The following is a 92500-nucleotide window of genomic DNA, read 5'->3' on the forward strand; positions in this document are numbered from 1 at the left end:
CGTGGTTTTGATTTATTGTTTGGCGACGATTATCAGATCATAAATGAAGCCTTTTTTCTATCTAAAAATAAACGGTTATTGCTTAAGATCCTGTCTATGATCCTGTTATAGCAAAGCCTCCTTTTGGAGCTGGTTCAGTTTTTATTAAGAAATGCAACAATTGGTCTGAATTACAATCTCATTATCAATTATTTAAATCACAATACAAATCTACAGCTTCAATTGATTTTCTGGGAATGACTGAAACATATTGTACCTCTGAAGGAATATCGCTGCTTAATCAGCCTGGTCAGAGTATGTTACTGGAAGAATATATTCATGGTGTTGAAGGTACTGTTGAATGTGTAATGACCCGGGATCAAACTTATCCGGTTTTAATAAATGAAAAGCTGATTCTGACTGAAAAAAATAATACGATATTAGAGAATCTACTTATTTCTCCACCTGTTTCATTTACAGAAACAGAACAGGAACAAATCAGAGATTATGCGATAGCCTGCATACAAGTCGTCGGGCTGAATTATTCCATTGCACATCTTGAATTCCGAATGTCGCCTGATGGCCCGGTAGTTATTGAAATTAACCCAAGACTGGGTGGTTTATTTGTCAGTGCTGCATTTCGTGACATTGCAGGATTAGATCCTTACCAGCTCTATCTTTCTATTCTTTTGCATGAGAAAGATATTGACACTCAGATTAAACAAGGCCAAAAACAAGTTATAACAGGCAAACAGCACTACTCGATGTTAGCTGTTTATCCTGAAAATAGCGGTCATTTTCAAAGGATAGAGAATATTGAGTATATCCAAAACAATCCCTGTATTCTCGAATGCCGAACTCAGCCTGTCGGCTGTGATATTAATGCAGAAACAGAAGAGCATTACCTGCTTAGGTGTTGGGCGAAAGTTGATGATGCTTCACATGCCCGTGCATTGCATAATGAAATAATACAGTATGTAAAACCCATTATTATTCCAATTTCATAAGGGCTACTACTCATGCGGATCACAGAAATTTCGACACAATTAGCGAATAGTCATTATTGCCACATTCCATATTTTTCGGAATTGATTTCATATGATGAAGATGAGGCTAGAGTATTTAAAAACAGTTGGAATAATTTGGTGCTGGATCAGAATTTTAAAAACTATACTCATAGAGAGAGGCGTATCCTGCGTTATCATTATCATCCGGGTATGGAAAACCCGCTTCAAATTAATCGTGATAGTGAATATCGTTCCTCCGTAACTTATGATGTTGAATACACAAAAGGCTCAAATAAACTGAGTTACTCAGAGGAGCATTTTATTCACCATCCTATTATGCAACATGTTCTCTCAACGGATATTGCTATTTTAGGTGAGCGATTAATAAAAGGTCATCACTATTCGATTGATATCCATCAATTTAGGGTGAAGGCTACGTCGGGAAAAGAGAGTCCGACAACCTCCGGTATTCATCAGGATGGACAGGATTGGATCTTTATGCATTTTATTCAGAGCCATAATATTGCCCCTGTGATTTCTGAAGTGCATAAAAGTGGTGATGAAGCGCCACCTTTACTACAAACGGTAATGACACAGTTTCTGGAAACGCTCACAATAGATGATAAACAACTTTATCATCGGGCTGGCAATGTTCGGCAAATATCTCCTGCAACTGAGGCATTTCGGGATTTATTACTGGTCACTTTCCGGCAGTTTCCTGAGCAATAAGAGAGCTAATAATAATGTTAAGTCAGGAAAATAGTTTGGATTTGCGATTATCTGGTCGTAATGCTTTATCTATCGTGAGTGCAAGATTTGTCTCCGATTTTGGCGCATTTCTGAATATGGTGGTGTTATCCACCTACGTTTATTTACTCAGCAATAGTGTGATGCATGTCAGTATTTTTCTGGCCTGCCGTGTTGCTGGTGGCGTTATTGCCAGTTTAATCGGGACACCTTTTTTTCGGCGATGTACGGGACGATGGCCGCTGGTTTGTTTCGATTTATTGCGGGTTATCTTGCTTTGCCTGTTACTGGTCATTCCGGCTTCACAACAATTATTGATCTTACCGGTGATTGCGTTTGGTATTGGGTTGGGTAACTCCATGTTTGCTATTGGGTTAAACAGCCAGCTTCCGCATTGGGTACATGCTTCACAACGCATATCAACTAACTCCTGGCTGACTTCCGTTGCAGCCACAGGTGCTGTACTTGGCAGTCTGGTTTCGGGTTTGCTTATTGCCAGCAGCGGTTATGAAATGGTCTTTATTGTCAATATCGTTACCTATCTGGTAGCGGCAATACTGATTATGCCGCTACGCTTTATCACCATACCTGAGCAACAGGTATCGCGGGCACTAAGTAATGAATGGCGCGAACTGCGGCTTGGATTACGCGGAGCACCCATGCTGGCAGGTATGTTACTTGTCACTATGACGGATACGCTGGGGAGCGCTGCCCATAATGTCGGTTTTCCGATTATTTCCAAGCTGATTAACCCCGATAATGCCAGTGTTGTAATGGGGTTGTTATTGTCGACATGGGCTATTGGAAAATTCAGTGGTGCCCGATTGGCAAGTTATCTGTTGTGTAGCCGCAATATTCTGAAAATGGAAAAGTTGTTCTTTCTTGGTGTTGCGTTGATGTCAACGGGCTTTATTCTGACGTTCCAGCAAACAGCGCAATTCTGGTTGCTGTTATTTGCTGTCTGGGCTGGAATAGGAGATGGAATTGCTGAAGTCAGTTTAATCTCCCGCGCGCAAAGTGAACCGGAAAGCCTGCGATTGCCTATTTTCAGCTTGCTGACTTTATTACAAATGACCGGATTCGGGATAGGCATGCTATTGGTTGCGCCGTTCTACGCCTGGCTGCCACCATCCATCGTTATTGTCATATTCCACGGTTTGCCGCTGACAGTATTGGTTATTATCCTGCTATGGGGGCGACGATTTACAACCAATAAGGTGTAAATTTGATAATTACGCAAATACCCCTGCAAATTCAGCAGTGTTCCCGCCATTGAATTTCCCTGCTTTTGTCATGCTTAGAACAATTTTATTTGCCCTTTTTCAAGGGCAAATTTTCTGCATTTGCATGTAATCAAGGAAAGCTGTGGCTGAAGATAGCGACCTCGAAAAAACCGAAGAACCCACGCCCCATAAACGGGAAAAAGCTCGAAAAGAGGGGCAGATAGCGCGTTCGAAGGAACTCACTTCTATCCTGATGTTAGCAGGAGGTGTCAGTCTGCTCTGGATGAGCGGGCAATCGATCACTCACGAACTTTCATTGATGGTATTCGAAGGATTCAACTTTGACCATAACATGGTCAGTAACGATAAACAGATGGTACAGCAGGTCGGGCGTTTGTTGAAACAGGCAGTCTGGGCTGTATTACCGGTGTTTACTGGTCTGGTTTTGATTGCGCTGAGTGCACCAACGTTAATGGGTGGGCTGATATTCAGTTCAAAATCCATCAAATTTGATCTGACCAAACTGAATCCGATAGCTGGCCTGAAAAAAATCTTTTCCATGAATGCGCTGGCGGAGCTGTTCAAGGCAATTCTGAAAGCCTCATTGGTTGGAGGAGGAGCCGCTTTGTTTATCTGGGCAAACTGGCCTGCCATGCTGTATCTGACCACTCAGCCACCGTTGGTGGCACTGAGTGATGCCATGATGATGCTGATTTTTGCAGGCTATATTGTTCTGTTTATGCTGATACCTATGGTGGCGTTTGACGTTCTTTATCAGATCCGCAGCCACCTGAAAAAACTGAGAATGACCCGTCAGGAGATCAAGGATGAATTTAAGGAGCAGGAAGGAGATCCACATGTAAAGGCCCGGATTCGCCAACAACAACGTGCGGCTGCCCGTAAGCGCATGATGGCGGATGTACCGAAAGCTGATGTTATTGTCACTAACCCGACTCACTACGCAGTCGCTTTACAGTATGACAGCGAAAAAATGGGCGCACCTAAAGTACTGGCGAAAGGCGCCGGACTTATTGCTCTGCGTATCAAAGAGATTGGTGCAGAAAATCGTATTCCGTTATTGGAGGCTCCTCCGTTAGCAAGGGCACTGTTTCGCCATGCTGAAGTGGGGGGCTTTATTCCGGCAGCACTCTATGCTGCCGTTGCTGAAGTGCTTGCCTGGGTTTACCAATTGAAACGTTGGAAACGGGAAGGTGGCCTGAAACCAAAAACACCTGAAAATCTGCCAGTGCCACCCGCACTGGATTTTGCTGGAGAAAATAATCGTCATGGCTAATCTGGCCTCATTATTACGTTTATCAGGGAATCGTTTACCGGGGAATATAAAAGGTTCCGAGTGGCAAATGCTTGCGGGGCCTGTCCTGATCCTCATGATCCTGTCGATGATGGTACTGCCGTTACCACCATTCCTGCTCGATTTACTGTTCACATTTAACATTGCCCTTTCCATCATGGTATTGCTGGTGGCGATGTTTACGCGTCGGACACTGGATTTTGCCGCATTTCCTACGATTCTGCTGTTCTCGACGTTATTACGTTTGTCACTGAACGTCGCTTCCACCCGTATCATTCTGATGGAAGGCCATACCGGATCAGCGGCGGCGGGGCAGGTGGTGGAAGCTTTTGGTCATTTCCTTGTCGGTGGTAATTTTGCCATTGGTATTGTTGTATTCGTTATCCTGATCCTGATTAACTTTATGGTCATCACCAAAGGTGCTGGGCGTATCGCCGAAGTAGGGGCGCGCTTTGTACTGGATGGAATGCCCGGCAAACAAATGGCCATTGATGCTGATTTGAATGCCGGATTGATTGGTGAAGATGAAGCGAAAAAACGCCGTGCGGAAGTCACACAAGAAGCCGATTTTTACGGCTCAATGGACGGTGCGAGTAAATTCGTGCGTGGTGATGCGATTGCCGGATTAATGATTCTGGTCATTAACATCATCGGCGGCTTAATTGTGGGTGTTGCCCAACATAATATGAGTCTGGGCGATGCAGGGGAAGCTTATACATTGCTGACCATTGGTGATGGTCTGGTTGCTCAGTTACCGGCGTTGATCATCTCGACGGCAGCGGGTGTTATCGTTACTCGTGTTGCGACGGATGAAGATGTTGGTCAGCAAATGGTGACTCAGCTTTTCAACAACCCTAAAGTTTTGATGCTAAGTGCTGGCGTATTGGGTTTGCTGGGCTTAGTACCGGGCATGCCTAACTTTGTCTTCCTGCTGTTTACAGCTGCATTAGCGGGTGTCGGTTACTTTTTGCTGCGTAAGGATAAAGACCCGCTGACGACACAACACGAAGAAATGAAAGCGGTGGAAGAGCAACAGCAAACGGCCGAGGCTTCGTGGTCTGATGTCCAGCTGGAAGACCCACTGGGTATGGAAGTCGGTTATCGTCTGATCCCGATGGTGGATTTCCGTCAGAATGGTGAATTGCTTGGGCGTATCAGCGGTATCCGTAAAAAATTCGCACAGGAAGTGGGATACCTGCCTCCGGTAGTACATATCCGTGACAACCTTGAACTGGCACCAGCCAGCTATCGCATCCTGATGAAAGGGGTAGAAATTGGCCGTGGTGAAGCTCATCCGGGGCGCTGGCTGGCAATTAATCCGGGCGGAGCAGTCGGTGATTTACAGGGCGACCTGACAAAAGATCCGGCCTTTGGTTTACCTGCCGTCTGGATTGATGACAGTTTAAGAGAGCAGGCTCAGGTACAGGGTTATACCGTTGTGGCGGCGAGTACCGTTGTGGCAACACATCTTAACCATCTACTGTCTCAGCATTCCAGTGAACTGTTCGGCAGACATGAAGCACAACAGTTGTTCGAACGAGTCAGTCAGGATATGCCGAAATTGACGGAAAACTTTATCCCTGATGTTGTCAGCCTGACGACTTTACATAAAGTTCTGCAAAATCTGCTGGCAGAGCAAGTACCGATCCGTGATATGAGGACAGTTATTGAAACACTGGCCGAACACGCGCCGGTACAGACTGATCCTTATGAATTGACGGCAGCGGTCCGAATCGCACTTGGCAGAGCAATTGCGCAACAGTGGTTTCCCGGCGTGGATGAAATTAAGGTTATTGGTCTGGATGCAAACCTTGAGCGTATTTTACTTCAGGCATTACAGGGCGGCGGCGGACTGGAACCGGGGCTGGCTGAAAGTCTGGAGCATCAGGCCGCAGAAGCACTGGAGCGTCAGGAAATGCTGGGCGCACCACCTGTGTTATTAGTCAACCATGCACTGCGTCCGTTACTGTCACGCTTTCTGCGCCGCGTGTTACCCCGATTGGTTGTACTTTCCAATCTTGAAATCACCGATAATCGCCAGATAAGAATGACGGCGACAATTGGTGGCGCGCGTTAATTCTATCTCTTAATTTATGGTAAACCTCATTATTTTAAATGAGGTTTACCTATCATTATTTCATTCTTACTCTTCTGTTTTTTCTTTTATTAATAAAATTCCTGATATACGATAGTGTACTAGAATTAGCTATGTTCATATTTTAATAAAATAATAAGTTAAACTAAGTTATGATGAAAAAAGATAATATGTTTTCATATAAAGATAATCCGATTAAAGCATTTTACACAGATCAATATATCCGGGTATATCAGGCCTTTTCTGATTCAATTGCAGACAGCGCCACACAAAATAATACATTTGTTTCCCCACCTTTTAGCATGACGCGCATGACATGGATTAAACCCTCATTTCTATGGATGATGTATCGCTCCGGATGGGCGAAGAAAGATGAAGGGCAAAAACGTATACTGGCAATTGATATCACGCATGAAGGATTTAAAGAAATTATCCAGCAAGGTGTTATCAGTCATTATGATCCTAAAATGTCTGTTTCAAGAGATATATGGAAAGATAAAGTACAAAAAAGTGATGTGGTCATTCAGTGGGATCCGGAACGGGATATCTCATTAAATAAATTGGAACAGCGAACAATCCAAATAGGATTACGTAATCAGGCTGTTGAGAATTATGTTAATCGCTGGATTATGAATATCACGGATATTACTGATAAGGCTCATGACATACATGAATTGGTAAAAAATAATCAATTGGATATTGCTAAGAGTTTATTGCCAGAGGAAAGAGTTTATATTGGATAATTAAACATACAGCTAATGGAATAGAGACAACAATTTCTGTCTGTTAAGTCAACAGATTCTAAAGATAAAATAATTACCACTATTACTCTATTTAGTACTGGCGGTAGAGAAACCCGTCCCCGTAATGTAGCATTTTTATATATAGTGAGAGCAGCTTAATTCTGGCAATAACCTAAGCCTGCAAATTTTTGTGGGTTTATATGAATCCCACCATCAAAGAAAATCGGCCTCTGTTATGTCGTGATGTGATAGAAACTTTCTTTTTAGCTTCTTCCCACTACCTTTCATATTCAACGGGGGAAGCTTATCTATGAAGGCTATGGGGTGACGTAGTGTAAATCGATCCGAGTAGTGAGAGCCTCAAAATGATTTTTTTCTTACCCTGCACAGGGTATGAAGTAAAGAATACTTCTAGGTATTTACCCAATGCTATCCCACCAATGATGTTGAGTGTGGAAAAATCTTAAATTCGAACTACACACCTGAAATCAGGTAGTATACTTACTATCAGCAATTTCAAATAATGCAATACTTTACAAATATAACTAAAAAAGCATAAAGGAACTTTTGATGAATGTTTTAGATATTAAAAATAAATTGTTTGGGTGGAAAGAAGTAGATTTCAGTGAATACGAAAAAGTTTACTTTCATTTTGGTGGGAGTTTAGCCGGTCACCCTACTGTGCTAAAATTTATCCATGAAAAACACAATCTCAACGAAAAATATTTTATACATGAAGATTGTTTAAAAGAACATAAGGCTGCAATTTGCGTCTGGGATGATAAATATCTGGCAAATGATCCTTCACACCCATTGTCAGATAAAATGTCAATTGCAATACCAAATGATGAATTAATTATTCCATCCAGCAAAAAATCTCGTTTTTTATTGCCTTTAAAATCAAAGTACATATCACCTCTAAATCATAATAACATTATTAATTCGACCTTTAATTTCAATGCGAATCGTTCTTTGTGCTTAGCTAAGAAAATAACATCAAAATCCAATAAAAAATATAAGCAGAGAATAAATAATTTTATAAAATCAGGTGGTGAAATAATTGATGTTGATAAATTTAGCGCAAAGGAACTCACAGAATTTTATTCATTACTGGTTGAAAAAAGATGGGGGGGGGTTGGCTTAGATAAAGCGGCTGTTTGTGAATTTATCAAGCTAATAAAGCCCATGATATTTGGACATGTTATCTTTTTCAAAGAAAAACCTAGTGCATTTCACTTTATTACAAAAACCCAATTTCATGAACATACAAATATAGAGTTTATCCAAGCAGGAATGGATTGCTCAAATGAATTATCCAAGTTTTCCATTGGTTCACTCCTAATATGGAGTAATATATATAAATCAGAAAGTGAATTTAAAAACGTTAGGTTTTCATTTGGAAGACCTTCCAGAGATTATAAATTAAGGTGGAGTAACATTCATCAAATAGGCCGAACGATTACATTAATATAAAAGATCAAAAGAGCCAACACAGACTTTTTTCAAGAAACGCATCATGACGGTCGCCATAGCGACCGTCATGAAAACACTAAAAAGCTTACGCCCCGACACGTAACTACACTTCTCCTTGATGGAAAGAATATTCAGCTTGTCTGCGAAATAGACAAACAATATTCATTTGTGGGGAACAAGCAAAATCAACGCTGGCTTCGGTATGCTTGGGAATCCCGCCTGAAGCGAATAGTGATCCATGTTTTTGGCGATCGCAGTAAAAACACGTTAGACAAGCTTCTTACCCTCTTATCACCTTTTAGCTATTCGGTTTTATTGTACAGATAACTATGCTGCTTATGACAGCCTTCCCGAGGGAAAACACTGGGCTGGCAAGACGTTTACTCAGCGTATAGAGAGAACGAACTTAACGCATCGCACCCGAATCAAAAGGTTGAATAGAAAAACCATTAGCTATTCAAAATCAGTGTAAATGTACGATAAAGTGATAGGAACTTTTATTGAACGTGAACATTATTTTTAACACCAATACCTAACTATTTAATACATGACCTGACCATGTCCTTATTCTATTGTGATATTTAGGTGAACTCGAAATGACGCAATTATATTCCAATCCTTTATTAGGTATAAGAAATGTACTAACTGGATTTTTTAAATTTTTATCAAGAAAGAAAAATATAGTAATGTCTGGTGCTATGTTACCAATAAATCCATATATATCACTTATCCCCATAGGCCATAGAGTAACGGATACAAATCTCGAAAAGGCTGGATGAATAAACTCCGAGCTGGCAGACATTATCAAAGTCTTTGTGTTTATTTTATACTTGCTGTTCACGCTTAAACCAACGTATCTTGATCCAAAATGTGATAGTCTTTGTAAGCAATCAGCGTCATATTGAGGTGCTGGAGTACCATTCTGTAATACGGCATGGACAAATCTCAGTGTAACTTTAGCCTCTCCTTCAAAAAAATGGGTATAAGCTTCTTTAAATTTATTCATAAATTCGCTCCATTGTAATAGATAAGTCATATTTGAATTAGATTCATTAATAAGCTTTCAGGTTGATTATATATTAGGGTGCATATACAGAATCTTAATAATTAAGTCTTTCAAAACAAGTATCCAATATTTTTTCATGACTGTTGAACAAGCTAAATCCGGCATATTAACGTCTGATGGACAGCAGGAGTTATTATAAATGGGGCAAGATCATGTAGATATTAATGATTTTTGTGATTTCTGTATCCTACAAGGAGCACTGGCGTTGCTGACGAAGTGCACCTCTTTTTCCAACCGATTTAATTAGCCGATTTGAAATTTTTTTTCAGAACATCGCAGCCAGTCGTTTTATATTTTCATATATGTCGGCTGGAGGATGGGCAGCGTAGCCAAAAAGGATCGCTTGATCAGAAAAAGCGTGAATACAGTAGCGTGATAATGGTTGTGCACCTAAACCTAATTGTCTGCACTTTGTAATAATCTCTTGCTCAGTAAAACCATCTTTTAACCGACACACCATGTGAATGCCCGAATCAGTGATATTCGCATCAAAAACGTGGGGAAGGTATCTGTTTATGGCATCAGATAACGCGCTTTGTCTCTCGTAGCATATTTTTCTGATACGCCGTACATGGCGTGCATAATGGCCTTCCTGTATAAAATGCGCTAATACCGCTTGTTCCAGATACCCGGAGAGGGTATCGCTGTAATATTTCATCATCGTGAACGCATTAATTAATGGTTCAGGAACGACTAAAAAGCCAATACGTAAACCGGGATACATCATTTTTGAGAAAGTACCCGCGTAAATGACCCGTTGGGTTGTATCCAGACCTTGTAGTGCCTGAATGGATTTAGAAAAATAGCGGAACTCACTGTTATAGTCGTCCTCAAAAATCCATGCGTTATGCTGATTGGCCCAGTCAAGAAGCGCTAAACGTCTTGGTAGCGTCAATGTAGTCCCTAACGGAAACTGATGAGAAGGAGAGGTGTAAACTAACCGAGCATCGGGATGACTGGCTGCACCATAGGAAACATTCATTCCTTGTGCATCGGAAGGAATAGCGGCTATTTGTGCTCCCATTGCGGTGAATATTGCTCTGGCACTATCATAACTGGGGTCATCTAACCAGACTTTATCACCCTGTTGTAGTAATACCCGTGCAGTTAAATTTATTGCCTGCTGAGTACCGTTAACAATAATAATTTGATGTTCTGAACAATTTACACCGCGGGTTGCATGAATATAATCAGCCAGCACTTTTTTCAGTAATGGATAGCCATCAGGTTGGCTAAATTGTCCAATCGTTTTTTTAGAGTGGCGCCATACTCTGCCGGTTAATTGCCCCCATAATTTATGAGGGAACTGATCCACGCAGCCAACGCCGATATTAAATATGGGGTATTGGTTGCTTTCCGGTTGTATTTTTTCCCAAAATGGCATCAGAGCATTTGTTGCGGTACTGAGATTTGATGCTGCAATCGTTTTTTTTTCTTTCGACTCATAAGTTCGGTTTATGGCGACCAATTTATCCGGAATTGTGGTTGAAACATAAGTTCCGGAACCTTTCCGCGCAATCAAATATCCTTCATCAGTCAGGCGGTCAAAACCGGCAATCACGGAATTGCGTGAAATCGACATCATTTCTGCCAGCGCTCTTGTGGATGGGATTTTGGTATTTTCAGTGAGCCTGCCATCAAGAATGGCATTTCTTATTGTGTGGTACACCTGATCTTTAATGTAGCCATCATCTAAAAGTAAATGCGGAAATTGGGCTTGCGATTTACGCGCCATAATAAAGTGGACCTTTAAAAAATAATAAAAGTGTATCTTATTAAGTACCAAATGGAATTGTAATATCGCTCCATCATTTCGTCATTATGGTTTTTACGATAAAAATCAAATGATATGGGCTTTTATTTGAGGGACTTGATTGTGAACAATAATATATTACCGGTTACTGTTAAATTTGTTGCTGCTGAACATTATTCACAATGGTTGGTTTATTGGCAGGCATATCAGGATTTTTATCAAGTTAATTTATCTAACGATGTTACTGAAAAAACCTGGGCGCGTTTTTTTGATGCGAAAGAACCAATGTACTGCGCAGTTGCGCTAGCGGGCGATAAAATTTTGGGTTTTGTCCATTACCTTTATCACCGCTCTACATGGTCTGAAATGGATTTTTGTTACCTTGAAGACCTCTTTGTTTCACCGGAAGCAAGAGGACACCATATTGGTAAGCAACTGATTGAATTTGTCCAGTGCGAAGCCAGAAAACAAAATTGTGGGCGGTTATACTGGCATACTCATGAAACAAATTTACGCGCTCAGCACCTTTATGATTGGGTTGCTGAAAAGTCAGGCATGATTGAGTATCGAATGGCATTATAATCGGATGTTGTTAACCCGAATTATATTTAAGTTATTGCTGGGAAACCGTCTTCTGAGTAGAAAATTTTCAGTGACGGTTTCTTTTATCTTTAACACAGTAAACACCCTCAGAGCTGTTTCAGCGTATATTAAAACATAGCCTCTGAAACCGGTATTCCGCCAATTTCCCAGCATTCAGGTTAAACTTATAAACAGGTGTTGGAGAGATCCATTGTCATTTTCGCCAAAAAAATACGCCTGCCGACTTATCTGCAACTTCCAATTGAGCTGTAATACCGTGTAATTTACGGAACTCATCTACCGCATTCTGACAACCTGGGAGGTGATAATCATCTATGATGATAAATCCGTTTTCACTCAACTTGTGATAGGTATTGTTAAGGACATCTAGTGTTGAACTGTACCAATCCGCATCTATCCTAATCACACTAAATCTTGCTTCGTCAGGTAAGCAGGGTAATGTATCTGCAAACCACCCTTTAGTAAAAACTACACTTTCGCTGAGTAAGCCATATCGATGAAAGTTTTCTTTCACATCATCTATCGTTGCCAAGCAGTCTAAATTATACAACGGCAGATGCTTTGCAAAACGATGCCAAAACTGATTGATGAACATACCATCTTTAGCACTGGGAGAGGGGAGTCCGGAAAAAGAGTCAGCAACGTACACCTTGCGTGAAGAACTAAGATATTTCAATGCGCCAGCCATATAGATGGAAGTACCTCCCCGAAGGACGCCGCAATCAAGAAGATCTCCTTCTATATTTTCTCTATGAACAGTCTCGACAGCAAAACGGATATTAGAAAGTGCCTCTTCACTGACATATGTGTGAATATTTCTGGAGCGTTTCGTATATTGCAAAATATCAGTTAATTCCTCGGCGCTGATACCGAGATCGATACCTTCATCGGATAATTGGCACAGTACCTCACGAATGCTTTCTACTTCATGAAGTGTCCCCTTAGGCTTTTCCGGTTCATAAATTCTATTGGTAAGCGTGCGCCCCAGTAAGTCCAAATACATTACAGCCTCCCGGACTACATCAGATTAAAATTAAAATACCCACTTTCGACATCTCTTGGCATAACAATACTTTGGATTCCGTATTTAACTTTCCCGGTAACTGGGCAGGGGTAAAGCTGTTCTCTCCCATGTTGCATAGTGCGTTTATCTCTTCTTGACAGTAATCTGGAAGCGTCATATTCGATGGAGTAGAAATCAGGGACTTCCGGGGACTCTGAGTCGAGCTATAATAGACGGCAATAACGTCATCACTCCTTCGGGTTTTGAGGTTCGCGCTTGGTCGAACCTGCAATTTGGTGGATTCATTAATAGTATGTGAGGAAGCAATGGTGGCTAAACGACTATCACAGACTTCATGTTTGGTTGCATTGTAAGCTATTTCAAAATCCGCCAGCATGTCTCTAAATCGGGTTTTGCTTATTCGTTCAATAAGAAGTTTGCCGTTTTTGTCTGATTCAGCGAGATTAGTGAACGGATAGATGTTTTGACGAAGTTCCGCTACCTGTTCTGCCATGAGTCGCAAGTAGCCTTCAATAACTTCAAACATTTTTGTCGGCTCCAGACCAATAGACATATGCAAAGAATAATCGTTGAGGCATTTTGCGGAATGCGGTGCTCCGGCAGGAATGTAAAGCAGATCACCGGGTTCAAGCACGGCTTTTATTACTGGAGAGCCCAGATCCACGTCTTTCAAATTTTGCTGAAGCGGATGCGTCGGGTTTTCTATTATTTTATTCCAGACACTCCATTCTTTCCGCCCCTCTAACTGGATGACAAAGACTTCTGTGGTATCGAAATGTACCTCAAGGCCAGAGAAATTTACCCCTGTCAGGAATGGCTTAGCAAAAACATATCCGCCAAAAACTTCTTCAAGCTTTTTGCAAAGTTTGGAGATCTTGCCGTGACGGAAGTTAAGATCTTCTAGCTTCAGGGTTGCACCTGCTGTGAACTGTTCGAGAATAAATGCGCGTTGGGTTGTTGCCTGACCCAGATATGATGGAACAAAAACAGCATTCCCATCATGAGTTATCCTCACCAAATCTTGTAACATTCCTTCCCCGGCTATCAGATAGCGGTCAAAGTCCGCCAGTGAAAACATATCAGTCAACCGGCTACCTGCACGTTGGAGAAGTGGTTTTTTTTCGAAAAACTCGTCAAAGAAGACCTGATGGCCGATAGGGCCAATAATATCATCTAGCAAGGTGAGCACCCTCTTTAAGAGAAGAGATACTGAATATTCAGTATCTCTTTTTTTATTAGTTTTGCTTTAGAAAAAACGGTACTGCGCAACTTTAAGAGCGGCGGCAGTGACAAATTTGATATCTTTCTTATTCAAAGTCATTTTTATCTCCTTTATTTATTAAAAAGATGGTGCAAAAGCCCGATATATTGCGCTTAAAAGCCGTCTATACCGGACTTACACGAAAACTATCATCCTTTTTTTTGCTAAAAAAACGATAATAAATGTTAAATTAATCAGATTTTGACCACATTTGGATATATAAACTTCTTCTTGCAGAGTGCAATTGAAACAATCAGGATTTCAGAGGGCTGATATTCAACTGAATTTAAGTCGGAAGTAGTTCAGATGGTCGATGTCGCCCGTCTCCTGTGGAGATAATCTACGCGCCCAGCGCCTTTATAACTGGCTGCTGAAAAGTCAGGCATGATTGAGTATCGAAGGGTACTGTGATTGGATGTGTAAAATGAAATGCCGATCTTCCGGATCGGCATTATTCTGTATAAAGAAAAGAGAAGGTCTAGTGTTTTAACGCTTCAATTTTATCCCGGCTCAGCCCGGTACTGGTTACGATAATATCCAGACTGACGCCATGTTGTAATAGTGCGCGAGCGGTTTCCAACTTACCTTCTTCTTTGCCTTTTTTCCAGCCTTCTTCTCTTCCTGCTTTCCGGCCTTCTTCTCTTCCTGTTTTCCGGCCTTCTTCATGGCCTTTTTGTTCAAGCTGTTCTGCAATAGTCATCAACATTGTTTCATGCTCCGGAGATTGTTCAATCAGTTGATGGATAAATTGTGAGATATCCAGCGTATGCCCATTCAGTAAAATATAGCTTAACACAACATTGCATTGTTCAACTGTATTATAACCTGCATTCAATAATGCCACTAATTGGGGAACCCATTCCAGCATGTCCCGGCAGCGTATGTGCTTTTGAACCAGTTCCATTAAGGCGACACTTTTATGTGTCAGGATTTCTTCGTCGCTGAGTACACTGACATCCACCAGTGGAAAAGGCTGATGATATAAGCGTTCAGCTTGTTTTTGATATGTGAAACAATCCAACCAATGATTTGAGTAAGGGTAAGGCCGGATCTCGCCATGATAAAACAATAAAGGAACAACCAAAGGTAATTCAGTATGTCCCTTTTTCAGATGGGCTGCCATTGTTGACATCATATAATACATCAATCTCCAGGCCATCAATGGGTCAGGCGTGGATTGGTGTTCTATCAGACAATAAATGTAACCGTCTCCCTGAGTTGTCTCAACCGAATACAGCACATCACTGTGCAACTGACGTAAATGTCGATCAACAAAACTACCGGATTCCAGTTTCAGCGTGGCTAAGTCACACAATGATCGGATCTCTTCCGGAAGGTAGAGGGATAAAAACTCTCTGGCTGTTTCAGGTTGTGTCAAAAAATGTTTGAATAACGCGTCATGGTTCGGCCGTTTGTGTTTCTGCGTCACAGTACATCCCTCTACCTATTACTTATTAATTTTCATTTACTATCAGAATGATAATCCTCTTAAATTCCAATCAATGTACAGCATATAACCAGCTGCTCCAATATCGACTCCGGTTACTTAGTTCGATATTCACCCGCTTTTTGGGAACGTATCTTATTTTTAAATTGAGTAAAACTGGTAAAATATTATCAATGTACCATTTAGATTGATAAAGATCCTGATACCTTAGCAGCAATCTTTATCAAGTCGGGTTTTTATAAATTATGCTAATTAGTTAGCTCAAAATACCACTCAAGAAATGAGTTAAAATCTTTCCATTGAGGTTTGAATTTCCCTTCGTAAAAATCGAGCATTTCTTGCCCTAATCCTATTTCTAGTACTTCTCCCGTTTTTCTATTGTAGAAATACCCATACTCACCTTCGAAGCTATCTAAAGGAATGTATTCTTCAGAACAACGAAGTAATTCATTTGTAAATTTTACATCTAAATCATAATTACTATTAATAATAAACCAGCAGATTTGGTAAATTTCACGGTATCTACTATAGAATGTCGGATCACCCTCAGCATGTAGATAAAATTCAGCAACATCAGATTGTAAATCGATATTTAGCCTAGCTAAAGCATCTGGATATTCTGGGTGAATAAAATCATGCCACCACCCTTTATCACTAAGATATTTTTTAACTTTATTAGATAACATAATTTATGCCTATTTATTTTTCTATGTGCTTTTCACTTGTACTCAGTGATGGAAATATGTGTTCAGTGCCTTTATAACTGGGTTGCTGATAAATCAGGTATGATTGAATATCGCATGTCATTATAATTCGATGTTGTTAATTAAAATGCCGATCTTTAAGACCGGCATTATTTTAAAGAAGCGGAGAAAGAAAATAATTTAATGATTTAACGCTTCAATTTTATCCCGGCTCAGCCCGGTACTGGTTACGATAATATCCAGACTGACGCCATGTTGTAATAGTGCGCGAGCAGTTTCCAACTTACCTTCTTCTTTGCCTTTTTCCCAGCCTTCTTCATGGCCTTTTTGTTCAAGCTGTTCTGCAATAGTCATCAACATTGTTTCATGCTCCGGAGATTGTTCAATCAGTTGATGGATAAATTGTGAGATATCCAGCGTATGCCCATTCAGTAAAAATCGTTACTCATACAAGCCAATTAATCTACAACATCTCATCAGCCGCTCCAATATCGATTCCAGTTATTCAACTCGCCTCTGAGAATATATTTTGTTTTGATTTCAGCAAAATCTGTAAATCCTTCCAGAACGAACTCTGTTTTGCCAGTTGCCGCTGTTCCTGCACCATATCCGCAAGTATTTCCGGCGTTGTCAGCGGGTTTGCCAGCACGACCCGCAAAACAGCCGTTGGCTGTTTATCCCATTGCGCAGGTTTAATACAGGTGCGCGAAACAAATGTTTTTCCGGCAGAACACTGCATAGTCTGGATACTCTGATTGAGCGCATTCAGCGTATCCCGTACTTTTTGTCGTACTGGCTCAGATCCTTCGCGCATAAGTTTTAACGCCGCAGGTGGAGCATAGCGGTAAGTCAGCAAACAAAGCTGTGGTTCACTGATTAATTCGAAATCCTTTTGTTGGCGAAGGAAGTCAGCAAATTGCCGGGCTTTTTCGATACCGATATCTATCAGATCCGCCATTCCCTGCCGTCCAAGCAGATGAAGGTTACTGTGCAACATCAGTGACATTGCACTGCGTGAGCCTTCCAGAGTATGGCGCCCGAGATCTTTTGAACCCTTGCGCAGTATGTAATTAGCGTGTTGCTCAATGGCATCGGCCAGCGTTGGCTGGCGGAATAGCACCATGCCGGAACCCATCGGAACATACATCTGTTTATGTGCATCAATCGTCACGCTATCCGCCCGCTCGATGCCTTTAAACAAATAACGGTAGCGTTCTGATAACAGGCTGGCGCCTCCCCATGCAGCATCAACGTGGAAATGACACTGTTCCTGTTCCGCGATATCTGCCAGCGTATTCAGCGGGTCGATAGAGCCGGTTTCGGTACTGCCTGCAATGCCGATAATTGCCATCGGTCTGATATTACGTCGGCGCAGTTCCTGCAATTGAATGAGCAGATCATCAGTGCAGATTTTCCCGTCTTTGTCAGTAGCGATTTTGACCAGAGCATCTTGCCCGAGACCGAGCACATCGATGGCTTTTTTCAGTGAATAGTGCCCCAGCTCAGACACCAGAATAGCCAGTCCGCTATAGCCATAATGGATTAGCCCTCTGGCTAATCCTTCACGTGCCAGTCCGGCAAAGTTGCCGTCTGCTGGCATAAGCTGATTGCGACATGCCCACAGTGCAGTCAGGTTAGCCAGTGTTCCGCCGGAGCAGAAGCTCGCCAGCGCATGATCACCATTGTGCAGCCACTTCTGATAGAAATCGTCATCACAGTTGTAGACCAGTTTGTGCATCATCCCCAGAACCTGCCGTTCCAGTGCGGTCAGGGAGTGGGAAGTCTCCAGTTTGACGACATTCTGGTTCAGGGCGGTCAGTATTTTGCCCAGCGCCGGTAAATGCCGGGGGAGAGCGGAGGTCATGTGGCCTACAAAAGCAGGCGATGAAACAGGCATCACCTGATTGAGCACATTTTCGCTCAGATAGCGGGTGTATGTTCCGGTATCAACCGGGGATTCCGGTATGTTCACAGAAGAAAACTCTTTTTCCAGCTCTTCCAGACTGGATACCGGTTGGTTTAACCTATTATGACAATAACTGACCGGATCACCTGCGATGTCTGCCTCCAGTACGGATAGCGCTTCCTCACCGATATTTGTCATAAATGGGTTGAGAAAATCCTGCATAGTTTGCCTCTTTAGACTGAATACTTACCTGATTGTATTTACCAGTTTCTGCCAGAGTTTACCGACCCAAAGTTCGGTCGATGGGGTGGATAACATCGTCATATGGTTACCGGGCACAGACATGGCGTCCAGTTTTGTAACATATCTGCGCCACTGAGTTTCGCGCTTTTTCATTTCATCCCTATCCCCGTCTTCTGCATTGATCAGATGAATAATGCCTTTATAACATGCCCGGGGAATATAACTGGTGTTCAGGTTAGCCTGCATAACGCGGATGATCCCCTGCAATAATGTCAGAGGGGTTTTGGCCGGAAAAAGACCAGACTTTATTAAAGCATTGTGTAAAAGTTGGTGCTGTTCATCCTGCATCAGGTTTTCAAAGTCCTGTCGGGAGAGTGAAAGAGGCTGATCCAATATCATGTCGTAGATATCAATCAGCTCCATTATTGCCTCAGTATGGCTGATGGGTTTATGGACACTGTCCGGTTGGTGGGGTTCGTCGGTATCGATAAGAATGAGATCGGCGACCTGTTCACCTGCTGCCTGCAATTGTAAGGCGGCCTCAAAGGCGATCCAGCCACCAAAAGAGTGGCCTAACAGATGATAAGGGCCATGAGGCTGAACTTCACGCATAGTCTGGATATAAGTGCGGGCAGCGCCTTCAACACTGGTGTGCGGGTAATTGTGTTCAGCAGTAAAACCACGGGCCTGTAAAGCATATATCGGCAGTTGTGACGGGAATGACAGCGCCAGCTCAATCAGGCTGGACGGGCTGGCACCTGCGCCGGGCATACAGAATAATGGCGATACTGATTTAGAACCCAACTGAATGATAACACGCGGGTCGAAAGCCGGAACGGCCTGTATCTGCTCAACGATTGAATCTGCAATCAGGTTGAGTAGCGGGGAATGCATAATAGAAAAATGGGTTCCGCCAATGGGGCAGAGTACAGAATTCTGCCCGACGAGATCACGCCAGCCGCGCCAGTTATCAGTGTTGTTTAAATCCTCTGCGGTATAGAGATGGACTGGCAGGGAAGATTTGGCCGGAATATAGTTCTGTCCCAGTCGGGTCAGTAGTTCAGCGGTGTAAGTGCGCAGCAGGATATCCTGCCGTGTGATATTAGTCGGCAGCCATTGATGTTCAATACAGTAATCAATAACCTGCTCCAGACTGTTGAATCGGTGCAGTGCTTCCAGCGCCTGTTCATCATTAATATTTTTCTGAGTACGCAGTGAATCAATGATTAGCGCTATTTGAGCAGCGGTTCGCTCTTCATTCGTCTGGTCTTCATTAAAGCTATTTTCACCTGCATCATGACCGGCATGATTATAGGTATCGATCATGCTGAGGAATTCTACCGTTTCACCATCACCGATAAGCTGTTGAGCAATTTCATAGGCAATCAGGCCGCCGATTGACCAGCCCGCCAGACGGTACGGCCCTTGTGGCTGAATACGGCGGATTGCCTGAATATGACAGGCGGCAAGTTCCTCAATGGAAGCAGGCGGTTGTTCCAGTGTGTGGATGCCAAGTGCCTGTAATGCATAAACGGGAAGCTCAGGCGGCAGTAGCGTTGCCAGTGGAGAATAAACCAGTGGGTCACCGGAAGTCTCGTGTACCAGAAACAGCGGAGATAACGAACCAGACGGGCTTAATGGCACCGGGTTTGCATCAAACGGTGATGCTGGTTCGGCAAAGGATTTACCCACCGCCGTCGCCAGATCACACAATGTAGGGTGTGTAAATAAGGCTGTCAGCGGAATTTCCATTTCTTGTTCCCGCATACGGTTTATTAACTGTACAGCGAGCAGTGAGTGACCACCCAGTTCAAAGAAATGGTCATAGCGCCCGACACGTTCCAGTCCCAGCAGCTCTTGCCATATCTGAGCCAGCACAATCTCAGTTTCGCCCGTCGGAGCGACATAACCATGTACTATCATTGCGGATGAATCAGGCACAGGCAGTGCCTGACGATCAAGTTTACCATTAGGGGTCAACGGGAAAGCCTCCAAAGTAACAAACGCGCTGGGTAGCATATACTCAGCCAGATGTTGGGTAAGTTGTTGACGAAGTTCATGGGGTACTAATTTAGCATTAGTATGAGGCAATAAATAAGCAACCAGCCGTTTTTGTGTACCTGTTTTTTCATTAAACGTATCTTCGCGGATAATCACAACCGCTTCACGTACTCCGTGACACTTCATCAACCGGGATTCTATTTCGCCCAGTTCAATGCGGAAGCCGCGAATTTTGACCTGAAAATCATTGCGGCCAAGATATTCAATATTGCCATCCGGCAACCAGCGACCGAGATCGCCTGTTTTATACATACGTGCATCCGGTTCGATGGAATATGGGTCGAGTAAAAAACGTTCTGTGGTCAGAGAAGAGTTATTCAGATAGCCGCGGGCAACCCCAGCGCCAGCAATATGGATCTCGCCGATAACACCAAGCGGCGCAGGCTGACCATACGGGTCAAGAATATAAATCCGGGTATTGGCAATGGGACGACCGATAGGAATAGAACGGGTAACATCAATAGCAGACGGAATTTCGTAAGTGGTAGCAAATGTTGTACTTTCTGTCGGGCCGTAACCGTTAATCAGATGTACAGGCCGTGATCCGGCTAATTGCATCTGTTGTATTTTCATGGGGTCAAGTACATCGCCGCCCACCAGCAGGTAACGTAATTGTCCGAACAACGGTGTGAGCGTATTCAGATATTCATTGAACAGACCGGTAGTTAACCAAAGGGCGGTGACTTTTCCTTTGCTCAGAGAGTGACAGAGGCGAACCGGGTCAAGCAGTACCGATTGTGGCACAACATACAGCCTTCCACCATTCAGTAATGCAGACCAGATTTCCCACGTTGAGGCATCAAACGCAACATTGGCACAATGAGCAACACAGTCATTCCTGTCGATATCGGCATAAGCGCTATTAATCACCAATCGATTGACACTGCGATGTTCAATCATGACACCTTTGGGCAGTCCGGTTGAGCCGGAGGTATAGATCACATAGGCCAGATGGCGGGAAGTCAGCACGGCTGTCCGATCATCAGGGTTATGATCCGGCTGGCTGTTCAGCATAGTTTCCTGCGTATCGAACAGGAATACAGGCACTGTATCGGGCAATTTACTGAGTAAGTTATCGATTAGTGCAGTCTGAGTCAGCAGCATCACAGGCGCGGCATCTTCGAGCATATAGGCCAGCCGCTCCGCCGGATAAACCGGATCAAGCGGAACGTAAGCGCCACCTGCTTTAAGAATGGCGAGTAAGCCGACAATCATTTCGGGGCTGCGCTCAAGACAAATGGCGACCCGATCATCAGGGCATACACCGGATACAATCAGATGATGCGCCAGCCGATTGGCACGGCGGTTGAGTTCACGGTAACTGATGGTCTGATCTTCATACATAACAGCAATCGCGTCAGGATACCGGGCTGCCTGAGTTTCAAATAGCTGGTGGATCAGCGCGTTCTGAGGGAAATCAGTTTGGGTTGCGTTGAAACCTACCAGCAATTGTTGCTGTTCCGATTCCGGTAGCATTGGCAGCGTCATAACGGCCTGCCTCTCATCCATTGCCATCACGGTCAGAACATTGGTTAAGTAGCCGACCATACGCTCAATGGTTGAGTGATCAAACAGGTCAGTAGCATAAGACAACGCTCCGGCCAGACCGGACTCAGTTTCTGCCAGTGATAAGGTTAAATCAAAATGGGTCGTATGCTGTGTCTGTTCAAATGGAGTGAACTGTAGATCAGGTAAAACCAGTTCCTGAGCCGGTGTGTTATTGAATGCCAGCATCACCTGAAAAACAGGGCTGTAACTGAGGCTGCGCTCAGGCTGTAATGCTTCCACCACCTGCTCGAAAGGCAGATCCTGATGGGCATAGGCTGCCAGCGCATTTTCCCTGACCTGCCCCAGTAAATCCGCCACGTTAATTTCTTTATCAGTAAACTGAATACGCAGCGCCAGTGTATTCACAAAGAAGCCCATTAATCCTTCAAGTTCAGGATACGGACGACCGGCAACAGGTGTACCGATAACAATATCAGCCTGACCGCTGAGGCGGGAAAGGACAATGCTCCAGCCCGTCAGTACAGTCATAAACAGTGTTGCGTTGTGGCGCTTTCCGAGTGCTTTCAGTGAATCCAGTACGCTGTTATCCAGATGGAAAGTAACCTGACTGCCAACATAAGTCTGTACTGCCGGACGAGTCCGGTCAGTCGGAAGTGTCAGTAACGCCGGAGCATCTTCAAGCTGTTTGCACCAGAAATCACGTTGTTCAGCAAGGGCGGTTTTCTGCAATAGCTGATGCTGCCAGACGGCGTAATCGGCGTATTGAATCGGCAGTGGTGGTAAAGGATTATCCTGCCCGCTAAGAGCCGCACGATAAAAAACGCCTAATTCCCGCACTAATATTCCGATTGACCAGCCATCGGTAATAATGTGATGCAGGGTGATCAGCAAAATATGCTCTTCATCCGCCAGTTGCAGTAGTTGACCACGGATAAGCGGGCCACGGGCAAAATCGAAAGGTGTTTTTGCTTCAAGTCCGGCAATTTCCGTAACACGTTGGTTATGCTGTGTCGGCTCAAGCTGGCGCAGGTCATGGCTGGACAGAGTGAAACCGATGTCAGCCGGATCAATATGCTGGTGGGGTTGGTCTTTGTCTGACACAAATCGGGTGCGCAATCCCTCATGGCGTGCCACCAGATTATCCAGTGCGGTGCTGAGTGCCTGACGATCCAGTTTTCCGTTCAAGCGCAGGGCTGCCGGAAGGTGGTAGGCCAGACTGGCGGCAGGATCGAGCTGACCAAGAAACCACAGCCGCTGTTGGGCGAAGGATAAAGGCAGCGTCTGGTTGCGATCCGCCACAGTTATTACTGCCTGAGAAGCGGCATCAGCCTCAGTAATCGCCTGAGCTAAATCCATCAGGACGGGGCGGGCGAAAAGTTGTTGTAAAGGTAGTTCGCGTGTCAGTAGCTGACGTACACGGGCAACCAGCCGGACGGCTAACAGCGAATGCCCGCCCAGTTCAAAAAAGTGGTCATGGCGCCCGACCCGTTCTAACCCAACTTTCTCCAGCCCGAGCAGCTCCTGCCAGATTTGCGCCAGTACCGTTTCTGTTTCACCAACCGGAGCCACATAACTGCGGGTGACGATGGCTGAAAAATCCGGGGCAGGAAGCGCTTTACGATCCAGTTTGCCGTTGGGAGTCAGCGGGAAAGCCTCTAATATGACAAACGCTGTCGGTAACATATATTCCGCAAGGTGCGGGGCGAGTTGCTGGCGTAATTCCGCAGGGTTCAGCTCGGCTCCTGCCAGTGGACACAGATAAGCGACAAGCCGTTTCTGTTCCGGCTCATCTTCACGGGCGATAACGATGGCTTCCCGTACTCCCTGGCACAACATCAGCCGGGCTTCAACTTCCCCCAGTTCAATGCGGAAGCCGCGCAATTTGACCTGAAAATCATTACGGCTGATATATTCGATATTGCCATCGGGCAACCAGCGGGCCAGATCGCCGGTTTTATACATGCGGGCATCCGGTTCTGCTGAGAAAGGATCAGTCAGGAAGCGTTCAGACGTCAGTGCCGGACGATTCAGGTATCCTCTGGCAACGCTCCTGCCCGCGATATAAATTTCTCCGGCTACGCCGAGCGGCACCGGCTGGTGATATTCGTCAAGAATATATATCAGGGCATTGGCTATCGGGCGGCCGATAGGCGGCAGCACCGGCCAGTGTTCAATTTCTCTGTCTGAAGAATATGACGTCACAACATGGCTTTCCGTCGGGCCATAGTGGTTATATAATCGGCAATGATCGGCGCGTTGGAGAAAACGCCGGATAGCCGGAGTAATACGCAATTGCTCACCGGCAGTAATAAGCTGTGTCAGACAGGAAATATCGTTTTCACTATTTTTATCTTCATGATCGCAGTCAGCTTCGGTCAGATGCTGGAGAGCAATAAAGGGCAGGAAAATGCGATTAATCTGTTTTTGCCGGATCAGCCGTAGCAGTTGATGAGGCTCCCGACGCAGGGTTTCATCAATCAGTACCAGACAACCACCTTCACTCAGAGTGGTGAATATTTCCTGAAAAGCAACATCAAATCCCAGTGCTGCAAATTGCAGGGTTTTGCTGTTTCCGCTTCCGGCAGGGGATGTTCCGGCAAAGTATGAATGAGTCTGACGATGCCATTGCAGCAGATTCGACAGCGCTATCTGCGGCATTTCTACCCCTTTTGGTAATCCGGTAGAGCCGGAGGTGTATATCACATAAGCCAGATGATGAGGTTCCAGCCCCAGTGCTTCTGCATCAGGATTATCATCGGGGTGTTCAGCCAGATAAGTCTGCGGTTCATCGAGTAACACGGTTGTATAGCTGTTAACCGTATGTCCGGTAGAAACATTGTGTCCGGTAGACGATGAGGCAGCATTTAGTGTTGCCGATAGTGCTGAGCTGGTGAGTAAAACCACCGGTGCTGAATCCTGAAGCATATACGCCAGCCGCTCCGCCGGATAAGTCGGATCAAGCGGCACATAAGCGCCTCCGGCTTTAAGAACAGCCAGTAATCCCACCACCATCTCAGGGCAGCGTTCAATATAAATTGCCACCCGAGAGTCAGGGCGGACACCTTGTGCTATAAGATAATGCGCCAGTCGATTGGCGCGTCGGTTCAGTTCGCCGTAACTCAGTGTCTGATTTTCAAATTCTACTGCGATTGCGTCAGGATGTTGTTCTGCCTGAGTTTCAACCAATTGATGAATTAATGTATCTTTTGAATACTCCATCTGACTGGTATTGAAATCCACCAGCAACTGCTGCTTTTCCGCTTCCGGCATCATCGGCAGGGTCGCAATGGTTCTGGTTTCATCGAGTACCATCGCAGTCAGAATATTTGCCAGATAACCGGTCATACGTTCAGCCGTCGTGTACTCAAACAGATCGGCGGCATAGGTTAAAACGCCCGTCAGACCGGATTCAGTTTCTGTCAGCGACAGCGTTAAATCAAAATAAGCGCCATGATGAGCCTGCTCAACCGATGAAAGCTGTAAACCGGGCAGCACCAGCTTTTGCGGCGGGGTGTTATTCAACGTCAGCATCACTTGAAAGATTGGGCTATAGCTGAGACTGCGTTCGGGCTGTAAAGCTTCCACTATTTGCTCGAATGGCAGATCCTGATTGGCATAAGCCGCCAGTGCCTGTTCTCTGATTTGTGACAGCAAATCCGCCACGCTGAGTTCATGACTGAATCTGACCCGCAATGCCAGCGTATTGACAAAGAAACCAATCAGACCTTCAAGTTCACTATGCGGACGGTTGGCGACTGGTGTACCGATAACAATATCATCCTGCCCGCTGAGACGGGCAAGTACGATGCTCCATGCGCTCAGTAAAGTCATAAACAATGTCGTGTTGTGGCGTTGCCCTAATTCCTTCAATGATGCCAGCAAGCGGGCATCCAGATGGAAAGGCACCTGTCCGCCAGAATAACTCTGTAGCGCCGGACGCGGATAATCCGCAGGCAGAGTCAATAAAGCCGGAATATCTGCAAGCTGATTACACCAGAATTCGCGTTGTGCATTCAGGGCGGCCTGTTGCTGCGGGTCACGCTGCCAGACAGCATAATCCGCGTACTGGATCGGCAACGGCAGCAAAGATGCCTCATTTCCCTCAAGAGCCGCACGGTAAAAATCGCCGAATTCACGCACCAGCACTCCCAGCGACCAGCCATCAGTAATAATATGATGCAGGGTAAGCAGCAGTATATGTTCATTATCAGTCAGTTGCAGTAACTGACCACGGATCAGCGAACCCTGTGCAAAATCAAAAGGAGTCCGGGCTTCAAGTTCGATAAACTCGGCGACACGCTGGCTACGCGAAGCAGGGTCAGACTGACGCAGGTCGTGGCTGGACAGAGAAAAACCGATATCAGCAGGATCGATATGCTGGTAAGGGAGCCCGTCAATGGAGACAAAACGGGTACGCAGGCTCTCATGTCGGGAAATCAGGCTATTGAGCGCCGTAGTCAGTGCATGATGATTCAGTGAACCGGTAAGACGCAGTGCTGCCGGCAGGTGATAGGCAAGGCTGGCAGACGCATCAAGCTGCCCCAGAAACCATAAACGCTGTTGCGCAAAAGAGAGCGGTAACGGCTGGCTGCGATCAGCGGCGGGAATAACTGTCTGAACCGTTGTCGTCGTTTCTGTGGTAATAATGTGCGCTAATGCCATCAGAACCGGCTGGTCAAAGATCCGCTGTATTGGTAGTTCGCGGCTCAGAGCCTGACGAATACGGGCTGCGAGCTGAACAGCCAGTAAAGAGTGACCACCCAGTTCAAAAAAGTGATCGTAGCGACCAATTTGCTCCAGTCCGAGCAGTTCCTGCCAGATTTGCGCCAGAACCGTTTCTGCTTCACCAATGGGAGCCGCATAGTGCTGCGTCACTATCGCGGAGGTGTCCGGCGCAGGGAAGGCTTTACGATCCAGCTTACCATTCGGGGTTAGCGGGAAATTTTCCAGCATAACAAAAGCACCGGGCAACATATACTCAGCGAGGTGCAGAGAAAGTTGCTGACGTAGTTCAGCCGGAACCAGTTCAGCACCTTCATGCGGACGCAGATAAGCCACCAACCGCTGCTGATTCGGCTCATCTTCCCGCACCAGCACCACTGCTTCACGCACACCGTGACACTGCAATAACTTCGTTTCAATTTCACCCGGTTCAATACGGAAACCGCGAAGTTTAACCTGAAAATCATTGCGGCCGAGGTATTCAATATTGCCGTCAGGACGCCAACGCCCCAGATCGCCGGTTTTATACATCAGTGCGTTTGGTTCGGAAGAAAAGGGGTCAGGCAGGAAACGTTCTTCGGTCAGATCAGGGCGGTTCAGATAACCCCGTGCCAGTCCGTCACCGGCGATGTAGATTTCACCAACGGCACCCAAAGGAGCCAATAGCCCGTGGGGGTTAAGAATATAACAGCGGATATTGTCAATCGGGCGCCCAATCACCGAGACATCCGGTACACCCTGCCCTGCATTGTATTCATACCATGTTGCATCCCCATTCACTTCCGATGAACCGTAGAAATTAAACAGCCGTAGCCACGGGTAATCTGTCACTACCTGCCGTGCCAATTCAGGTGCCAGCCGTTCACCGCTGCAAATTAATAGCCGGACTGATTTCAGGGTGTTTTCACTGCGCTCCTGTATTAAGAGCTTCAACAGGGAAGGGACAACAACCAGTAAATTCACACCAGAATGCTGTAAATTGGCACAGAAGCGGGTCGGATCTTTCACCTCATGCTTGTCGAAAACTACCAGCCGTCCGCCGGTCAGCAATGTACCCAATGTTTCTGTTATCGAATCGACAAAGCTGATGCTGGTTTTCAGCGCGGTAATTAGCGGTGATGTCACAATATTACGCACAAACCATAACAGACGGTTACTCAGGGCGCGGTGACTGCTCATAACGCCTTTGGGCACTCCGGTTGAGCCGGAAGTGTAGGCAACATAAGCCAGATGTTGCTGCGTCATACCGGATATCTGCGGATTGTGTTCCGGTTGTGTCGTCATAAACGGAGTCTGGATATCGAGCATAATGACTGGTAGGGAGCTTGTCGCTTCAGAGTCGGGCAGCAGATCGGGATCAATCGACTGAAAACTCTCTGGCTGAGCCAATAAGACAACCGGCGCAGCGTCTTCGAGCATATAGGCCAGCCGTGCCGTCGGATAGGCCGGATCAAGCGGTACATAAGCGCCACCGGCTTTGAGAATAGCCAGTAGCCCCACCACCATTTCAGGGCTGCGCTCAACACACAGAGCCACTCTGTCATCCGGGCGTACACCCAACGCAATTAACTGATGCGCCAGACGGTTAGCATAGCGGTTCAGCTCACCATAGCTGAGGGAGTGCTCACCATATACCACGGCAACATTATCGGGATGATGTAACGCTTCGGTTTCAACCCACTGATGGATAAGAACACCCTGTGTGCTGTCTGTTTGTGGACTATCTGTTTGTGAGAAAGCTATTTGTGAGAAAGCAGTCTGAGCCGGATTGAAATCCACCAATAATTGTTCCTGTTCAGAAACAGGAATAACAGGCAATTGCAGAATGGATTGTTGTGGATGATGCGCCAGAGCATCCGTTAATCCGCTGACAGCCGTTATCAGATAGTGCAGCATCCGTTCGGGATCGATTCCGGTTACGGTCTGAGCTGTCAGGCAGAAATCTGCCCCCAAATCATCCACTGTCAGTGTGACAGGATAATTAGTCTGTTCCTCAGCCGCCAGAATACGCATACCTTCCCAGACGGCACTGCTTACTTCTGTCTCATGATGCTGGCTGTGGCGGTAATTCAGTAAGGCACTGAACAGTGGCATCGGCTGTGCCACATCGCTGCATCGTTGTGCCAGTGATAACGGTGCCTGTTCATGTTCCAGCAGATTAGTCAGATTGTGATAAGTGACTTTTACGATTTCCTTAGCACTGGCTGCTTTTTGTGAACCGTTGTCAGTCAGGGAAACACGGACTGGCAGGGTATTGATAAACATGCCCAGTGTGCGGTTAACCCCTGAGATCCCCTGAAGACGACCGGATAATACCGAGCCAAAAACAACATCATCGTGCCCGCTGGTATGCGCCAGTACCTGCGCCCATGCAACATGGAACAGGACGCTGGAGCTGACTCCCAGTTGGCGTGCCTGATTACGGATATGTTTTGCCAGCGTCGGATCAAGCGGAAGACGGGCTTCATGGATAGCACTGTTATCGCTTGGTGTTCTGACGATGCCGAACGGGGCAGTAGGTTCGACAAAATCAGCAAGCTGGGTACGGAAGTAATCTTCATGTACGGAAACCGGTACGTCTAAGATCCGGGCGATAAAATCACGATAAGGTAAAGCTGCCGGCAGTAATTCCGCCTGCCCCTGCAATACCTGAGCTATTTCGGCGAAAATCAGCTCCAGCGTCATATGGTCGCTGACCAGATGGTGAAAACTCAGTGACAACAGCCATTCATTCTGAATTGCATCATGGGCGATATCAGCCGCGAACAGCGGAGCGCGGTTCAGGTCGAGACGACGACGACGAGGATCAGTGTGCGCACATAGCTGTGATAACACATCGTTTTCAGTTGTCGGCGTGAAGTGGTTAACAGGCAGTGGAGCCTGACGCCAGACCACCTGCACAGGCTGGGCCAGATCCTGCCAGTAAACGGAGGTGCGCAGAATATCGTGGCGGTTGATGATATGTTGTAGCGCACTGAGAAAGGTATCAAGGCGTTCACGGCAGTCGAAGGCCAACAGGCTTTGTAACAGATAATCATCACCCTGTGTCTGTAACAGGTGATGGAACAAAATACCTTCCTGTAGCGGAGACAACGGATAGATATCCTGAATATTGCTTGCTCCATCGGGGATCGTGGCTGTGATGGCATCGATTTCAGTCTGAGACAGAGAAACCAGTGGCAGCATGGCAGGCGTAATGGTTGTGCTGTCTGCGGGAATAAGATTGGCTGGCACGACAAAAGCATGAGTATCACTCTGAGATGCCAGAATGGTTTGCGCCAGTTCGCTCAGAACAGGCGTGGCAAACACACTGCGTACATCAAGCCGTAATCCAAGATTGTGCAGTTGTTCGATCAGGCTGACAATCATTAAGGAATGTCCACCCAGTTCAAAGAAGTGGTCATGTCGGCCAACCTGTTCCAGCCCCAGTAATTGCTGCCAGATTCGAGCTAAAGCTGTTTCCGTTTCACCGACCGGCGCTTCATAGTCACGGGTTATGACGGCTGACTGATCAGGGTCGGGTAATGCCTGACGATCCAGTTTGCCGTTAGGCGTCAACGGAAAAGTATCCAGCGTGACAAAAGCACTGGGCAGCATATAATCAGCCAGATGTTGTGCCAGTTGCTGGCGTAATTCCGCAGGAGCCAGTTCTGAGCCATCCTGAGCTGACAGGTAAGCAACTAACCGCTTCTGGCCGCCTGTTTTTTCCGAAGGCATCTCTTCGCGGGCAATCACTACCGCTTCCCGCACGCCATCACACTGCATCAATTGTGTTTCGATTTCTCCCAGTTCAATACGGAAACCGCGAATTTTCACCTGAAAATCATTACGACCGAGATACTCGATATTACCATCCGGCAGCCAGCGCGCCAGATCACCGGTTTTATACATGCGGGCATCTGGAACAGAAGAAAATGGATCAATAAGAAAACGCTCAGCAGTCAGTTCAGGGCGATTCAGATAACCACGGGCAACACCTTTGCCCGCGATATGGATCTCGCCGATAACGCCGAGCGGAACGGGCTGAGAATAAGCATCAAGGATATAGATTTGAGTATTGGCAATCGGGCGACCGATATGGGGAACAAAACCCGTTGTCCGGTTCATGCGGATTGCTGTTGAATAAGTGGTTGTTTCAGAAGGGCCATACAGATTGCAGATATTTTCTACCGAAGTTCGGGCGAACAGTTGTTCCACCAGATGAGGTTTTACTGCCTCACCTGCTAAGTTAATCGTCCGAACTGTGGCCGGAATTGCCTGAGCTTCGATCAAATGCGTGATAGCTGATGGCACGGTGTTAATCAGAGTGATGGGCGGGATGGATGCCGATGTTGTCAATAATGACAAAGCATCGGACACAATATGTACTGTACCGCCGGAAATCAGTGGCGCAAAACATTCGTATACTGACAAATCAAAATTAAGCGAAGTTGCGAAAAGCGTATCCGCCAGTTCTGCGGTGCTGAATGTCTGTTGTGCCCAGCACAGGAAATTCATCACATTACTGTGGGTAATCGCCACGCCTTTGGGTTTTCCGGTCGAACCGGAGGTATAAATCACATAGGCCAGATGGTCTGATGTTAAGCCGAGTATCTGAGCATTGGGATTACCGGCGGTCTGCGCTGTCGTACCTGTAGCAGCAAATATTTCCGGGTTATCGAGAAATACCGCCGGAACGGGGCTGTTCAGTTTATCAGCCAGTGTGGATTGAGTCAGGATTGCTTTCGGTGCCGCATCTTCAAGCATATACAGTAATCGCTCAGCCGGATAAGCCGGATCAAGCGGAACGTAAGCGCCACCCGCTTTCAGAATACCGAGCAAACCGACAATCATTGCCGGGCTGCGCTCAAGGAAAATCGCCACGCGATCATCAGGGCGTACCCCTGATGTAATCAGATAATCAGCCAGACAATTGGCACGATGATTAAGCTCACTGTAACTGAGGGGCTGATCTCCGGACACGACCGCAATTGCATCAGGGCGTAGGGCTGCCTGAGCCTCAATCAGTTGGTGGAACAGCGTATTTTGCGGAAAATCGGCTTGGGTTGCGTTGAAGTCTGCCAATAACTGTTGCTGTTCAGAAGCCGATAGCATCGGTAGTCTGGCGACAGATTGCGTGGCATCTGCCGTCATCGCCGTCAGCACCTGTTTCAGATAACCGATCATCCGTTCAACAGTGGCAACATCGAACAGGTCAGCGGCATACTCCAGTTCACCCACTAAACCGGCCTCAGTTTCAGTCAGCGACAGTGTCAGGTCGAAATGTGTGCTGTAGCGTACCTGTTCAGCCGGTGTCAGTTGCAGGCCGGGAAGTGTTAATGTTTTTGTCGGTGTGTTATTTAAGGCCAGCATGACCTGAAAAACCGGGTTGTAACTCAGGCTGCGTTCCGGTTGCACCGCCTCTACCACCTGTTCGAAGGGCAGCTCCTGATGGGCGTAGGCAGCCAGTGCCCGCTCACGGACTTGTGTGAGTAATTCTGTCACAGAGAGGGATTTACTGAAGGTGAGGCGTAGCGCCAGCGTATTGACGAAGAACCCGATTAAACCTTCAAGTTCATTTCCCGGCCGGTTAGCGACCGGCGTCCCGATAACAATATCATCCTGCCCGCTGAGACGGGCAAGTACGATGCTCCAGCCTGCCAGCAAAGTCATAAACAGGGTTGTCTGGTGGCGTTGTCCGAATAATTTCAGTGCTTCTGACAGGGAAGCATCAAACCGAACCGGCACTTGTCCGGCACTATAACTCGGGTTAGCAGGGCGCGGACGATCTGTCGGGAGCGTCAGTAAAGCCGGAGCACCTTTTAGCTCACGGTGCCAGAAATCACGCTGTCCGGCCAGAATATCGCCCTGTAACCGGTTACGCTGCCAGACGGCGTAATCAGCATACTGAACCGGCAGGGGCGGAAGTGAGAACTCATAATTATTGTCGGGTTCAGACATTATGCGGTAAAAGGTACTCAGTTCATGTACCAGTATGCCGATTGACCAGCCATCCGAAATAATATGATGCTGGGTCAGTAACAGGACATGATCGTCTTCAGCTAACTGTAATAACTGACCACGGATCAGCGGCCCTTGTGTCAGGTCAAAAGGGGTACGGGCTTCCAGCGCGGCTATTTCAGCAATACGGTGCCGATGTGCTTCTGCATCCAGCATCCGTAGATCCTGACAGATAAGGCTAAAACCGGTATCAGCCGGATCAATGTGCTGATAGGGCTGGCCTTCGGTAAGCATAAAACGGGTGCGAAGGATTTCATGGCGGGCAACCAGCTGATTGAGTGCGGTTGTCAGGGCATGTTGATTCAGTTGTCCGTTCAGACGCAGTGAAACGGGAATATGATAAGCCAGACTGGCAGCCGGTTCGAGCTGATGAAGGAACCACAGGCGCTGTTGGGCAAACGATAATGGCAAAGGCCGATCACGGTCAGCGGGCTGAACAGCAGGCCGTTTCTGATGTTGCTTAGTTTGAAGCTGTTGTTTAATTTTCTTTCTTAAAACAGCCTGTTTCAGCTTCTCAATATCCATGTCACTTCTACTCATTTGTCGCCTTCTCCACCTAACATTGCCATTAACTCTTCCGCTGACATTGAATCCAGCGAGTCCTCAAGGGATTCAATATCGCTTTGTCCCACAGCCTCCCTTTGTGCTGTGAAAATGATTTCTGCCTGATCCGCCAGTCTGGGGGAAAGAAACAGTGAAGCGATGGGGATATCAATCAGGAACTCATGCTGTATGCGGGTTGCTAATTGACCGACCATCAGCGAATGACCACCTAATTCAAAAAAGTTATCGTGACGGCCTACACGTTCCAGCCCCAGCAGGCTCTGCCAGATTTGCGCCAGAATTTCCTCTTCTTCGCCATTGGGAGCTTCATACTGATGCGCCACGACAGCCGATATATCAGGCGCAGGCAGCGCCTGACGATCCAATTTGCCGTTAGGGGTCAGCGGGAAAGTTTCAAGGGTGATAAAAGCACTGGGCAGCATATAGTCAGCAAGATGCAGGGAAAGCTGCTGGCGCAGTTCAGCCGGATTGAGTTCAGCCCCGGATTGGGTGAGCAGATAAGCAACCAATTGCTTCTGCCCTGAGCTGTCTGCGCGGCTCAGAACAACCGCTTCGCGCACACCGTGACACTGCGTCAGTCTGGTCTCGATTTCTCCCGGCTCAATACGGAAACCACGCAGCTTAATCTGGCTGTCATTGCGACCGAGATATTCGATATTACCGTCCGACCGCCAGCAACCCAAATCTCCGGTTTTGTACATGCGGGAAGCCGGAACAGCAGAGAACGGATCAGCCATAAAGCGTTCGGCGGTCAGTTCAGGGTTATTCAGATAGCCACGGGCAACACCATTGCCTGCAATATAGATTTCTCCTGCGACACCGACAGGCACAGGCTGCCCGCGTGAGTTAAGAATATAGATCCGGGTATTGGCGATGGGGCGGCCAATGGGAATGGTCTGCGCGGCATCAACAGGTGATGCTATTTCATAAGTGGCAGCGAACGTTGTGGTTTCTGTCGGGCCATAGCCGTTAATCAGGTGAACAGGGCGGGATTCAGCCAGTTGCACCTGTTGTATCTTTATGGGATCGAGAACATCACCGCCCACCAGTAGGTAACGCAATTGTCCGAATAGTGGTCTGAGCGTATTAAGGTACTCATTAAATAACCCGGCGGTCAGCCAGAGTGCGGTGACTTTTCCGCTGATTAGCGCATCACGGAAACGTGGCGGATCGAGCAAGACAGACTGGGAAACAATATGCAGGCGTCCGCCATTCAGCAACGCTGACCAGATCTCCCATGTTGAAGCATCAAATGCAGTATTGGCGCAGTGGGCAACACAATCGTTTACATTGATATCGGCATAGTGATTATTGATGACCAGCCGGTTAACACCGATATGCTCAACCATCACCCCTTTGGGCTGTCCTGTGGAGCCGGAGGTATAGAGCACATAAGCCAGATTGCGGGATGTCAGCCCCAGCGCCTGCGTATCGGGATTATCAGCAGGCTGTGTGCTTAATGAAGTATCCGCTGCATCAAGTACGAAGACAGGGACGGTATCAGGCAATTTATCGAGCAGGGCTGACTGCGCCAGTAAGACTACTGGCGTAGCATCTTCCAGCATAAATGTCAGCCGTTCAGTCGGGTAAGCCGGATCGAGCGGAACGTAAGCACCACCGGCTTTTAGAATAGCAAGCAGGCTGACTATCAGTTCCGGGCTGCGTTCTGCACAAATGGCTACCCGATCATCCGGACGAACACCCAACGTAATCAGATAGTGAGCCAGCCGGTTAGCGCGCTGGTTCAGTTCCTCATAGCTGACGGTCTGATCTTCATACGTCAGTGCAACAGCATCAGAACGCTGTAATACCTGAGCCTCAAATAGCTGGTGGATTAGCCTGTCCTGCGGGAAATCGGTCTGCGTAGCGTTAAACGTCACCAACAATTGTTGCCGTTCTGCTTCCGGCAGAATCGGCACATGCAGAATCAGTTGCTGGGGCTGGTGCGTCAGGGCATCAACCAGACCGCTGAGGGCGGTCTGTAGATAACGGGTAATACGAACGGGATCAATGCCCGTTACAGTGTGAGCAGACAACCGGAAGTCAGTGCCTAAATCATCCACTGACAGCGTGATAGGGTAATTTGTGCCTTCTTTGGCGGCAATAACACGCATCCCTGACCAACTATTGTCAGTTGTTTCTGCTTCACTGACCTGAGAGTGGCGATAATTCAGCAGGGTACTGAATAACGGTATGGAATGATCTACACCACTGCAACTCTGTGCCAGTGTTAACGGAGCCTGCTCATGCTCCAGCAGGGTGATTAAATCCTGATAGGTCTCCTGTACAACTGTGTGTACGCTACGATCGGCGAGGGAAACCCGTACCGGCAGAGTGTTGATAAACATTCCCAATATCTGATCAGCACCGGCACCACCTTGCAGGCGGCCTGACAGGACTGAACCGAAAACCACATTATCGCGATTGCTGGTATAGGCCAGTACTTGTGCCCATGCGACATGAAACAATATACTCGGATTGATTTTCAGCTCCCGCGACAATGCGCGAATGGCACCGGATAATGCCGGAGAGAGGGAAAGACGCGCTTCATGCTGTTCTGCCTCTGGTTCGTTATCTGGCATTGAGGGTTTTGAAATTGAAAGTATGCCGAATGGTGCGGTTGGCGCATCAATATCAGCAAGTCGGGTACGGAAATAATCTTCGTGTTCTGAGAGCGGAACACTCAACGTTCTGGCAATAAAGTTGCGGTAAGGCAGAACAGCGGGTAATGCCGTTTTCTCCTGTAATAACAGGCCGATTTCAGCGAAAATCAGTTCCAGTGTCACATGATCGCTGACCAGATGGTGAAAACGTAACACCAGCAGCCACTCATTCTGTGTCATATCATGAGCGATATCAGCGGTGAATAACGGCGCACGGGTCAGTTCCATGCGGTGCTGACGTGGGTCGGTATGCGCCAGCAGTTGTGCCTGAATATTCTCGTCAGATGTCGGCGTGAATAGGTTAATCGCCAATGGAGCCTGACGCCAGACGACCTGAACCGGATGTTCCAGCCCCTGCCAGAAGAGGCTGGTGCGCAGGATATCGTGGCGGTTGATTACTTGTTGTAAGGCGGCTAAGAAATTATCGAGGCGTTCACGGCTGTCAAAAACCAGCAGGCTTTGTAACAGATAGGTATCACCCTGAGCCTGCATCAGATGGTGGAACAGAATGCCTTCCTGTAAGGGAGACAGGGGGTAAATATCCTGCACATTCCCAGCGCCACCGGATACCGTTTCGGTGATGGCATCAATCTGAGCCTGAGATAACGTCACCAAAGGCAGCATCTCAGGCACAATCGCAGCGCAATTTTCAGGAATAAGGTTCTCAGGCACAACGAAAGAGTCAGTGCCACGGCGAAGTGCCTGTGCCATCTCAGCCAGAACCGGCGTGGAGAATACGTTGCGAATATCAAGGCTCCAGCCAATGCAGCGCAATTCTTCGATCAGGCTGACAATCATCAATGAATGACCACCCAGTTCAAAGAAATGGTCATGACGACCGATCTGCTCTACACCTAACAGTTTCTGCCAGATTTGCGCCAGCGCAGTTTCTGTCTGCCCTGTCGGAGATTCATAGACGCGAGCCACGAAAGCAGAGGCGTCAGGAGCGGGCAGTGCATCACGGTCGGTTTTACCATTGGATGTCAGCGGGAAGTTGTCCAACATGACAAAAGCACTGGGCAACATATAGTCAGCAAGGTGTCTGGCAAGTTGCTGACGCAGTTCAGTCGGTTCCGGTTTCATATCCGGCAGAGGCTGGATATAGGCAATCAGCCGTTTCTGGCTTCCTGTTTCTTTATCCCCTGCTTCTTCACGGGCGAGAACCAGTGCTTTCTGTACGCCATCACATTGGGACAGCCGTTTTTCAATTTCGCCTAATTCAATGCGGAACCCGCGGATCTTGACCTGAAAGTCATTGCGACCGAGATAGTCAATATTGCCATCCGGTAGCCAGCGTCCCAGATCGCCGGTTTTGTACATACGGGCATCAGGCATTGAAGAGAAAGGATCAGGCCGAAAACGCTCTGCGGTAAGATCCGGACGGTTCAGATAACCCCGGCTGACCCCCTCACCGGCAATATAAATTTCACCTGTTACACCGAAAGGAACCGGCTGCCGATGTTGGTCAAGAATATAGATCTGCGTGTTGGCTGTCGGGCTACCGATAGGGATTTTTATTTCACTTTCAGCACTACCGGTTTTTGTAAAGGGAATTTCATAGGCCGTAGCAAATGTAGTTGTCTCTGTTGGCCCATACATATTCAGTAAATATCTTGGCGGATATGTAGCCCTCAATCGGATAGCCGCCAGTGGATCAGCCTGTTCGCCGCCGAAAAGGAGATAACGCAGGCCAGACAGAACCGGAGCAATTAAATTTGCATACTGGCTAAACAGCGAAGTAGTAAGAAATAGAGCCGTGACACCTTCTGATAACAAAAAGTCACTGAACCGTTTTGGTTGTAACAGGGTATTTTCCGCGATTAACTGGAGCCTTGCGCCATGTACCAGCGCAGACCACACTTCCCAGGTTGCCGCATCAAATGAAATATTGGCGCAATGGGCAATACAGTCATCGGGCGTGATATCGGAAAAATGGTTATTAATAACTAAGTGCAGTACATTACGGTGTTCAACCATGACCCCTTTCGGCTGACCGGTTGAGCCGGAAGTGTAAATGATATAAGCCAGATTATGTGATGTCAGACCGGATGCCTGAACATCCAGATTGCGAGTAGAGTAGGCGGCCAGAGGCGTTTCCTGCTCATTCAGAAGATTATCCAGCAACACAACGGGCATAAAGGTATCCAGCTTGTCGCTCCATGCAGTCTGTGTCAGCAGAGCCGCAGGTCTGGCATCTTCGAGCATATAGCGCAGTCGCTCAGCAGGATAATTCGGGTCGAGCGGTAAATAGGCTCCTCCTGCCTTGAGGATGGCAAGCAGACCGATGATCAGTTCCGGGCTGCGTTCGGCACAGATTGCTACCGGTTCGTCCGGACGTATTCCCAGTGCCAGCAGATGATGAGCCAGCCGATTGGCATGGCAGTTCAGCTCGCGGTAACTCAGCGTCCGACCTTCATAGCTCACTGCAATAGCATCAGGGCGCTGTAATACCTGTGCTTCAAATAGCTGGTGGATTAAGGCCTCCCGTGGGAAATCATCATGAGTGGCATTAAAATTCACTAACAGTTGCTGCCGTTCTGAGTCCGGCAACATAGGTAATGTGTTCACTGGCTGACTGACATCATCTGCCATTTCGGTTAGCACATTGGTTAAATAAACCACCATTCGCTCAACAGTTGAGTGATCGAACAAATCAGCGGCATACTCTAAATCCCCGGCTAAACCCGTTTCTATTTCGTTCAGGGATAACGTTAAATCAAAATGTGCTCCCCGGCGCTCCTGTTCAATCGGCGTGAGTTGCAGACCCGGCAAGGTGAATTCCTGCGCTGGTGTGTTATTCAACGCCATCATGACCTGAAATATCGGGCTGTAGCTGAGGCTGCGCTCAGGCTGTAGCACTTCTACTACCTGCTCAAAGGGCAGATCCTGATGGGCATAGGCAGCCAGCGACCGCTGACGGATTTGAGTGAGCAGGTCAGCCACACTCATGTCGTTACTGAATGTGACACGCAGAGCCAGCGTATTGACAAAGAAGCCGATCAGCCCTTCAAGCTCATGATGCGGACGGTTGGCGACCGGTGTGCCGATAATAATATCATCCTGTCCGCTGAGACGGCTTAATACAATGCTCCACGCGGTCAGCATGGTCATAAACAGCGTGCTGTTATGGCGTTTTCCGAGTTCTTTCAGTGATGCCAATAATGTGGACTCAAGATGAAAGGAGACTTTCCCTCCGGTATAGCTCTGTACTGCCGGACGAACGCGATCAGTGGGAAGTGTCAGCAGTGGGGGTGCATTCCTGAGCTGTTCATTCCAGAAATCCCGTTGTTTTGCCAGATTATTGCCCTGCGATTGGTCATGCAGCCAGACAGCATAATCAGCATATTGAACGGGCAATGGAGGTAAAGCGATATCATGACCATCAAGAGCGGCGCGATAGAATTCTCCCAGTTCCCGCACCAGTACACCGGTCGACCAGCCGTCAGTAATAATATGGTGCAGAGTGAGTAATAAAATATGCTCGTTATCACTAAGACGAAGTAATTTAGTGCGGATTAGCCGCTCTTGCGTAAAATCGAACGGAGTTTGTGCCTCGGTATCGATAAATTCAGTAATACGCTGGGAGTGCAGAGCCGGATCTGACTGACTCAGGTCGTGATAAGACAGGGTACAGCCGATATCCGCCGGATCAATGTGTTGACAGGGTTTTCCTTCTACTGAGACAAAACGGGTTCGCAGGCTTTCATGACGGGCAACCAAACGGTTAAGTGATACGGTCAGCGCATAGCGGTTAAGTTGACCGCTGAGGCGAAGTATCACAGGAAGATGATAGGCCAGACTGGCAGCCGGTTCGAACTGGCAGAGGAACCACAGCCGCTGTTGAGCGAAAGATAACGGTAATGGCTGATTACGATCCGCCGGTTTGATGACAGATTGTTGCTGTTGGTATCCGCGGGATTTCAGTTGCTCCTCAAGCCTTTTCTCCAGAACCGCCCGTTTCAGATCATCAAGATTCATAGTAGTCCTTGTCATTATTTGCTGTCTCCGCCGCTCTCTTTTTTGTAGGAATCGCTTTCGCCTAAAATCGCCATTAACTCTTCTGCTGACATTGAATCAAGGTCACTCTGGAGTGACTCAATATCGTTTTCGCCAATAGCACTCATTTGCGCCGACAGGATGAGTTCGGCCTGTTCTGTCAATTTTGGTGAGACAAACAGCGCAGTGAGGGGAACATCGACCATAAACTGGTTTTTTATGCGCGTTATCAGCCGGACCACCATCAATGAGTGACCACCCAGTTCGAAGAAACTGTCGTGACGGCTGATGCGGGGCAGCCCTAAAAGTTCCTGCCAGATCTGCGCCAGAATGGTTTCTATTCTTCCCTGTGGAGCCTCATAGCAATGCGTTACCACTGCTGACATTTCAGGGGCCGGTAACGATTTGCGATCCAGTTTGCCGTTGGGTGTCAGAGGGAAAGCCGCCAGCACAACGTATGCGCTGGGCAGCATATATTCCGCGAGGTGTTCTGCGAGCTGGCGGCGCAGAACAGCAGGGTCAAGCTCAACGCCATTCTGAGGCTGGAGATAAGCGACGAGGCGTTTATTGTCTCCGGTGTTTTCATAAGCAGCTTCATCAGCGCTCTCTTCACGCAGAAGCACCACGGCTTCACGCACACCGTGACACTGCTCAAGTCTTGCCTCGATTTCACCCGGTTCGATACGGAAACCGCGTAATTTGATTTGAGTATCATTACGACCGAGATACTCAATATTACCGTTCGGCAGCCAGCGCCCCAGATCGCCGGTCCGGTACATACGGGCATCCGGTGCCGAAGAAAACGGGTCAGTGAGGAAACGTTCCTGAGTCAATTCAGGGCGATTCAGATAACCACGGGCAACTCCCAGACCGGCGATATAAATCTCTCCGCTCACACCAAAAGGAGTCGGTTGTCCGTATTCATCAAGAATATAGATCCGGGTATTGGAAATTGGTCGTCCGATAGGGATGGAACGGGTTATATCAACCGGTGACGGGATCAGATAGGTCGCAGCAAATGTTGTGGTTTCTGTCGGGCCGTAGCCGTTGATTAATGCCGCCGGTTGTGAATCAGCCAGTTTAACTTCCCGTATTTTCTGCGGATCAAGAACATCACCACCCACAATTAAGTAACGTAACTGCCCGAACAGCGGTTTGAGAATATCGAGGTATTCATTGAATAAGCCTGCTGTTAGCCAGAGTGCAGTCACCCGCTCTTTAATCAGTGAATCACAGAAACGTGCCGGATCGAGTAATACAGATTGAGGAACAATGTGCAGGCGTGCCCCGTTGAGCAGGGCCGACCAGACTTCCCATGTTGAGGCATCGAAAGCAATATTGGCACAGTGAGCCACACAGTCATCAGGCCGGATCTCAGAAAAACCATTATCAATAATCAGGCGCAGTACATTACGATGCTCAACCATGACCCCTTTCGGCAGACCGGTTGAACCGGAGGTATAGATCACATAGGCCAGATGGTGTGGCCGCAGATTCAGTGCCTGTGAATTGGGATTATCAAACGGTTGCTCTGACAGAAGCGATGCCAGTGTGTCTATCTCCACAATTGGTGTGGATATTTTTGCTGCGGAGCGGGATAATTTTCCGGCCTGTGATGCCTGAGTCAGTAAGGCTACAGGGGTTGAATCTTCCAGCATGTAAGCCAGCCGTTCGCTCGGGTAGGCCGGATCTAACGGAACGTAAGCACCACCAGCTTTGAGAATGGCGAGCAGGCTGATAATCAGCTCTGGGCTGCGTTCGAGACAGACGGCTATCCGATCATCGGGTTTTACCCCCAGAGCAATCAAATAATGAGCGAGCTGATTAGCTCTGCGGTTCAGCTCGCTGTAACTCAGCGTCTGCCCGGCAAATACGATGGCTGTGCCAGCAGGATCACGGGCTGATTGCGCCTCAACTAACTGATGTATCAGCATGTTGTGCGGTAATGCCACCTGAGTATCGTTGAGATCGGTCAGCAACTGCTTCCGCTCTGAGGCTGGCAGAATGGGTATATCCTGCATCAATTGCTGCGGGTCATCAGTCAGCGCCGCGAGCAGGCCGCGAATGGCAGTGAGCAGATAAGTGGTGATTCTGTCCGGATCAATACCGGTTATTGTCTGTGAGGTTATCCGAAATCCGCTGCCCAAATCATCTACTGACAGCGTGATTGGATAGTTGGTGCGCTCCTCTGCGGTGAGAATACGAATACCTTCCCATACGGTGTTATCAGCGGTTTCTGCCGACTGGCTGTGGCGATAATTCAGTAATGTACTGAACAGCGGGACGGACTGAGGAACGCCGCTGCATTGTTGTGCCAGTACCAGCGGTGCCTGTTCGTGTTCCAGCAGCAGCATTAAATCGTGGAACGTGTCCTGCACAACGTTCTGCACACAACAATTGTTTACAGAAATCCGCATTGGTAATGTGTTGATAAACATCCCCAATACCCGCTCAGCGCCTGCGCCTCCCTGAAGCCGTCCTAACAGTACGGAGCCGAAAACGACATCATCACGCCCGCTGGTTTTTGCCAGAACCTGCGCCCATGCCACATGGAACAGAACACTCGGGCTGATCCCCAGATGACGCGCCTGAGTGCGGATCGCTTCTGCCAGCTCAGGGGCAATCATCAGACAGGATTCAGCTACCGATTCGCCGTTAGTCTGTACTTTAAGCACACCAAACGGCGCGGTTGGCTCACTGATGTCAGCCAGCCGACTGCGGAAATACGCTTCATGCTCCGATTCCGGCACGCTGAGTGTACGGGCGATAAAATCACGATAGGGCAGAATTGCGGGCAATGTTTGAGTATTACCCTGCAAGAACTGCGCAATTTCAGCGAAAATCAGCTCCAGCGTCATATGGTCACTGACCAGATGATGAAAACGCAGCGCCAACAGCCATTCGTTTTGTGCCGGATCGTAAGCAATATCTGCGGTGAACAGCGGCGCCTGATTGAGATTAATACGATGTTTGCGGGGATCGGTATGCTCTTTGAGTTGGCTGACAACATCGCTTTCTGCGGTTGGGGTGAAAACATTCACACTCAGCGCCGCCTGACGCCAGACAACCTGAACAGGGTGAGCCAGATCCTGCCAGTATGCTGCGGTGCGTAAAATATCATGCCGGTCGATAACCTGTTGCAGTGCTGCCAGAAACGCATCAAGGCGTTCACGGCTAGCAAAAGCCAGCAGACTTTGCAGCAGATAATTATCACCCTGTGTCTGTAACAGATGATGGAACAAAATACCTTCCTGCAACGGCGACAATGGGTAGATATCCTGCACATTAGCCGCTCCGTCGGGAACGGTGGCGACAATCGCATCGATTTCTGCCTGGGAAAGTTCAACCAAAGGCAGCATGTCCGGTGTGATAAACCGGCAATCTTCAGGAATGCGGTTAGGCGGCACTATAAAGGTATCTTGGATATCACACTGAATAGCCTGCGCCATATCCGCAAGGACAGGTGAAATAAATACGCTGCGAACATCCAGTTGCCAGCCGATATGACGTAACTCTTCGATCAGGCTGACAATCATCAGGGAATGCCCGCCCAATTCAAAGAAGTGATCGTGACGACCAACCCGCTCCAGCCGTAACAGGCGCTGCCAGATTTGTGCCAGCACGGTTTCTGTTTCACCCATCGGCGGAGAATAGTGGCGTGAAACAACCGCAGACGAGTCAGGGGCAGGCAGTGCCCGTTGATCCAGTTTGCCGTTGGGTGTTAACGGGAAAGCATCGAGAGTGACAAACGCACTGGGCAGCATGTAATCGGCCAGATGCTTCGTCAGTTGCTGACGCAGCTCTGCCGGATCGAGTCTGGCATCAGGCTGAGGCAGCAGATAGGCCACCAGTTGTTTTTGCTGTGAGGCGTCTTCACGGGCAATCACTACCGCTTCACGGACGCCGGAGCACTGTTCAAGCCGCGCTTCAATTTCCCCCAGTTCAATGCGGAAACCGCGTATTTTGACCTGAAAATCATTACGACCGAGATATTCGATATTGCCGTCCGGCAACCAGCGGCCTAAATCGCCGGTTTTGTACATCCGCATATTGGCTTTACCAGCGAACGGATCTGGCAGAAAACGCTCTGCGGTCAGTTCAGGTCGGTTCAGATACCCACGGGCAACACCGGCACCGGCGATATAAAGTTCACCCGCAACGCCCAGCGGGGCAGGCTGACCATAAGCGTCCAGAATATAGATGCGTAAATCGTCCAGAGGCTGACCAATCAGACTGCCGCGCCCTGAATGGATATCCGCTTCACTCAGCTCACGATAGGTTGCGTGAACAGTGATCTCAGTGATGCCGTACATATTGACCAGACGGGTCTGCGCGGTAGGATTGCGGTCAACCCACGGGATAAGGGTATGCAGTTCTAATGCTTCACCGCCGAATATGATGCAGCGTAGTGTATGCTGTTGCGGCTGAGCATGTTGAGCCGCAATCAGCGGACGGAAGGCACTGGGAGTCTGGTTCAGAATAGTGACCTGCTCACGGCACAGTAATTCATAGAAGCTCTGTGGCGAACGGGCACATTCAGCCGGAATAACCACCAGCCGCCCGCCGTAAGCCAGTGCTCCCCACAATTCCCAGACTGAGAAATCGAAGGCGAAGGAGTGGAACAGCGTCCAGACATCGTTGTGATCAAACCGGAATCGCGCCTGCGTTGCCGCCAGCAGTCGGGTAACGTTGGTGTGCTCAACCATCACTCCTTTCGGTTTACCGGTCGAGCCGGAGGTGTAAATCACATAAGCCGGATGATGCGGTGTCAGACCTGATTTTTGTACTTCAGGGTTATCGGATACGATATTGGCGGCATCCAGTAAAACCTTATCCAATAAAACCATAGGTAAAGCACTGGTGAGCTTTTCAGTCAGAGCGGCCTGAACTACGATGGCGGCAGGATCAGAGTCCTCCAGCATATAAGCCAGCCGCTCGGCAGGATAAGCCGGGTCAAGCGGGATATAAGCACCTCCGGCCTTGAGAATAGCCAGCAGGCCGATCACCATTTCCAGACTCCGCTCAACACAAATTGCCACCCGATCCCCCGGTTGCACACCCAGCGTAATCAGATAATGCGCCAGATAGTTGGCACGTTGGTTTAACTCCCCGTAGTGGAGTTTCCGGCCTTCGAATATCACGGCAATCGCATCAGGACGCTGTTCGGCCTGCGCTTCAAATAGCTGATGGAGCAGGGCATCATTGGGGTAGTCAACCTGATGAGCATTGAACTCCGTCAGCAGTTGCTGCCGTTCCGAGTCAGGCAGCATAGGCAGAGCCGCAGCCAGTTGTGCTTCATCTGCCACCATGGTGTTCAGGACATTGGTGAGATAACCCACCATGCGTTCAATGGTTGTCGCATCGAATAACGCAGTGGCGTAGCTCAGTTCACCCACCAGACCCGCTTCGGTTTCTGTTAATGACAGCGTTAAATCGAAATGTGCACTGTGATGCACTGATTCCATCGCCGTGAATTGTAAATCCGGCAATGTCAGTGTCTGGGGAGGTGTATTGTTCAGGGCCAGCATGACCTGAAAAATCGGGCTGTAACTCAGGTTGCGTTCAGGCTGTAAGGCTTCCACCACCTGCTCAAACGGCAGATCCTGATGGGCATAGGCAGCCAGCGTTTGTTGCCGGATTTGTGAGAGTAAATCGGCAATACTGACAGAACCATCCAGCCTGACACGCAGTGCCAGCGTATTCACAAAGAAGCCGATCAGTCCTTCCAGTTCCTGATGCTGACGGTTGGCAACCGGTGTGCCGATAACAATATCATCCTGCCCGCTCAGCCGTGCCAGCACGATACTCCATGCAGTCAGCACGGTCATAAACAGTGTGCTGTTATGGCGCTGTCCGAGTGTTTTCAGCGAAGTCAGTAAGGCGGCATCAAAGTTAACCGGTACTCTGCCACCGATGAAACTCTGTGCCGCAGGGCGGGGCCGATCAGTAGGAAGCGTCAACAGAGCGGGGGCATCGCTGAGCTGGCGACACCAGAATTCCCGCTGCGTGTTAAGTGCGGCTTCATGCAGATTATCACGCTGCCAGACGGCATAATCTGCGTACTGAACCGACAACGGAGGTAATGGATCCAGTTGATCGTCAAGGGCTGCGCGATAAAGCACACCCATTTCATGCAGCAGAACGCCGACAGACCAGCCGTCAGAGATAATATGGTGCTGAGTGATCAACAATACATGTTCGTCATCCGCCAGTTGCAGTAAATGACCACGGATCAGCGAACCCTGAGTAAAATCAAACGGCAGGCCGGTTTCTGCCGAGGCAATGTCTGTAATACGGCGGGTCTGTTCATCTGCGGTTAATGCGCGCAGATCCTGACAGACAAGCGCAAATCCGCTATCAGCGGGATCGATTTGCTGACAGGGCTGGCCTGCGGCAAGTACAAAGCGGGTACGCAGGGTTTCGTGTCGGGCAACCAGATTATCGAGTGAACGGCGCAGGGCCTGATGACTGAGATGACCGTTCAGGCGCAGTGCCAGCGGGATGTGGTAAGCCAGACTGGCAGTCGGATCGAGTTGCCCCAAGAACCACAGGCGCTGTTGCGCAAAGGAAAGCGGCAGAGGCTGGCTTCTGTCAGCGGCCGGAATAGTGATTTGCGTGGTTGTCTCGACAGCGGCAAGTCCCTGAGCCAAATCCGTCAGGCGCGGTTGGTCAAACAGTTGTTGCAGCGGTAATTCCCGTGCCAGTACCTGACGGATACGGGCTGAAAGCTGAACAGCCAGCAGTGAATGCCCGCCCAGTTCAAAGAAGTGGTCATGACGACCGACTCGTTCCAGTCCCAGCAGATCCTGCCAGATTCGGGCTAATGCGATTTCAGTTTCACCGACCGGTGCTTCATAGTCGCGGGTTATCACTGCCGAAGCATCAGGAATAGGCAGAGCCTGACGATCCAGTTTTCCATTGGGCGTCAGCGGGAAGCTATCCAGCATGACAAAAGCACTGGGCAGCATATAGTCAGCAAGGTGCTGGGCAAGCTGACGGCGTAGTTCCGCAGGAAGCAGCTCAGTGCCTTCTTCGGCTCTCACGTAGGCAACCAGCCGTTTCTGATTAGGCTCGTCCTGCCGGATCAGTATCACCGCTTCGCGTACACCATGACACTGTACCAGTCTGGCTTCGATTTCCCCCAGTTCGATACGGAAACCCCGTAGCTTGACCTGAAAATCATTGCGGCCGAGGTACTCGATATTGCCGTCCGGCAGCCAGCGGCCGAGATCACCAGATTTGTACATCCGTGCATCCGGTTCTGAAGAGAACGGGTTATTCAGGAAACGTTCGGCAGTCAGTTCAGGCCGGTTCAGATAACCACGGGCAACACCGGCTCCGGCAATATAAATTTCACCGGAAACGCCGACAGCAACCGGACGCTTCTGTCTGTCCAGAATATAGATTTGCCTGTTAGCGATAGGGTGCCCGATAGGGATTTTTATTTCGCCTTCACCGGCTTTCTCTGCTATCAGTGGTACTTCATAAGCAGTGGCAAAGGTTGTGGTTTCCGTCGGCCCATAAACATGCAACAAATGTTGGGGTGGATATTCCGCCCGGAAACGAATGGCAGTACGGGTATCCGTCTGTTCTCCGCCGAACAGGAGGTAGCGCAGGCCCGATAATGCCGGTGCAATCAGGCTGGCATACTGGTTAAACAGTGCGGTAGTCAGGAACAGGGCAGTGACGTTTTCTGCTGACAGGCAGTGACCAAATTGCTCAGGCTGTAACAGCGTTTTTTCCGGGATCAGCAGAATACGCGCACCGCAAGCCAGACCCGCCCAGACTTCCCATGTCGCAGCATCAAATGAGACGTTGGCACAGTGGGCAATACAGTCATCCGGCCCGATATCGGCAAAGCTATTGTCAATAATCAGGGAAACCACATTGCGGTGTTCAACCATGACCCCTTTCGGCTGCCCGGTTGAGCCGGAGGTATAAATCACATAGGCCAGATGACGGGATGTCAGCCCTGATGCCTCAATCTCAGGATTATGGTTCGGGAACGATGCGGAACTGTCTGAACCATCGTCCAGCAAAATTACCGGCAGGGTGCTGTTAAGTCTGTTATGCCACTGAGTCTGAGTCAGTAAGGCCACCGGAGCCGCATCCTCAAGCATATAAGCCAGCCGTTCAGCCGGATAGTTCGGGTCAAGCGGCAGATAAGCGCCACCGGCTTTGAGAATAGCAAGTAAACCAATGACCATTTCCGGGCTGCGTTCAATACAGATGGCAACCCGATCATCCGGACGTACACCCAATGTCAGCAAATGATGTGCCAGCCGATTAGCGCGTTGGTTCAGTTCACGATAACTGAGCGCCTGCTCTTCAAAGATCACCGCAGTTGCATCGGGGCGCTGTAATGCCTGAATTTCGATGAGCTGGTGGATCAGCACATTCTGTGAGCATGAGTTTGGTGTCTCAGGAGAAAGAACGGGCTTGGTGTTGAATTCCACTAACAGCCGTTGCTGCTCTGATTCCGGTAAAACCGGAATATCCAGGATCTGTTTCTGTGGCTGATTAATTAAAGCATCCACCAGTCCTTTAATGGCGGTTGCCAGATAAGTGATGACCTGATCCGGTGAAATTCCTGTGACGGTCAGTGCGGTAAGCTGAAAATCATTGCCTAAGTCATCCACGGACAGGGTAATGGGGTAGTTAGTCCGTTCTTCGGCTGTCACCACCCGCATATCTGACCAGATGGTATCTATTTCATCCTGAGTCATTTGGCTGTGGCGGTAATTCAGTAACGCACTGAACAACGGCATCGGTTGTGCCACACCGCTGCACTGCTGCGCCAGTGTCAGCGGAGCCTGTTCGTGTTCCAGCAGCTCTGTCAGACGATGATAGGTGTCCTGTACAGTCTCCTGCACACTGCGATCCACCAGAGAAATGCGGATTGGCAGCGTATTAACGAACATCCCCAGTATTTGTTCTGCGCCGGTGATGCCCTGCAAGCGCCCCAACAGGACTGAGCCAAAAACGACATCCTCGCGCCCGCTGGTGTGCGCCAGTACCTGTGCCCACGCAACATGGAACAGGACTCCGGGGCTGACTTTCAGACGACGCGCCTGAGAACGGATCGCTTCCGCCAGTCGCTTATCAAGTAAAATACGGGCTTTGGCAACGGGGTTTCTATTGTCTGACTGTTCACTATCCGGCAATTCATGGTCTTTAGGAATACGGTCTTCAGGAATATGGCCTTTCGGCATGGTAAGAACGCCGAATGGTGCCGTCGGTTCGTCAATATCCGCCAGTTGTTCGCGGAAATAATCTTCATGCGCTGAAAGCGGTACATTCAGCGTTTGAGCGATAAAATTGCGATAAGGGACTGAAACAGGCAGCACATCGATATTTCCCAGCCGGATCTGAGCAATTTCGGCGAAGATCAGATCCAGTGTCAGATGGTCGCTGACCAGATGATGGAAACGCAGCGCCAGTAACCACTCATTCTGTGCCGTATCGTGGGCAATATCAGCCGCGAACAGCGGCGCGCGAGTCAGGTCGATACGGTGCCAGCGCGGATCGGTATGATTCCGTAACCGGGTTGGTATATCGCTCTCTGTTGCAGGAATAAGCGCGTTTACATGTAATTCATTTACAGTCAACAATGCCTGACGCCAGACCACCTGAACAGGTTGTGCTAAATCCTGCCAGTAAAGCGAGGTGCGCAGGATATCGTGGCGTTCAATCACCTGCTGCATGGCGTTCAGGAAGCTATCAAGATGGATGCGGGTATCAAAAGCAAGGGTGATATGTAATAAGTAATCATCACCCTGTGCCTGTAACAGATGATGGAACAGAATACCTTCCTGTAACGGTGCCAGCGGATAGATATCCTGAACATTAGCCGTACCACCGGCAACACTGGCTGTGATAGCGTCAATTTCTGTCTGGGACAGTGACACCAGCGGCAACATATCAGGCGTTATCTGCGTGCAGCCATCAGGGATACGGTTAGGCGGCACAACAAAAACATCGGCATCACGCCGCGCCACCTGTGCCATATCTGCAAGAACAGGAGATGAAAACACGCTGCGCACATCAAGCTGCCAGCCGTGTTTATACAGTTCCGCAATCAGGCTGACGATCATCAGTGAATGACCACCCAACGCAAAGAAGTGGTCATGGCGGCTGACTTGTTTCACACCTAATAACTGTTGCCAGATCCCGGCCAGAGTGGTTTCTACTTCACCAATGGGAGCCTCATAGCGTTGTACGGCCAGAGCGGAGAAATCAGGCGCAGGTAGTGCCTGACGATCCAGTTTGCCATTGGGTGTCAGCGGGAATGCTTCAAGGGTAATGAAAGCCGCAGGCAGCATGTAATCGGCAAGGTGTTGCGCCAGTTGCTGACGCAGTTCCGCCGGAACCAGTTCAGTTTTCGTTTCTGACAGCAACTCCTCTGACAACAACTCCGGCAATAAATAGGCAACGAGACGCTTCTGTTGTGTTTCATCTTTGTGGATCAAAACCACCGCTTCACGCACTCCGGCACATTGTCTGAGCCGAGCCTCAATCTCTCCCAGTTCAATGCGGAAACCCCGCAGTTTGATTTGAAAATCATTGCGACCGAGGTACTCAATATTGCCGTCAGGACGCCAACGCCCCAGATCACCTGTCCGGTACATTCTGGCATCAGGATCGGTGGTGAATGGATCGGTGAGGAATCGCTCCGCTGTTAATTCTGGCCGATTCAGATAACCACGGGCTACTCCCGCACCGGCAATGTAAATCTCTCCGGTGATACCAACCGGAACCGGCTGGGTGTTGGCATCAAGAATATAAACCCGGCTATTGGCAATCGGTCGGCCAATCGGTGGTGGCGTCTCTTCCCGATGATCACACGGGTAAAGCGTTGCACAGACAGTAATCTCCGTCGGCCCGTATGCATTGAGCATCTGCCGTCCTGCTGCCCAGCGTCTGACTAAACCCGGCGGGCAGGCTTCTCCGCCGACAAGTAGCATCTGTAATGTATCGGGCAGGGAATCCATTGCCGCCAGTGCGGTAGGTGACAGGAGCACATGGCTGATGGCATGGGCTTTCAGATAATCGGACAGGATTGCGCCGGGCAGAAGATCAGCTCGTTTCGCCAGATAGAGGCTGGCTCCCGCCAGTAGGGCCATGCCGCATTCCCAGAGACAGGCATCGAAACTGGCTGAGGCAAATTGCAGAATCCGGCTTTCAGGCGTGAGAGCCAGTGTATTTTGTTGGGTGAGGATCAGATTGCACAGGCTATGATGTTCAATCATTACGCCTTTCGACTGACCGGTTGAGCCGGAGGTATAAATGACGTAAGCCAGATGGCGGGATGTCAGCCCTAATAACTGAGCATCCGGATTATCGGTGCGCTGTGTTTTCAGTTTATCGGATAAACGGTCGAGTAAAACCATCGGCAATGTGCTGGCCGGAAATGTGCTGGCGAATTGATCAGCTAACTCAGTTGTGGTCAGTAAAGCGACCGGAGCGGCATCTTCCAGCATATAAGCCAGCCGCTCGGGCGGATAAGCCGGATCGAGCGGAACATAAGTGCCACCTGCTTTCAGCGTGGCGATCAGACCAATCACCATTTCCGGGCTGCGCTCAGTGTAAAGAGCGACCCGATCATCCGGCTGCACTCCCAGCGCCAGTAAATGATGCGCTAACTGATTGGATTTCTGGTTCAGCTCATGGTAGCTCATTGTCTGATTTTCACAGACTACGGCAATGGCATCAGGACGTTGCAATACCTGCTTTTCAAATAGCTGGTGGATAAGCACATTCTGCGGGCTGTCGGTTTGTGGCAGATCTGTATGTAAAAAAGTAGCCTGAGTCGCGTTGAAATCTATCAATAGTTGCTGCCGTTCTGACTCCGGCAACATCGGCAGCGTGGTAATGCACTGAGTTTCATCCGCTGCCATCGCGGTCAATACATTGATTAAATAGCCGGTCATACGCTCAATGGTTGCCGCATCGAACAGATCGGTGGCGTAGGTCAGTTCACCGCTCAGGCCGTTTTCGTTTTCGCTCAGAGACAGGGTTAAATCAAAATGCGCACTGGGATGTATTTGTTCAACCGGTGTGCAATGGATATCAGGCAGAGTCAACGTCTGAGGCGGGGTGTTATTTAAGGCCAGCATCACCTGAAAAATCGGGCTGTAACTCAGATCGCGCTCCGGCTGTAACGCTTCTACGACCTGTTCAAAAGGCAGATCCTGATTGGCATAGGCCGCCAGCGCCTGCTCACGGATCTGAGCCAGTAGCGTTGCAACACTGGCATGGCTATCCAGCGAGATACGCAGCGCCAGTGTATTGACAAAAAAGCCGATTAAGCCTTCCAGTGCAGGATGAGGCCGGTTGGCAACCGGTGTTCCGATGACAATATCATCCTGACCACTCAGGCGGGCAAGAACAATACTCCATGCCGCCAGTAGTGTCATAAACAGCGTGCTGTTATGACGCTGCCCCAGCCTTTTCAGTGATGCGGATAATCCGGCATCAACAGAAACAGGAATGCGCCCGCCGATGAACGATTGCACTGTCGGGCGCGGTCTGTCAGTCGGAAGAGTTAATAACGCCGGAGCATTTTTAAGTCGTGAATACCAGAAGTCCCGTTGCGCCGTCAGGGTGGTTTCCTGCTGCCAGTTTCGTTGCCATCCGGCATAATCGGCATACTGAACGGGCAATGGCAGTAGCGGGTTTTCCTGTTCTTCAAGCACTGCACGATAGAGAACACTCAGCTCACGCATCAGCACACCGACAGACCAGCCATCGGAGATAATGTGGTGCTGAGTGAGCAGGAAGATATGCTCTTCATCCGCCAGTTGCAGCAAACGACCGCGAACCAGCTGATCTTGTGTGAAATCAAACGGCGTTCGGGCTTCAAGCGTGGTGAATTCAGTTATCCGGTCAGCACGTTCTTCGGCTGGCAACAGGCGCAGATCGTGACAGGACAGCATAAAGCCGGTATCAGCCGGATCAATATGCTGATGAGGATGGCCCGCCACGGGTACAAAACGGGTACGCAGGCTCTCGTGTCTGGCCACCAGCTTATTCAGTGCCTGACTGAGTGCCTGATGATTGAGTTGCCCGTTGAGACGCAATGCAACGGGAATATGGTAAGCCAGACTGGCGGCCTGATCGATTTGGGTCAGGAACCATAGACGCTGTTGGGCAAAAGAGAGCGGTAATGGCTGGCTTCTGTCAGCGACTAGGATTTCGATTTGGCTGGTTGTTGCAGTTTCAGACAGTAGCTGTGCCAGATCAGCCAGAACCGGCTGATCAAAGAGCTGTTTTAATGACACTGTTTTCGCCAGTTCCTGACGAACGTAGGCGACAAATTGAACCGCCAGCAGGGAATGCCCTCCCAGCTCAAAGAAATGGTCATGACGGCCGACCTGCTGTACGCCCAGTAATTTTTGCCAAATCTGAGCCAGTGCGGTTTCTGTTTTACTGATGGGTGCTTCGTAACCACGGGTCACGATTGCTGCCATATCAGGCATCGGAAGCGCCCGACGATCCAGCTTGCCGTTGGGTGTCAGCGGGAAAGTATCCAGCATGACAAATGCACTGGGCAGCATATAGTCAGCAAGATGCAGGGAGAGCTGCTGACGTAATTCTGCGGGGACTAATGTGATGCCATCCTGCGGCTGCAAATAAGCAATCAACCGTTTCTGGTGTGATTCATCTTCGCGGGCAATCACGATGGCTTCACGCACACCGGTACACTGTGCCAGTTTTGCCTCAATTTCCCTTAATTCAATCCGGAAGCCGCGAATTTTGACCTGAAAATCATTGCGTCCGAGATACTCGATGTTGCCATCAGCAAGCCAGCGCCCCAGATCCCCTGTTTTATACATACGTGCATCAGGCTCAGAAGAGAAAGGACAATCAACAAAGTGCTCAGCAGTCAGTTCAGGCAGATTTAAATAACCACGGGCAACACCGGCTCCGGCAATATAAATTTCTCCGGTTACACCGACAGGCGCAGGTTGTCCGCTGGAGTCGAGAATATAGATCTGTGTGCTGGCAAGCGGGCGGCCAATGGGAACAGAGCGGGTGATCTCAGCGGGTGATGTTATCGCATACGTTGCCGCAAACGTGGTCGTTTCCGTCGGGCCATAACCGTTAATCAGATGTGCGGGTCGGGAAGGGGCAGAGAGTACCTGCCGGATCTTACCGGAATCGAGGACATCCCCGCCGACCAGCAGATAGCGTAACTGCCCGAGCATTGGCATGAGGATGTCAAGGCTGGCATTGAACAGACCGACAGTCAGCCAAAGCGCAGTGACGTTCCCCTTGATCAATGTTTGGCGGAAATGCACCGGATCAAGCAGTACTGATTGGGGAACAATGTGCAGCCGCGCCCCATTGAGCAGGGCTGACCAGATTTCCCATGTCGAGGCATCGAAAGCAATATTGGCACAATGGGCAACACAGTCGTCAGAGCCAATATCGGCAAAACCGTTATTGATGATCAGACTAAGCACACTATGGTGTTCAACCATCACCCCTTTGGGTTGTCCGGTTGAACCGGAGGTATAAATCACATAGGCCAGATTGCCTGATGTCAGAGGAAGAGCCGGATTATCCGTCCGTTGTGTGGCAAGGAGTGAATCCTGTTCATCCAGTCGTACAATCGGCAGATGGCTTTCCTGTAATTTATCGGCATAAGCGGTGTGCGTCAGTACGACAACAGGCGCTGCATCTTCAAGTATATACAGCAACCGTTCAGCCGGATAAGCCGGATCAAGCGGCACATAAGCGCCTCCGGCTTTCAGAATAGCGAGGAGACTGATAATCAGTTGCGGGCTGCGTTCGAGACAAATCGCGACCCGATCAGCGGGATGCACACCTTGCATTATCAGGTGATGAGCCAGTTGGTTGGCCTGACGGTTCAGTTCGCCATAGCTGAAAGAATCGTCTTCAAACACCATCGCAATGGCATCGGGACGAAGTGCGGCCTGCTCCTCAACCAATTGATGTATCAGTCTATGCTGTGAATGGTCTGTTTGTGGCTGTGACAAATCGGCCTGAGTCGTGTTGAAATCCACCAGTAATTTCTGCCGCTCTGTGGCAGGCAGTATGGATAACTCCTGAATCAGTTGCTGGGGGTTATGAGCCAGTGCGTCAGTCAGTCCGCTGATGGCGGTTATCAGATAAGTGATAATCCGTGCCGCATCAATGCCCGCTCCCGCCAGAGCCGTCAGGCGGAAACCTGTTCCTGTATCATCCACTGAGAGCGTGATGGGGTAATTTGTCCGCTCCTCCACCGCCACCATTCGCATACCCAGCTCTGGCAGTTCAAACAGGTCAGCTTCATTGAGCTGAGTATGGCGATAATTCAGTAAGGTACTGAACAGCGGCGTCGGCTGTACTATTCCGCTGCATTGCTGTGCCAGTGCCAGCGGTGCCTGTTCGTGCTCCAGTAGTGCGGTCAGATTGCGATAGGTCGCCTGTACGGTGTCCCGTACACTCCGGCCTGTCAGGGAAACTCGTACCGGCAGGGTATTAATAAACATCCCCATTGTCCGGGACGTTCCTTTGCCGCCCTGTAACCGCCCTGATAATACCGAGCCGAATACCACTTCATTACAGCCACTGGTTTGTGCCAGTACCTGCGCTAAAGCAACATGGAACAGGACTCCCGGACTGACGCCCAGATGACGAGCCTGATTCCGCACATTCTCCGACAGCACCGGAGAGAAAGAGAGACTGGCTTCTGCAATCGGCTCGTCATTATCCGGCAGGGAGAGCACGCCAAAAGGCGCAGCCGGGGTGTCAATATCAGCCAACTGTTGTCGGAAATAATCTTCATGCACGGTGGCCGGTATGCTTAATGTCTGGGCGATAAAATTGCGGTAAGGCATGGCCGCAGGCAGTGTTTCAATCAGCCCTTGTTGTATGCGGGTAATCTCGTCGAAAATCAGTTCCAGTGTCACATGATCAGCAATCATGTGATGAAAACGCAGCGCCAGCAGCCAGTTATCCTGAGCCGGATCATAGGCGATATCCGCTGCAAATAATGGAGCATGACCCAGATTAAGGCGGCTTTTACGCCGATCAGTGTGTGCCTGTAGTTGAAGCTGCGTGGAGATATCATCCGTTGTGGACGGAATAAATTCATTGACTGTCAGCCGGGCCTGACGCCAGACTACCTGAACCGGTTTGACCAGTTCCTGCCAGCAGGCAGCCGTCCGCAGAATATCGTGGCGATCGATAACGTACTGGAAACCTGGCAGAAAACCATCAAGGAACTCTCGTGTATTGAAAGTAAGCACACAGTGGAGCAGATAAATGTCGCACTGTTCCTGTAACAGATGGTGAAACAGAATGCCTTCCTGTAATGGGGACAGAGGATAGATATCCTGTATATTCGCGGCTCCGCCGGGTGTGGCTTCGATAATGGCATCAATTTCAGCCTGAGAAAGTGCAACCAGCGGCAGCATATCCGGTGTAATAGTCGTACAGCCATCCGGTATACGGTTAGGGGGAACAACAAAAGTTTCGCTCTCTCTCTGCATAGTCTGAGCCATTGCGCTCAGAACGGAAGCCGAGAACACACTACGCACATCCAGTTGCCAGCCAAAGTTATACAAGCGCTCAATCAGTCTGACAATCATCAGAGAATGACCACCCAGTTCAAAGAAGTGATCATGGCGGCTGACTTGCTCTAATCCCAGCAGTTCCTGCCAGATTTGTGCCAGTATGGTTTCTTTCTCGTCGACGGGAGCTTCATAACGGCGGGCTATCATCGCAGAGATATCCGGCGCAGGCAGCGCCTGACGATCAAGTTTCCCATTAGGGGTTAGCGGGAATTCTGCCAGTATCACAAAAGCGCTGGGCAGCATATATTCAGCAAGGTGATGAGCCAGTTGCCCGCGCAAATCAGTTGGAGAGAGTTCAGCGCCATCCTGTGGACGTAAATAGGCTATCAGGCGCTTCTGGTTGGCTGTGTTTTCATCAGCCATATCGTCACTGGCAATAACTACCGCTTCACGCACACCATGACACTGCATCAGTTGCGTTTCGATTTCCCCCAGTTCAATGCGGAAACCGCGAATTTTGACCTGAAAATCATTGCGGCCGAGGTATTCGATATTGCCATCCGGCAGCCAGCGCCCCAAATCACCGGTTTTGTACATACGGGCATCGGCTTCTGAAGAGAAGGGATCGGCAGGAAAGCGTTCCGTTGTCAGTTCAGGACGGTTCAGATAACCCCGTGCGACACCCGCTCCGGCGATATGAATTTCACCCACAGCACCTAATGGTGCAGGCTGGCCATAGGAGTCGAGGATATAAATGCGGGTATTCGCTATCGGGCGTCCGATATGGTGATGAAACCCCGTTGCCCGATCCATGCGTGTCCAGGTTGAATAAGTTGTCGTTTCTGAAGGGCCGTACAGGTTGCATATATGCTGAATATTGGTGTGTGTAAATAACTGCTTAACAATGTGTGGTTTCAGGGCTTCACCGGCTAAATTAACGGTCTGGACACCTGTGGGTATCACACCTGTTTCAATAAGTTGCGAGATGGCAGACGGGACGCTATTGATCAGGCTGATATTCTGTTCTGTGATGACTGATGCCGGATTGATCAGCGACAGCACATCAGTGACAAGGTGCACCGTTCCACCAGAAATCAGAGGTGCGAAACATTCAAACACCGCTAAATCAAAATTTAGTGAAGTGGCAAACAGGGTATGGGATAACTCTTCCGGACTGAATATTGTCTGCGCCCAGTTCAGGAAATTGACGGTATTACGGTGCTCGATTGCCACCCCTTTCGGCTGACCGGTTGAACCGGAAGTATAGATAACATAGGCCAGATGGCGTGAAGTCAGCCCCAGTGACTGTGGGTCAGGGTTGTGAACCGCTTGTTCTGCCAGAACATCAGGCTGGATATCGGGCAGAACGTTATCAATCAGAACCTGCGGTGCAGAATGGTGCAGGTTGTCAGCCAGCGTACTCTGAGTCAGTATTACCGCCGGATCTGAGTCATCCAGCATATAGGCCAGCCGTTCGGCAGGATAAGCGGGATCGAGCGGCACATAAGCCCCGCCTGCTTTCAGAATAGCCAGTAAACCGACAATCATTTCAGGGCTGCGTCTGACACAAATAGCGACCCGATCATCTGGACGTACACCCCGTGCTATCAGATAGTGCGCCAGTTGGTTGGCCCGGCGATTCAGTTCGTTGTAGCTCAGCCTATGTGTTCCGCAAACGACAGCGATAGCCGCCGGAGTTTGTGATACCTGCTGTTCAAACAGTTGATGGATCAGGGCAGACTGCGGGCGGGCGGTTTGTGAAAGAGCGGTTTGAGAGAAATCATCCTGCGTGGCGTTGAAATCCACCAGTAACTGCTGCCGCTCCGAGGCCGACAGCATGGTCAGGCGCATAACGGTCTGCGTTTCATCTTCTGCCATTGCCGTCAGCACATTGATTAAATAATCCACCATGCGTTCAACGGTTGTAGAATCAAACAGGTCAGCGGCATATTCCAGCCCGCCAGTCAGTTCGGTATCACTTTCGGTCAGCGACAGCATTAAATCGAAGTGTGCGCTATGACCCGCCTGTTCAATGCGGGCAATTTGTAAATCAGGTGAGGTATGAACCTGAGCGGGGGTATTATCCAGCGCCAGCATAACCTGAAAGACCGGGCTGTAGCTGAGGCTGCGTTCCGGCTGTAGTGTTTCGACAACCTGCTCAAAAGGCAGATCCTGATGAGCATAAGCAGACAGTGCCTGTTCCCGCACCTGAGCCAGAAGGTCAGTAACGGTGGGGTTGTTATCGAGTCTGACCCGCAGTGCCAGTGTATTGACAAAGAATCCCATCAATCCTTCAAGTTCAGGCAACGGTCGATTGGCAACAGGAGTCCCGATGACAATATCATCCTGCCCGCTCAGGCGTGCCAGCACAATACTCCAGCCCGCCAGCAGAGTCATAAACAGGGTGGTGTTATGGCGTTTGCCAAGCGCCTTCAGTGATGTCAGCAAAGTAGTGTCAAGATGGAAAGGTATCTGGCTGCCGGTATAACTCTGTATAGCCGGTCGCGACCGGTCTGTCGGGAGAGACAGCAGAGCCGGAGCATTCTCAAGCTGTGTACGCCAGAAATTTTGCTGTGATGTAAAGATGCTGCTTCCCTGTAACCATTCACGTTGCCAGATAACATAGTCGGTGTATTGAACGGGCAATGGTGGCAGAGACGTATTCTGGTTGTTAAGAATGGCGTGATAGGTAATGGCAAGCTCACGGATGAACACACCAATAGACCAGCCATCAGTAATAATATGGTGCAGGGTGATCAGCAACAGATGCTCTTCATCCGCCAGTTGCAGCAGTTGACCACGAACAAGGGAATCGTGAATAAAATCAAAGGCGGTCTGAGCATCAATAGCCAGTAGCTCGTTAATTCGTTCGTTATGTAAAGCCGGTTCAAGTTTGCGTAGATCATGTTCGGATAGCGTAAATCCGATATCAGCAGGGTCGATATGCTGATAGGGCTGGCCTTCAGACAATATAAACTGGGTACGCAGGCTTTCATGGCGGGCAACCATATGATCCAACGCGCAGGTCAGAACATAGTGGTTAAGCGAGCCTGTCAGTCGCAGCGTTACCGGAATATGGTAGGCAAGATTGGCGGCTGGATTGAGCTGGTTCAGGAACCACAAACGCTGTTGGGCAAATGATAGTGGATAGTGATCAGCCCGTTCATAACGTGGAATACCCTGTAATTGATGGGTACTCGCCTGCTCTTCTGATGAATCGAGCTGGTTCAGAAAATCGATCAGCTCTTGTTTATGCTGTTTCCATTCACTGAGCAAGTCCGCCGGAATACTGCTGAGATGGGTTTCGTATTGCAAACGATCCTCAGCCACGAACAGTGTGATCCCCTGATCTAAAGCCTCATTGACAATTCGTGCTGCGTTTTTCATATATCACCCTTTAATAGCGCTTGTGCTGAATCTCGCCCGGTCTGAAAATGTTTTCTTTTCTCTTTGATAAGATGGACGGTGACAATTTGTGATAATTGCTCAAGTGTTGGATGTTCAAAAACACTCCTCAACGGCAGCTCTATCGCCAATTCGTTGCGTATTGAACTAGTAAGACGAGTGGCCTGAAGGGAATGTCCACCCAGTTCAAAGAAATGATCATGACGACCAACTTGTTGTTTCAGTCCCAATAAACTTTGCCAAATTTGCGCCAGGACGGTTTCTATTTTATCAATCGGTGCCACATAGGGGCGTGAGGCTATCGCTGATGAATCAGGGGCCGGAAGGGCTTGGCGATCAAGTTTTCCGTTGGGCGTTAACGGAAAAGTATCCAGCGTGACAAAAGCACTGGGCAGCATATAGTCGGCAAGACGCAGGGCAAGTTGCTGGCGTAACTGGGCAGGCTCCAGTCTGGCACCTGCCTGTGGCCGCAGATAAGCGACCAGACGTTTTTGTCCGTCATGTCCATCAGAAGCATCGTCACGGGCGATAACCACCGCTTCCCGCACCCCATCGCACTGCATCAGTTGCGTTTCGATTTCTCCCGGCTCAATGCGGAATCCCCGAAGTTTTACCTGAAAATCATTACGGCCGAGGTACTCAATATTGCCGTCAGTTAACCAGCGCCCGAGATCACCGGTTTTGTACATACGGGCATCCGGCTCTGTGGAAAACGGATCGGGCAGGAAGCGTTCGGCGGTCAGTTCCGGGCGATTCAGATAACCACGGGCAAGCCCCCGACCTGCGATATAAATTTCCCCCGTTACGCCGGAAGGGGCTGGCTGACCATACGCATCAAGAATATAAATCCGGTCATTGGCTATTGGTTTTCCGATAGGCGGCAGCACCGGCCAGTGTTCAGTATCCTTGTCTAAGGAATATGAGGTCACAACGTGGCTTTCTGTCGGGCCATAGTGATTATGTAACCGGCAGCCGGTACGCTCTACAAGCACCCGAATGGCCGGTGTAATCCGCAATTGCTCACCAGCGGTAATAATATGGTTAAGACAGGAAATCTTGTCTTCATTGAGCGTCTTGTCTTCATTGAAAGTATGGTCTCCGCCGGAATTGACGGCTTCGGCCAGATGCTGGAGAGCAATATAGGGAAGAAAAATACGATTAATCTGCTTTTGCTGAATCAACCGGGGGAATTGCTGAAGCTCCCGCCGCATGGTTTCACTGATCAATACCAGACAGCCGCCCTCACTCAGCGTGGTGAAGATTTCCTGAAAGGCGACATCAAACCCCAGTGCGGCAAATTGCAGGGTTTTACCTGTTTCTGTCAGTTGTGACGAAGGTTGATGATGCCATTGCAGTAGATTTGACAGGGCAGATAAGGGCATCTCTACCCCTTTGGGCAACCCGGTTGAGCCTGATGTGTAAATTACATAACCCGGATGATTGGAGGTCAGCCCTAGTTTTTGTGGTTCAGGGTTGTACTCTGGTTGCTCTGATAGATAAGGTTGCTGGTTGTCGAGTAGTACCGTGGTGTATCCGCCAGCCGGCATGGCCTGTTCCAGCCCATCAGAGAGGGCGGTTTGGGTGAGTAAAACCATTGGCTCCGAATCCCTGAGCATATAGGCCAGTCTTTCAGCCGGATAGGCCGGGTCGAGAGGAACATAGGCACCACCTGCTTTGAGGATCGCCAGTAATCCCACTATCATCTCCGGGTGGCGCTCAAGACAGATTGCCACTCGTTTATCTGGTTTTACCCCCAGTGCAACCAGATAATGCGCCAGCCGGTTGGCACGGCGGTTGAGTTCAGCATAACTCAGTGTTTGTTCGTTCCACTCGATGGCGGTTGCATCGGGTGAGCGTTCAGCCTGAATTTCAATAAGCTGGTGGACTAAGGTATTTTGCGCAAAATCCATCTGAGTAGTATTGAAATCTACCAGTACCTGTTGCTGTTCTGCCTGTGACAGCATCGGTAAGTGCCGGATTGGTGTTTCAGGAGAAGCGAGAGCGGCTCCGATCAGGGTAATTAAACGGGATTGAAGTGCTGCTGCTTCAGCACGATTCAGATAATCGGGTGAATAATCAAACTCCAGCGTAACAGGTTGCCGGATATCTTCATTATTTGATGTAAAAGCGTACTGATGAAGCGCGATAACGAGAGGGAACGGTGCACCACGCTGTGTTTTACTGTATGTAAGCGAAGCATCCGGCAGACTGGCGTTTATTTCGATCTGCTCATATGACAGCATAATATCGAAGAGCTGGATTTTTCCTGCTTTCTGCCGGGTCTGCAAGTGTCGGTTGAGTTCTGCAATAGGTAAACGCTGATGCTTATAACAGCGACGCAACTCGGCTGCTGCTTTGTTCATGATATCAAGGAAAGAATCATCCGGTGTCACGGTAATACCGACCGGGATCACCGAGGTAAACATGCCAATCATGCGTTTTTGTCTGACGTTTTTGCGATTATGCACGGGAATGCCAAAAACAATTTCTTCAGTACTGTTTTCTGTCCCGTCAGTGCGTGAAAAATGAGTCGTCCGGAAAAAATAGCAGGCCAGAACGGCATACATAAAATGCAGAATGGATAAACCCTGAGCCGCTGTCACTTCCTCAATGCGCTGAAAAAGTGTTCGGTCAAATTGATAAATTAAAGGCTCAGGATGCGGATGTTCTCTGGTTTTGTCTGAATTTGATGGCTGGAGCAGTGCAGGTGGTAAATTTTCATAACGTTTCAGCCAGAATTGCTGATCTTGCAGGTAGCGTTTTGAACTCAGATAGGCGCTGTCTCCCTCCACAAAATCGAGATAGGAGGGAACGCTTTCAGTGATTTCTTCACTTCTGGCTAATCGACTGTAAGTGTTGGCTATTTCTTCGGAAATAAGCCCCAAAGTGGTTCCGTCTCCGATAAGATGGTGGCAGCAGAAATGCCAGTACCAGCGGTTATTTCCCAGCCGGAGCAGTTCAAAACGCCAGAGTTTATTATTTAAATCGAACGGACGTATGAATGCGGAGCGGAGGTGTTGTTCAGCTTGTTCTGTCGGATTTGTGTGTCTGGAAAAATCATGTACAGAGACAGAAACAGGTAAAGTATCAATCAGTTTTTGCAGGGGTAATTCCTGAGTATTAATCAGTCGTAAACGTAATGCATCATGGCGCTCAACAACTGTTTTGAAAGCCTGAACTAACAGCGTTTCATCCAATTCTCCCTCGATAAGTACCACTGAACCAATATTGTAACAGGTATTGTCAGGATGAAGGATTTGGTCAAGCCAGACGACCTGCTGTGGAGAACTGAGCGAAAATGTGTAAGAGGAAGATACAGAAGTATTTTCATAGGAAGGTTGAGCTTCGTTATTGATACGATTGCACGACATAGGCATTACTTAACTCCTGCTGTTAGAATTATCAATTAGCCTAATGGTTTAATATGATACCTGGCCTAAATAGAGTAAAAAAAATAATATTTATTGGGCATTTTCAATTTTCTCTGAGTGAGAATTACTAAACCGAAGTTGTAACGAGAGGGAGGGATGAAGTGTGGAAATCAAACCAGATAACTTTCCAGAAATAATGGTTAGGAAATTGGTAAGCAGAAAATGAGGATACAGAAATATGCTCATATGAAGGTTGAATTTCGTTATTGATACGATTGCACAGCATAGACATTATAAAACTCCTGCTTATTAGGATAATGGCTTGATCCATCTCCGATATTTTTATTCGGTATAGTTACTCAGAGAACAAGTTGAACAGATAACCTTTATAAAGGTGGATACTTTATTTTTTTAATCCCCTTTCTAAAAGGGGCAGAGCTTATCTATTTTTTAACAGGAGGGATTAAAATTACTGGGGAATCATTAGTAGATACAGGTGTTATTAAAATTATGATGCAGTATTAATATTGATTGTCACCAAATGAAATTATAAAAAAATAATTTCATGCATGATAAATATTAATGCGTTATATTGTTATTAATACCGTTAGTGAAAATAAACTGTGTTGATTTTTAAGTGTATTTTAAATTGCATTTAATTATTTTAATTTAGTGAAAAATAAACTGTGCAAATGGTAAATAAATTAAATGGTTGCGTTGAGAATATACTTTATTCACCATCTTTTTTGAAAAAAATATTATCGGAGCTGATTACTGGGTTTAGCTTTCAGATAAGTAGTTCAAGTTTGCTATTTTTACCTCATTAAAACTTGAACTACTAAATGTAAATTACGGAATTATTGCAAATGAACGTACCGGAAACCCTGCGGCTTTTTCTGGTTTAGCGGGAATGTTAAAAATAACCGAACCACGAGTTGGCACTTTGTCTAAATTTTTCATCACTTCTATTTGATAGGTATTCTGTGCCAAAACGTAATATTCACCCAGTAATCCATTATTATTTCTGGCATCTTTAGATGAATCCGTATCAAGCGTTTCATGTCCGATAGCTTTTATTTTCCTTTCCTCAAAAAGAAATTTAAGAGTATCTAACCCCCAGCCGGGAGTCTGATTATTTCCGTGGGTATCTTTATTTTCCATTTTTTCCTGAGAAGGCCAGCGTTTACTCCAGTCTGTTCTTAATGCAACAAAAGTATTGGCTTCAATAATGCCATGTTCGGCTTCAAAACGAAGAATATCTTCTTTGGACAGTGAAAAATCAGGTTCTTGTTCTGCCCGTTCTGATTGGTCAATAACAATTAATGGCAACACCAGTTCTTTTAATTCAAGTTCATTCAGAAAACGACCATCGGATATAAAATGACAGGGAGCATCAATATGTGTGCCGTATTGCCCGACAAAAGTAAATTGTTGGGCGAAAAAACCATCCTGATAGCTGAATAATGTCTTAATTTGAGCAGGGTCAAACATAAAAAAATGAGGTGAATTCTGATTAAAACTGTGTGTCAGATCGATCCATTTTTGGGCTTTTAATAAAGTGAGTGCCTGTAAGATATTGTTAGTCATAACAGCCTCATCTTGTCTATACCCTTCGTTTTTCAGGTTGTCTCTTCTGCTTTGCTATGCAACTTGAACCCATTGGGTATGAGTTTATTAGGATTACAGATCATATATTCAATCGCCGGTGACTGTTAATACAGTCACCGAGACTTGTCTGTGAGAGGATATTAATAACTTTTTGGAGTGATATCAATATAGGTTGGATCGGAAAAAGAGCATTCCTCTGCTGATATAATCGATGAGGCAATAATAATCATTGGTGATTTATCTTTATCAATATAAGGAATGGTGACTTCTATTGTTTGGGAATAAAGCTTTCCCCATTCTGAATAAGTTATCGGGGACTTATTCTTTTCCAGAAGGTGTCTGTTAATTAATATTGATTTTGCCTGATATTTATCCAGTTGGTTATTTTTTCTGACGGCAGAAGTTATAACCTTATGAGCAGCCCATGATTCTGTTGTCGCACAGTAATTCAGATTTTCATTTGCCGAAGCGATACCTATAGACGGAATAAACAACATCGTAAAAGTAAGTAATTTTTTCATATCATTCCATTGAATATATCATTTTAAGTAATAATAAATATTGATTGTTCTTCCATCTTTTTATTGCAAAAAAAAGCCGTGATTATCATCTTTGCGTTAATTTTTTGTGTTGGAAATGTTTGTATTTTTATATTGATTGTTTGCCGATTATGCATAAAATATAATGCCGAATCAGGCTCCCCGAAAAAGGGATGGTGACTAAATGACACCACCTGAAATAAAACCAATAAGCGATACCACTAATTATTATTATATTAATAAAACATTATGGTTCGTTGCTATTATTATGTTTTCTCTGTCGTAGGTGTTAACTCCATTTCATAATCACTGACAGGGAATTGCCCATAAGTATCATGTAATAATTGTTTACAGCTTTCCTGTTTAATCAGGTCGCTGAGTTCATCTAATCGTTTTTGTAATAACCGCTTAGTTTCTTTTTCATTATCTAAGACAGTCTGCAAAATTTTGGTTAATTTCTGCTGCAATGAAATGGGAGCATCTGAATTTTCTGATATTAAGGTAACCACTTCTACTGCTTTCAGATAGGTGATTTCCATATCAACAAGTACATCCCATTTTTCATTTTTAGCTAAATCAAGCATCTGCTCACTTAAACTAAGGATCTGCTGGTAAGCTGACAAAAGATCCAGATCATTTTTCATCAAACAATATCCTGACTGGCGTTATAATGAGGACCTATCTGCCGCCAAGAATCTGAAATCTCGGTAAGTAAATCAATCACTTCGGTAATAGCCTTCTCATCGTTGCGTAAATTAGCATGGAGTAAACGACGACTCATATAATCATATAAAGCAGAAAGATTCTGAGCAATCTCACCGCCTTTTTCGAAATCAAGTCCTTCTTTCAGACCATTATCAATGATATTTATCGCCTTTGAAATAGCTAAACCTTTTTCCGGGATATTTCCCTGTTGCATCAGAATAATTGCACGACGCAGGGCGCTGAGCGCCCCATTGAACAATATCTGAATCAACTGATAGGGAGAAGCATTCATAATTTCGCTCTCAAGATCTACCTGAGCGTATAACTGGCTTGCCGAACGTTGATACATATTATCCTTTAATTATCTTAAAAGCTGGAATAGGGATGAACTGGTGTTATTCAGTGAATTCATCAGTTTATCCAATTCTGTAAATTGACGTTTGTAACGCTCCATTGTGGCATCAATAGTGTCGTTTGTCCGCTCTACTTGTTTTTCAAGCGTTTTCAGACTTTTATTAATACCTTCAGTGGCGGTTGCGATAGTACCTTCGTGGCTATCTAGTGTTTTCTTTAACAGATTGTAAGTCTGGGTTGCAAAGCCGGTTTTTTCACCATCACCCATAAAGAAAGCCTTCACATTGGCAGGTTTTTCTTTCAGGTTCTTTTCCAGTTTTTCTTTACTGATTTCCAGAGTGCCGTCCAATTTCTGTTTAATACCCAATTTATTTAAGGTAGCAATATCAGCAACATTTTGGGCTGCAAATAATTGGTGTCTTAACTGGTTCTGGATATTTTTCAGCGTTCCGTCACCAAGCAGGGCACCATTATCTTTTGACGCAGCTTCACCTTTTCCGACCGCTTTAAATTTAGTCAGTGAATCAAAAGTGGATTGTAATTCATTATAAGCATCAACCCATTTTTTAATCGCTTCCTGCATCGGTTCAATATCACGGGAAACAATTAAAGTTTCAGGTTTTACCACTTCCTCTTCTTTTGTTTTACCTTCCTTCACAATTTTTTCTGTGACTTTTTCTGAAACTTTTTTCAGATTCAGAGTAATGCCTTCCGGTGCATCTTTTACTTCATTGCTCTGGCGCTCAATCGGAACACCATTAACGGTTAACAGTGCATTTTGTGCGGCAACTTTTTGTTGCATTGCACTAGCACGTTTTTCATCGCTTGGTGGATATTCCAGCAATTCGTGCAGTTTATTATCGCCTTCAACCCTGATTTTCATCATCGATTGTGTACCGGTTTTTTTAGCGGTCAGAATCAGATAATTATTTTTATCATCAGCTTTGATAATGCTGGCGTTAACATTGCCTTCCTGCTTATTGATCGCATCACGGATCTCAACCAGAGAAGTCTGCTCATCTGTCAGAGCAATCTTCATTTCAACTTTTTCGCCCGGTTTTTCACCATCCTGCTCAATAATGATGGTACGGGAGTTACCTGTCGCCGGAATTTCACCCAGTTGGTCTTTTACGCTGGAAACCGTGCTGGTCTGTAAAGATTGTGCCCTGGCTAGTTGCTTAACTTCAATTTCATAGTTCCCCGGGCTGGCTTTGGAATCCGTGCTTGGGGTAAATGATTTATGATCTTCGCTTGTTTTAGTTGTATTAAGCTTATCGAATTTTTTCAGTTCTTCGGAGGCGGTCTGAAGTTTTTCCAGACTGCCTTTTAATGTGCCAAAACCGGTCAGCTTTGCTTTATAGCTTGTTTGTTGCTGCGCTAATGGTTCTAAACGTTTTCTTTCTGCTGCCTGAAGTTTATCCAGCAAAGAACCCAAATCCATCCCGGACCCGGCCCCTAATGAGGAAATGCTAGCCATATTGACTCCTTTATTAGTAAAGCATCACTGGAGTTGTTATCGGATTAATTTGCCAAAAGTTTACTGAAAAAAGGATTTTTTTGATGGAGGGAATAGTTGATGAGAACAGGCGCTGTTTGGGTTATCAGTATACCTGTTGTCCTTCGGGCTGCTGTTTTGTTGGCCGCATTCGCTTACGCCGGTCACTGTAGTTATATGTAGTTATATGTAGTTATAAGTAGAGAGTTATCTATACTCCCGATGAATTTGTGACTGACTTGCTGTTGTGAGCTAACTTAAAATTCATATTAGATACAATGAGTAAGGAAAAAACGTAAAACTTTTTTCAAGAAATATTAAAGGTTCTTTTTAAGGGGCCGATAAAACTGTTGGCGGTGATGAACACCGTGAGCAAACAGGCTCAGATAATTTATATCGACTTGATTTTAAAAAGGAACTCTACTATGGCATCAGTAATCAATACTAACTACTCATCTCTGCTGGCTCAAAACAACCTGACCAAGTCCCAAGGTACTTTAGGTTCTGCAATTGAGCGTCTGTCCTCTGGTTTACGTATTAACAGCGCGAAGGATGACGCTGCTGGTCAAGCGATTGCCAACCGTTTCACTGCTAACGTTAAAGGTCTGACTCAGGCTTCCCGTAACGCAAACGACGGTATCTCCATTGCTCAGACTACCGAAGGTGCTCTGAACGAAATCAACAACAACCTGCAACGTGTACGTGAACTGACTGTTCAGTCTGAAAACGGCAGTAACTCTCCTAGCGATCTGAAATCTATCCAGAAAGAAGTTGATCAACGTCTGGAAGAAATTGACCGTATTTCTAAACAAACTCAGTTCAACAATGTGCATGTGTTGAGAGAAGATGTTAAATCAATGAGTATTCAGGTTGGCGCGAATGACGGAGAAACTATCGACATTAAATTAGAAGCTATTAATGTTGCTAAATTGAATTTAAAGGATTTCGCTGTAGATGGGAAGAAAGAAGAGACAGCAGAATCTAAGGCTGTAACAGCAGCTGAAGCAACTTTGAAGTCAGCTAAAGAAGAACTAGCCGCTGCAGGTGGTGATGCTGCAAAAGAAACCGCAGCGAAAACGAAAATTGCTGACGCAGAAAAAGTATTAACAGCAAAAAAAGAAGCTGCAGCAAAAGCTGGCCCATTAGGTAAATTAGATTCAGCGCTTTCTCAGGTTGATGACCTGCGCAGTTCTTTAGGTGCAGTTCAAAACCGTCTGGAATCTACTGTTAACAACCTGAACAACACTGTTAACAACCTGAGCGCTGCTCGTAGCCGTATCGAAGACGCTGACTACGCGGTTGAAGTTTCTAACATGAGCCGTGGTCAGATCCTGCAACAGGCTGGTACTTCTGTTCTGGCTCAGGCGAATCAGGTTCCACAGACCGTTCTGTCTCTGCTGCGTTAATTTTTATTATCCGGCTAAGGGCCTATGCAGACTACTCTGCATAGCCCCTGCTTATGAAATAAGGATCGGCTTGCCGATCCTTATTTTTTAAATACCCGTCGTCTTTCAAGCTGCCTCTTTGTTGGCTGCACTCGCTTACCCTGATCGCCGTTTTTATAAACATACGGCTATCTATGCTCAGGGGATCGCTCCCTTGCCGTCGCGATGCAACTCGAAATCCATAGGGTATTAACTGAATGTCAGGGACAGCCTGAAACTTGCTATTCATTCGGGCGGACAGCAAAAATTTCGCATAGGTGAAAAAGAAGCGCTTTTACTTCATTGTTCAAACGATTGTACCCGTTAGGGGATTGGATAATGGTATCCAGTCTCTTATCCAAAGGTGTCTGTTGTTGTGAGCGATTTGTATACCGCCGAAGGCGTGATGGACAAAAATAGCCTCTGGAAGCGCTATGTACCACTGGTTCGCCATGAAGCACTGCGGCTACAGGTTAGATTGCCTGCCAGTGTCGAGCTTGATGACCTGCTTCAGGCCGGTGGCATAGGGTTGCTGAATGCGGTGGAGCGTTACGATTCCCTACAGGGAACGGCGTTTACCACTTATGCAGTGCAGCGCATCAGAGGTGCAATGTTGGATGAGTTGAGGAGCCGTGATTGGGCGCCACGCAGTGTGCGACGCAATGCACGGGAAGTCACGCAAACCATCCGTAAACTTGAGCAAGAGTTAGGCCGTCCAGCCAGTGAGCAGGAAGTTGCTAAAGAATTAAAGATTAATCTGATAGAATATCGGCAAATACTGTTAGAAACCAATAACAGTCAGCTATTTTCTTATGACGAATGGCACGAAATTCACGGTGAAAGCTGTGAGCCGGTAATTGAGGAAGAGCATGAGACAAATCCTCTCCAACAGTTACTGGAAGGTGATCTCCGTCAGCGGGTTATCGATGTCATTGAGTCGTTGCCTGAAAGAGAAAAAATGGTTCTGACGCTGTACTATCAGGAAGAACTGAATCTTAAAGAGATTGGCGCGGTGCTTAATGTGGGGGAATCTCGCGTGAGTCAGCTCCACAGCCAGGCAATAAAAAGGCTGCGGGCGCGTTTGAATCCAGAGAAGTAACTTTTTGCTTATTTGTTTTTTTGTTAAGACTACACACAGGGCTTTATCTCTTATGTCTGTTACAACACAAAAGAAACGGCCTCTTAGCCGTTATATTAAGGACTATAAACATAGTCAGACTCATTGTCTGCATTGTCATAAAACTCTTGACCGTATTTCCCTTGTTTTTAACGGTCAGGTTATCAATAAAGAAGCAATTTCCGAGATGACCGAATTGGTTGATGACAAAACATGGAATGAGTTACAGGGTAAATTTGTAGCGCTGTGCCGCTTCTGTAGTGAAATTTATTGCAATAGCCAGACTGATTATTTCGACATTATGTCATTTAAACAGTATCTGTTTGAACAAACCGAGATGAGCCACAGCACAGTGCGTGAATACGTGGTTCGTCTGCGCAGACTGGATGAGTTACTGACCTCAGACAATTATCCTGAAGAAGAGTTTACACCAGAAAAAATTCAGGAAAAATTGAGTGAGAAGCTGTCCGAGTCTGCTTTCAGTAATTACAATATCGCGCTGCGTAAGTACGAACAATATCTGAGCTGGCAACAGAACGGGCATTGATTAATTCGGCAAAGACGAAGTGTCTGTTGGGTTGAACAATTTCAGAGGGGAATGTAAAAATAATACATTCCCCTCTATTTTATTGAACAAATAATAATATCTTACATGTCTATTTGGTTATAAATATATAATCAAATGTAATTAGCCGGCTTATTTCAATCGTTTGATTTAATCAAATGATTATAAATAAATTCACTCAGTTTTTAGTCTGTTAGCCAATCGTCATTAAACTGGCATTCCCCCCTGCCGCCGCAGTATTAATACTCAATGAACGCTCATGCAGCAGGCGTTCCAGTAACAGATTAGTATCACCCCGGGCAAATCCCTGTACGGAAACAATCGGCCCTTTACGTTGCGCAACGGTTTCACAGACCTGCCGTAACTGATCACAATCACCGTGATAAATCACTGCTTCCATCTGCGTGTCGTCGCTCTGCCAGTCATTCACTAAAGAAATGGAATGGCGGACTTCGCCCGGTAATTGTTTCAGCAACTGTTGATGCAGATCGTCTTTTTGCCAGACGGCCTGACAGCCGACTGAAAGCACCGCCGCTAATTGAATCAGCGTATCCTGTTCATTATCCGCAAGGCACAGAACCTGACCACGCGGCAGCAGGGTATAAGTATTGCGTTCGCCCGTTGGCCCCGGCAGTAAACGCATTGTGCCGCCCTGAGCCAGTAAACCGTATTCCTGAATTATCCTGTTCAGCTCTGAGTGGTTATTTGACTCAGCCCATTCAGCCAGTTTGTTGAAAGGTGAGTGCAGGATAGTGCGGGTTGTGGCATCCAGCGGATATTCTTCATCCTGACGTGCCAATGTCTGAGTTGCGGCATTAACCGGGCGCTGGGATAACAGACGGTAAAGATAGAGCGGCCCACCGGCTTTTGGCCCCGTGCCTGATAATCCTTCACCACCAAATGGCTGCACACCAACAACGGCACCGACCATATTACGGTTGACGTATAAATTACCGACTTTGGCTTTACCGGTGACATGAGCAATAGTTTCATCAATGCGCGTGTGAACGCCCAATGTTAAGCCATAGCCGGAAGCGTTAATCTGATCCAGCAGTTGATCCAGTTCATCCCGTTTGAAACGGACAACATGCAGAACCGGGCCGAAAATCTCTTTTTTCAGCTCATCAAAACTGTCCAGCTCAATAAGCGTTGGTTTGACGAACATTCCCTGAGGCCATTCCTGACTGTCTGCGGCATTTTCATGTGTCGCCTGATAAACTGTTCTGCCTTTGGTTCGCATCGTCTGAATATGACGCTCGATATTGGCTTTCGCTTCGGCATCAATCACCGGGCCGATATCGGTGAACAGGTGTTCTGGATTCCCCATCCGGCACTCAGCCATCGCGCCTTTCAGCATGGTAAGTGTTCTGTCTGCGACATCATCCTGTATACACAGAATGCGCAGGGCAGAACAGCGTTGGCCTGCACTGTCAAAAGCAGAAGCAACTACATCGGTGACAACCTGCTCAGTCAGCGCAGAAGAATCGACAATCATCGCATTCATTCCGCCGGTTTCTGCGATCAATGGCGTAGGACGACCTTGTGCGTCAAGGCGTCCGGCGATATTACGCTGCAAGAGGCTGGCGACTTCGGTAGAACCGGTAAACATCACACCGCGTACACGTTCATCACCGACTAACATTGAGCCGACGGTTTCCCCCTGTCCCGGCAGTAATTGCAGTACATCGCGTGGAATACCCGCCTGATGCAGCATTTTAACAGCGACTGCTGCAATCAATGGTGTCTGTTCCGCCGGTTTCGCCAGTACGCTGTTACCGGCCGCCAGTGCAGCAGCAATCTGACCGGTGAAAATCGCCAGAGGGAAGTTCCATGGGCTGATACAGACTACAGGCCCAAGCGGGCGATGGGTATCATTGGCGAAATCCTGACGAACCTGATCGGCGTAGTAATAGAGGAAATCTACGGCTTCACGGACTTCAGCAATGGCATTGTTGAATGTTTTACCCGCCTCACGCACCAGAATACCAAGCAGGGATTGCAGATTATCTTCCATCAATTCCGCCGCGCGGACTAAGATCGCAGCCCGCTCTGACGGTGGCGTAGCAAACCAGATGGTTTCGGCATTGGTTGCGACTTCCAGCGCATGGCTGACTTCCTGTTCTGTAGTCTCACGAACATAACCGACGATATCAGAAGATTTAGCCGGATTATTGACCGAGCTGGCAACCGGTAATTCCTCAGAATGGGTATAATCGCCGCCTAATAGCGGTTCGCTGTTCCATATTTCCATTGAAGAACTTAACAGAGCGCTGGAAAGAGAAGCCAGACGATGTTCACTGGAAAGGTCTAATCCAGATGAATTGACACGGTTTTTACCGTACAAATCAACGGGCAACGGAATTTTCGGATGCGGCAGGCCTATTTGCCCTTCGGATTGAGCCAATTCCTGAATCACTTTCACCGGATCAGCAACCAGTTCATCAATCGGCAGAGTGGTATCAGCGATACGGTTAACGAATGAAGTATTTGCTCCGTTTTCTAACAAACGGCGTACCAGATAGGCCAATAAAGTTTCATGAGTACCGACCGGTGCATAGATTCGGCATGGGCGGTTCAGTTTACCATCGGCAATTTTACCCACCACTTGTTCATAAAGCGGCTCACCCATTCCGTGCAGACACTGGAACTCATACTGCCCTGGGTAGTAATTCTGGCCGGCAATGTGATAAATGGCAGACAGAGTATGGGCATTATGCGTCGCAAACTGTGGGTAAATAAGATTAGGAACGGACAGTAATTTGCGGGCGCAGGCAAGGTAAGAAACATCGGTATACACTTTGCGGGTATAAACCGGATAGCCTTCCAGACCATCAATCTGGGCGCGCTTGATTTCGCTGTCCCAATAAGCACCTTTTACCAGACGTATCATCAGTCTGTGGCGGCTACGCTGTGCTAAATCGATAATACTGTCAATGACGAAAGGACAGCGTTTCTGATAGGCCTGAATAACAAAACCGATCCCATTCCAGCCTTCCAGTTGCGGTTCAAAGCAGAGTTTTTCCAGCAAATCGAGGGAAATTTCCAGCCTGTCGGCTTCTTCAGCATCAATATTGATACCGATATCATACTGGCGAGCCTGTAAAGTCAGGGCAAGCAGGCGAGGGTAGAGTTCATTCATCACTCGCTCATACTGGGCGCGGCTATAGCGGGGATGCAGGGCTGAAAGTTTGATAGAGATCCCCGGCCCTTCATAAATGCCCCGACCGTTCGATGCTTTACCAATGGCATGAATGGCCTGCTGATAAGAGACCATATAAGCCTGTGCATCTTCTTCAGTCAGTGCCGCTTCACCGAGCATATCATAAGAGTAACGGAAGCCTTTTTCTTCCAGTTTACGAGCGTTGGCAAGGGCTTGAGCAATGGTTTCGCCAGTGACGAATTGCTCTCCCATCAGACGCATTGCCATATCTACGCCTTTGCGTACCAATGGCTCCCCGCTTTTGCCGATGATACGGGTCAGTGAGTTCGATAATTTGGCTTCGTTATGGGTCGAGACTAATTTACCGGTAAACAGCAATCCCCATGTTGCGGCATTAACGAACATAGACGGGCTTTGGCCCAGATGAGAATGCCAGTTGCCGTTACTGATTTTGTCGCGGATCAGCGCATCGCGGGTCGCTTTATCGGGAATGCGCAACAGGGCTTCGGCAAGGCACATCAGTGCGACACCTTCCTGTGAGGAGAGTGAAAACTCCTGTAGCAGCCCCTGAACCAGACCGGATCTTCCAATCCCCTGTTTTTGCTGACGTAGTTTTTCTGCGATGGAATAAGCGAGTTTATGCGTTGCTCTGGATTGTTCTTCTGGTAGTTGAGCTTGTTGCAGTAACATCGGAACAGCCTGTGTTTCAGGCAGGCGGTACGCTGCAGTAATTGCAGAACGTTTCACCGATTGGGGTAAAATATGCTCGGCAAAGTCCAGAAATGGCTGATAACGGGCTTCAATCGGTGATTCTTCTTCGGAAATCTTTTCTTCTTTGTTATCCTGAGACGCTGATATTTCCGGGATCTTTTCCTCATTTTCCAGACGTTCGAGATAATTAAAAATGGCTTGCTTAACCAGCCAGTGTGGTGTGCGTTCAATTCGTTGTGCAGCAGCTTTGATGCGATTACGCGTTGCTTCATCAAGCTTCACGCCCATTGTGGTACTACCCATTCTCACTCCTTAAATAGGAAGGCTAATCAAGTTACGGGATAATATCTTTCATGTTGCAACTTTGTGCAACTTTGTTAAAAGCCATTATTCAGAATTTGTGAAATTAATCTGATTTTGAACATATAATTTACGGCTTTATGACTATTAAACTATTATCTATTTGATAGGTAAGTATTATTTTTATTTTCCTAAATAAGGCCTTTTATGAAAGGTACAACTTCAGGAGTGATAAATGTGACTTGGCGAGCGTTTCTTGTAAAAAATGCCGTTAATCAGTTGTTAAAAATGTTTTAGCTAATTTAGGATAGAAAGTGATTTTTAAATAATTACAAATATAAATTATACATATTGGAACAACGCCACCTTCAGGTGAAATAATCTTCAGGTACAACTCTGGCATACCCGGTAAATTTCGAGTTGCATACAGCCAGCAGCAAAAAGGCAATCTGAAAGAAAGAAGGGTAACACCTGACAACAGAACATTTTGTCCTGAGAGAGATATTGCGCTGAAAAAAGCGAAAATTTTTAGTACAGATCACATTACTGATGCAAATCAAACCACCTGAATAAACAAGATTTGCAAAAAATACTTATGCAAAAAAACACTATGGAGAAGAACCTGCATGACAGTAAATTCACCAATGCTAATTACCTTCATTGTCTATATAGCCGGGATGCTGCTGATAGGCTTCATGGCTTACCGCGCCACTAAGAATTTTGATGACTATATTCTGGGTGGCCGACGATTGGGCAGTGTGGTAACAGCACTATCTGCCGGCGCTTCTGATATGAGTGGCTGGTTATTAATGGGGCTGCCGGGTGCTATTTTTCTGGCAGGCATGTCCAAAGCCTGGATTGCGTTAGGCTGCCTGATGGGGGCATATCTGAACTGGAAATGGATTGCAGGGAGATTACGAGTCCATACTGAAGCCAATAATAACGCATTAACATTGCCTGACTATTTTACCCATCGTTTTGAAGATAAAAGCAAACTACTGCGTATTATTTCCGCATTAGTTATCCTGACTTTCTTCACAATTTATTGTGCATCTGCGGTTGTTGCCGGTGGATTATTGTTCGAAAACACATTCGGTATCAGCTATGAAAAAGCCATTTGGCTGGGTGCGTTGGCAACTATTGCGTATACCTTCCTCGGTGGTTTTCTGGCGGTAAGCTGGACAGATACCGTTCAGGCAACCTTAATGATTTTTGCTTTAATTCTGGTTCCTGTTCTGATCCTTTTAAAAGTAGGTGGATTTGAATCAGCCATTGATATTATCAAAGCTAAAGATCCCGCATATCTGGATATGTTTAAGGGAGTACAGACGATAACGATCATTTCCCTGCTTGGCTGGGGGTTCGGTTATTTTGGTCAGCCCCATATTTTGGCCCGCTTTATGGCAGCAGATTCTCACCAGACTATTCATAAAGCCCGCCGTATCAGCATGACATGGATGTTTTTATGTCTTGCAGGAACTGTCGCTGTCGGCTTCTTTGGTATCGCCTATTTTGACCAGAATCCGGCACAGGCCGGGCATGTTATGCAGAATAGTGAGCGTATCTTCATGGAACTGGGCGTCATTTTATTCAATCCATGGATTACGGGCATACTGTTATCAGCCGTTTTAGCGGCAATTATGAGTACCCTGAGCTGCCAGTTGTTGGTTTGCTCCAGTGCATTGACAGAAGATCTGTATAAAGCATTTGTCCGTACCAAAGCAAGCCAGAAAGAGTTGGTGTGGATTGGGCGCTTAATGGTTCTGGTTGTGGCAGCGATCGCGATAGCTATTGCAACCAATCCGAATAATAAGGTACTGGCGCTTGTCAGTAATGCCTGGGCTGGTTTTGGTGCGGCATTTGGCCCAGTGGTACTGATCTCAGTACTCTGGAAACGAATGACACGTAATGGCGCACTAGCGGGTATGCTGGTTGGAGCAATTACAGTATTGGTGTGGATGGAGTATCAGTGGTTTGGTCTGTATGAAATTATCCCCGGCTTTATTCTGGCCTCACTTGCCATTGTAGTTGTAAGCCTGTTGGGTAAAGTACCAAATAAAGCGATTCAACAACGTTTTATGGAAGCAGAAGCGCAATATAAAACCAAATAAATATATTCAGAGCCTCTGATATTCCAGAGGCTCATTTAATAAAGGTGGCTTCAAATATATTTAACCGAGAGCCATCTTTTTCGATATTTAATTAAGATTCTGATGCCGCTGCAATGATAGATGCAGGATAAAGATATGCAGACCATTCATTATATTGGCAAACAAATATCGAAGGATGTTTCACTGAAAGCGGAGACGCTAACTTAAAAACCCTGTCTCTTATTTCGGCTGCTGAATGTAATGATGAACCAACATAAGTTGCGGCAGGCAAAGCCATTACATCACCATTGGCATATCTTACCTTTCTATGAAAATCAATTACTTTCATTGATTGATCAAGTGCATTAATTTCTCTTGAGCCTGCACCATAAATTTCAACACGGATCAGATAATTAGCCATAGATAACCTCTCTTTTATTTAAGATTTTAATAAAAATAACTCATCTGTTTTCATCTACAGAATGCGATAACTTATATCCAATCTCTTTCCGAGGTTGGTATGCCGGAGAATTTAACAGGTAATAATGATGTTGTGCCATATCATTAAATCACAGTTATTTGATGATATAGTTTTAGAGAGCGGGAATATAATATTTATTATCAGAACACTGATTTAATAGCCCCCATATTATGCGGAGCTTTAATATTTATTCACACCTGGTTATCTATTTATGGAATTTTTCATTCAGACGTTGCTCAAGAGCGCGTATGGCAAATTCACGTAGTTTCTCTACACCAATAAAACCTACGGCGCCACCAAGGGCGGGTGATACGCTGACGGGAATACCAATCAGCTCCAACCCACTTGAAAACCCCCATGAAAGTGCTCCACAGAGAAGAGGTTCAGCCCATTGATTTTTCCGTTCCACCCCATCGTAAATCAGGCGTCCATAACAGATCATGATAGCCAGTAATGCGCCGGATATTTGTGGCCAGACATTTCTCAGGGCGTACATAAGTTCAACCCATAATTCAGGATATTCTTGCATGATTAGTTCCATAATTTATTTCCGATCGTTCAATCACAATGCCTGAATTAAAATTGACTGGGCAGAGATTGGATTCCGGTACTCAGTGACAGGTTATATATTTCCATAATAGCGTCAGTACCGAATATCCACATTGTTATGAATTTGTGCCATGTATAATACGAAATTCATAGCTGAGGTTATTGCATGATTTTTTCAACGGCTTTAGGCATACCTTGCCCCATCAGCTAGCGGGGGGATGCTGATTTAGCTCTTCTTTCAGCTCAGGTTGCGGCGGTTAAAGCAGGTCTGGGATTGGCAATCCTGCCTCATTTTATTACTGATAAATCTGATCTTATTTGTCTTTCTTCTCAGTTAGAATTAGAGCTACCTATTTGGCTTGTTATTCAGGCCGATTTAGCACATTCTCCTAAAATAAGAAAGGTAGCAGACTTTCTTACAGATATTGTCTCCCAAAAATTGCAGCAACTTTCCGGGCAGATGATAAAACCTTAAGTTATAAAAAATAGTAATAACATTAAGTGTTCATTAAGAAAAATAGGAAGTAAGACTGTCTTATATAAAATATATCAACGTTGTTTATGGTGTGTTTATGTTGGCCAATTTATAGTTTTTTTGAATTGCTATGTGCAGTAACCGTTAGCATACATTTACACTCGGCAATATAAAAACTGGAGTTAAAAGATGGAAAAAAATGCTATCGAATTAAACGAATGGTTTGAAGAAGAAACTTTTGAAGAAGCCGTTGAAATAATGCAGGAAAAAGCTGTTGTTCCAGTTGGAACTGCAATGTGGCCTGTTTAGATTTATATAAATTAGAATTCTGACAACTTAACGGGGGAATTCCCCCCGTTAATTATTGGATGGCTATTATGTTAACTTTTAATAAAAGAAGAAAAAATATAGAGAATATGCTTAACTGCCTGTTACATCACCCAGCTATTAAAGAAAAAAGTCATAAAAATGTGATTAATATACTTATCGGATGGGATAAAGAACATAAAGATCTTGTTGAAAATATTATAAACGTCTCTTCAGAATTTCCTTTTTTGAATATATCCTCATTATCACTTGACATAACACCTTCTGATAAATTAATCAAAGAAATTGAACTCTGCGATTTATATGTATTCTTTTATCTTTCTTCAACAGTAAAACCCTTTAAATCATCTGGGCCTGAATTTTTATCAGCAATAAGAAAAGTTATGCGGGAAAACTGGCGGAAGTCTGTTTTATTTAAAGATTATGGTATGCATTTTTATGAAGCATTCTCAGAAGAATTAGATTTAATTAAAAGTAGAAACAACACATTAATTCATCTGGCTAATAATAGCCAAAAAGTAACCTATCAGCAGAGCGATAAGCTGGCGCTTACTGCTACTCTTGGCAAAAACCAATCATGGACATCAATTGATGGTATTGGCAATTATGATCTGACACCGGGTGAAATTGCTACAAAATTGCATAAATTGGAAGGTTCTATCAGCTTTAGTGGTGCGTTCCTCAGTACAATACCCTTTGCAATTAAGTATGGTGTTGTCAGGGATTTCTTCAACCTAAAAATTAAAAATAGCAAAATTGTCGATTTTTCCTGTCACAGCGCGGAATTTTCAAAAGATTTTGATAAATATCTATCCACTAATCCAAGTAACAGCACTATTGAAGAGTTTGGTATCGGCACTAATTGTGGTGTAAAGGGGCTGTATGGCTTAAATGCAGGGTTTGAAGAAAGGCACCCCGGATTACATCTTGGATTAGGTGGTGGAGAATTAGGTAGCCATCACTTAGACTTAATTTTTCAGGGTGGAAAGCTATTTTTCGACAATACTGTTGTTGTTGATAATAACAAATTCACTATTTAATTCAGGGTGTTATTTATATCTTATAGAATGAAAAGTAAGTGTTGAAATTAATGCTTATCCACATGATCCATGATTCGAAAAAATCTCGTTCGTCTTGCTGCGCCAGAAAATATATGTATGCCGCAGAAATTTTTAAGGCAAAGAGTGTAATATCTTGCATTGAAGATGTTACATTTATTTATAGTTACTCCTCCATTATCTTATAAGTTGATTGCACTCCCCTATTAATGTTATCAATATTTAATATTGTTATTTCTCTTTATTTTCCTGAATAAATATAATTTTCACTATTTTTGGTGAGAAAGAAATTTTTTTATTCGGGTGAAGTTTTAAGGAGAAATTACACTTAAATAATATTGTTTTATTATAGTCACTTACTGAAAATATTTCATCCATTTTTTGGTAACTATTCCTATTGCAAAATTAAATTATTTAACATAGATTGCTACCAATAATAATATTGGTGGTGTTTTAATATGCAGTAGTTTAATTAATAAAATCATCATTTTCATGATATTGTTGATATGAAGGACTGAAAGCCATAAAAGAGATTAAAATGAATATACTCTGTACCATAAAAAAAAATATGAATTTAGAACAACCCATTGAAGTGTTAGAGAAATTATTTGTATATTTATATTTGAATGATTGCGTGTCAAATAAAGAGTTATCATTGAAAATAGGATTGCCTATTCCTATCGTATCCGCTTTTAAAAAAGAATTAATAAAATCAAATTTAGCAGAGAATAAAGGGGTTTTTAAATTAAATTCAGTAGGGGTTAAATATGTTAAGGATGAACTTAATTATAAACAGGTTAATTATAATTTATATAACAAACTGTCTTCATCAGAAGAGCATGAAAAATTTAAAGTCGATTTAGCCAATTTACTTACTCCTGTATATGATAGCCGCCCTCGAGTAAATGTATTGTTAGATCAGGCTCATGCTACTCTGGATACATCGATACGAAGGGTTATGCTATTACTCAGAAATCCGATAGTATTTAAACAAAAAATCCTTTTTTTAGGTGATGATGATTTGACATCGCTGGCTTTAATGATGGCATTTAAAAAATTAGGTCATTATGGTCATGAAAATATTTATGTTAAAGATATTGATAAAGAGCTGTTAAAATTTATTGAGAATGTGGCAAAAGAAAATAACTTTACGATTAATACTGAATATTTAAACCTAAAAGAACCAAATAAATATGTCAGGTCATTTGATGTGATTTTAACAGATCCACCCTATACCTTTAGTGGGTTAAAGTTATTTCTATCGAGAGCAATTAGTTTTTCTAAAAATGATGGTAGTGAGATATTACTATCATTTGGGCAAAAAAAACCTAAAGAAAATTACGAGGTTCAAAAACTCTTTAGTGACCAGAATCTTTTTATCAAAAACATCCATCCACAATTTAATAAATATTATGGTGGGAGTATTATAGGTAATGTCAGTGATTTGTATACACTCTCTACTACAAAAAATACATACCCAACTATTTCAGAACACAGTGATTATTCAAATAAAATATATACTGGAGAAATTAACCCGCGTATAAAATTTTATCAGTGTAAATCGTGTAAAAATAGACTTACTATCGGATATGGAAAAGATTTATTAACCATAGAACAGTTAATAGAAACAGGTTGTAGTCAGTGTAACGGAACCAAATTTCAATATCAGGGTCAGGAGAAAATCCATTTGCCCGCTGATACAAAACAGTTCGGGACTCATATCATCATAGAAATGAAAAACTGTGAGAGTGATAAGTTGAAAAGTATATCAACTATTGAAAATATGATGATGGATATTTCCCGTCAGTGTAATTTTAATATTATTAATTGCTATTTTCACCAATCGGAATCTTATGGTATCAGTGGAGCAATAATATTCGCAGGCTCACATTTTTCTATCCATACATGGCCAGAATATAGTTATGCAGCGTTTGATTTACTAATATATAGTGATTTCAATCATCAGGATACGCTTATACGTCAGTTGCAGAACCAGTTAAATTCACAGGAATATGAATGTAAAATATTGCAACGGGGTTTTTAAGAGTTCATGTCTGGCTGATAAATTATCTGGCCAGACATATAATCAATAAACCTGTTTGCCAAAATGAAAATTTTCTATGTTTTTAAGAAAAGTCACTATTTTATGATGTGTTATAAAGCCAGCTTATTGATTAGAGACATGTCCATCACATCACAATATTGCCCTTGTTTAAGAGCTGCTTTACGCTGAATTCCTTCCATTTCAAAACCAAATTTAGTATAAAGCGCTATTGCTTTTTCATTATCAGTGAATACTTCCAGATCAATTCTAATGCAGCCAAGCCAGTTATAGGCATAGTCAATAGCAAATGCGATCATTTCTGAACCAATGCCTTTGCCTGAATATTCGGGGTCAATACTAATACTGAGAGTGATAACATGCCTGCGCCTTGGGTTAGGATAGCTATATAACCCCAGTGTACCAACAACGTTACTGTCTATTTCTGCCACGAAGTCGAATACTCCCTGAGTTCTATTTTTCTCAAGACGCTCACGCCACATCTCAAGGGATGGGCATGGACGTTGCAATGTATAGAGATAAACATCGGGGTGGCCAAAAATTCGCTGAAAATGCACAGCATCTTCAGTTTCAGCAGATCTGATTTTTATTTTCATATATACCTCTTCTGAATTTGACTTTATCATAATTACCCGATAAAGCATTAAATGTAAATATAATGTTTGAAAATAAATAATGCTGACTTTAATCAATTATTATAGTTTGAGGTTATCAATGGATCAGGAAAATTCAGTTATTTTCGAAATAATAAAAAATCTTGAGGTTAGTCTTCATGGAAAAAATAGATGTAATGCCGATTGGTTAAATAATGTTTTTCATGATGATTTTCTGGAAATAGGAAAGTCAGGTTATCTTTATACAAAGAAAATTGTGGTAAAATCCTTAAAGGAAGAAATAAATACTGTTTCCAAAATATTTTCAAAAAATTTTAATATGCAGATTCTGGATAAAAATATTGTACTACTCACTTATCAATCTTATGAGAAGGATAAAAACGGGCGGCGATATAATGGAGCACTACGTTCATCAATCTGGCAATTATCTGCATCAGGAGAGTGGAAATTCAGATTTCATCAGGGAACGAAAATAGTAGGTTTCTAAAAAATCTATAAAAAATGGCCCGAGCTTCGAGCCATTGATTGCATGATTATTTTTTTAGCTATGGGCTTTACGTCTTTTCACAATCTGATACCCAATCATTAAAATAATGAACCAGGCTGGAGTAGCAATTAGTGCTTGCCTGGTATCCGGTTGTAAAGACAGCAGGACTAAGACAAAAGCAAAAAAAGCCAGACAAACCCATGACATAACAATACCAAATGGCATTTTATAGGCAGAAGTTTTATGCAGTTCAGGGCGATGTTTCCGGTAAGCCAGATAAGAGCACAAAATCATACTCCAGATAAACATAAACAGAATGGCTGATACCGTTGTTACCAAAGTAAAAACACGCATTACGTCAGGAATAAAATAGATCAGAATAACGCCGCAGGAGAGACATAAGCATGTGAAAATTAAACCTGATGCAGGCACTGAACGCCGGGAAAGCTGGCTGAACTGTTTTGGTGCATTCCTTTCCTTAGATAAACCAAACAACATCCGACTGGTAGAAAAAACGCCGCTGTTTGCTGACGATGCGGCAGAAGTCAGTACGACGAAGTTTACAATGCTGGCAGCAGCCGGTAACCCGATAAGGACAAACAGCTCTACAAAGGGGCTTTTATCCGCCACAATGGCACGCCATGGTGTAACTGACATAATAACAATCAATGCTAGCACATAGAATGTGATAATCCGGACAGGGATGGCATTAATTGCTTTCGGCAGGGATTTCATCGGATTTTTGGTTTCTGCCGCCGCAGTTCCGACTAGCTCAATCCCAACAAAAGCAAATATTGCGATTTGAAAGCCGGCAAAAAAACCGCTTAGCCCCATAGGGAACATGCCTCCGTCTCCCCAGACATTGGAAAGAGCCGCAATATGCCCTGCGGGCGATTGGAAGTGTGAGCTGATCAGTACTCCGCCAATCACAATTAAGGCAACAATGGCAACAATTTTGATCATCGCAAACCAGAATTCCAACTCACCAAACAGTTTGACTGTGGCGAGGTTCAGGGTCAGCAAGATCAAAACGCATAAAAGAGAAGTCGCCCATTCAGGGAAACCGGGTGCCCAATACCCAACATAAGAGGTAATGGCAACGACATCAGCAATGCCGGTAATTACCCAGCAGAACCAATAAGTCCAGCCCACAAAAAAACCGGCCCATGGCCCCAGAAGGTCAGCAGCAAAATCACTGAATGATTTATAGTGTAAGTTGGAAAGCAATAGCTCTCCCATTGCACGCATTACGAAAAACAGCATAAACCCGATGATCATATAAACGAAAATGATCGAAGGCCCTGCAAGGGAGATAGTTTTACCTGATCCCATAAACAGACCGGTTCCGATAGCGCCCCCGATAGCAATAAGCTGTATATGTCGGTTAGTCAGGCTTCGCTGAAGATGCGAGCCTTCAGTTTCAGGTGGGTGGGTGGGTTGTATATTTTCTTCCATAGTTGTATCCAATTTATTCTCACAGCATGGCTTTAATACCCTCAGGCTGTGTTTAAGGTGCCATTGTGACATAGACAACTACATTATTAACAGAAGGAATTTACACGAAAAACCAATAGGTTGTATTTTGACCTAAACTTTGCTGGTTACGTTTACTCGTTCTAGCCTCCATTTTTATAAGTCTGCGTGGTTTCTCTGCGAAGGTTTACTTTTGGCTAAATAAGTTCATTTTCAGCGGGGTTTTTCATTCCGGCATTCAGTTATGAGTAGCGTTAGACGAAATTTAAAACAGACCATTAATTTATCATATGGTAAAGAGAATATATCCCATGTAGCGTATAGGCGATAAATATAAAATAGGAGAATAATACATGAATAAGTATATTGTGACTTATAACGGCTTTAGTAATACCAATACATGTTTAGTGAGTACTCAAGTTGCGATAGATATTGATATGAATAATAATTTGGCGGCTCAATTTTTAACTATTCTGGAGGATAATGCACTTGTTCATGCTCAAGAATTGGATGGCAATGTGACAAGAGTTTCGGTCGTTGGAATATATAAGTTGTAATAAATAAAACAGGCATGGCAGATGTAGTTTGTTTGGTGGCTTTCATAAGTTAACTGCGATGCCTGTTTAAATAAATATTTTGTTTCTTCATGAAAAGTTACTTTTTAATTATTTACATAGAATAAATCAACAAAAAAATTATTTTCACAAAGCGTAACCAGTAATTCGGGTTATTGAAAGTGATGTTTTCTGCTTGATGATTTCAACATTCTATCGAATGAAGATAGTCAATCATATCGTTACATTTTTGTTTAATTATAACAACTGGTAATGTTTTACTTTGGCTATTGTTCAGAGTAATGTGAATGAAATTCATCAGTAAATGGCTTTTTAAAATGTGGAAATTTTGTCGGGTTGAAATTTAGGTTGTTGATTATGATTAAAAAACTGACGGTATTGATTTTTGCGATGGGTTCTTTATTTTTTTTGAAGAGTGCTGTGGCAAATGGCAATGTTATTCCTTTTACTGAAAATGATGCGAAATTTGCAAAATATCTTGTTGATAATGATGTGAAATTATTATTTCATGGCGAAAAAAAATCTGGTGACTATGGGTATATTTATATAACCTCGAAAGATTTGTATAGAAGATACGCAGAGAATGAAGTGAGAGCAAATAAAGATTTAAAATATAAAAAAGTCATTATTTCCGGGTTAATTAAAAGTATAAATAATTATTCTTCTGATGGTAAGGTTTTCATTGCATTAAGTGCGGGGAGTTTTTTAGACACTGTTCACGCAGCATTGAGTAATGATTTTCAGGATTATGCACTGACATTACGTAAAGGGCAGAAAATAATTTTAGCTTGTGAAGTTGCCGGAACTGCTGTTGGTGAACCTTTTTTAAAGAACTGTATATCAGAAAATAAAGCAAAAGGGCAGGTAGCTGGTTCTATTATATCCCAGATTAATAGAGTGCTTAGTGGAGATAAGAGTAAATCGAATAAAGTGGGCATTAATATAGTTGCACTAACAAAGTTGGTTGATTTATCAACCAATAATTTCTCTATCTGTAAAAAAATAGATATCTCTTGTTTGAATAAATCAAAAAGTTCAGAGTGGAAAAAATTTGTGGAAAAAAATAGAGAAAAAATAGAGCGCTATAAAGAAATGTTAGAGTGACTTTTTACAGAGGTAAATAATTAATTCGATAACAATATTTATAGGTAAATCTTTTGTAAGAGGCTTTGATTTGCATTTACTTTTTCATCAAAAATGATTGCCATTTATATTCTTTTGGGTAAGGATAATATCCCCATAGATATCATTATTTTCATTAAATTAGCTATTTCTGAAAATAAAACTGATAATCAGGAAAAGATTGAGCTTATGATATCCACATTAGCTATCAATAATTATCGTTCTATTCGTGACCTTCGTATAACTCTTGCTCCTCTTAACGTAATTACAGGTGCAAACGGTAGCGGTAAATCGAATTTATACCGGGCATTGCGTTTATTATCTGAAACTGCACAAGGTGGTGTTGTGAATTCTCTGGCACTTGAAGGTGGGCTGGATTCTGCATTTTGGGCCGGGCCGGAAAATTTTTCAGCTTTGGTACGAGCTGGGCACTCTCCAGTGCAGGGAGGAGTTAGAAAAGAAGTAAAACGGTTACGTCTTGGTTTTTCTACGGATTCATTTGGTTATTCTATTTCCTTTGGTTTGCCGCACCCATCAAGCTCTGCTTTTGCGTTAGATCCGGAAATTAAACAGGAGTGTATTTGGGGAGGAGGGCGTTATCACCCAGCAGGCGTATTGGTAGAACGAAAAGGGCCGATAAGTCGGGTTCGCGATGGGCGGAAATGGAAAATTGTTTCAGAGCATATCAATAGTTTCACCAGTATGTATGATCAGCTTGCTGACCCTGCAATGGCTCCGGAAGTTTTTCATATGCGAGAGTTTATTCGTGGCTGGCGTTTCTATGATCACTTCCGGACTGATAGTGATGCCCCTGCCCGTAAGGCTCAGATTGGAACCCGTACCCCGGTATTGCACCATGATGGGCGTGATCTGGCTGCTGCGTTACAAACTATCCGTGAAATTGGTGATGCAAAGTTATTAGATGAATCGGTTAATGATGCTTTTCAGGGGGCTTCTTTAGCAATTTCCCGCTCCAAAGAAGGATTGTTTACATTACAGTTTCGGCAGCATGGTCTGATGCGCTCTCTTTCCGGTGCTGAATTATCAGACGGTACATTGCGTTATTTATTATGGATTGCGGCATTGCTGACTCCGCGCCCGCCATCAATGATGATCCTGAATGAGCCGGAAACCAGTCTGCACCCAGAGCTTTTACCCTCATTGGCTAAGTTGATCATAAAAGCATCAGCTCAGACGCAGGTCTGGGTTGTTTCACACTCTCCCGTATTGATTTCAGCATTACAGCACTCTGCGTTCTGTCAGTTTATTCAACTTGAAAAGCGATTAGGCGAAACACATATTATTGGCAGGGATATATTGGAAGAGCCATCATGGCACTGGCCGGACAGGAGTTAAGAGTTTATACATACCTCCTTTTATATAGAACTCAACAGATGATAATGCGTTTCGATCTGATTTTTGATAATTAGTCCTAATTATTGCTATTTATTCAAATGATTACTTGTGCTTTATTTTTGATTTTTCAATCTGTTTCAATATACGTATATCTACTCAAAAAATCCCCAACCAAAAATGATCAAAAATTCCTTAATTTGTGGGACTTGTCTTCACATAATAAATTCATTCGTTTTCTTATTTTTTTTTAAACTTTTAGTGAGGATTTTTTACCTTGCATAAATCCACATACTCCCCCGCATCAATCCGCAAGATCAAACAAGGATCACTTACCCCGACAAGCGCCAGTGTGGGAGCGCTTCCGGCGCTCCCGTGCAGGTGCATAAAAAGCATTGCATTTAGTGGGCAGTGAGCTGATTGTGGTCGTTAAGATGGAGGACAGGGTTGAATTCTCTTGGGTCATGTTCAATCTTATTGTTTTATCGCCTTTTATTTTTTATTTTTTATGTTGGGGGATTTATTTACATGTGACGTTTAAGCCAGAAGGCCTGCAAAAGAAGAAAAAAAAAGAAAAAAAGGGAAAAGAGGGCCAACATTAAATGAGCGCCTGATAATGATTCTTCTTGCGATGGCCGTCATCGGGTTCGTTGCGGGTCTTCCCCTGACTTGGTATCTGCATGTTAGGTTTGCGGACGCCGGGTATGTTGTTTGTAAGCCGGCTTCGTCTAAATCGCCAAGTCAGTATGCAAAAGCGCCGAACCTTTGCGAGTAAATGGCTAACACCGATTAACGTCAGATAAAAAAAGACCGCCTGCACAGACGGCCATTGTCTTGGCTAAAGCCTCTTGATCAGTTATCGTCACTCAGCGAATAGGTTGCAAACCGGATCACTTCTTCCCCAAGCCAGTCATTGAGCTGTTGCATTTTACTTTGCAGTGGCAGTAGCTCATTGCACACAAACACTTTAAGTAAATGGCTGAACTACAGCTACAATGCTGCAAAAATGTGGCAAATCTTTACCTGTGACTGAATGCTGTTTTTCCGGTGAGGCGGCCTGTTGGAATACATTGGGCTGACATGAACTGAAATTAACATTATAAATTGTTATTTCTGGAGTATCGTGGTACTTGAAGATTGTATCTCTCAAGTATTAAAAGCAACATTGAGTGCAGGAGGAAGTATGGGACAGTATCGGCATACGATTTCCAATATTACGGCTATGACTGATGGTGAGCTGGTTCAGAGAACAACTGAGGTGAATTTTCATCAGGAGAAGCGATTTCATTATTTCTTAGATAGACCAAAACATAAGATTGGATATAGGCTCAATATTGTGGGGCATAGCTCTCCAGTCGGCTATCCAATATTATTTGCGGGGTCATGTATATATAATCCTGGAATGAATCTAAATAATTTTTGCCAAACAATCAAAGCATTATTAGCGGATATAAAACAAAGAGGACAAGATATCCAAAGTGTCAGAATCATAGCTTGCTACTCTGGAGCAAATGGGCTTGCTCAAGAACTAGCTAATCATATCAATATGCCAGTTAAAGGCTCGTTAGGAGGAACGAGAATATGTGTAACGACAGCTTATCGTCCAATGTCTAATATACCCCGTTATTTTATTGATAAAGGACGTGATAATAGTTCGCTAGGGGAAAGGGATGGGCAAGAGAGGCATGATCCAAACTATGGGATGTATTGTTGGTATAATCCTAAAGTCCAATGTTCAGAGCCAGACAACGAGTTTGACGAATTTGTTAGTCAACGAATCACAAGATTTCAGCATTCAGACTAAGATAGCGAATTTTGTGAATTTCTTGGTTCAGAATACTAAGAAAAAATTCTCAGTAGCATAACGGTTTGTCACCCGTTAAAATCATTCCATCGATCTGAACATCCGAACCTAAACATACGCTGCTGTGCCATTACCTTAAGGGATCAAGAATGGCGCAGCATAGTTTTATCAAAATTTCTAACGACACCCTACGTCGCCCTGAAACTTCTCTGTCAACCTGTCGCCGCCGGGTTGAAAACTGGTTAAGGGTAGCAGAGTTTATGCTTTACAGACCGATGTGTGATGAATTGGAAAGACAAGGTACTATGTTGATTAAAAAAGTTTGACTTTTTGAGCAATCGAGTTAACGTTTTCGTATATGCTTTGCAAAGTTGCACCCGCAAGCGACGAAATTCAAAAAGAACCCGCACCGCGCGGGTTTTTTCTTACATAGGCTCAGTCAGTGCAGCTAAAACCCAGTAGAAATCGTCCTAGTTCATTCTCAATCACAAAATCATCCCAAAGACAGCCGTACCAAACAGGTGGTGCAATATCAAGTTTGTAAATGGATGCTGTAGTGATAAATGGTTCCAGTAATTCGTAAAATCCAGCAATGACATTTTGAGCAGCTAAGTCAGGAATTTTTTTGAAAAATTCTGCTTCAAAAAACCATTGACGCACTACTTTTATCAGTTCATCTTCCTCTACTATTTTAAGTTTGGGATGCCAGTATTTAGCTGGGTATTTATCACTAATACTGAGAAAATAGGGATGTAAGGAATCAATCAATTCATGTTCATTAGATAGGGCGAGGAGGCTTATAAGCGATTTTTTACCCAAAATCGTATCTTTGGTGCTACAGCTTTTTTCGATACGGTCACGCTGTTTGATAATGACAATTTTTTGGATAAAGAACGGATGAGTGAACACTATTCAAAACAGGAATTTGAAGAATTGTTTTTATGTCGATTGCCTCATGCACGGTGGTAAATCTCATGGCTATACTCATCTAACTTCAAAATGCTGGGTTGATTTTTAAATTAACAGTTTAAAATCAATAATATGAATTGTATCCTATCATGCATCTTCAAGTTTATTGCGTATAAATCTCCCGCAGAACGTAAAGCCGCCCAGCGTCAACGCCAGAAAGATTCTGTCGTCACCAAAATAGAAGTGCTGCTTGATAATCAGGAGCTGGCGATGCTGAAACAAAATTGTTCACTGAGACGGCCGGGTTGTGATCCGTATGACGTTGCTGAATATCTGGCGTTGTTGATTCGTAAAGATGATGCGGAGGTGCAGCAGAAAATGCAGTCACTGGCAGTACAGAAATGTGCAAAATGTGGTGATGCACTGCCAGTGACGGAATGTTGCTTGTCTGGTGATTCTGCCTGTTGGGCTACGCTAGGTTGGCATGAGGTAAAATTGTGATGGTGTGGCATGTCACAATTTATTATGGAGGCTCTTTTGGATTAGCAGAGCCTTCGTAAAATGTAATCTGCTTGACTATGCCATAAGATTTTATCTGAGTGGTGGAGGTGTCCAAAATGTTTGGACACTCAATATTGCCAGTTGCATCGGCTGAGAAAATTGTGTAATTGCCTGTATATTCCAATAATTATGTTTAAATATTTCAATGCGTTGTAGATTTCGAGTCTTCCCCCCTAAATAACGTAATGTATCTTGATAGGTGTAACCGAGATGCAAATGAGGCCATGCATTTGCTGGATTGATGCAGTTGGGATCTGGTGAAAAATACAGGTCAGAGATACTCCAATCTGGCCCTCGTTTCCACATTCTTCCAAATCTGGCTTCTTGTCCAACGAAAATTAAAACTCTCTCAGAAAGATGCATTCTCATCCCCATAGCCATAATAAACCTCTCTATATTTTGAATGTTTCCCAAAAGAGCGGGATGTGCCATTCTCTTGCACATTAAAAACGTATTTTATGCTTCAATTTTCATAAATATCAAAAGATTAACACTTCGATAAGCGCCCATACACGACTCCTTTCAGGTGAAAACACTGAATTTATTGTGCTGGCATGAGATAAAATTGTGATGGTGTGACATGTCACGATATTGTGCTCAATCCCATTTTTGATAAACGGGATATTGATAATAAATTAATGAGAAAATATGAGTACTATTCATGCCAGTTACCAGTTATGTTGCATTGAGTTAATGACGTTATAGAAAGCGTCGGGAATTTGATCCAGATTGTTCGCATTCCAAGTGTGAGACTGATATAACGTCAGATGCGTATGTGGTCCGGTAAAATAGGCTATTGCCGATGGGATACCATCATAATCAAACGTTAAATACAAAAGAGGATAAGGTACACGCCAAGTGGTAATCACAGAGCCATTGTAAGCGAAAGAACGCACATTATCGAGTTGCCTCCAATACCTTCCTGCATTTCTTTCTCGTTCAATAAAATTTCTGATACGTGCCGAGCCGGTAAGTGGATGAGCCATAAAATACTCCTTACAACAAATATAATTGCAAAATGTAATTACCATAAAAGAAAACATGCGAGTGAATGTCAACCGGGGTCACCGTTTTAATTTCATATATACCCATCGTAATTGAAGCTGCTTGATTTTTCCTTCCTATCAGATCAAGATTGTGTCCATGAAAATTACCCTGACAAATGCCCAAAAAGAAGCCCTC

The 92500-nt window shown here is 45.8% G+C and carries 47 protein-coding genes and 5 pseudogenes; 24 read left to right on the forward strand and 28 right to left on the reverse strand.

Annotation, left to right across the window (positions count from 1 at the left end; all coding sequences use genetic code 11):
* The first annotated feature begins 107 nt into the window (after positions 1–107).
* The 8 genes and pseudogenes from Xinn_RS07390 to Xinn_RS22640 all read left to right on the forward strand — a co-directional run.
* The gene (locus tag Xinn_RS07390; protein ID WP_280176136.1) at positions 108–986 is read left to right on the forward strand and encodes an ATP-grasp domain-containing protein; all 879 of its coding nucleotides are present in this window, start codon (positions 108–110) and stop codon (positions 984–986) included.
* 12 nt (positions 987–998) lie between these two features.
* Positions 999–1715, forward strand: coding sequence for a 2OG-Fe dioxygenase family protein (locus Xinn_RS07395; RefSeq protein WP_086956319.1), 717 nt, complete (start codon positions 999–1001; stop codon positions 1713–1715).
* Positions 1716–1729: 14 nt separating this feature from the next.
* Positions 1730–2956: an MFS transporter gene (locus Xinn_RS07400; RefSeq protein ID WP_086956320.1), complete on the forward strand. Its 1227-nt coding sequence runs from the start codon at positions 1730–1732 to the stop codon at positions 2954–2956.
* 142 nt (positions 2957–3098) lie between these two features.
* Complete coding sequence (flhB, locus tag Xinn_RS07405) at positions 3099–4250, forward strand: flagellar biosynthesis protein FlhB (RefSeq protein ID WP_086956321.1); 1152 nt, start codon at positions 3099–3101, stop codon at positions 4248–4250.
* 109 nt (positions 4251–4359) lie between these two features.
* Positions 4360–6345 carry a flagellar biosynthesis protein FlhA gene (gene flhA / locus Xinn_RS07410; protein WP_422645968.1) on the forward strand — a complete coding sequence of 662 codons (1986 nt, stop codon included), beginning with the start codon at positions 4360–4362 and terminating at the stop codon, positions 6343–6345.
* 170 nt (positions 6346–6515) lie between these two features.
* Positions 6516–7106, forward strand: coding sequence for a DUF4291 domain-containing protein (locus Xinn_RS07415; protein WP_244590160.1), 591 nt, complete (start codon positions 6516–6518; stop codon positions 7104–7106).
* A gap of 570 nt (positions 7107–7676) precedes the next feature.
* Entirely contained in the window at positions 7677–8579 is a 903-nt protein-coding gene (locus Xinn_RS07425; RefSeq protein ID WP_086956324.1) for a GNAT family protein, read from the forward strand.
* A gap of 78 nt (positions 8580–8657) precedes the next feature.
* Positions 8658–9051: pseudogene (locus Xinn_RS22640) on the forward strand (IS1 family transposase); the annotation flags it as partial.
* Between the two features lie 60 nt (positions 9052–9111).
* On the opposite strand, the gene Xinn_RS07440 reads toward Xinn_RS22640, so the two are convergent.
* The gene (locus Xinn_RS07440; protein WP_086956326.1) at positions 9112–9585 is read right to left on the reverse strand and encodes a hypothetical protein; all 474 of its coding nucleotides are present in this window, start codon (positions 9583–9585) and stop codon (positions 9112–9114) included.
* A 325-nt stretch (positions 9586–9910) separates the two neighbouring features.
* On the reverse strand, positions 9911–11380 hold the full coding sequence (pdxR, locus tag Xinn_RS07445; RefSeq protein ID WP_099137627.1) for a MocR-like pyridoxine biosynthesis transcription factor PdxR: 1470 nt from the start codon (positions 11378–11380) through the stop codon (positions 9911–9913).
* 114 nt (positions 11381–11494) lie between these two features.
* Here pdxR and Xinn_RS07450 point away from each other — a divergent pair, with 114 nt between their 5' ends.
* Positions 11495–11980, forward strand: coding sequence for a GNAT family N-acetyltransferase (locus tag Xinn_RS07450; RefSeq protein ID WP_186435675.1), 486 nt, complete (start codon positions 11495–11497; stop codon positions 11978–11980).
* A 214-nt stretch (positions 11981–12194) separates the two neighbouring features.
* On the opposite strand, the gene Xinn_RS07455 is transcribed toward Xinn_RS07450, so the two are convergent.
* The 16 genes and pseudogenes from Xinn_RS07455 to fliD all read right to left on the reverse strand — a co-directional run bounded on the left by Xinn_RS07455 (position 12195) and on the right by fliD (position 68083).
* A complete protein-coding gene (locus tag Xinn_RS07455; RefSeq protein ID WP_086956329.1) occupies positions 12195–13004 on the reverse strand; it encodes a TylF/MycF/NovP-related O-methyltransferase in 810 nt (269 codons plus the stop codon).
* A 19-nt stretch (positions 13005–13023) separates the two neighbouring features.
* Positions 13024–14205 carry a JmjC domain-containing protein gene (locus tag Xinn_RS07460; RefSeq protein WP_169923543.1) on the reverse strand — a complete coding sequence of 394 codons (1182 nt, stop codon included), beginning with the start codon at positions 14203–14205 and terminating at the stop codon, positions 13024–13026.
* A gap of 559 nt (positions 14206–14764) precedes the next feature.
* Entirely contained in the window at positions 14765–15715 is a 951-nt protein-coding gene (locus tag Xinn_RS07465) for an Rpn family recombination-promoting nuclease/putative transposase (RefSeq protein WP_086956331.1), read from the reverse strand.
* Between the two features lie 266 nt (positions 15716–15981).
* Entirely contained in the window at positions 15982–16419 is a 438-nt protein-coding gene (locus Xinn_RS07470; RefSeq protein WP_086956332.1) for a hypothetical protein, read from the reverse strand.
* Positions 16420–16617: 198 nt separating this feature from the next.
* Positions 16618–16872, reverse strand: a pseudogene (locus tag Xinn_RS07475) (Rpn family recombination-promoting nuclease/putative transposase); the annotation flags it as partial.
* A gap of 70 nt (positions 16873–16942) precedes the next feature.
* Complete coding sequence (panP, locus tag Xinn_RS07480; RefSeq protein WP_086956334.1) at positions 16943–18565, reverse strand: pyridoxal-dependent aspartate 1-decarboxylase PanP; 1623 nt, start codon at positions 18563–18565, stop codon at positions 16943–16945.
* A gap of 24 nt (positions 18566–18589) precedes the next feature.
* Complete coding sequence (locus Xinn_RS07485) at positions 18590–33418, reverse strand: non-ribosomal peptide synthetase (protein ID WP_086956335.1); 14829 nt, start codon at positions 33416–33418, stop codon at positions 18590–18592.
* Positions 33415–40098 carry a non-ribosomal peptide synthetase gene (locus tag Xinn_RS07490; protein ID WP_244590161.1) on the reverse strand — a complete coding sequence of 2228 codons (6684 nt, stop codon included), beginning with the start codon at positions 40096–40098 and terminating at the stop codon, positions 33415–33417. Before Xinn_RS07490 ends, Xinn_RS07485 begins: the two co-directional genes overlap by 4 nt.
* Entirely contained in the window at positions 40098–60011 is a 19914-nt protein-coding gene (locus tag Xinn_RS07495) for a non-ribosomal peptide synthetase (protein WP_086956337.1), read from the reverse strand. Before Xinn_RS07495 ends, Xinn_RS07490 begins: the two co-directional genes overlap by 1 nt.
* On the reverse strand, positions 60008–63406 hold the full coding sequence (locus Xinn_RS07500) for a non-ribosomal peptide synthetase (protein WP_086956338.1): 3399 nt from the start codon (positions 63404–63406) through the stop codon (positions 60008–60010). The genes Xinn_RS07495 and Xinn_RS07500 overlap by 4 nt, the downstream gene beginning before the upstream one ends.
* A 121-nt stretch (positions 63407–63527) precedes the next feature.
* Positions 63528–63692 carry a hypothetical protein gene (locus tag Xinn_RS21940; RefSeq protein ID WP_169923544.1) on the reverse strand — a complete coding sequence of 55 codons (165 nt, stop codon included), beginning with the start codon at positions 63690–63692 and terminating at the stop codon, positions 63528–63530.
* Between the two features lie 557 nt (positions 63693–64249).
* Positions 64250–64987, reverse strand: a complete 738-nt coding sequence (locus Xinn_RS07505; protein WP_086956339.1) for a cyclase family protein — start codon at positions 64985–64987, stop codon at positions 64250–64252.
* A 161-nt stretch (positions 64988–65148) separates the two neighbouring features.
* Entirely contained in the window at positions 65149–65529 is a 381-nt protein-coding gene (locus tag Xinn_RS07510; protein ID WP_086956340.1) for a hypothetical protein, read from the reverse strand.
* 284 nt (positions 65530–65813) lie between these two features.
* Complete coding sequence (gene fliT, locus Xinn_RS07515; protein ID WP_086956341.1) at positions 65814–66191, reverse strand: flagella biosynthesis regulatory protein FliT; 378 nt, start codon at positions 66189–66191, stop codon at positions 65814–65816.
* Positions 66191–66601 carry a flagellar export chaperone FliS gene (fliS, locus tag Xinn_RS07520; protein ID WP_086956342.1) on the reverse strand — a complete coding sequence of 137 codons (411 nt, stop codon included), beginning with the start codon at positions 66599–66601 and terminating at the stop codon, positions 66191–66193. Before fliS ends, fliT begins: the two co-directional genes overlap by 1 nt.
* Before the next feature lie 12 nt (positions 66602–66613).
* Positions 66614–68083 carry a flagellar filament capping protein FliD gene (gene fliD, locus Xinn_RS07525; RefSeq protein ID WP_086956343.1) on the reverse strand — a complete coding sequence of 490 codons (1470 nt, stop codon included), beginning with the start codon at positions 68081–68083 and terminating at the stop codon, positions 66614–66616.
* Between the two features lie 443 nt (positions 68084–68526).
* On the opposite strand from fliD, the gene Xinn_RS07530 reads away from it, so the two are divergent.
* From Xinn_RS07530 to fliZ, 3 genes are all read left to right on the forward strand, one after another.
* Positions 68527–69507, forward strand: a complete 981-nt coding sequence (locus Xinn_RS07530; protein ID WP_086956344.1) for a flagellin N-terminal helical domain-containing protein — start codon at positions 68527–68529, stop codon at positions 69505–69507.
* A 394-nt stretch (positions 69508–69901) separates the two neighbouring features.
* A complete protein-coding gene (locus Xinn_RS07535; protein ID WP_047680173.1) occupies positions 69902–70624 on the forward strand; it encodes an RNA polymerase sigma factor FliA in 723 nt (240 codons plus the stop codon).
* Positions 70625–70676: 52 nt separating this feature from the next.
* Entirely contained in the window at positions 70677–71189 is a 513-nt protein-coding gene (gene fliZ, locus Xinn_RS07540) for a flagella biosynthesis regulatory protein FliZ (RefSeq protein ID WP_086956345.1), read from the forward strand.
* A 211-nt stretch (positions 71190–71400) separates the two neighbouring features.
* On the opposite strand, the gene putA is transcribed toward fliZ, so the two are convergent.
* Positions 71401–75381, reverse strand: coding sequence for a trifunctional transcriptional regulator/proline dehydrogenase/L-glutamate gamma-semialdehyde dehydrogenase (putA, locus tag Xinn_RS07545; RefSeq protein WP_086956346.1), 3981 nt, complete (start codon positions 75379–75381; stop codon positions 71401–71403).
* A 623-nt stretch (positions 75382–76004) separates the two neighbouring features.
* Here putA and putP point away from each other — a divergent pair.
* The gene (gene putP, locus Xinn_RS07550) at positions 76005–77489 is read left to right on the forward strand and encodes a sodium/proline symporter PutP (RefSeq protein ID WP_086956347.1); all 1485 of its coding nucleotides are present in this window, start codon (positions 76005–76007) and stop codon (positions 77487–77489) included.
* A gap of 91 nt (positions 77490–77580) precedes the next feature.
* On the opposite strand, the gene ghoS is transcribed toward putP, so the two are convergent.
* Both ghoS and Xinn_RS07560 read right to left on the reverse strand, forming a co-directional pair.
* On the reverse strand, positions 77581–77889 hold the full coding sequence (ghoS, locus tag Xinn_RS07555) for a type V toxin-antitoxin system endoribonuclease antitoxin GhoS (protein WP_086956348.1): 309 nt from the start codon (positions 77887–77889) through the stop codon (positions 77581–77583).
* Positions 77890–78154: 265 nt separating this feature from the next.
* Positions 78155–78478, reverse strand: a complete 324-nt coding sequence (locus tag Xinn_RS07560) for a phage holin, lambda family (protein WP_086956349.1) — start codon at positions 78476–78478, stop codon at positions 78155–78157.
* 267 nt (positions 78479–78745) lie between these two features.
* Here Xinn_RS07560 and Xinn_RS07565 point away from each other — a divergent pair.
* The 3 genes and pseudogenes from Xinn_RS07565 to speD form a co-directional block, all read left to right on the forward strand.
* Positions 78746–78973 (forward strand): annotated as a pseudogene (locus Xinn_RS07565) (LysR substrate-binding domain-containing protein); the annotation flags it as partial.
* Positions 78974–79350: 377 nt separating this feature from the next.
* Positions 79351–80340 (forward strand): M29 family metallopeptidase, encoded by a 990-nt coding sequence (locus tag Xinn_RS07570; protein WP_211286005.1) that lies wholly within the window; start codon positions 79351–79353, stop codon positions 80338–80340.
* Between the two features lie 556 nt (positions 80341–80896).
* A complete protein-coding gene (gene speD, locus Xinn_RS07575; RefSeq protein ID WP_086956351.1) occupies positions 80897–82402 on the forward strand; it encodes an adenosylmethionine decarboxylase in 1506 nt (501 codons plus the stop codon).
* Between the two features lie 110 nt (positions 82403–82512).
* Here speD and Xinn_RS07580 read toward each other — a convergent pair whose 3' ends face one another.
* A complete protein-coding gene (locus Xinn_RS07580; RefSeq protein WP_086956352.1) occupies positions 82513–83016 on the reverse strand; it encodes a GNAT family N-acetyltransferase in 504 nt (167 codons plus the stop codon).
* A 118-nt stretch (positions 83017–83134) separates the two neighbouring features.
* Between Xinn_RS07580 and Xinn_RS07585 the strand changes: the two genes are divergently transcribed.
* Entirely contained in the window at positions 83135–83521 is a 387-nt protein-coding gene (locus Xinn_RS07585; protein ID WP_169923545.1) for a nuclear transport factor 2 family protein, read from the forward strand.
* A gap of 54 nt (positions 83522–83575) precedes the next feature.
* Here Xinn_RS07585 and cycA read toward each other — a convergent pair whose 3' ends face one another.
* Entirely contained in the window at positions 83576–84976 is a 1401-nt protein-coding gene (cycA, locus tag Xinn_RS07590; protein WP_086956354.1) for a D-serine/D-alanine/glycine transporter, read from the reverse strand.
* A 371-nt stretch (positions 84977–85347) separates the two neighbouring features.
* On the opposite strand from cycA, the gene Xinn_RS07595 reads away from it, so the two are divergent.
* The 4 genes and pseudogenes from Xinn_RS07595 to Xinn_RS23405 all read left to right on the forward strand — a co-directional run.
* Positions 85348–85551: a hypothetical protein gene (locus Xinn_RS07595; RefSeq protein WP_086956355.1), complete on the forward strand. Its 204-nt coding sequence runs from the start codon at positions 85348–85350 to the stop codon at positions 85549–85551.
* Positions 85552–85926: 375 nt separating this feature from the next.
* Positions 85927–86673 carry an OB-fold protein gene (locus tag Xinn_RS07600; RefSeq protein WP_086956356.1) on the forward strand — a complete coding sequence of 249 codons (747 nt, stop codon included), beginning with the start codon at positions 85927–85929 and terminating at the stop codon, positions 86671–86673.
* 207 nt (positions 86674–86880) lie between these two features.
* On the forward strand, positions 86881–88047 hold the full coding sequence (locus Xinn_RS07605; RefSeq protein ID WP_086956645.1) for an AAA family ATPase: 1167 nt from the start codon (positions 86881–86883) through the stop codon (positions 88045–88047).
* 595 nt (positions 88048–88642) lie between these two features.
* Positions 88643–88819, forward strand: a pseudogene (locus Xinn_RS23405) (DUF1240 domain-containing protein); the annotation flags it as partial.
* Positions 88820–88896: 77 nt separating this feature from the next.
* Here Xinn_RS23405 and Xinn_RS22645 read toward each other — a convergent pair.
* Positions 88897–89013, reverse strand: a pseudogene (locus Xinn_RS22645) (phage portal protein); the annotation flags it as partial.
* Between the two features lie 154 nt (positions 89014–89167).
* On the opposite strand from Xinn_RS22645, the gene Xinn_RS07620 reads away from it, so the two are divergent.
* On the forward strand, positions 89168–89848 hold the full coding sequence (locus tag Xinn_RS07620; protein ID WP_143706549.1) for a hypothetical protein: 681 nt from the start codon (positions 89168–89170) through the stop codon (positions 89846–89848).
* 149 nt (positions 89849–89997) lie between these two features.
* Positions 89998–90174 carry a DUF1133 family protein gene (locus tag Xinn_RS07625; protein ID WP_086956360.1) on the forward strand — a complete coding sequence of 59 codons (177 nt, stop codon included), beginning with the start codon at positions 89998–90000 and terminating at the stop codon, positions 90172–90174.
* Positions 90175–90283: 109 nt separating this feature from the next.
* Here the strand turns inward: Xinn_RS07625 and Xinn_RS07630 are convergent, their stop codons facing one another.
* Entirely contained in the window at positions 90284–90757 is a 474-nt protein-coding gene (locus Xinn_RS07630) for a hypothetical protein (protein WP_086956361.1), read from the reverse strand.
* 132 nt (positions 90758–90889) lie between these two features.
* Between Xinn_RS07630 and Xinn_RS07635 the strand changes: the two genes are divergently transcribed.
* Positions 90890–91258 (forward strand): hypothetical protein, encoded by a 369-nt coding sequence (locus Xinn_RS07635; RefSeq protein ID WP_086956362.1) that lies wholly within the window; start codon positions 90890–90892, stop codon positions 91256–91258.
* A gap of 90 nt (positions 91259–91348) precedes the next feature.
* On the opposite strand, the gene Xinn_RS07640 is transcribed toward Xinn_RS07635, so the two are convergent.
* The 3 genes from Xinn_RS07640 to Xinn_RS22405 form a co-directional block, all read right to left on the reverse strand.
* Positions 91349–91750: a hypothetical protein gene (locus tag Xinn_RS07640; protein ID WP_086956363.1), complete on the reverse strand. Its 402-nt coding sequence runs from the start codon at positions 91748–91750 to the stop codon at positions 91349–91351.
* A gap of 236 nt (positions 91751–91986) precedes the next feature.
* A complete protein-coding gene (locus Xinn_RS07645) occupies positions 91987–92304 on the reverse strand; it encodes a hypothetical protein (protein ID WP_086956364.1) in 318 nt (105 codons plus the stop codon).
* A gap of 10 nt (positions 92305–92314) precedes the next feature.
* Positions 92315–92500 (reverse strand): hypothetical protein (locus tag Xinn_RS22405; RefSeq protein WP_211286006.1); only part of this gene is annotated, 186 nt, incomplete at its 5' end.

The organism is Xenorhabdus innexi (genome assembly GCF_002632485.1).
Classification (GTDB): Bacteria; Pseudomonadota; Gammaproteobacteria; order Enterobacterales; family Enterobacteriaceae; genus Xenorhabdus; species Xenorhabdus innexi.

What these genes read in the sequence shown, in the direction of transcription:
- Xinn_RS07490 (WP_244590161.1), bottom strand. Translation starts at nt 40,098, where the DNA reads ATGACAAGGACTACTATGAATCTTGATGATCTGAAACGGGCGGTTCTG.
- speD (WP_086956351.1), top strand. Translation starts at nt 80,897, where the DNA reads ATGAATATACTCTGTACCATAAAAAAAAATATGAATTTAGAACAACCC.
- Xinn_RS07450 (WP_186435675.1), top strand. Translation starts at nt 11,495, where the DNA reads ATGGGCTTTTATTTGAGGGACTTGATTGTGAACAATAATATATTACCG.
- fliT (WP_086956341.1), bottom strand. Translation starts at nt 66,191, where the DNA reads ATGAAAAATGATCTGGATCTTTTGTCAGCTTACCAGCAGATCCTTAGT.
- Xinn_RS07585 (WP_169923545.1), top strand. Translation starts at nt 83,135, where the DNA reads ATGGATCAGGAAAATTCAGTTATTTTCGAAATAATAAAAAATCTTGAG.
- Xinn_RS07605 (WP_086956645.1), top strand. Translation starts at nt 86,881, where the DNA reads ATGATATCCACATTAGCTATCAATAATTATCGTTCTATTCGTGACCTT.
- Xinn_RS21940 (WP_169923544.1), bottom strand. Translation starts at nt 63,692, where the DNA reads ATGTCTATGCTGTGCAATCGTATCAATAACGAAATTCAACCTTCATAT.
- Xinn_RS07640 (WP_086956363.1), bottom strand. Translation starts at nt 91,750, where the DNA reads ATGGCACATCCCGCTCTTTTGGGAAACATTCAAAATATAGAGAGGTTT.
- fliS (WP_086956342.1), bottom strand. Translation starts at nt 66,601, where the DNA reads ATGTATCAACGTTCGGCAAGCCAGTTATACGCTCAGGTAGATCTTGAG.
- Xinn_RS07580 (WP_086956352.1), bottom strand. Translation starts at nt 83,016, where the DNA reads ATGAAAATAAAAATCAGATCTGCTGAAACTGAAGATGCTGTGCATTTT.
- Xinn_RS07510 (WP_086956340.1), bottom strand. Translation starts at nt 65,529, where the DNA reads ATGAAAAAATTACTTACTTTTACGATGTTGTTTATTCCGTCTATAGGT.
- Xinn_RS07415 (WP_244590160.1), top strand. Translation starts at nt 6,516, where the DNA reads ATGATGAAAAAAGATAATATGTTTTCATATAAAGATAATCCGATTAAA.
- cycA (WP_086956354.1), bottom strand. Translation starts at nt 84,976, where the DNA reads ATGGAAGAAAATATACAACCCACCCACCCACCTGAAACTGAAGGCTCG.
- Xinn_RS07625 (WP_086956360.1), top strand. Translation starts at nt 89,998, where the DNA reads ATGGCGCAGCATAGTTTTATCAAAATTTCTAACGACACCCTACGTCGC.
- fliD (WP_086956343.1), bottom strand. Translation starts at nt 68,083, where the DNA reads ATGGCTAGCATTTCCTCATTAGGGGCCGGGTCCGGGATGGATTTGGGT.
- Xinn_RS07500 (WP_086956338.1), bottom strand. Translation starts at nt 63,406, where the DNA reads ATGCCTATGTCGTGCAATCGTATCAATAACGAAGCTCAACCTTCCTAT.
- putP (WP_086956347.1), top strand. Translation starts at nt 76,005, where the DNA reads ATGACAGTAAATTCACCAATGCTAATTACCTTCATTGTCTATATAGCC.
- Xinn_RS07395 (WP_086956319.1), top strand. Translation starts at nt 999, where the DNA reads ATGCGGATCACAGAAATTTCGACACAATTAGCGAATAGTCATTATTGC.
- Xinn_RS07485 (WP_086956335.1), bottom strand. Translation starts at nt 33,418, where the DNA reads ATGAGTAGAAGTGACATGGATATTGAGAAGCTGAAACAGGCTGTTTTA.
- ghoS (WP_086956348.1), bottom strand. Translation starts at nt 77,889, where the DNA reads ATGGCTAATTATCTGATCCGTGTTGAAATTTATGGTGCAGGCTCAAGA.
- Xinn_RS07635 (WP_086956362.1), top strand. Translation starts at nt 90,890, where the DNA reads ATGAATTGTATCCTATCATGCATCTTCAAGTTTATTGCGTATAAATCT.
- Xinn_RS07470 (WP_086956332.1), bottom strand. Translation starts at nt 16,419, where the DNA reads ATGTTATCTAATAAAGTTAAAAAATATCTTAGTGATAAAGGGTGGTGG.
- Xinn_RS07425 (WP_086956324.1), top strand. Translation starts at nt 7,677, where the DNA reads ATGAATGTTTTAGATATTAAAAATAAATTGTTTGGGTGGAAAGAAGTA.
- Xinn_RS07595 (WP_086956355.1), top strand. Translation starts at nt 85,348, where the DNA reads ATGAATAAGTATATTGTGACTTATAACGGCTTTAGTAATACCAATACA.
- putA (WP_086956346.1), bottom strand. Translation starts at nt 75,381, where the DNA reads ATGGGTAGTACCACAATGGGCGTGAAGCTTGATGAAGCAACGCGTAAT.
- Xinn_RS07570 (WP_211286005.1), top strand. Translation starts at nt 79,351, where the DNA reads ATGTTAACTTTTAATAAAAGAAGAAAAAATATAGAGAATATGCTTAAC.
- Xinn_RS07530 (WP_086956344.1), top strand. Translation starts at nt 68,527, where the DNA reads ATGGCATCAGTAATCAATACTAACTACTCATCTCTGCTGGCTCAAAAC.
- Xinn_RS07560 (WP_086956349.1), bottom strand. Translation starts at nt 78,478, where the DNA reads ATGCAAGAATATCCTGAATTATGGGTTGAACTTATGTACGCCCTGAGA.
- Xinn_RS07505 (WP_086956339.1), bottom strand. Translation starts at nt 64,987, where the DNA reads ATGACTAACAATATCTTACAGGCACTCACTTTATTAAAAGCCCAAAAA.
- Xinn_RS07600 (WP_086956356.1), top strand. Translation starts at nt 85,927, where the DNA reads ATGATTAAAAAACTGACGGTATTGATTTTTGCGATGGGTTCTTTATTT.
- Xinn_RS07645 (WP_086956364.1), bottom strand. Translation starts at nt 92,304, where the DNA reads ATGGCTCATCCACTTACCGGCTCGGCACGTATCAGAAATTTTATTGAA.
- Xinn_RS07455 (WP_086956329.1), bottom strand. Translation starts at nt 13,004, where the DNA reads ATGTATTTGGACTTACTGGGGCGCACGCTTACCAATAGAATTTATGAA.
- Xinn_RS07495 (WP_086956337.1), bottom strand. Translation starts at nt 60,011, where the DNA reads ATGAAAAACGCAGCACGAATTGTCAATGAGGCTTTAGATCAGGGGATC.
- pdxR (WP_099137627.1), bottom strand. Translation starts at nt 11,380, where the DNA reads ATGGCGCGTAAATCGCAAGCCCAATTTCCGCATTTACTTTTAGATGAT.
- flhA (WP_422645968.1), top strand. Translation starts at nt 4,360, where the DNA reads ATGGTACTGCCGTTACCACCATTCCTGCTCGATTTACTGTTCACATTT.
- Xinn_RS07440 (WP_086956326.1), bottom strand. Translation starts at nt 9,585, where the DNA reads ATGAATAAATTTAAAGAAGCTTATACCCATTTTTTTGAAGGAGAGGCT.
- Xinn_RS07400 (WP_086956320.1), top strand. Translation starts at nt 1,730, where the DNA reads ATGTTAAGTCAGGAAAATAGTTTGGATTTGCGATTATCTGGTCGTAAT.
- panP (WP_086956334.1), bottom strand. Translation starts at nt 18,565, where the DNA reads ATGCAGGATTTTCTCAACCCATTTATGACAAATATCGGTGAGGAAGCG.
- fliZ (WP_086956345.1), top strand. Translation starts at nt 70,677, where the DNA reads ATGTCTGTTACAACACAAAAGAAACGGCCTCTTAGCCGTTATATTAAG.